This is a genomic window from Streptomyces sp. Ru71, from assembly GCF_002920535.1.
Classification (GTDB): domain Bacteria; phylum Actinomycetota; class Actinomycetes; order Streptomycetales; family Streptomycetaceae; genus Streptomyces.
In genome coordinates this window covers 1-113403 of record NZ_PQSS01000017.1, presented here as the reverse complement: position 1 = coordinate 113403, position 113403 = coordinate 1, and the positions used below count along the sequence as shown (strand labels likewise).

104 protein-coding genes, 1 pseudogene and 1 riboswitch (1 of these 106 only partly in view) are annotated in these 113403 nt (G+C 74.1%); of the genes and pseudogenes, 60 read left to right on the top strand and 45 right to left on the bottom strand.

Translation table 11 applies throughout. The annotated features are described in order from the left end of the window. The coding region annotated (locus tag C3489_RS13700; RefSeq protein ID WP_146075317.1) for an AAA family ATPase crosses the window boundary (this coding region is incomplete at its 3' end): on the bottom strand, positions 1-205 show 205 of its 1846 nt. The annotated region extends 1641 nt beyond the left edge of the window. A gap of 177 nt (positions 206-382) precedes the next feature. Next, positions 383-1315 (bottom strand): dienelactone hydrolase family protein, encoded by a 933-nt coding sequence (locus C3489_RS13695; RefSeq protein ID WP_103782065.1) that lies wholly within the window; start codon positions 1313-1315, stop codon positions 383-385. A 428-nt stretch (positions 1316-1743) separates the two neighbouring features. On the opposite strand from C3489_RS13695, the gene C3489_RS13690 reads away from it, so the two are divergent. From C3489_RS13690 to C3489_RS13680, 3 genes are all read left to right on the top strand, one after another. After that, the gene (locus tag C3489_RS13690; RefSeq protein WP_103782051.1) at positions 1744-1965 is read left to right on the top strand and encodes a hypothetical protein; all 222 of its coding nucleotides are present in this window, start codon (positions 1744-1746) and stop codon (positions 1963-1965) included. 93 nt (positions 1966-2058) lie between these two features. Then, on the top strand, positions 2059-2946 hold the full coding sequence (locus C3489_RS13685) for a Gfo/Idh/MocA family protein (RefSeq protein ID WP_103782050.1): 888 nt from the start codon (positions 2059-2061) through the stop codon (positions 2944-2946). Between the two features lie 146 nt (positions 2947-3092). Continuing rightward, positions 3093-4202: a PP2C family protein-serine/threonine phosphatase gene (locus C3489_RS13680; protein ID WP_258054685.1), complete on the top strand. Its 1110-nt coding sequence runs from the start codon at positions 3093-3095 to the stop codon at positions 4200-4202. On the opposite strand, the gene C3489_RS13675 is transcribed toward C3489_RS13680, so the two are convergent. Beyond that, positions 4159-6474, bottom strand: a complete 2316-nt coding sequence (locus tag C3489_RS13675; protein ID WP_103782049.1) for an MMPL family transporter — start codon at positions 6472-6474, stop codon at positions 4159-4161. The genes C3489_RS13680 and C3489_RS13675 overlap by 44 nt on opposite strands. A 331-nt stretch (positions 6475-6805) precedes the next feature. Between C3489_RS13675 and C3489_RS13670 the strand changes: the two genes are divergently transcribed. Continuing rightward, on the top strand, positions 6806-7012 hold the full coding sequence (locus C3489_RS13670) for a hypothetical protein (protein WP_103782048.1): 207 nt from the start codon (positions 6806-6808) through the stop codon (positions 7010-7012). An 87-nt stretch (positions 7013-7099) separates the two neighbouring features. Here C3489_RS13670 and C3489_RS13665 read toward each other — a convergent pair whose 3' ends face one another. Next, positions 7100-7579 (bottom strand): DUF5709 domain-containing protein, encoded by a 480-nt coding sequence (locus tag C3489_RS13665; protein WP_103782047.1) that lies wholly within the window; start codon positions 7577-7579, stop codon positions 7100-7102. A gap of 187 nt (positions 7580-7766) precedes the next feature. Between C3489_RS13665 and C3489_RS13660 the strand changes: the two genes are divergently transcribed. After that, on the top strand, positions 7767-8879 hold the full coding sequence (locus tag C3489_RS13660; protein ID WP_103782046.1) for an ABC transporter substrate-binding protein: 1113 nt from the start codon (positions 7767-7769) through the stop codon (positions 8877-8879). On the opposite strand, the gene C3489_RS13655 is transcribed toward C3489_RS13660, so the two are convergent. From C3489_RS13655 to C3489_RS13645, 3 genes are all read right to left on the bottom strand, one after another. After that, a complete protein-coding gene (locus C3489_RS13655) occupies positions 8788-10362 on the bottom strand; it encodes a hypothetical protein (RefSeq protein WP_258054684.1) in 1575 nt (524 codons plus the stop codon). The genes C3489_RS13660 and C3489_RS13655 overlap by 92 nt on opposite strands. Before the next feature lie 244 nt (positions 10363-10606). Continuing rightward, positions 10607-12949: a glycoside hydrolase family 65 protein gene (locus tag C3489_RS13650; RefSeq protein ID WP_103782045.1), complete on the bottom strand. Its 2343-nt coding sequence runs from the start codon at positions 12947-12949 to the stop codon at positions 10607-10609. After that, positions 12946-13686, bottom strand: coding sequence for an HAD family phosphatase (locus C3489_RS13645; protein WP_103782044.1), 741 nt, complete (start codon positions 13684-13686; stop codon positions 12946-12948). Before C3489_RS13645 ends, C3489_RS13650 begins: the two co-directional genes overlap by 4 nt. 84 nt (positions 13687-13770) lie before the next feature. Here C3489_RS13645 and C3489_RS13640 point away from each other — a divergent pair, with 84 nt between their 5' ends. Both C3489_RS13640 and C3489_RS13635 read left to right on the top strand, forming a co-directional pair. Further along, positions 13771-14442 (top strand): nucleoside/nucleotide kinase family protein, encoded by a 672-nt coding sequence (locus C3489_RS13640; RefSeq protein ID WP_103782043.1) that lies wholly within the window; start codon positions 13771-13773, stop codon positions 14440-14442. A gap of 162 nt (positions 14443-14604) precedes the next feature. Then, on the top strand, positions 14605-16152 hold the full coding sequence (locus tag C3489_RS13635; protein WP_103782063.1) for a phospholipid carrier-dependent glycosyltransferase: 1548 nt from the start codon (positions 14605-14607) through the stop codon (positions 16150-16152). Between the two features lie 549 nt (positions 16153-16701). On the opposite strand, the gene C3489_RS13630 is transcribed toward C3489_RS13635, so the two are convergent. Continuing rightward, the gene (locus C3489_RS13630) at positions 16702-17100 is read right to left on the bottom strand and encodes a DUF3662 domain-containing protein (protein WP_103782042.1); all 399 of its coding nucleotides are present in this window, start codon (positions 17098-17100) and stop codon (positions 16702-16704) included. Positions 17101-17116: 16 nt separating this feature from the next. Then, positions 17117-17308, bottom strand: a complete 192-nt coding sequence (locus C3489_RS13625; RefSeq protein WP_103782041.1) for a hypothetical protein — start codon at positions 17306-17308, stop codon at positions 17117-17119. A 138-nt stretch (positions 17309-17446) separates the two neighbouring features. On the opposite strand from C3489_RS13625, the gene C3489_RS13620 reads away from it, so the two are divergent. The 7 genes from C3489_RS13620 (at position 17447) to C3489_RS13580 (ending at position 27344) form a co-directional block, all read left to right on the top strand. Beyond that, the gene (locus C3489_RS13620) at positions 17447-18364 is read left to right on the top strand and encodes a MurR/RpiR family transcriptional regulator (protein WP_181139660.1); all 918 of its coding nucleotides are present in this window, start codon (positions 17447-17449) and stop codon (positions 18362-18364) included. Between the two features lie 299 nt (positions 18365-18663). Continuing rightward, positions 18664-19035 (top strand): hypothetical protein, encoded by a 372-nt coding sequence (locus C3489_RS13615; RefSeq protein ID WP_103782039.1) that lies wholly within the window; start codon positions 18664-18666, stop codon positions 19033-19035. Positions 19036-19131: 96 nt separating this feature from the next. Further along, positions 19132-19701, top strand: a complete 570-nt coding sequence (locus tag C3489_RS13610) for an antibiotic biosynthesis monooxygenase (protein ID WP_103782038.1) — start codon at positions 19132-19134, stop codon at positions 19699-19701. A 59-nt stretch (positions 19702-19760) separates the two neighbouring features. Then, entirely contained in the window at positions 19761-22145 is a 2385-nt protein-coding gene (locus C3489_RS13605; protein ID WP_374936739.1) for a SpoIIE family protein phosphatase, read from the top strand. A gap of 82 nt (positions 22146-22227) precedes the next feature. Beyond that, positions 22228-22989 (top strand): TetR family transcriptional regulator, encoded by a 762-nt coding sequence (locus C3489_RS13600; RefSeq protein WP_103782037.1) that lies wholly within the window; start codon positions 22228-22230, stop codon positions 22987-22989. Between the two features lie 176 nt (positions 22990-23165). Continuing rightward, on the top strand, positions 23166-23597 hold the full coding sequence (locus C3489_RS13595) for a Zn-ribbon domain-containing OB-fold protein (RefSeq protein WP_103782036.1): 432 nt from the start codon (positions 23166-23168) through the stop codon (positions 23595-23597). A gap of 1038 nt (positions 23598-24635) precedes the next feature. After that, on the top strand, positions 24636-27344 hold the full coding sequence (locus tag C3489_RS13580) for a hypothetical protein (RefSeq protein ID WP_258054687.1): 2709 nt from the start codon (positions 24636-24638) through the stop codon (positions 27342-27344). 49 nt (positions 27345-27393) lie between these two features. Here C3489_RS13580 and C3489_RS13575 read toward each other — a convergent pair whose 3' ends face one another. Next, positions 27394-27783, bottom strand: coding sequence for a PPOX class F420-dependent oxidoreductase (locus tag C3489_RS13575; protein ID WP_103782034.1), 390 nt, complete (start codon positions 27781-27783; stop codon positions 27394-27396). Between the two features lie 88 nt (positions 27784-27871). Here C3489_RS13575 and C3489_RS13570 point away from each other — a divergent pair, with 88 nt between their 5' ends. From C3489_RS13570 to C3489_RS13560, 3 genes are all read left to right on the top strand, one after another. Next, on the top strand, positions 27872-28900 hold the full coding sequence (locus tag C3489_RS13570; protein WP_103782033.1) for a hypothetical protein: 1029 nt from the start codon (positions 27872-27874) through the stop codon (positions 28898-28900). A 47-nt stretch (positions 28901-28947) separates the two neighbouring features. Next, on the top strand, positions 28948-29748 hold the full coding sequence (locus tag C3489_RS13565; RefSeq protein ID WP_103782032.1) for an SAM-dependent methyltransferase: 801 nt from the start codon (positions 28948-28950) through the stop codon (positions 29746-29748). 99 nt (positions 29749-29847) lie between these two features. Then, entirely contained in the window at positions 29848-31203 is a 1356-nt protein-coding gene (locus C3489_RS13560; protein WP_103782031.1) for a S1 family peptidase, read from the top strand. A gap of 4 nt (positions 31204-31207) precedes the next feature. Here C3489_RS13560 and C3489_RS13555 read toward each other — a convergent pair whose 3' ends face one another. The 9 genes from C3489_RS13555 to C3489_RS13520 form a co-directional block, all read right to left on the bottom strand. Further along, the gene (locus C3489_RS13555; RefSeq protein WP_103782030.1) at positions 31208-32026 is read right to left on the bottom strand and encodes a DMT family transporter; all 819 of its coding nucleotides are present in this window, start codon (positions 32024-32026) and stop codon (positions 31208-31210) included. A gap of 60 nt (positions 32027-32086) precedes the next feature. Further along, positions 32087-32272: a hypothetical protein gene (locus C3489_RS13550; protein WP_103782029.1), complete on the bottom strand. Its 186-nt coding sequence runs from the start codon at positions 32270-32272 to the stop codon at positions 32087-32089. A 129-nt stretch (positions 32273-32401) separates the two neighbouring features. Next, a complete protein-coding gene (locus C3489_RS13545) occupies positions 32402-33103 on the bottom strand; it encodes a L,D-transpeptidase (RefSeq protein ID WP_103782028.1) in 702 nt (233 codons plus the stop codon). A gap of 77 nt (positions 33104-33180) precedes the next feature. Next, complete coding sequence (locus C3489_RS38670) at positions 33181-33327, bottom strand: hypothetical protein (RefSeq protein ID WP_181139659.1); 147 nt, start codon at positions 33325-33327, stop codon at positions 33181-33183. A 347-nt stretch (positions 33328-33674) separates the two neighbouring features. Then, the gene (locus tag C3489_RS13540; RefSeq protein ID WP_103782027.1) at positions 33675-34589 is read right to left on the bottom strand and encodes an SDR family oxidoreductase; all 915 of its coding nucleotides are present in this window, start codon (positions 34587-34589) and stop codon (positions 33675-33677) included. 85 nt (positions 34590-34674) lie between these two features. Then, the gene (locus C3489_RS13535) at positions 34675-34932 is read right to left on the bottom strand and encodes a DUF4180 domain-containing protein (RefSeq protein WP_374936738.1); all 258 of its coding nucleotides are present in this window, start codon (positions 34930-34932) and stop codon (positions 34675-34677) included. Positions 34933-35100: 168 nt separating this feature from the next. Next, a complete protein-coding gene (locus C3489_RS13530) occupies positions 35101-35730 on the bottom strand; it encodes an MBL fold metallo-hydrolase (RefSeq protein ID WP_103782026.1) in 630 nt (209 codons plus the stop codon). Then, positions 35730-36818, bottom strand: a complete 1089-nt coding sequence (locus C3489_RS13525; protein ID WP_103782025.1) for an S-(hydroxymethyl)mycothiol dehydrogenase — start codon at positions 36816-36818, stop codon at positions 35730-35732. Before C3489_RS13525 ends, C3489_RS13530 begins: the two co-directional genes overlap by 1 nt. A 170-nt stretch (positions 36819-36988) precedes the next feature. Further along, positions 36989-37282, bottom strand: a complete 294-nt coding sequence (locus tag C3489_RS13520) for a hypothetical protein (protein WP_103782024.1) — start codon at positions 37280-37282, stop codon at positions 36989-36991. Between the two features lie 172 nt (positions 37283-37454). Between C3489_RS13520 and C3489_RS13515 the strand changes: the two genes are divergently transcribed. From C3489_RS13515 to C3489_RS13495, 5 genes are all read left to right on the top strand, one after another. Beyond that, on the top strand, positions 37455-37820 hold the full coding sequence (locus C3489_RS13515) for a nuclear transport factor 2 family protein (RefSeq protein WP_103782023.1): 366 nt from the start codon (positions 37455-37457) through the stop codon (positions 37818-37820). Continuing rightward, on the top strand, positions 37808-38077 hold the full coding sequence (locus C3489_RS13510) for a hypothetical protein (RefSeq protein WP_146075316.1): 270 nt from the start codon (positions 37808-37810) through the stop codon (positions 38075-38077). The genes C3489_RS13515 and C3489_RS13510 overlap by 13 nt, the downstream gene beginning before the upstream one ends. Positions 38078-38148: 71 nt before the next feature. Further along, a riboswitch (ZMP/ZTP riboswitch) is annotated at positions 38149-38232 on the top strand. A 21-nt stretch (positions 38233-38253) separates the two neighbouring features. Continuing rightward, complete coding sequence (locus C3489_RS13505; protein ID WP_103782021.1) at positions 38254-39108, top strand: bifunctional 5,10-methylenetetrahydrofolate dehydrogenase/5,10-methenyltetrahydrofolate cyclohydrolase; 855 nt, start codon at positions 38254-38256, stop codon at positions 39106-39108. Positions 39109-39203: 95 nt separating this feature from the next. Further along, positions 39204-40433, top strand: coding sequence for a glycosyltransferase (locus C3489_RS13500; RefSeq protein WP_103782061.1), 1230 nt, complete (start codon positions 39204-39206; stop codon positions 40431-40433). Positions 40434-40608: 175 nt separating this feature from the next. Beyond that, positions 40609-41847, top strand: a complete 1239-nt coding sequence (locus tag C3489_RS13495) for a YncE family protein (protein ID WP_103782020.1) — start codon at positions 40609-40611, stop codon at positions 41845-41847. 3 nt (positions 41848-41850) lie between these two features. Here C3489_RS13495 and C3489_RS13490 read toward each other — a convergent pair whose 3' ends face one another. The 3 genes from C3489_RS13490 to C3489_RS13480 form a co-directional block, all read right to left on the bottom strand. Continuing rightward, complete coding sequence (locus tag C3489_RS13490; RefSeq protein ID WP_103782019.1) at positions 41851-43056, bottom strand: glycosyltransferase; 1206 nt, start codon at positions 43054-43056, stop codon at positions 41851-41853. Further along, a complete protein-coding gene (locus tag C3489_RS13485; RefSeq protein WP_103782018.1) occupies positions 43053-43841 on the bottom strand; it encodes a MerR family transcriptional regulator in 789 nt (262 codons plus the stop codon). The genes C3489_RS13490 and C3489_RS13485 overlap by 4 nt, the downstream gene beginning before the upstream one ends. 276 nt (positions 43842-44117) lie before the next feature. After that, positions 44118-44618 (bottom strand): metallophosphoesterase, encoded by a 501-nt coding sequence (locus C3489_RS13480; RefSeq protein ID WP_103782060.1) that lies wholly within the window; start codon positions 44616-44618, stop codon positions 44118-44120. Positions 44619-44739: 121 nt separating this feature from the next. Here C3489_RS13480 and C3489_RS13475 point away from each other — a divergent pair, with 121 nt between their 5' ends. Together C3489_RS13475 and C3489_RS13470 are read left to right on the top strand one after the other, a co-directional pair. Further along, complete coding sequence (locus C3489_RS13475) at positions 44740-45201, top strand: MarR family winged helix-turn-helix transcriptional regulator (RefSeq protein WP_103782017.1); 462 nt, start codon at positions 44740-44742, stop codon at positions 45199-45201. A gap of 83 nt (positions 45202-45284) precedes the next feature. Continuing rightward, a complete protein-coding gene (locus tag C3489_RS13470; protein WP_103782016.1) occupies positions 45285-45869 on the top strand; it encodes a hydrolase in 585 nt (194 codons plus the stop codon). Positions 45870-45903: 34 nt separating this feature from the next. On the opposite strand, the gene C3489_RS13465 is transcribed toward C3489_RS13470, so the two are convergent. Both C3489_RS13465 and C3489_RS13460 read right to left on the bottom strand, forming a co-directional pair. Beyond that, positions 45904-46086: a hypothetical protein gene (locus tag C3489_RS13465; RefSeq protein ID WP_103782015.1), complete on the bottom strand. Its 183-nt coding sequence runs from the start codon at positions 46084-46086 to the stop codon at positions 45904-45906. Between the two features lie 108 nt (positions 46087-46194). Continuing rightward, positions 46195-46563 carry a DUF6479 family protein gene (locus C3489_RS13460; RefSeq protein ID WP_103782014.1) on the bottom strand — a complete coding sequence of 123 codons (369 nt, stop codon included), beginning with the start codon at positions 46561-46563 and terminating at the stop codon, positions 46195-46197. 128 nt (positions 46564-46691) lie between these two features. Here C3489_RS13460 and ctaD point away from each other — a divergent pair, with 128 nt between their 5' ends. Then, entirely contained in the window at positions 46692-48365 is a 1674-nt protein-coding gene (ctaD, locus tag C3489_RS13455) for a cytochrome c oxidase subunit I (protein WP_103782013.1), read from the top strand. Continuing rightward, complete coding sequence (locus tag C3489_RS13450; RefSeq protein WP_103782012.1) at positions 48362-48760, top strand: cytochrome c oxidase subunit 4; 399 nt, start codon at positions 48362-48364, stop codon at positions 48758-48760. The genes ctaD and C3489_RS13450 overlap by 4 nt, the downstream gene beginning before the upstream one ends. Here C3489_RS13450 and C3489_RS13445 read toward each other — a convergent pair. The 3 genes from C3489_RS13445 to C3489_RS13435 all read right to left on the bottom strand — a co-directional run bounded on the left by C3489_RS13445 (position 48681) and on the right by C3489_RS13435 (position 53961). Next, positions 48681-50213 carry a ubiquinol-cytochrome c reductase cytochrome b subunit gene (locus tag C3489_RS13445; protein ID WP_103782011.1) on the bottom strand — a complete coding sequence of 511 codons (1533 nt, stop codon included), beginning with the start codon at positions 50211-50213 and terminating at the stop codon, positions 48681-48683. The two genes, C3489_RS13450 and C3489_RS13445, sit on opposite strands and share 80 nt — an antisense overlap. A gap of 807 nt (positions 50214-51020) precedes the next feature. Continuing rightward, on the bottom strand, positions 51021-51440 hold the full coding sequence (locus C3489_RS13440) for a CBS domain-containing protein (protein ID WP_103782010.1): 420 nt from the start codon (positions 51438-51440) through the stop codon (positions 51021-51023). Between the two features lie 79 nt (positions 51441-51519). Next, positions 51520-53961, bottom strand: a complete 2442-nt coding sequence (locus tag C3489_RS13435; RefSeq protein ID WP_181139658.1) for a SpoIIE family protein phosphatase — start codon at positions 53959-53961, stop codon at positions 51520-51522. 191 nt (positions 53962-54152) lie between these two features. Here C3489_RS13435 and lanKC point away from each other — a divergent pair, with 191 nt between their 5' ends. The 4 genes from lanKC to C3489_RS39850 all read left to right on the top strand — a co-directional run bounded on the left by lanKC (position 54153) and on the right by C3489_RS39850 (position 60699). After that, complete coding sequence (gene lanKC / locus C3489_RS13430; protein WP_103782009.1) at positions 54153-56720, top strand: class III lanthionine synthetase LanKC; 2568 nt, start codon at positions 54153-54155, stop codon at positions 56718-56720. 64 nt (positions 56721-56784) lie between these two features. After that, a complete protein-coding gene (locus C3489_RS13425) occupies positions 56785-56901 on the top strand; it encodes a SapB/AmfS family lanthipeptide (protein ID WP_103782008.1) in 117 nt (38 codons plus the stop codon). A gap of 103 nt (positions 56902-57004) precedes the next feature. Continuing rightward, positions 57005-58741 carry an ABC transporter ATP-binding protein gene (locus C3489_RS13420; RefSeq protein WP_103782007.1) on the top strand — a complete coding sequence of 579 codons (1737 nt, stop codon included), beginning with the start codon at positions 57005-57007 and terminating at the stop codon, positions 58739-58741. Continuing rightward, a complete protein-coding gene (locus C3489_RS39850; protein ID WP_308460808.1) occupies positions 58738-60699 on the top strand; it encodes an ABC transporter ATP-binding protein in 1962 nt (653 codons plus the stop codon). Before C3489_RS13420 ends, C3489_RS39850 begins: the two co-directional genes overlap by 4 nt. On the opposite strand, the pseudogene C3489_RS13410 reads toward C3489_RS39850, so the two are convergent. Further along, positions 60622-61200 (bottom strand): annotated as a pseudogene (locus C3489_RS13410) (DNA-binding response regulator); the annotation flags it as partial. The gene C3489_RS39850 and the pseudogene C3489_RS13410 sit on opposite strands and share 78 nt — an antisense overlap. A 397-nt stretch (positions 61201-61597) precedes the next feature. Between C3489_RS13410 and C3489_RS13405 the strand changes: the two are divergent. After that, positions 61598-63745, top strand: a complete 2148-nt coding sequence (locus tag C3489_RS13405; RefSeq protein WP_258054683.1) for a SpoIIE family protein phosphatase — start codon at positions 61598-61600, stop codon at positions 63743-63745. Between the two features lie 110 nt (positions 63746-63855). On the opposite strand, the gene C3489_RS13400 is transcribed toward C3489_RS13405, so the two are convergent. Then, positions 63856-65208, bottom strand: a complete 1353-nt coding sequence (locus tag C3489_RS13400; RefSeq protein WP_103782005.1) for a S1 family peptidase — start codon at positions 65206-65208, stop codon at positions 63856-63858. A gap of 187 nt (positions 65209-65395) precedes the next feature. Here C3489_RS13400 and C3489_RS13395 point away from each other — a divergent pair, with 187 nt between their 5' ends. The 10 genes from C3489_RS13395 to C3489_RS13350 all read left to right on the top strand — a co-directional run bounded on the left by C3489_RS13395 (position 65396) and on the right by C3489_RS13350 (position 75649). Next, positions 65396-65809 (top strand): PaaI family thioesterase, encoded by a 414-nt coding sequence (locus C3489_RS13395; protein ID WP_103782004.1) that lies wholly within the window; start codon positions 65396-65398, stop codon positions 65807-65809. 396 nt (positions 65810-66205) lie between these two features. Further along, positions 66206-66421 (top strand): type A2 lantipeptide, encoded by a 216-nt coding sequence (locus C3489_RS13390; RefSeq protein WP_103782003.1) that lies wholly within the window; start codon positions 66206-66208, stop codon positions 66419-66421. Between the two features lie 93 nt (positions 66422-66514). Beyond that, entirely contained in the window at positions 66515-67321 is an 807-nt protein-coding gene (locus C3489_RS13385) for an HlyD family efflux transporter periplasmic adaptor subunit (protein ID WP_103782057.1), read from the top strand. Between the two features lie 56 nt (positions 67322-67377). Next, positions 67378-69543 carry an NHLP family bacteriocin export ABC transporter peptidase/permease/ATPase subunit gene (locus C3489_RS13380; protein ID WP_103782056.1) on the top strand — a complete coding sequence of 722 codons (2166 nt, stop codon included), beginning with the start codon at positions 67378-67380 and terminating at the stop codon, positions 69541-69543. Between the two features lies 1 nt (position 69544). Further along, entirely contained in the window at positions 69545-72361 is a 2817-nt protein-coding gene (locus C3489_RS13375) for an NHLP bacteriocin export ABC transporter permease/ATPase subunit (RefSeq protein WP_103782002.1), read from the top strand. A 67-nt stretch (positions 72362-72428) separates the two neighbouring features. Continuing rightward, entirely contained in the window at positions 72429-73439 is a 1011-nt protein-coding gene (locus C3489_RS13370) for a hypothetical protein (RefSeq protein ID WP_103782001.1), read from the top strand. Continuing rightward, complete coding sequence (locus C3489_RS13365) at positions 73436-73642, top strand: hypothetical protein (protein WP_103782000.1); 207 nt, start codon at positions 73436-73438, stop codon at positions 73640-73642. The genes C3489_RS13370 and C3489_RS13365 overlap by 4 nt, the downstream gene beginning before the upstream one ends. A 101-nt stretch (positions 73643-73743) precedes the next feature. Next, on the top strand, positions 73744-74769 hold the full coding sequence (locus tag C3489_RS13360; RefSeq protein WP_103781999.1) for an iron-containing redox enzyme family protein: 1026 nt from the start codon (positions 73744-73746) through the stop codon (positions 74767-74769). Positions 74770-74790: 21 nt separating this feature from the next. After that, on the top strand, positions 74791-75444 hold the full coding sequence (locus C3489_RS13355) for a HemK2/MTQ2 family protein methyltransferase (protein ID WP_258054682.1): 654 nt from the start codon (positions 74791-74793) through the stop codon (positions 75442-75444). Next, entirely contained in the window at positions 75425-75649 is a 225-nt protein-coding gene (locus C3489_RS13350) for a CDGSH iron-sulfur domain-containing protein (protein ID WP_103781997.1), read from the top strand. The genes C3489_RS13355 and C3489_RS13350 overlap by 20 nt, the downstream gene beginning before the upstream one ends. A 177-nt stretch (positions 75650-75826) precedes the next feature. Here C3489_RS13350 and C3489_RS13345 read toward each other — a convergent pair whose 3' ends face one another. Further along, complete coding sequence (locus tag C3489_RS13345) at positions 75827-76249, bottom strand: subtilase-type protease inhibitor (RefSeq protein WP_103781996.1); 423 nt, start codon at positions 76247-76249, stop codon at positions 75827-75829. Between the two features lie 386 nt (positions 76250-76635). Between C3489_RS13345 and C3489_RS13340 the strand changes: the two genes are divergently transcribed. The 7 genes from C3489_RS13340 (at position 76636) to C3489_RS13310 (ending at position 85248) form a co-directional block, all read left to right on the top strand. After that, positions 76636-77805 carry a lactate 2-monooxygenase gene (locus C3489_RS13340; RefSeq protein WP_103781995.1) on the top strand — a complete coding sequence of 390 codons (1170 nt, stop codon included), beginning with the start codon at positions 76636-76638 and terminating at the stop codon, positions 77803-77805. Continuing rightward, positions 77802-78776 carry a 2-hydroxyacid dehydrogenase gene (locus C3489_RS13335; protein ID WP_103781994.1) on the top strand — a complete coding sequence of 325 codons (975 nt, stop codon included), beginning with the start codon at positions 77802-77804 and terminating at the stop codon, positions 78774-78776. Before C3489_RS13340 ends, C3489_RS13335 begins: the two co-directional genes overlap by 4 nt. A 133-nt stretch (positions 78777-78909) precedes the next feature. Further along, complete coding sequence (locus C3489_RS13330) at positions 78910-79809, top strand: YihY/virulence factor BrkB family protein (RefSeq protein ID WP_258054681.1); 900 nt, start codon at positions 78910-78912, stop codon at positions 79807-79809. Between the two features lie 162 nt (positions 79810-79971). Further along, on the top strand, positions 79972-82632 hold the full coding sequence (locus C3489_RS13325; RefSeq protein WP_258054680.1) for a LuxR C-terminal-related transcriptional regulator: 2661 nt from the start codon (positions 79972-79974) through the stop codon (positions 82630-82632). 144 nt (positions 82633-82776) lie between these two features. Beyond that, on the top strand, positions 82777-84393 hold the full coding sequence (locus C3489_RS13320; RefSeq protein WP_103782055.1) for an MFS transporter: 1617 nt from the start codon (positions 82777-82779) through the stop codon (positions 84391-84393). Positions 84394-84408: 15 nt separating this feature from the next. Then, positions 84409-84927, top strand: a complete 519-nt coding sequence (locus C3489_RS13315; RefSeq protein WP_103781991.1) for a hypothetical protein — start codon at positions 84409-84411, stop codon at positions 84925-84927. Positions 84928-85050: 123 nt separating this feature from the next. Next, a complete protein-coding gene (locus C3489_RS13310; protein WP_103781990.1) occupies positions 85051-85248 on the top strand; it encodes a hypothetical protein in 198 nt (65 codons plus the stop codon). 69 nt (positions 85249-85317) lie between these two features. On the opposite strand, the gene C3489_RS13305 is transcribed toward C3489_RS13310, so the two are convergent. Together C3489_RS13305 and C3489_RS13300 are read right to left on the bottom strand one after the other, a co-directional pair. Beyond that, positions 85318-86727 carry a DUF2252 domain-containing protein gene (locus tag C3489_RS13305; RefSeq protein ID WP_103781989.1) on the bottom strand — a complete coding sequence of 470 codons (1410 nt, stop codon included), beginning with the start codon at positions 86725-86727 and terminating at the stop codon, positions 85318-85320. Next, positions 86724-87350 carry a potassium channel family protein gene (locus C3489_RS13300; RefSeq protein ID WP_103781988.1) on the bottom strand — a complete coding sequence of 209 codons (627 nt, stop codon included), beginning with the start codon at positions 87348-87350 and terminating at the stop codon, positions 86724-86726. Before C3489_RS13300 ends, C3489_RS13305 begins: the two co-directional genes overlap by 4 nt. A gap of 195 nt (positions 87351-87545) precedes the next feature. On the opposite strand from C3489_RS13300, the gene C3489_RS13295 reads away from it, so the two are divergent. The 5 genes from C3489_RS13295 (at position 87546) to C3489_RS13275 (ending at position 92084) form a co-directional block, all read left to right on the top strand. After that, a complete protein-coding gene (locus tag C3489_RS13295; RefSeq protein WP_103781987.1) occupies positions 87546-88247 on the top strand; it encodes an HdeD family acid-resistance protein in 702 nt (233 codons plus the stop codon). A 22-nt stretch (positions 88248-88269) separates the two neighbouring features. Continuing rightward, the gene (locus C3489_RS13290; protein ID WP_103781986.1) at positions 88270-89622 is read left to right on the top strand and encodes a hypothetical protein; all 1353 of its coding nucleotides are present in this window, start codon (positions 88270-88272) and stop codon (positions 89620-89622) included. A 119-nt stretch (positions 89623-89741) separates the two neighbouring features. After that, positions 89742-90197 carry an SHOCT domain-containing protein gene (locus tag C3489_RS13285; RefSeq protein WP_103781985.1) on the top strand — a complete coding sequence of 152 codons (456 nt, stop codon included), beginning with the start codon at positions 89742-89744 and terminating at the stop codon, positions 90195-90197. Positions 90198-90224: 27 nt separating this feature from the next. Further along, positions 90225-90680 carry a hypothetical protein gene (locus tag C3489_RS13280; protein ID WP_103781984.1) on the top strand — a complete coding sequence of 152 codons (456 nt, stop codon included), beginning with the start codon at positions 90225-90227 and terminating at the stop codon, positions 90678-90680. 54 nt (positions 90681-90734) lie between these two features. After that, entirely contained in the window at positions 90735-92084 is a 1350-nt protein-coding gene (locus C3489_RS13275) for a diacylglycerol kinase family protein (protein WP_258054679.1), read from the top strand. 578 nt (positions 92085-92662) lie between these two features. Here C3489_RS13275 and C3489_RS13270 read toward each other — a convergent pair. From C3489_RS13270 to C3489_RS13255, 4 genes are all read right to left on the bottom strand, one after another. Then, entirely contained in the window at positions 92663-94258 is a 1596-nt protein-coding gene (locus C3489_RS13270; protein ID WP_103781983.1) for an RICIN domain-containing protein, read from the bottom strand. A gap of 419 nt (positions 94259-94677) precedes the next feature. Next, positions 94678-95055, bottom strand: coding sequence for a toxin Doc (locus C3489_RS13265; RefSeq protein WP_103781982.1), 378 nt, complete (start codon positions 95053-95055; stop codon positions 94678-94680). Between the two features lie 3 nt (positions 95056-95058). Further along, complete coding sequence (locus C3489_RS13260) at positions 95059-95304, bottom strand: hypothetical protein (protein WP_103781981.1); 246 nt, start codon at positions 95302-95304, stop codon at positions 95059-95061. 77 nt (positions 95305-95381) lie between these two features. After that, a complete protein-coding gene (locus tag C3489_RS13255; protein ID WP_103782053.1) occupies positions 95382-97625 on the bottom strand; it encodes a glycoside hydrolase family 9 protein in 2244 nt (747 codons plus the stop codon). A gap of 251 nt (positions 97626-97876) precedes the next feature. On the opposite strand from C3489_RS13255, the gene C3489_RS13250 reads away from it, so the two are divergent. Both C3489_RS13250 and C3489_RS13245 read left to right on the top strand, forming a co-directional pair. Beyond that, the gene (locus tag C3489_RS13250; protein WP_103781980.1) at positions 97877-100279 is read left to right on the top strand and encodes a SpoIIE family protein phosphatase; all 2403 of its coding nucleotides are present in this window, start codon (positions 97877-97879) and stop codon (positions 100277-100279) included. A 48-nt stretch (positions 100280-100327) separates the two neighbouring features. Continuing rightward, positions 100328-101008 carry a DUF4232 domain-containing protein gene (locus C3489_RS13245; RefSeq protein WP_103782052.1) on the top strand — a complete coding sequence of 227 codons (681 nt, stop codon included), beginning with the start codon at positions 100328-100330 and terminating at the stop codon, positions 101006-101008. A gap of 39 nt (positions 101009-101047) precedes the next feature. On the opposite strand, the gene C3489_RS13240 is transcribed toward C3489_RS13245, so the two are convergent. Together C3489_RS13240 and C3489_RS13235 are read right to left on the bottom strand one after the other, a co-directional pair. Then, positions 101048-102016, bottom strand: coding sequence for an aldo/keto reductase (locus C3489_RS13240; RefSeq protein ID WP_103781979.1), 969 nt, complete (start codon positions 102014-102016; stop codon positions 101048-101050). Between the two features lie 72 nt (positions 102017-102088). Then, positions 102089-102547 (bottom strand): nuclear transport factor 2 family protein, encoded by a 459-nt coding sequence (locus C3489_RS13235; RefSeq protein ID WP_103781978.1) that lies wholly within the window; start codon positions 102545-102547, stop codon positions 102089-102091. A gap of 129 nt (positions 102548-102676) precedes the next feature. Between C3489_RS13235 and C3489_RS13230 the strand changes: the two genes are divergently transcribed. Continuing rightward, a complete protein-coding gene (locus C3489_RS13230) occupies positions 102677-103228 on the top strand; it encodes a TetR/AcrR family transcriptional regulator (RefSeq protein WP_103781977.1) in 552 nt (183 codons plus the stop codon). 111 nt (positions 103229-103339) lie between these two features. Here the strand turns inward: C3489_RS13230 and C3489_RS13225 are convergent, their stop codons facing one another. The 3 genes from C3489_RS13225 to C3489_RS13215 form a co-directional block, all read right to left on the bottom strand. Then, positions 103340-103540: a ferredoxin gene (locus tag C3489_RS13225; RefSeq protein ID WP_103781976.1), complete on the bottom strand. Its 201-nt coding sequence runs from the start codon at positions 103538-103540 to the stop codon at positions 103340-103342. A gap of 15 nt (positions 103541-103555) precedes the next feature. After that, positions 103556-104767, bottom strand: a complete 1212-nt coding sequence (locus C3489_RS13220; protein WP_103781975.1) for a cytochrome P450 — start codon at positions 104765-104767, stop codon at positions 103556-103558. Positions 104768-105030: 263 nt separating this feature from the next. Further along, positions 105031-105942 carry a cation diffusion facilitator family transporter gene (locus tag C3489_RS13215; protein WP_374936740.1) on the bottom strand — a complete coding sequence of 304 codons (912 nt, stop codon included), beginning with the start codon at positions 105940-105942 and terminating at the stop codon, positions 105031-105033. 173 nt (positions 105943-106115) lie between these two features. Between C3489_RS13215 and C3489_RS13210 the strand changes: the two genes are divergently transcribed. Then, complete coding sequence (locus tag C3489_RS13210) at positions 106116-107135, top strand: glutathione S-transferase family protein (protein WP_103781973.1); 1020 nt, start codon at positions 106116-106118, stop codon at positions 107133-107135. Between the two features lie 43 nt (positions 107136-107178). Further along, a complete protein-coding gene (locus tag C3489_RS13205; RefSeq protein ID WP_258054677.1) occupies positions 107179-107481 on the top strand; it encodes a DUF4235 domain-containing protein in 303 nt (100 codons plus the stop codon). Positions 107482-107633: 152 nt separating this feature from the next. On the opposite strand, the gene C3489_RS13200 is transcribed toward C3489_RS13205, so the two are convergent. The 3 genes from C3489_RS13200 to C3489_RS13190 all read right to left on the bottom strand — a co-directional run bounded on the left by C3489_RS13200 (position 107634) and on the right by C3489_RS13190 (position 109294). Further along, positions 107634-108026, bottom strand: a complete 393-nt coding sequence (locus tag C3489_RS13200) for a VOC family protein (protein WP_103781971.1) — start codon at positions 108024-108026, stop codon at positions 107634-107636. 67 nt (positions 108027-108093) lie between these two features. Further along, complete coding sequence (locus C3489_RS13195; protein ID WP_103781970.1) at positions 108094-108558, bottom strand: pyridoxamine 5'-phosphate oxidase family protein; 465 nt, start codon at positions 108556-108558, stop codon at positions 108094-108096. Between the two features lie 16 nt (positions 108559-108574). Next, positions 108575-109294, bottom strand: coding sequence for a TetR/AcrR family transcriptional regulator (locus C3489_RS13190; RefSeq protein WP_103781969.1), 720 nt, complete (start codon positions 109292-109294; stop codon positions 108575-108577). A 143-nt stretch (positions 109295-109437) separates the two neighbouring features. Between C3489_RS13190 and C3489_RS13185 the strand changes: the two genes are divergently transcribed. Both C3489_RS13185 and C3489_RS13180 read left to right on the top strand, forming a co-directional pair. Continuing rightward, positions 109438-110916 (top strand): APC family permease, encoded by a 1479-nt coding sequence (locus C3489_RS13185; RefSeq protein ID WP_103781968.1) that lies wholly within the window; start codon positions 109438-109440, stop codon positions 110914-110916. Positions 110917-110942: 26 nt separating this feature from the next. Continuing rightward, positions 110943-112574 carry an amidohydrolase gene (locus C3489_RS13180; protein WP_103781967.1) on the top strand — a complete coding sequence of 544 codons (1632 nt, stop codon included), beginning with the start codon at positions 110943-110945 and terminating at the stop codon, positions 112572-112574. A gap of 4 nt (positions 112575-112578) precedes the next feature. On the opposite strand, the gene C3489_RS13175 is transcribed toward C3489_RS13180, so the two are convergent. After that, positions 112579-113403, bottom strand: an 825-nt coding sequence (locus C3489_RS13175; RefSeq protein WP_103781966.1) for a GlxA family transcriptional regulator, incomplete at its 5' end; no start/stop codon positions are given.

Sequence of the window (113403 nt, the reverse complement as noted above, 5' to 3'; positions counted from 1 at the left end):
GGACCGCCGGCACGGCGAGGACGGGCCCGGCGGCGAAGGAGCGGGCGGCGAGCGCCAGGAACGTCGAGCGGCCGCTTCCCGGTTCGCCGGTCACGACGCACGCTCCGCCGCCGCGCAGCCGCTCCAGCCAGGCGTCCAGCGCGTGCCGCCGCGAGCCGGGCACGTACCGCGGTGTCGCGGGTCCCAGAGGCGTCCGTCCGGTCATTCCCGCGACGTTACTGACACGTGACACGGCCCGGAAGCCGCACGTCCCTCCCGCTCGACGGCTTCACAGCGCCGCCACCTGCGATGTGTCGCCGAGGGGGTGCGGCCGTCCTTGTGACGCCGCCCAACCCGCACCGCCCGGCGCGGTGCACGCGCACAGCGCCGGGCGGCCAGCGGGTCAGGAGGTGTGCGGGCAGTTGCCCCGGTACTCCTCGATGGTCAGGCCGGGCCGTGGCAGCGGGCACAGGAACTGCTCGTAGCGGGTGTCGTCGTCGATGAACCGCTTCAGCCACGCGATGCTGTACTTGGCGATCGTGGTGTTCGAGGTGTTGGGCGTGAAGTGGGTCGCTCCGTTCAGCTCCAGGTAGGCCCGGTCGAGGGAGGCGGGCAGGCTGGTGTAGAAGGGCTCGGCGTGGGTGGCGACGGGGGCGATCGTGTCGCCGTCGGCGCCGAAGATCAGGGTGGGCGTGGCGACCTCCGGCCAGGTCTTGTCGAGGTTCCACGGGGTCAGGGGGATGGCCGCCTGCAGGGAGGGCCGGGACTTCGCGGCCTCCAGGCTGCCGCCGCCGCCCATCGAGTGGCCCATGACGCCCAGGCGTGTGCTGTCGATGCGGCCGCGCACGGAGCTCTTCTGGGTGAGGTAGTCGAGCGCGGCGAGCAACTGGCGTCCCCGGGAGTCCGGTTGGTCCAGCGTGGTGAGCGTGTCGATGGTGAAGACGACGAACCCCTGTGACGCCAGGCGTGGTCCGAGCCAGGCGATGGAGGACTGGGTGCCGGTGTAGCCGGGTGAGACGGCGATCGCCCCGAAGGTGCCGTCGGCGGTGCTGGTCGGGTAGTAGACGGTGCCCCCGCCGAAGCCGGTGACGGCCAGGGGGGAGACGGTCGTCTCGGAGACGGCGTACGGGCCGCGCGGCGCCTCGACGCTCGCTTCGGTCGGCGCGGGGCCGCGCTCGTAGGGGTTGTCCGCCCCGTGGGCCGTGGTGCCGCCGAGGGTGGTCAGCGCGACGGCGGCGGTGAGGGCGGCGGCGACGCCGGCGAGCCGGCCGCCGCGGCGGGTGGTGGTGGGGGCGGTGGGCGGCCGGTGGGCCGTGGTGCCGCCGAGGGTGGTCAGCGCGACGGCGGCGGTGAGGGCGGCGGCGACGCCGGCGAGCCGGCCGCCGCGGCGGGTGGTGGGGGCGGTGGGCGGCCGGTGGGCCGGGGTCGCGGTGCTGGTGCGCGGGTGCTGCACGGTGTGGGGTCCTCTCGGTCGTGGCAGCGCCCGCCCGGTCGCCGGGGCACGGCCGGGGTGCCGTGTCCGCCGCGGGCGCCGCCGTCGGGATGGCGGTGCCACTGTCGGCGGACAGCGGTGGTGAGGGGACCGGCAATGTCACCGGTCTCGTCGTCGCGTTGCGGAAGAAACGAGAGGGACATACGGTCCTTTTACGCACATTCAGCACACTTTTCGCAGCGCATCGCCACGGATTCTTCACCGGCTTCGAACGCATCAGCGGCTCGGCCCGGAGCACCCGTGTAGACATTCCTAGGGCCTAGGGGGTTGCCGTGGTCTGGGTCGCCGTACTGTTGCTGCCGTTGTTGTCCCTCCTGCTGCTGGTCCTGGACCGCGTGGAGGACCGCCTGTTCACCCCGGTGCCGTCGCGGCACCGCCACGCCGGTCACCGGCGTCATCTGCGTCTGATCCGCGGCCGGGCCGGTTCGTCGTCGCCGGCGGAGCCGACCGCTTCCCCCCGCGCGACGGACGCGGCACCCCGCCACGCCGCCTGAGCGCCTCCCCGGCCCGACGCGGGGTGTCCCACGGTCGCGGCGGTGTGCGAGGCTCGTGCCCGACCTCGCCGGACGACCGTGAAGAGGAGCGGCATGCGCATCGGACTGCTCGGAACCGGCCCCTGGGCCCACAGGGTGCACGCCCCGGCGCTCGCCGGACACGACGCGGTGGAACTGGCGGGTGTGTGGGGGCGGCGGCCCGAAGCGGCCAAGGAACTGGCCGGGGCACACGGCACCCGGGCCTACGACGACGTGGACGCCCTGCTCGGCGACGTGGACGCCGTCGCCGTGGCGCTGCCGCCGGACGTGCAGGCCGACCTCGCGGTGCGGGCCGCGCGGGCGGGACGGCATCTGCTGCTCGACAAGCCGCTGGCCACGTCCACCGCCGGCGCACGGGCGGTGGCCGACGCGGCGCGCGAGGCGCGGGTCGCCTCGGTCGTCTTCTTCACCACCCGCTTCCAGCCGGAGTCCGAGGCGTGGATCGCCGAACAGGCGGGCGTGGGCGGCTGGTTCACCGCACGGGCGCAGTGGCTGGGCGCGGCGTTCACCACGGACAGCCCCTACGCGGCCTCCCCCTGGCGCCGGGAGCGCGGCGCACTGTGGGACGTGGGTCCGCATGCGCTGTCCGTCCTCCTGCCCGTGCTGGGCGACGTACGGGACGTCGCGGCCGCGGCGCACGGCCCCGCGGACACCGTGCACCTGGTGCTGCGGCACACCGGCGGCGCCTCCAGCACGCTGGACCTGAGCCTGACGGCACCGCCCGCGGCGGCCGGCGCCGTCGTGGAACTGCGCGGAGAGGCGGGCGCGACCCGGCTCCCGGAACGGACCCAGGAGGCGCAGCGGTCCTACGCCCGGGCCGTCGACGCCCTGCTGGCCGCCGCCCGCAACGGCAGCTCCCACCCCTGTGGCGCCGCGTTCGGCCTGCGGGTCACGGAGATCCTCGCCGAGGCGGAGGCCCTGCTGGCGGCGTCGGCGGACTAGGGCCCCGCCGCCCTCCGGCAGACCGGGCCTGCCGCCAGAGGGTGGGCGGTATCGCCCCTGTGCCCGTCATCGCCCGCCACCGGCACGCCCGCACCCCGGGCCGGGCCCGGGGTGCGGGCGCCCAGGGGACGTAGGAGCGTGGGGGTGTGGCGAGGCTGCTGGGTTCGGTGGGGCGCCGGTATCACGACCGGCGCGGTTGGCTGCGCGGTGCGCCACCGCCCCGCTGGGTGCGGGTGCTGCCGGTGCTGCTGGTCGCCGGGGTGTGCGGGGCCGCGCTCATCACCCCCGAGGCCCAGGACATCGGCTTCCTGCTGGGCGCGATCCCGCCGCTGGCCGTCCTGTCCTACGGACCGCTGGCCACCGCGCTGCTGGGCGGAGCGGCCCTCGCCGTCCTCAACATCCCGGTCTTCCAGCTGAACCGGCCCGGCAACACCGATCTGCTCACCCTGACCTTCGTCTCCGTGCTGAGCGTCTTCGTCTCCTTCGTGCGCAGCCGCCGCGACGCCCAGCTGGACCTGGAGCGCACGGTCGCCGAGGCCGCGCAGCGCGCCCTCGTGCCGGACGTGCCGGAGCGGGTCGGACCGGTGCGCTGCGCGGGGCTGTACCGGGCGGCGCAGCGCGGCACGCTCGTCGGCGGCGACTTCTTCGACGTGCGCCCCGGGCCGCACGGTGTGCGGGCGGTCCTGGGCGATGTGCAGGGGCACGGGCTGGCTGCCGTCGCGACCGTGGCCTCCGTGCTGGGCGCCTTCCGGGAGGCGGTGCTCGACGAGCCGGACGTCGCGTCGGTCGCCGCCCGTCTGGACCGGCGGCTGGTGGTGGACTCGGCGCGCACGGAGCACGCGGAGCTGTTCGCGACGGCCGTGCTGCTGGAGTTCACCCCCAACGCGCGGGCGGTCCGCGTCGTCTCCTGCGGTCATCCGGCGCCCGTCCTGCTGCGCGGGCAGACGGTCACGGAGCTGGCGGTCAAGCCGTGGACGCCGCTCGGGCTCGGCCTGGCCGACACCTTTCCCGAGGCCGGGGCGGCGGTGCCCCTGCTGCCCGGTGACCGGCTGTTCGTGGCCTCGGACGGTGTGCTGGAGGCACGGGACGCGGCCGGGGAGTTCTATCCCCTGCAGGAACGGCTGCCCCGCTTCGCCGACGCCGGCCCGGACGCGCTGCCCGGCCTGGTCTGGGCCGACCTGGTGCGGTACAGCCCCGAGATCCGCGACGACGTCACGATGCTCGTCCTCGCCCTGACGCCGCCGGGCTCCCGCTGACGTCGGCCGGCTGTTCGGCCGACTCTCCCTCGGCGTCGATGTGCGGCAGGATCCGGTCCAGCCAGTGGGGTGTCCACCAGGCGTGGCTGCCCAGCAGGGTCATCACGGCCGGGACCATCAGCAGCCGTACGACGGTGGCGTCGATGAGGACACTGACGGCGAGGCCCAGGCCCAGCATCTTCACCACGATGTTGTCGCTGACGATGAACGCCGCGAACACGCTCACCATGATCAGGGCCGCGCAGGTGATCACCCGCGCGGTGATCTCCAGGGCGTGCGCGACCGAGGCCTTGGCGTCCCCGGTGCGTTTCCAGGCCTCGTGGACGCGGGAGAGCAGGAAGATCTCGTAGTCCATGCTGAGGCCGAAGATGATGGCGAACATCATCATCGGCACATAGCTCTCGATGGGCACCTTGCCCGAGACGCCGAGCGCCGGACCGCCCCAGCCCCACTGGAAGACGGCGACCACCACGCCGTAGGAGGCGGCGATGGACAGCACGTTGAGCACGGCGGCCTTGAGGGCGACGAGCAGCCCGCGGAAGACGGCGAGGATGATCAGGAACGCCAGGGCGACGACCACGCCGATGATCAGTGCCAGCCTGCTGGCGACGATGTCGCGGAAGTCGACCTGGGTGGCGGTGGTGCCGGTGACATAGCCCTTGGCGGTGGTGCCGGAGACCGAGTCGGGCAGGGTGTGGTCCACCAGGCGGTTGGTCAGGTCGGTGGTCTGGGCGTTCTGCGGCGAGTACTTGGAGTAGACGGTGGAGATCAGGACGTCCCCGTCCTTGGTGGCCGTCAGCGGGGTGACCGTGGCGGCGTCCGGTACGGCGTTGAGGTTCTTCTGGGCCGTGGAGGCGAGCGCGGAGCGCTGGCTGGACGGCACGGTGCTCTGATCGATGACGACGGTCAGCGGGCCGTTGGAACCCGGCCCGAACGCGTCGGTCATCAGGTCGTAGGCACGCCGGTCGGTGAACGAGGTCGGGTCGGCGCCGTCGCCGATGTGGCCCAGCTGGATGGAGAAGACCGGAATGGCGAGCACGACCACGGTCACCAGGCCCGCGGTCAGGTAGCGCCATGGTCTGCGTTCCACGCGCTGGGCGTACCGGTGCCAGGTGCCGTGCGGTGTCGCGCCCGGCTCGGCGTCCGTCTCGGCGACCGGGTGGCGCACCCGGTAGCGATCGATGCGTCTGCCGATCAGCCCGAGCAGCGCGGGCACGAGGGTGAGCGCTCCGACGACGGCGGTGACCACGGTGACGGCCGCGGCCAGCCCCAGCAGGCCGATGAAGTCGACGCCGGAGGCGAAGAGGCCGGCCAGTGCGATGATCACGGTGGTGCCGGAGACCAGCACGGCCCGTCCGCTCGTCGTGGCCGCCGCGCCCGCGGCGCGCACCGGATCGTCGCCGTCCATGAGGTGCTGGCGGTGACGGGTGGTCAGGAACAGGGCGTAGTCGATGCCGACGCCCAGGCCGATCATCGTGGCCAGGGTCGGGGAGACGGTGGCGAACGTGAACACCGCCGCGAGCAGGCCCAGGCAGGCGAGTCCGCAGATGACGCTGATCAGCGCGGTGACCAGGGGCAGACCGGCGGCGATGATGCTGCCGAAGCCGATCAGCAGGACGACGATGGCGACGGCGAAGCCGATCATCTCGCTGACCCGGTCGTCCGCGGCGGGCCGGGCGAGTTCGCCGAGCGGTCCGCCGTACTCGACCTGCGCGCCGGCCGAGCGCAGCGGCTGGACGGCGCTGTCCACGCCGTTGAGGTAGCTGTCGCCGAGGGTCGAGGGCTGCACGTCGAAGCGGACGGTGATGTAGGCGGTGCTTCCGTCGGAGGACAGCGGGCCGACGCTGCTCGGCGCCGGCTTGCCCTGGGTGGAGCCGGGGGCGGTGAGCGGGTTCTGCACCGACAGGACGTGCGGCAGTTTCTGCAGGTCGCCCACCGTCGTGGACATCTGCGAGCTCAGCGTGGTGAGCGACTTGCTGCTGTCGTGCAGCACGATCTGGCTGCCGTAGCCGCCGGCCGCCGGATCGTGCTGTTTGAGCACGGTCAGGCCCTGCTGGGACTGCACCCCGGGCAGGGAGAAGTTGTCGGAGTAGTCCCCGCCGAAGTTCCTGTTGAGGACCTGCAGGGCCGCCAGCGCGACGAGCCACACCACGATGACCACGACGCAGTGCCTGGCGCACCACTCCCCCAGTCCTCGCAGGCCCCCCGCCCCTGCGGCGCCCCCTGCCGCAGCGCTCCGGCGTCCCCCAGTGCGTTCTCGGGTGCGTGACATCGGCCCGGCCCTTCCTGGCTTGCGCCCGGCGGGGTGCTCCGACCCCTCCCATTAGACGCCGGGCACCGGGGCGCGGCATCTCGGAGCAGCGGGCACAGGGCCCCGCCGGGGGGACACGGACGGGCCGGACCGGCGGGTGCGCCCGGGATCGGCACGGGCGGCGGAGGGGTTACGCGGGCGGTGGCGCGGTACTCCGGCGGCACGAGAAAGCCGCTGCGGCCCGCGTGCCCGCGCCGTCCGGATGCAGGGTGCGCCGGATGGATGAATGGTGATAGTGGACCCGATGCGAGCACCGGGCCGTCGCAGCCATCCGGACCCAAGGAGCATCGCCATGCCGACTTCACAGCCTGAGGCGTCCCAGCCGTCCCAGGAGCGGGCCACTCCCGACCGCCTGCTGCACGCGCGTACCGGTACCGACGTCTCCCCCGAGGACGTCGTGCTGGCCGCGGGCCGCGACATCACTCCGCGCAACCTGGAGTGGGCCAAGCGCAAGCTGGCGCAGGAGGGCCCCGCCGCACTGGACAAGCTGCTGCCCTGAGGGCCGGACGCCTGGACCCCGGGAACCCGCGTGGGGCGGTCCCCTGAACGTTCAGGGGACCGCCCCACGCGGGTTGCGCGCGGTGCGCTACGACTCGGTCAGGTCGTCGTCGGAGACGACGTGCACCGCGGCCTCCTCCGCGCCGGCCGCGCCCCCGTCGATGCCCTCGTCCTCGGCGACGGCGTCCTTCTCGGTGTCGGCGCGCACGCCCTCGTCCGGAGCGACGAGACGCCCGGCGCGGTCCGCCCCGGCCTCGGGGTCGACGGGTTCGCCCTCACCGCCGGGCAGGTCGCCGACGCCGTCGCCCACCGGGGCCTGCACGTCGGGGCGCTCCTGGGCCAGCCGCTGGTCGAGGGTCTCGCCGTCGTGCTGCTCGGCGGCGGTCGTGCCGTGCTTGGTCACACCGAGCGGTTTCTCCGGGGGTGAGTAGCCCTCGTCGAGGGTGTCGTCGTAGGTCCGCTCGTCGACGGCGTCCTGCAGGTCCAGGGGTGCGGCGTCCTCCTGCTCCTCGTTGCTTCCGGTGGGCTGGTAGGCGTCGTCGGCCATCGGTTCCGGGCGGGTGCCCATGGCTGCCTCCCTCGGTTGCCGTGTCGCCTCGTTCGCGTACGTGGGTCCCGTTCCGCGTTTCCCGTTGAGCCGGGTCCAACCCCCTCGGCCGGGTGAACCGGGGCTCGGCTACCCTCGGCGCCACGCTGATGATCATTCTGCGATCCGGAGGCACCACGGCCGGATCGTCACCAGGGAGACGCCACGCATGAACACGCCACCATCGCCCTCCGGGGCCGAGCGAACTGACGGCTCGTCCGCCCGGATCGGCGTTCTCGTTCCGCTGACCCGGCCCGGCTGGACCGAGGCGGGGCGGCACCTGCTCGCCGGCCTCGAACTGGCCGCCGCCGAGGTCGGCGACGCCGGCGGGATCGCGGGAAGGCCGCTGGAACTGGTGGTCCGCGACACCGCGGCCGATCCGCACAAGGCCGCGGCGGCCGTCGACGAACTGGCCGGACTGGGCGTCGTCGCGGTGACGGGCGAGTACCACAGCGTCGTCGCGCGCGCCGCCGCCGCCCGGGCCGACGCCCTCGGCGTGCCGTTCCTGTGCTCGTCGGCGGTCATCGACGCGCTCACCGACGAGCCGACGCAGTGGGTCGCGCGCCTGCCCCCGGCGCAGTCCCGCGGCTGGCGGATCTTCGCGGACTTCCTCCTCGGCGCGGGCCACCGCCGGATCGCCGTGGCCGTCCAGCCGAGCGTCTACTGGGAGTCCGGGACCCGCGTTCTGCGGGACCACCTCGCTCCGCGCGGCGGCAGCGTCGTCGAGCTCGACATGCGCACGCTCACCCCGCGGACGGTGTGCGACGCGCTCGTCGACGAGGGCGCGACCGCGCTCCTGCTGCTGGTCGGTCACCCCGAGCCGGCCGTGCCGGTCGTCCGGTCCGTCCGCCGCGACCCGCGCCTGGGCGACCTCCTGATCGGTGCGCCGGCCGGGCAGCCCGAGTTCGCCACATGGGCGGCGCTGCTGGGCGACGACGGCGCCGCCGTCCCGTTCCTGCGCTACCTGCCGGAACACCTCACCCCGCTCGGCGAACGCGTCGGGAAGGCTTTGCGTGAGCGGCTGGGTGAGGCGCCGTCCTTCGTCGCCTTCGAGGGCTACGACGCGGTCACCGTCCTCGCCGATGCGCTGCGGGCGCGGGGCGCGGACCGGGCCGGCGTGGCCGCGGCCTGGCCGCACGTGGCGGTCGACGGCACCCGCGGGCGGATCGAGTTCTCCCGCGTCCCGGGCGTCAGCGTCTGGCAGTGGGCCGGGGCACCGGTCCAGGTCGTCGACCGGGACCCGGCGCAGCCGGACCGCTTCCGGGTCCTGCACGCCGGCTGATCCGCAGCCGGGCCCGGTTCGCGACGTAGATGCGCAGGCCGGCGAAGGGGTGCGGCTGCCAGGTGCGGGCGTAGGCGGCCGGGGCGCCGTCCCGGGTGGTCAGGTGCGCGGTGGGGACGCGGCGTGCGGTGGCGGTGATGCCGGCCTCGGTGGCGTTGGCGTTGGGGCCGGACGTGGCGGCCGAGGAGCAGCCGGCGTAGTAGCCGATCGGCAGGGCCTCGTGGCCGGTGAGCAGGCAGGGCGGGCGTACCCCGAGCCGGTGCAGTTCGGCGGCGGTGCGGGACCAGGCCCGGTGCTGCTCGGTGGTGCGGGCCACCGTGGCGCGCACCACGGCGTACTGCACCGCGAGGTGGCCGGCGAGCGCGACCGCGACCGCGGCGGCGAGCAGCGGGCGTCCGCGCGGGCCGGTCACCGGCCGCAGCAGGGCGTCCGCGACCGGCAGGGCCAGCAGGGCGTACGCCGGCAGCAGGAACCGCGGGGCGGCGTACTCGATGAGGAACAGGTACGGCACGGCGGCGGTGACCGCGCACGCCAGCGCCACCAGCGTGGGCACGGTGCGGCCGGCCCGCACGGCGACGGCCAGCCCGGCGGCGGCGAGCAGCGGCAGCGCGAACCACCACAGGGTCACCGCCGGATGCGGGGCCGGCACGTCGCACGGGCGGCACAGGGTGCGTCCGTCCAGGCTGCGCAGCTGGTCGTCGACGGCGAAGTGCAGACCCAGTCCGCCCTGGAGGCGGGAGCCGTCGGCGAGGCGGCGGCCGAGGCCGCCGTAGTCGGCGTACGCCTCGATCACCCACTCGGCGGCGCCGGCCGCGAGCCCGGCGGCCAGGAACGCGAGCGCTCGCCATCGCCGGGTCGCGGCCGCGAGCACGAGCAGCGGGGCCGTGGTCCAGACCGCGTCGGTGGGCCGCATCAGCGCCGTGAGGGCGGCCGAGCCCGCCATGCCCCACCACGCCCAGCGGTCGGCGGGGTCCGCCCTGGCCCGCAGGAAGCATCCGGCGCAGGCCAGACCCCCGGTCGCCACCCAGTAGTTGGGCATGGCCTGCGGGGCGTAGAACAGCGTCACCCACAGGCCGGCGAACAGGGCGCCCGCCGCGGCGAGCACCCGGACCGGGAACAGGCCGCGCCAGGCGCGCAGCGCCAGCCAGAGGGCCGCGCCCGAAAGGACGGCCAGGTAGACGCGCAGCAGCACGGTGGACGACGACCAGGAGGCGACGGGCGCCACCAGCAGGCTGACGCCACGCGCGCGTGGCGCGCTGAAGTACGACGCCGGCGCGTGGCCGGAGACCTGGCTGACGTACACGGTCTCGTCCCAGCCCAGGCCCATCGACGGGTGCACGAGCAGCAGCTGGGCCGTCGTGAACAGGGCGGCGACGAGGGCGAGCAGGCCGGTGCCGCCGCCCGGCGCGCAAGGGGTGGGCGCGCTCACCGGGCGCCGGGCGGGCTGGGCACCGGCGCGGGTGCTGTGCGCGCTGTCGGCCATGGGCCGGCCCCTCCCTGCGGTGGCTGGGGACCGCGTACGGAGGGCGCCGGCCGGCTCCGCGCGTGCGGTGATCAGCGCCAACGTAACCGGCGCCGCCGTCCGCGGCCCGGCGGGATGGGCCGAGCGGTCGACGCGCTCCTCCCCGGGCCCGCCGGGCGACCCGGGACCATCACACGGCCCAGGCTCTTCCCGGGCCACCGGGCGGCCCAGGCTCTTCCACGGCGCAGCGCACGGCCCCGTGCCCTCAGCGCGCGTTCGGGACCCGGTGCGGGGGCTGCTGCGGTTCCGGGCGCTGCGGGGCGGGCGGGACGGGGCGCACGGCGGGGGTGTCGGTGGTCAGGGTCACCTGCTCGCCGTGGTGGCGGAGCGTCAGCGGCGGTCCGGACAGCAGCGTGTAGACGGCCTTGTCCGGGCCGATCTCCACGCGCAGACAGCTCCCGCGCAGCCGCAGCCGGAAGGCGAGCCGGCTGAACCGCTCCGGCAGGCGGGGGGCGAAGCGCAGGCTGTCGCCGTCGCGCCGCATGCCGCCGAAGCCGGCGACCAGGGCCGTCCAGGTGCCGGCGAGGGAGGCGATGTGCAGCCCGTCGCGGGTGTTGTGCTCCAGGTCGGCCAGGTCCATCAGCGCGGCCTCGGCCGTGTAGTCGTAGGCGAGGCGCAGATGGCCGGCCCGCGCGGCGACGACGGCCTGCACGCACGCCGAGAGCGAGGAGTCCCGCACCGTCAGTGGCTCGTAGTAGGCGAAGTTGCGGGCGATGTGCTCCTCGTCGAAGAAGCTGTCGCAGGTGTACATGGCCAGCACCAGGTCCGCCTGCTTGATCACCTGCTTGCGGTACAGGTCGAAGTAGGGGAAGTGCAGCATCAGCGGGTACTGGTCGGCGCGGGTGCCGGCGAAGTCCCAGCGCTGGTAGCGGGTGAATCCCGCATGCTGCTCGTGCACCCCGAGCTCGGCGTTGTAGGGGATGTTCATGGCCGCGGCGGCGTCGCGCCAGGCGGCGGTCTCCTCGTCGTCCACGCCGAGGCGGGCGGCCTGCTCGGGGTGGCGTTCGGCGGCGTCGGCGGCCGTCAGCAGGTTCTGCCGGGCCATGAGGTTGGTGTAGGTGTTGTCGTCGCAGACCGCGCTGTACTCGTCGGGCCCGGTGACGCCGTCGATGTGGAAGGCGCCGGCGTGGTCGTGGTGGCCGAGGGAGCGCCACAGCCGGGCGGTCTCCACGAGGAGTTCGAGGCCGGTCTCGCGTTCGAAGGCGACGTCGCCGGTGGCCGCCACGTACCGCACGACGGCGTCCGCGATGTCGGCGTTGACGTGGAAGGCGGCGGTGCCGGCCGGCCAGTACGCGGAGCCCTCCTGGCCCTCGATGGTGCGCCAGGGGAACGCGGCGCCGCGCAGGCCGAGCTGGGCGGCGCGCTCGCGGGCCGCGTCCAGGGTGTTCTGCCGCCAGCGCAGCGCCTCGGAGACGGCGCCGGGCGCGGTGTAGGTCAGCAGCGGCAGCACGAACATCTCGGTGTCCCAGAAGGCGTGCCCGTCGTAGCCGGAGCCGGTCAGGCCCTTGGCGGGGATGGCGCGCTGCTCGGCGCGCGCGCCGGCCTCCAGGACGTGGAAGAGGGCGAAGCGGACGGCCTGCTGGATCTCCTCGTCGCCGTCGACCTCGACGTCGGCGACGTCCCAGAAGTCGTCGAGATAGGCCCGCTGGTCGTCCAGCAGGCCCTGCCAGCCGCTGTGGTCGGCGGCGGCGAGCGCGGCCTCCACCTGGTCGCTCATCGCCGGCCGGGAGCGGGCGCCGGACCAGCCGTGCGCGACGAGCTTCTCCACCCGCAGCCGCTGCCCCGGCTCCAGCACGGAGGTGACGGTGAAGCGGGCCACGTCGACGTTGGACTCGCTGCTGGTGACGGTGCGCTCGGGCCCCTCGACGCGGTGGTCGGCGGCCACCGCGACGCGCAGACCGCTGCGCCGGGTGCGGTGCACCAGCCGCAGCCGGGGGCCCACCGCCATGTCCTCCTCCGGCTCCAGCGGCGACTTCAGGGCGCGCGCGGCACGCGGGTCACCGTTCGGGTCGGGCAGGCTCTCGTTGGTGACCAGCTCCGACTGGATCACCACGCGGGCCCGGCTGCCCACCGGCTCGACCTCGTAGGCGACGGCGGCGACGGCCCGCTGGGTGAGGGAGACCAGCCGCGTGGAGCGCACCCGGACGGTGGTGCCGGCCGGGGAGGTCCATTCGCAGACGCGTTCCAGCACGCCCCGGCGCAGGTCCAGCTTCCGCTCGTGCGCGACGAGCCGGCCGTAGCGCAGGTCGAAGGGCTCGTCGTCGACGAGGAGGCGCAGCACCTTGCCGTTGGTGACGTTGATCGCCGTCTGCCCGGACTCCGGGTAGCCGTAGCCGGCCTCGGCGTACGGCAGCGGGTGCAGCTCGTACACGCCGTTGAGGTAGGCGCCGGGCAGGCCGTGCGGCTCGCCCTCGTCGAGGTTGCCGCGCCAGCCGACATGGCCGTTGGACAGGGCGAAGACGGACTCGCTCTGCGCGAGCAGGTCCAGGTCGAGGGAGGTCTCGCGGACGGCCCACGGTTCGACGGTGTACGACCGTTCGGTGATCACGCCTGCCCTCCCAGCTCCGCGAGGTCCTTGACGACCCGGTCCGCGCCGTGCGCGTACAGCGCGTCGGTCTGGCCGACGCGGTCGACACCGACGACGTAGCCGAACCTGCCCGCACGCCCGGCGTCCATGCCGGCCAGGGCGTCCTCGAAGACGGCGGCACGGCCCGCCTCGACGCCGAGGTCGGCGGCCGCGGCGAGGAAGGTGTCGGGGTGCGGCTTGCCCGGCAGGCCGCGCTCCGCGGCGACGACCCCGTCGATCCGTACGTCGAAGAGTTTCTCGGCGTCGATGGACTTCAGTACGTCCCGGGTGTTGGCGCTGGACGAGACGATGGCGGTGGCCAGGCCCCGCCCGCGTACCGCCTCGATGTAGCGCAGCGTGCCCTCGTACGCCTCGACGCCCTGGGTGCGGATCTTCTCAAGCAGCAGCTCGTTCTTGCGGTTGCCGAGGCCGTGCACGGTCGCCGCGTGCGGCGGGTCGTCCGGCCCGCCCTCCGGCAGCTGGATGCCCCGGGAGGCGAGGAAGGTGCGCACCCCGTCGGCGCGGGGCCGCCCGTCGACGTACTGGTCGTAGTCGTCGTCGCTGAACGGCTCGGCGTCCGCGCCCTGCCGCTGTCGCAGGAACGCGTCGAACGTCTCCTTCCAGGCGGCCGCGTGCACCACGGCCGTCTTGGTGACGACCCCGTCGAGGTCGAAGAGGCAGGCCTGGATGTCTTCGGGCAGACCGAGATCCGTCGTCATACCCTCACCGTTCCCCACTCGGCGGCTCCTACGGGGTGGCACACGCCACACGGCGCGATTTCGGCGAATGGCAGACTCGGCTGCGTGCCGACCTTCGACGAACTGCTGACACGTGCCCGGGCCCTGGTCCGCGCCTCCTCCACGCGCGCCGTCCTCGGCATCGCCGGCAGCCCCGGCTCGGGCAAGAGCACCCTCGCCGAGCACCTGGTACGGGCGCTGAACGGCGAGGGCGAGCCATGGGCCGTGCAGGTGCCCATGGACGGCTTCCACCTCGCCGACGCGGAACTGGACCGGCTCGGCCGCCGGGACCGCAAGGGCGCCCCCGACACCTTCGACGCGGCCGGGTACGCGGCCCTGCTGCGGCGGCTGCGGGAGGACACCGGGGACGTCGTGTACGCGCCGGGCTTCGAGCGCGTGCTGGAGCAGCCCCTCGCCGGTGCGATCCCCGTCCCGCCGGCCGCCCGCCTGGTGGTGACGGAGGGCAACTACCTGCTGCTGGACAGCGGCGCGTGGTCCCGGGTGCGGGCGGCGCTGGACGAGGTCTGGTTCTGCGAGCTGCCCGAGGCGGAGCGGGTACGGCGTCTGGTCGCCCGCCACGAGGAGTTCGGCAAGGGGCACGAGGAGGCGGTGGCATGGGTCCGGGGCACGGACCAGCGCAACGCCGACCTGGTGGCGACGACCCGGGGGCGGGCCGACCTCGTGGTGCCGGTGGTCTCCCTGGCCCTGCCGGACACGTCGGTGATCGCGCGCGGCTGACCACGGGTGAACCGGGGCCCGCCGCGGGCCGTACCCCTGGGCGTGGCGGAAGGTCTGGCGCAGCGGCGCCCGGTGGCGGGGCCTCGGAGCGTCCCGACGTGGTCGGTCGGGGCCCGGCGGCGGTGGGTGGTGCCGCTGCTCGTCGTGGTGCTGCTGGGGCAGATGGCCGTGGCCATGGTGACCGCCGCGGTGCAGCAGACGCCGACCGTCGACGAACCCGTCTACGTCGGTGCCGCGGCCGTGTACCTGCACGAGCACAGCCTGCGCGTCAATCCCGAGCATCCGCCGCTCGGCAAACTGGTGATCGCCACGGGGGTGGCCGCCGCCGGGCCCCGCTACGACGCCTCCTTCACGGGGAACCAGCAGCGGATCGGGCAGCACCTGCTGTACGGCTCGGGGAACGATCCGTGGCGGGTGATGTTCTGGGCGCGGCTGCCGGTGATCGTGCTGACGCTGCTGTTCGGACTGGTGGTGTGGGCCTTCGCCCGGGATCTCGCCGGGCCGGCGGCCGGGCTCGTGGCGCTCGCGCTGTACGCCTTCTCGCCGGACGTCATCGCCCACGGGTCCCTCGCCACGCTCGACGTGCCAGCGGCAGGTTTCCTGCTGACGTCGGTGTGGCTGCTGTGGCGGGCCCGGCTGCGGCCCACGCGCCACCTGCCGCTCGCCGGGGCGGCGCTGGGCGCTGCGCTGGCGACCAAGGCGGCCGCGCTGCCGGCCGTGCCGGTGCTGCTGGCGCTGGCGGCGGTGTCGGCCCGGCACGCGTGCGTGGCCGGGCGGCGGCGGGAACGGCTGCTGCGGGCGGCGGCCGGGGCGGGGGTCGTGGCCCTGGCCGCGGTGGCCGTCGTATGGGCGGCGTATCTGGTGGTCGATCCGCGGCTGCGGTGGGCGCCGGAGCAGCATGTGCCGGTGGTGCACGGGCTGCGGGGGCTGCTGGTGCGGCTGCTGCCGTTCCCGCTGGAGTACCGGGACGGGCTGCGCATGCAGTTCGCCTTCGAGAACCAGCCCTGGCAGGGGTTTTTGTTCGGGCGGCTGTACACCGGCTCGCTCTGGTACTACCTGCCGGCCGCCCTGCTGGTGAAGACCCCGCTCGGCATGCTCGCGCTGTGGGCCGTGGGCGCGGTCGCGCTGTGCGCCCGGCGGCGGCTGCGGCCCGCGGCGGCCTATCTGCTGGCGCCCACCGGCGTGCTGCTGGCGGCGGCCATGACGGGTTCCCGCGACCTCGGCACCCGGTACGCGCTGTTCGTGCCGGTGTTCCTGGCGGTCGCGGCGGGCTGCGCCCTCGCCGTCCGGTGGCGATGGCTGCCCACGGTGACCTGGCTGCTGGTGCTGTGGGTCGCCGTCAGCTCGCTGCGGACGTTCCCGTACTACCTGCCGTACTCCAACGAGGCGTTCGGCGGTCCGGCGCGCACCCATCTGCGGCTGCACGACTCCAACGTCGACTGGGGCCAGGACCTCGGCCGGCTCGCCCGGCGGCTGCGGGAGCGCCATCGCGGTGAGCGGGTGTGGCTGGTGTACAAGGGCAGCGGAGTGCCGTCGGCCTACGGCATCCACGCGCCGGACCCACGGCTGGTCCCGCCCGAACAGGTGCACGGCCTGCTGGTGGTCTCCGACTCCGCCCTGGCCAAGGCCCGTGGCCGACTGGCCGAACTGGTGGCCGACAGCCACCCGGTGGAGGAGGTCGGCCACTCCATCACGATCTTCCGCCGATAAGCTGCCCCGCGACCGGGGAGGCCGTGCGACCCGCCCGGTCCCACGGCCGCTTGTCACCGGCGGCCGGACGGGCCCAGGGGCGGCGCCCGCGCGCCTTCGCGCCGTAAGCGGTCCTCCACCGGCGCACGGCAGCCGGCGCCCCGCGCCGCCAGTCGACCGGCGCCTGCCGCACATCCCGCCACGCATCGACTGCCGGCCCACCGGCATGCCGCGTCGCCCGACGCTGCCGCCTCCGTCAGCTGGGAGGCGGGCAAGCCACCGCCAACGGGGCGTGGCGGCCAAGCGCGGCGGAGAGACGGTCCGCAGGCCGCCACTCGTCTCCGGCCCCCGGAAGCACGCCGACGCGGTCCCCGGCGGAACGCCTGGAACCGGCGGCCGGACGGGCCCAGGCGCGACGCCCCCCGCGCCTCGGTGCCGACAGCCCACCTCCACCGGCGCACCGCACCGGCGCCCCCGCCGACACACGCGCCGACGCCGGCGCGACGCGTCCCGCGCTCCGCGCCGAGCACCGGCCCCCCCACCGGCCCGCCGCATCCGGCGCCCCCGGCGCTAGCGGACCGCCTCGAAGGCCTCCGCGCTCACGTGGCGCATCACGGTGCTCGCGATGCGGTAGCGGCCGTTGGGCACCTCGTGGGAGCGGGTGATGTGCACGGTGAGAGGGCCCGCCCAGGCGTAGCCGTGGTGTTCCGCGTGCCGGATCAGGGTGTCGGTGAGGGCCTGGCCGATCCGGCTGCCGTGGCGGGTGAGCTCGTCGTGGACGGAGGCGTCGAGTTCGACGTCGTAGGCGTTGGGCACGACGACGAGACTCTCGCTGCACACCACGGCATGCTCGTCGCACTCGCGGCGCAGGGCCGCGAGGAGCTCGACCGGCTCGCGGCCGACGACGCGCTCCCACAGCGCCTCCCAGCGCTGCTCCAGGGCCCGTTCCAGCCCGGTGAGGGCTCCCATGGCTCGGCTCCCCCCCTCACTTCTCCTCGAAGTCGTCCGGCCGCACCTGGGCCTCCTCCAGGGCCTCCCGCAGGGTCCGCCCGCTCGCGCCCCGGTCCTTCGTCTCGTTCGGCTCCTTCGGCCCCTTCGCCTCCCGGGCGCCGCCCGCGGCCTTGAGGGTGTCGTCGGTGGTGCCGGTCCTCGCCCGGTTCTCCTCGGGGACGGTCATGCCGCACTGCTCCTGACGTGTCGTCGCGGATCTTGTCCCGCGCCGGGTTCCCGGCGGGCGCCGGGGTATCCATCCGCCCTGTTCGACACGGTGAGTGAGCTATGTTGAGGCCCTGTGGGAGACAAAGGAGGCGCACCGGTGCCATCGCCGCAGCAGGCACGCGCACAGGCGTCAGCGATCACCTCGGGCAAGACCGCCCCGGAGGCGGAGGCGTCCCCGACTTCCCAGCTCAGGACGCTCTTCGACAGACCCCGGCTGTCCCCGGGGCAGCGGCGCATCGCCCAGTACCTGATCGAGCACATCACCGAGGCCGCCTTTCTGTCGATCACCGACCTCGCCGACCGGGTCGGCGTCAGCCAGCCGTCGGTGACCCGGTTCGCCGGCGCCGTCGGCTTCAGCGGTTACCCCGCGCTACGGGAGCGGCTGCAGGCGATCGCGCTCGGCACGCTGGCCGGCGGTCCGGCCGAGGACAACCGCGCCAACGAGCTGCAGGCCGCCGTCGACGCCGAGATCGAGAACCTGGAGAACCTGCGGCGCGACTTCGCCGACCCCGACCAGGTGATCGAGGTCGGCCGCAGCCTGTCGGAGTCGACACCGCTGACGGTGCTGGGACTGCGCATCTCGGCCTCGCTCGCCGAGTACTTCGCCTACGCGGCCCGCCGGATCCACCCCGACGTACGACTGGTGACGCTGGGCGGCAGCGTCGCCTACGACGCGTTGCTGCAGTCCCGGGAGGCCGGCGGCACCTGGGTGCTGGCGTTCTCCATGCCCCGGCACGCGCAGGAGACGCTCACCGCCGTACGGGTCGCGCGGCGGGCCGGGCTGAAGGTGGCCCTGATCACCGACCTGGCGCTGGGCCCTGTCGTGGCCGAGGCCGACGTCACCTTCGCCACGGGGACCGGCTCCCGGCTGGTGTTCGACTCCTACGCGGCACCCGGCGTGATGGCCGCCGCGCTGCTGCAGGCCATGACGGACGCCGGCCCCGAGCGGACGCAGGCGCGGCTTGAGGAGTACGAGCAGGTCGCCGACGAGTACCAGTTCTTCCTGCGGGACTGACGGGACCGAGCGGGCCCGCGTCGCCCCCGCGCACAGCTCATAGCGGTGCACAGCGGGACCACCCGTAGGAAAGCGCGCATGAATGTTTTCATACGCCTTGCAAAGCGGACGGCATATATAAATACTGCTCCAGGTCGTACCCGCCCCCAGGCCGCCGTCCCCTACCCACGTCGGCGAACGGGCGGCGCGGCCGGGCGTCTCACCTGTGCGAGCGCGCCCGTGGTGGCCCCGGTCATCCCCTAGGCCGGGGCCGCCTCCCCTTCCCCGGAACACCGCACCCGACGCCGGAAGCGACGACCATGGCCCTGACGACGACGCGCATCAGCCCGGACTGGCCGTGCCAGGTGAAGACCCCCGGCTCCTACGACTGGGAGCGCTCGGCCGTGCGGTGGCTGCGCGAGCTGGTGCCGGCGCGCTACGCCAGCTACCCGGCCCTGATCCGGCACCCGGTGCTGCTCGCCCGCCATGCGCAGATCCAGGTCCAGCAGGAGATCCGCGTCGCCCGCACGGCCCTGCAGACCGCCCGCGCCGACCTGCCCCGGCTCGGCCTGCCGGAGTCGGTCATCGAGCACACGATCAAGATGTACGCGGCCGAGGTCATGCAGTTGCAGCACATCGCCCGCAGTGTCCGCGCGGTCGCCGAGGCGCTGACCCCGGCCGGCGCCCGCTGACCGCCACGCCCGCGAACCAGCGGGCCGACGACGCCGTCCGTCCGGCACCGCCTTCGCGCGCATGGCCCGCTCCTCCCGTGGGACACGGGAGGGGACATGAGTACCACCCACGAACGGCGCCCCGAACCCGTCACCACCGTGCTCACCTGGCGGGTGCGGCCCGGGCACGAGCACGAGTTCGAGGAGTGGACGCACGGCGTCTCCCGCTGCGCCCGCGAATTCCCCGGCAACCAGGGCGTCTCCTGGCTGCGGCCCGCCGACGGCGGCCACCGCTACCACGCCGTGCTGCGCTTCAGCGACGCCGACCGGCTCGGCGCCTGGCTGCGCTCCGAGGAGCGCGCCGGCTGGCACGAGCGGATCGAGGGCGTCGCGACCGAGGTCAGCAGCGAGCGGCAGTCCACCACCGGTCTGGAGACCTGGTTCAGCCTTCCCGGCACCAGCGTGCAGTCGCCGCCCCGCTGGAAGATGGTGCTCACCACGTTCCTCGGCGCCTATCCGTTCACGCTGCTGATCCAGTGGCTGGTGACCCCGCACACCACCGCGTGGCCCCTGCCGCTGCGCGCCGCCGTCTTTCCGGTGGTCCTGCTGCCGGTACTGACGTTTCTCATGATGCCCCTGCTCAGCAGGGTGCTGCGGCTGTGGCTGTATCCCCCGCCCGACCGGTGAGGCCGATCGTCTGTGCCGAGACCACGAGCGAGGAAGCACTCCTGTGCGATGCTCGTGGCGTGACGAGCGAACCGGCCGTTCCGGCGGAGTCCGGAGCCGTGCCCGACGTGGCCGCCCTGAGCCGGGTGGTGGCCCGGCAGCGCGCCGAGATGGACCGGCTGCACGACCTGGCCGCGACCTCGGCGGTGCTGGAGCGGGCCAAGGGCGCCGTGATGGCGCTGACCGGCTGCTCCCCGGAAGCGGCCTACGAGGAACTGCTGCACCGGGCCAAGACCGCCGACCGCACCCTGCTGGAGGAGTGCTGGATCACCCTGGGCACGCTGGCGGCACCGCAGCCCCGCCCCCCGCAGAAGCAGCGGCCGGCCGCCCGGACCGCCGTCGCCGCTCCCGGCCAGGAACAGCCGGCCGTCCCCGACGACGCCCCCACGCTGGCCCGGCTCGGCCACGCCCTGCTGCGCGTGCACAGCGCCCAGGGACTGGCCGCGGTGCTGCTGGAGCAGCTGGGGCCGCATGTGGACGCCACCGCGATCATGCTCTACCACCGGCTGCCCGCCGGCGGCCTGGAACTGATCGGCCACGCGGGCGTCGATGACCGGGTGGCCACCCAGTGGCACCACATCCCCCCGCTGAGCGGAGTGGCCGCACGTGACGCCCTGCAGGCCCAGGAGGAGCGCTGGCTGGAGGATCTCGCCGAGGCCCGCAAGAGCTACGTGCTCATCGGGGACCCGCCCGAGCGCTGGCCGTCCCGCGCCTGGCTTCCGGTGCCCGTCGGCGACCGGTCGGACGTCGTCCTCGGGGTGCTGCGCGGGCGGACCGGCCCGTTCACCGAGCGCGACCGCGAGCATCTGCGGGCCGTGGCCCGGCTCTGTGCCGGCCGGCTGCGGTCGCTGGACGCCCCCCGCGCCGCGTCCGCCGACACCACCGCCGATGTCGTCCAAGGTGTCTTCGACACCCTGCCCGGCGCCGCGCTGCTGCTCGCCCCGCTGTTCTCGGCCACGGGCGAGGTCGAGGACTTCCGCATCGACGCCGCGACCCCGCAGGCCGTCGACACCGTCGGCCGCACCGGACGCGAACTGGTCGGCCTGCGGCTGCTGGAGTTCCGGCCGAGCGTGACCGAGGAGCCGCTGTGGCAGGGCTGCCTGCGCGTCCTGGCCACCGGCGAGCCGTACGAGGGCGCCCCGCTCGCGCATCGCGTGGTGGCGGGCGGCGCCGCCGAACTGGTCACGTCCGCCCCGCGGGTGGCGCGGCTGGGCGGGAACCTGGTGGTGACCTGGGTCCGCCACGACCCCTCCGACCGGCAGGAGCAGCGGCTGGCGGACGTGCAGCGGCTGGGCAACCTGGGCTGGGCGAACTGGAACCTGGTCACGCACGAGGCGACCTGGTCCGCCCAGGCCTTCACGGTGCTCGGCCGGGACCCGGTGCGCGGTCCGGTGCGGCTGGCCGAACTGCCGTCGCTGGCCGTGCCCGAGGACATGCCCGCGCTGGCCGCCGCCGTCGGACAGCTGCTGCGGCACGGACAGCGTTTCGACGTCCCGTTCCGGGTGCGCACCCCCGACGGGATACGTCATCTGCGGGCGGTCGCCGAGGCCGTGACCGACAGCAGCGGCACCCCGGTCGAGGTGCACGGCTTCGTGCAGGACCACACCGCGCGGCGCAACACCGAGCTGGCCCTGATCGAGAGCGAGCGGGCGATGCTGACCCAGCACGGGGTGCTGCAGGCCGAGCGCGCCCTCGCCGTCCGGCTCCAGCACGCCCTGCTGCCCCTGCCGCGCGCGCCGCTCACCCTGGCCGGGCTGCGCGTCGAGGTCGCCTATCTGCCCGCGCAGCTGGGCCTGAGCGTCGGCGGGGACTGGTTCAGCGCGATCGAACTGCCCGGCGGCGACGCGCTGTTCGTCGTCGGTGACGTGGCCGGTCACGGCATCGACGCCGTGGCCACCATGGCGCAGCTCCGCTTCACCGCCAAGGGCATGATCAGCACCGGGTCGTCGCTGACCGGGGCGCTCGCCCGGCTCAACCGGCTGCTGCTGCACTCCCGCGACACGCACGGCACCGCCACCCTGATCCTCGCCCGGTACCGGTCGGAGGAACGCCGGCTGGAGTGGGCGCAGGCCGGGCATCCGCCGCCGATACTGCTGCGCGACGGCCGGGCGCGGCCCCTGGAGCGGCCCGCGGGCATGCTGCTGGGGGCCGGCGACGCCCCGCACTACGAGGAGGCCGATTGCCGGCTGCGGCCGGGCGACCGGCTGGTGCTGTACACCGACGGACTGATCGAGCGGCCCGGGGAGAGCATCGACCTGGGCCTGGAGCGGCTGGCGGCGGCTCTTGAGGTGCCGGTCGCCGACCCGTCCGGTGCGCTGGCGCCCCTGCTCACCGTGCTGCTGGACGACGAACGGCGCGACGACGTGTGCGTCGTCGACATCCGGCTGCCCGCCGACCCCGCCTGACCCCTCACCAGGCACGGCACTCAGTACCCCACCAGGAGGGAACTGAGTGCCAAGTCGATCCTCCGGATGTTACGTTCCGTGCATGAGCTCCAGCAGTGCGGCCTCCCGACGTGAGGAGAAGGCCGAGTCCACCCCCCGGCCGCCCATGCGGGACGCCCTGGTCTCGGCGGCCTTCCGGTTGTTCCTGGAGCGGGGTTACGAGCAGACCACCGTGGACGACATCGTGGCGCTGGCCGGGGTCGGACGGCGGTCGTTCTTCCGCTACTTCCCGTCCAAGGAGGACGTGGTCTTCCCCGACCACGAGCGCTGCCTGACCGACATGACCGCCTTCCTCGCGGCGAGCCGGGAGTCGGACGAGCCGGTGCGGCGGGTGTGCGACGCGGCCCGGCTGGTGCTGCTGATGTACGCCGAGAACCCCGCCTTCTCCGTGCAGCGCTACCGGCTCACCAAGAAGGTGCCGGGGCTGCGCGCCTACGAGCTGTCGGTGGTGTGGCGCTACGAGCGGGCCCTCGCGGAGTATCTGCGCGGCCGCTTCGCCGGCCGGCCGGACGGCACCCTGCGGGCCGATGTGATCGCCGCGGCCGTGGTGGCGGCGCACAACAACGCGCTGCGCTCGTGGCTGCGCTCCGACGGGCAGGGCGACGCGAGCGCCACGGTGGACCACGCGCTCGGCTGTGTGCAGGCGGCCTTCGGCGAACCGGCCCGGACGGCGCAGGGCGGGGAACGCGCCCGGCCCGCGGCCGTCGCCGAGCAGCCCGACGACGTGGTGGTCGTGGTCGCCCGGCGCGACGCCCCGCTGTGGCGGGTGGTCCAGGAGATCGAGTCCACCCTCGGACGCGGCTAGAGGCGGTCGTCCTCGGTTGAGCGACCCCTCGCTCATATTGGTGGTACGCAGTGCCTTTACGTGTGGCACTGAGTGCCATACGCTGTCCCCGTGCACGGTCGCACGGTGCACCGGGCATGCGTGCGCGGACCGGCCGTGCACGCCGGATTCCGGCCGAGAGCAGGGAGTTGAGCCGCGTGTACCACCACTCAGGAACCGCCGTTTCCCCGGCAGCCCGCTCCGCGGCGGGGGTCCTCGACCACCCGGCCGGTGGCCCCGGGACCGCCGAGCCCAGGGACGCACTGCTCTTCCAGCGCTGCACCTGGTGCGGCACCGCCATGTACCACCGGCTGCTGTGTCCCGTCTGCCGGGGCAGCGAGCTGCGCACCGAGCGCAGCGAGGGCGTCGGCACGGTCCGCCACTCCACGGTGGTGCACCGCAACTCCCCCGCCGCGCGCAACGTCTCCCTGATCGAGATGGCGGAGGGCTTCGTCGTACGGGGGCGGGTGATGGGCCCGCCCATCGGCATCCACAGCGGTGACCGCGTACGGCTGTCCACCACCAAGGACCCGGTGCGCGGGGAGCCGGTCTTCCAGCTGGTCGACGAGCCGTACCGGGCCTGGACCTGACGGCGGCTCACTCGGCGGCCGGCTCCGGCAGGATCTCCCCGGCCCCGACGGGAGCGGGACGGCGCGCTGGCGCTCGTCGTGGGGCTCGCCGCCAACCGGTACTTCGAGACGGGGCGGTGGCCGTGGGCAGGCCTGCCGTTCCGGCGGGCCCGAACAGCGCCTGAAGCATCCGGGGATCGCCCCCGCCGTCGGCCTCGTGCACGGCGTCCAGCGGCTCCTCCACCGGGGGCCGCCACAAGGGCCGCAGGGTGAGGCGGGCACCCCCCGGCGTGCTCGGCGGTGGCATCACCGTGCACCGCGCCGCCGCGGGAGACGACCGGGGTGGCGTGTGACCGCCGGCGGCTCTCCTCCACCTCCAGATCCAGCCGGCCGGCGCCGCCGTTGACCATCACCGCAGGTATCCGTCGTCGCCCTCCCACGGCGCCCTCGGCGAGCAGCGCGCGCACCGTCTTCTGGACGGGGTTGAAGCGGTAGTTGAAGGCGACGGTGAGGGAGTTCCCGGTCTCCCGCACGGTGTCGAGGATGCGCCGGCAGCGCGCGGCGTCGACGGTCATCGGCTTCTCGGTGACGACCCGGCAGCCGGCCCGGAGCGCCGGGACGATGAAGTCCTCCGGGTCCCACTGCGCGGCGGGGGGCGCACCTCGCTCCGGGCCGTCGTCGTCGGCACCGGCCATCGCGCCCGGACCGTCATCCGGGACCTTGCCACCCGCCCCGGCCACCGCGTCGTGGCGCTGTGCGACCCGAGCCCGACCCGGATGGCGTTCCACAACCGCCTGCTCGCCCAGGCGGGCTGGTGCGACTCATGCAGAAAGCCCTTTCCGCGCCGGCCCGTCACAATCCCGCCCAGACGTTCGAAGTTGACGCGATCCGATCCCTCGCACAGACAACCCACAGACGGCGCTCTCCGTCCTCCGATGCGCGAGGGGCCCCCGGGACCGACGGGGTGCCCGCGCACGGGGTTGTAAGGAGAGACCATTGTCACCTGCCCGGTTGCCACTGGCCCGGCGCATAGGCATCGCCGCCACGGCGGTGCTCGCGATGACGGGGGCATCGCCGCTGGCGGCACACGCCGCCGCACCCACTCGGGAGGCGCACGACACCTCGCTGCCGCCCGGCTGGCGGATCACCGACGAACCTGACGGACGCCGCCTCGTGTGGCGCTCCGCGTCCGAAGTACCCATGGGCGACGCCCGCGTGGAGTTCCACGCCGCGGGCCGGCTGCTCGGCGTGCCCGCACCGGAGCGCGACGGCCACACCTTCCGCCTGGACCTGGACACCGCACGCCCGGAGCGGCTGACGGACCTCCAGGTGTGGTCCGGCGGACGCCGTCTGGACGCGCCCGAGGGCAACGCGCACCCCGGTGGGCGCAGTCCGCTCGCCGCCGTACCGCCGGCCGCCCCGCTGCCCGCGGGCGCCGTGGATCCCGGAAGACCCGGCACCTACCGCACGGCCACCGGCGAGTACGACCTGCCGTCCGTGCGCCTGCCCGGCTTCAAGGCACCGGTGGAGATGCGCGCCGTGGTGGTGGCGCCGACCGCCGCCACGGGCCCGCGCCCCGTGGCGCTGTTCCTGCACGGCCGGCACGCCACCTGCTACAAGGGCCAGGAGGCGACCGGCGACTGGCCCTGCCCGGCCGGCACCAAGCCCATCCCCAGCTACCGCGGCTATCTGCGCGACCAGCAACTGCTCGCCTCCCAGGGCTATGTGACCGTGTCGATCTCCGCGAACGGCATCAACGGCCAGGACTGGGCGGCCGAGGACGGCGGCGCGCAGGCCCGCTCCTCGCTGGTCCGGCAGCACCTCGCCCGCTGGGCCGACTGGGCCGCGCACCCGGCCACCGCGCCGGCGGCGGTCCGCAAGGCCCCGAAGGCCGACCTGTCGAAGGTGCTGCTCGTCGGGCACTCACGCGGCGGCGAGGGCGTGAACCGCGCCGCGATGGACAGCCTCTACCCGCCGCCCGCCGCCCAGGACGGCTACCGCGGCCCGGTCCGCTGGCACGTGCGGGGCACGGTCCTGATCGGCCCGACGATCTTCGGCCAGAACCCGGTGCCGGACGTGCCGTCCGCGACGATCCTGCCGGGCTGCGACGGCGACGTGTCCGATCTGCAGGGCGAGGTGTACGTCGACGGCACCCGTGGGGTCAGCCGCGGCCGCGCGCTGCACAGCGCCGTGTACGTGACCGGCGCCAACCACAACTTCTTCAACTCCGAGTGGACGCCCGGCCAGGCCCAGGCGCCCGCCGAGGACGACTTCTGGGACGACGCCGACAACAAGGACCCGGTGTGCTCGCCGGGCACCCGCACCCGGCTGACGGCGGACCAGCAGCACCGGGCCGGGTCGACGTACATCGCCGCGGCCGCGCGGCTGTTCGTCGCCGGCGACGACCGGGTGCGTGACCTGCTCGACGGCACCGGCCGGCGGGCACCGTCCGCGGACCCGGCGCGGGTGCTGACCCACGCGGTGGGCGCGCAGCGCGGCGCCGGCTTCCTGCCGGACGGGAAGGTCACGGTGACCGGCGGCCGGCTGTGCTCGGCGGTGGACCCGAGGCCGGCCGTCGCCTGCCTGGGCGAGGCCGACCACGGCAGCTCGCCGCACTTCGCCCAGTGGGAGACCGGCCGAGAAGCCGGGCGCCGTGCGGTCGCCCTGCGCTGGTCGGCGCCGGGCACCCCGGTCCGGGTGCAGCCAGGGGCTCCGCTGTCCCTGTCCGGCGCCCGGTCGCTGGCGCTGCGTGTCATCGTGCCGCCGAACACCCGGGGCACCCTGCTCGACGTCGCCGTCACCGACAGCCACGGCCGGCGGGCCGTCCTCGGCCGGGTCACCGCCGACGGGCTGCCCGGCAGCGACCGCACCGCCTCCTACTGGGCGCGCGAGCTGCGGGTCCCGCTCACGGCCGCGACCCGCGCCGGTGTGGACCTGCGTCAGGTCAAGTCGCTGGAGCTGATCCCGCGTTCGCGCTCCGGGCGGGCCTGGCTGATGGACGCCTGGGCCTGGCGTCCGGGCACACCCGCGGTCGCGGAGGCCCCGCTCACCCGTGTGGACCTCGGCCGCCTGTCGGTCAAGGAGGGTGACTCCGGGGTGCACACCTACCGGGTCCCGGTCCGAGTGTCTGGGCACGGCAGCGGACAGGTGCGGGTGTACGTCGTCGACCCGGTCACCGGCGAGGCGAAGGACCGCCTGGTGACGGTTCGGCCGGGCGGCCATGACATCGACGTGGCCGTGCGGGTGGAGGGCAACAAGCGCTTCTCCTACGACGTGACGCACGACGTGCTCGTCAAGGCCGTGCACGGCACGGTCGTGGGAGCGCACCGCGGCGGCGTCACGGCCCTCAACGACGACCCGATGCCCAAGGTGTCGGTGACGCCGGTCGCGGACCGGGTGACCGAGGGCCGGCCGCTGCGCTGGAAGGTGACCCTGTCGGAGCCGGCCGACGCCGAGGTCGGCGCCTCCTTCGTGGTGGTGCCGGTGACGGGCGGGGCGGAGCTGTCCACCAAGGACGTCGACCCGGCCTGGCTGAGCGATGCCAGTGGCGCGGAACCGGACCCGGAGCGGCCGCTGTCCCAGGTCGAGTACTTGGGCGTGTGGGCGTCGGTCCCGGCGGGCACAACGAGCACGGAGGTGTCCGTGCCCACCGTCAAGGACACGGTGGCCGAACCCGCCGAGTCCGTGCGCTTCACGGCCACGGACGACTCGGGTGCGCCGCTGCCGGGCGGCCCGGTGCTGACCGGGACGGTCCTGGACGCGTCGTAGCCGACGACAGGCGCCCTGGCCGGCCGCGCGCGGTGCGGCCGGCCAGGGCTCACCCGGTGAGCCTCACGCGGATGCCCACGGTGCCGTCGAGGCCGCGCCGCAGCCGGCTGCCGAGCAGGGTGAGGCGGCCGAGGATGCCGTACTTGCGGGCGATCAGCCCGCGATAGCGGCCCACGGTCGCCGCGTCGGTGATCTCGGCGGTGCCCGGCACCTGCTCGCCCGTGGGGTTGCCGCGCGCGTCGCACGGGCCGACCAGGACGTCGGCGCGGGCCCTGATCCGCTTGACCTTCCACGAGTCGGCGGTGGTCCACACGCCCAGGGTGTCGCCGTCGCGCACCACCCACACCGGGGTGGAGACGGGCGTCCCGTTCCTGCGGTAGCTGGTCAGCAGCAGGTACTTTCCCGCACCGAGCCGGTCCAGGGGCGTGTCGTCGTCCATGCCGGGAAGTCTAGGCGCGGTTATTGCCGGGCGGCGGGGTGCGGTGATGCGCGATCCTGGAGGTGCGGCAAGGGACAGGGGGCGCGGCGTGACCTGGAACCGGGCGGACGGCCGGCGGGCGGACGAGGCACCGCTGGAGGTGGCGTGCGACGAGTCGGGCTCGGACGGCGAGAACCTCGTCGGCGGGAACACCGATGTCTTCGCGCACGCGGGCGTGGCGCTCCCCATCCGCGCGGCCGAGGTCTTCGTGCAGGAGATCCGGGACCGGATCCGCTCCCCCGCCGAGGAGTACAAGGCGAACCATCTGCTGCGGGAGAAGCACCGCGCGGTGCTGGAGTGGCTGCTCGCGCCCGCGGGCCCGCTGGCCGGGCGGGCCCGGGTGCATCTGACGCAGAAGGCGTACTTCGTGGTGGAGCAGGCGGTCCGGCTGCTGCTGGGCGACGGCGACCGGGCGGCGCGGGCCCTGTTCCGGGCGGGGCCGGGTGCCTTCGGTGACGCGTGCTGGCAGGAGTTCCTCGGCGCGGCGAACCGGCTGCTGCGGGTGCGGTACGACGGTGACCCGCGCACGCCCGTGGCCGAGTTCTACCGCGTGGTCGAGCGGATGCGGGAGGCGGAGGATGCGGCCGGCTCGCCGGACGTGCCGGCCCGTCTGGCGGAGACGCGTTCGCGGGCCGAGGCCTATCGGGACCGGCTGCTCGACGGCCCGCCGCTGGTGCCGGTGCTCAATCCGCTCCTGCCGGCGATCGTCCGCACGGCCGCCTCCTGGAGCGACGACGGCCGGCCGGTCCTGCTGGTGCACGACCGGCAGAACATGCTGACCGAGGACCGGATCGCCTGGATCGTGGCGGCCGCCCGCCGCCGCGGCGCCGGTCTGACGGGGCTGCGGCTGGTCGCCGCACGGCAGGACGCGCGGGTGCAGCTCGCCGACTTCCTCGCCGGTGTCGCCCGCAAGATCGCCTCGGACGAGCTGAACGGGCACGGGGACCCGGTACTGACCGCGCTGCTGCGCCCGTTCGTGGCCGCGGAGTCCGTCTGGGGCGACGAGGAGAGCTGGTCCCGGCTCGGCCCGGGCACCGAAATTCCCGGAGTGCCAGCGCGGCTGAATTTCGCCGTCTAGATTGCCTGCTGTCCCCGTATCGTCCCCTTTTCCTCCAGGAGCCGGCCGTGACCGACAGCCCGCGCGCCCGCATCGACACCTCCCAGCCGCACACGGCCCGCATCTGGAACTACTGGCTGGGCGGCGGTGACAACTACGAGGTCGACCGGGCGGCCGGGGACCAGATACGCCAACTGCACCCGGGCATCGGCGAGTACGCGCGGGAGGACCGGCTGTTCCTTGGCCGGGCGGTGCGGCATCTGGTCACCGAGGCGGGCATCCGGCAGTTCCTCGACATCGGCACCGGCCTGCCGTCCGCGGACAACACCCACGAGGTGGCGCAGCGGCACGCCCCGGACGCCCGGATCGTCTACGTCGACAACGACCCGCTGGTGCTGGCCCACGCGCGTGCGCTGCTCTCCAGCACGCCGGAGGGCGTCACCGACTACCTCGACGAGGACCTGCGCAACGTCGACGCGATCCTCGAACACGCCGCGAAGACACTGGACTTCACCCGGCCCATCGGGCTGATGCTGCTCGGCGTGGTCATCTTCGTCGGCGACGACGCGGACCCGTACGGCCTGGTGCGACGGCTGCTGGACGCGCTGCCCTCGGGCAGCCACCTGGTGCTGTCGCACACCGTCACCCACCCGGCGATGCCGGACGTGGACGAGGCGGTGAGGTTCTGGAACGAGCACGGCACGCCCAAGCTCACCCAGCGCAGCCCCGAGGCCGTGGCCCGCTTCTTCGACGGTCTTGAACTGCTGGAGCCGGGCGTGGTGTCGTGCTCGCGCTGGCGTCCCGACGCGACCGACGGGGCCGAGCCGGCGGAGGTGGCCATGTTCGGCGGAGTGGGCCGCAAGCGCTGAACACGGCCGGGCCCGGCGCCGTATGGACAGGGGGCGCGCGCCGACCGGAGCGCCCCGCGGCCGGGCGGCCGCGCGTTCGGGGTTCGGGAGCCAGGCATCATGAGGCACGCACGACGACGGATGGTGAGGCGAGCGGCACGGATGGCGGCCGTCGGCGGGCTCCTGCTGGGCGGGGTCATGGTGACGCGGGCCGTCGCCAGTGAACCGCCCGGCCCGGCCGCCGCCCCGCACACGCTCGCGCAGCCGGCCGGGGAACGGGGTGCCGGCCTGGTCCGCCGGCTCGGCACGGCGCGTACGGCGGGCAGTTGGGTCGGCGCCGACGGGCGGCCGGTCGTCGCCGTCACCGACGGGGGCGCGGCCGCCGAGGTGCGCCGGGCGGGCGTCGAGCCGAAGCTGGTGACGCGCAGCATGGACGAGCTGAAGTCGGCGACGCGCGCGCTGCGTTCGGCTCCCCGGGTGTCCGGCACCGCGTGGGCCGTCGACTACCGCACCAACGAGGTGGTGGTGCGCGGCGACCGGACCGTCTCGGCCGCCGACTGGTCGCGGCTGACGCGACTGGCGCACGGCATCGGCGGTTTCGTGCGGATGGAGCGCACGAACGGCACGTTCACGACGCGGCTGAACGGGGCGCAGCCCATCCTGTCGGCGGGCGGGCGCTGCTCGGCGGGGTTCAACGTGACCGACGGGCGGGCCGACTTCATCCTCACGGCCGGGCACTGCGGGCCGTCCGGTTCGCTGTGGTTCGCCGACAACCGGGCGGAGCGGCAGGTCGGGCAGACCGTCACCTCCGACTTCCCCGGCGCCGACTTCTCCCTGGTGCGCTACGCGAGCGGCCGGGCGGGCGAGGCCGCGGACGTCGTGGCGATCGGCGGCGGCACGGGGGTGCGGATCACGGGCGCGGCGGATCCCGTGGTGGGGCAGCGGGTGTTCCGCAGCGGCAGCACCAGCGGACTGCGCGAGGGGAAGGTGACCGGGCTGGACGCGACCGTCAACTACCCCGAGGGCACGGTCACCGGGCTGATCCAGACCGATGTGTGCGCCGAACCGGGCGACAGCGGCGGCCCGTTGTTCTCCGAGGGCATCGCGCTGGGGGTGACCTCCGGCGGCAGCGGGGACTGCGTCTCGGGCGGTACGACGTTCTTCCAGCCGGTGACGAAGGCGCTGCGGACGCTGGGCGTGCGGCTGATCGTGTCGGCGCAGGCCGCGCCGGGCGGCGGCCCCTCCCCCACGGCGCCTTCCTCGGCGCCCGGTGCGGCGTCGCCGGGCTCGGCGGCGCCGGTGGGCACTGGCGCCGAGGGCACGACGCTGCTGTCCAGGCTGACGGACACCCGCAATACGGGGCCGGGTCTGCTGGTCGTGGCGGGCAGCCTGATCGCGCTGGTGGCGACCCGCTATCTGCGGGCCGAGCAGGACCGCCGGGCGTTTCGCCGTCACTACTCGGCGATGTGGGGCTGACACCTCAGCCGAGGCTGAGCAGGACCGTGGCCAGGGCCGCGCCCAGCAGGCCCGTCACCTGCCTCGGGGTGACCCGTTCCTTGAGGACCGCGAGACCGAGGACGACGGGCACGGCCGGATAGAGGGAGGCGAGCACGACCGCGACCGCCAGCAACTGCCGCTGTGCGGCGAGCAGATAGAGGATCAGGCCGAGGGCCGCGCCGGCCCCGACGAGCAGCGCCTGGCAGGCGAGTGCGGGGCGCAGCCGCGGCGGATGCCGTACGGCGCCGGGCAGCAGCATCAGGACCGCGGCGAGGCGTCCGGCGGCCACCGGCCACAGCCCGCTGTCCGGACCGGCCTGCCCGAGGGCCAGGTACTGGACGGCGACGCCCGCGCTGGCGAGCAGTCCGTCGCGCACCCCCGTGCCGGGCGCCGCCGCTCCCCCGGCGACGAGCCACAGGGCCGGCACGGCGGCGGCGATGCCGAGCCAGGCGACGGGCCCCGGGCGGTCCCCGAGGAGCAGCACCCCGCACAGCACCGACAGCGCGACGGAGGTGACGGCGCTCACGGGCACGACGACGCTCATGGCGCCGCGGCTGAGCCCGCGGTTGAGGCAGAGCATGGCGGCGGCGCTGCCCATCCCGGACAGGGCGCCCCAGGCCAGGTCGGCGGGGGCGGTGGAGGTGGCGGACATCACCCATGCGGCCAGGCCGGCGAGCAGCAGCCCGCCGGCCTGGCCGAGGAAGGTCACGGCGCGGAACGAAGCGCGCCTGGAGAGGAGGCCGCCGGCGAAGTCGACGACTCCGTAGGTCAGGGCCGAGGTCAGAGCGAGAAGGGCACCCACCCGGTCAGGGGTGCCCCGTGAGGATGCCGGGATGCGCGGCGGGTGGCGGTCAGGCGGCGCTCAGGCCGCGTTCACCGGCCGGTGGGCCGCTGCGGCCCACTCCAGGACGAGGCGCTGGTACTCCTCGCGCTGCTCGCCGGTCAGTGTCCCGCCCGACCGGAGCCACAGGGCCCGGATCTCCTCGTTGACCTCCGCGGCCGATCGCTCGGAGGCGGGTTCAACAGTGGTGGACATGCTGTGAAGCATACGGCGCCGCAGGTGAAGGCGCTGTGAGTAAGGCCACGCAGTACGGACATATCGGACGTGTCAATGATCACGTCCATACGGGGCGACGAAAGGGGGCGGCCGTCTTCGCGCCGCCCCCGGTCGCTGCTGTCAGGTGCCGGGCTTGCGGCCGTAGACGAAGACGTCGTCGCCGTTCTTGAGCAGCGACCAGTACTTCTTGGCGTCGGTCTTCGTCATGTTGACGCAGCCGTGCGAGCCGGGCGGGTTCCACATGCTCACGCCGACCGAGTGGAAGGCCTGGCCGCCGTCGAAGAACTGGCTGTAGGGCATGGCCACGTGGTAGAGGCTGGAGACGTGGTCGATGTCCCGCCAGTAGATCTTCTTCAGACCGGTGCGGGTCTCGTAGCCGTCGCGGCCGGTGCGCACCGGGACCGGGCCGTAGACGAGCTTCTTGCCGTCCTGGATCCAGCTGAGCTGGAGGGTGAGGTCGACGCAGGCGATGCGGCCCTTGTTCACGGGGCACTTGCCCGCCTTGTTGGGGTTCTTCCCCACGGCCTTCTGCTTGTTCATCAGGTCCATCACGCCCCAGGTGACGGGCCCGGCGTAGCCGATGTTCGGCGTGATGCCGTGTCTGGTCTGGAAGGCCTGGATGGCCTTGCAGTCGGCGGACGACTGCTTGCCGTCCACCGGGCGGCCGAGGAACTTCTCGACCTGCTTCTGGTAGGGGCCGGTGCTGCTGGTGCAGCTCGGCGCGGCCTGCGCCGGCGCGGCGGCGCCGATCGCGAGTGTGAGCGGCGCCACCAGTCCGGCGACTCCGAGAGCGACGGCCCCCCGACGGCCTATGTCCCTCATATCCGGTATCTCCCTTGCGTGTCCTGCAATCTCTGCCAGGTAGACCGGCCGAGGGGGGAGTTGGTTGCAGGGACAGGTCAGGCTGTGACGAATCGGTGAACTTCCGGTCCGTCCAGCCGGCCGGCCGCGAGCCTGCGGCCGAAGGCGACGAGGAGCAGGTCCTGTGCGGCGCCGCGCAGCGGGGAGCCGCTGCCGACGAGTTCGCGGTCGGTGTGGGCGGCCACGTCGCGGTGGGCGCGTCGCGGTGGGCGAGCCGGTCGGTCGTACGGTGCAAGCTGCCGCGCGCGGCGAGCAGTTCGCGCAGGACGCGCGGGCGGGAGCGGCGGAAGCCCATCGGCTCGGCGTGGCCGTCGTACCGGGACTCCCGAAGGACGCGGGGCTGCGGGCGTGGCGGGTCGACGAGGTACGGGCGCGGGGGCGGGTGGCGCTGGTGTGGCGGTCCGAGGGACCGGTCTCACCGGTCGCGCGCTCACTGCTCGGCCGGTCCGGGCGGCGCTGGCGTAGCCGCCGGATCCACCGCGACGCGCCGGACCTGCCGCAGGCCGCCACACGCCACCCGTCACCCGGCCGGTCAGCGGTAGCCGGTGACGTCCGCCGGCTTGCCCGCGTCCTGCACCTCGACCAGGTAGCGCCAGGCGTCGGGGCGGCTGCCGTCGAGGTCGGTGAAGCCGTACTCCTGGGCCAGGCCGCCGCTGGAGAGCGAACGGCCGTTGAAGCGGGCCACGTCCGGGTCGGCGGCCAGCGCCGCGACCGCGCGGCCGACGTAGCGCGGGGACTCGGAGATCGCGAAGTGCGGGACGCGGTCGAGGGCGTCGCGCCAGTTGTCCTCGGTCACGCCGAAATGGTCGAGCATCATCTCCGAGCGCAGCCATCCCGGGGTGAGGGCGACGGCTGTGGCGCCGCGCGGGCCGAGTTCGTGGCCGAGGCAGAAGCCCATGCGCAGGACGGCGTTCTTGGCGAGGTCGTAGAACAGGTTGTTGCGGTAGTTGTCGCGGTTGTACTCGGCGGTCCCGTCGGTCATCTCCACGACCAGCCCGCCGGGGCGGCGCAGCAGCAGGGGCAGGGCGTGGTGGCTGGTGATCGCGTGGGTGTCCACCGCGAGCCGCAGCATCCGCAGCCCGTTGTCGAGGTCGTGCTCCCATACGGGTGCGTCGAACTCGAAGAGCTTCTCGCCGCCCCAGATGTCGTTGACGAGGACGTTGAGCCGGCCCCGCTCGTCGTCGATCCGGTCGACCACGGCGCGGACCTGGGCGGGGTCCAGATGGTCGGCGGGTACGGCGATGCCCTGGCCGCCGGCCTGTGTGACCAGGTCGGCGGTGTCCTCGATGGTCTCGGGACGGTCGTACTCGGAGCGCCGGGCGCGAGTGGTGCGGCCGGTGACGTACACGGTGGCGCCGGCCGCGCCGAGTTCCAGCGCGATCCCGCGCCCCGCGCCCCGCGTGGCCCCGGCGACCAGCGCCACCTTGCCGTCCAGCGGACGTGACATGTCCGGCCTCCTGTTTCCCTGGGTGAGGTGTCGTCCCCGAGGGTGCCGTGGAAGCCGGACATCTTCTGTCAGGATTCGCGGGCCGTCACTCGCTCAGCTTCTCCCGGAGCCGGGCGTCGTCGGCGAGGAACCAGATGTGGCCGCCCTGGTTGGTCTCGTGCACGAAGTCGCGCAGGGCGGTGCTCCCGGCGACGTGCCGGGAGATGTCGCCGACGACGGCGAGACGGATCCGGTAGGTGACGAACTTCTGCATGACCGCGCCCGCCAGCCCCGAGCGGAGCCGGAAGAACTCCTCCGGCACCCGTTCGACGGGCACCGCGACCAGCTGAGCGCCCTGCCCCATCGCGTCGCCGATCAGATCGAGCGCGGCACGCTCACCGTCGAGGAGGGGGCCTCGGGGGCGCAGCGCAGGACGCGTACGCCGTGCACGGTTTCCAGCGTGGTCATGGTCATGCGGGTGATCCTAGGAGCGGGGCGCGGGCAGGCGCCCGCCAATAACCGCCCCCCTCGCTCAGTGGCCCCGCTCGATCCACTCCTGCAGGTGGGGGGCCTCGGCGCCGATGGTGGTGGCGTCGCCGTGTCCGGTGAGCACCTTCGTCTCCGGCGGCAGCGTCAGCAGGCGGTCGCGCAGGGAGGTGATGATCGTCGGGAAATGCGAGTAGGAGCGCCCGGTCGCGCCCGGTCCGCCCTGGAAGAGGGTGTCGCCGGTGAAGACGGCGCCGAGGCCCGGGTCGTGCAGGCACACCGCGCCCGGTGCGTGCCCGGGGGTGTGCAGCACGGTGAGGTCGGTGCCGGCGGCCTCGATGACCTGCCCGTCGACCAGGTGCGCGTCGGGGTCGCGGTCGGGGTGGGTGAGCTTCCACAGCGGCAGGTCGTCGGGGTGCAGCCAGATCACGGCTCCGGTGCGGTCGGCGAGGGCCGGCGCGGCGTTCACATGGTCGTTGTGGGCGTGGGTGCACACGATCGCGGTGAGGCGGCGGTCGCCGACGGCCGCGGCGATGGCGTCGGCGTCGTGAGCGGCGTCGATGACGATCGCCTCGTGGTCGTCGCCGACGATCCACACGTTGTTGTCGACGTCCCAGGTGCCGCCGTCGAGCGTGAACCGCCCCGAGGTGACGAGGCGTTCGATGCGGGCGGCCATCACAGCACCACCACCGAGCGCAGCACGTCGCCGTGGTGCATCCGCTCGAACGCCTGCTCCACCTCGTCGAGCCGGATCGTCTCGGTGACGAACGTGTCCAGCGGCAGCCGCCCCTGCAGATGCAGGTCGATCAGCATCGGGAAGTCCCGGGAGGGCAGACAGTCGCCGTACCAGCTCGACTTCAGGGCTCCGCCACGGCCGAAGACGTCCAGCAGCGGCAGTTCGAGCTTCATCTCGGGCGTGGGGACCCCGACGAGGACGACGGTGCCGGCGAGGTCCCGGGCGTAGAAGGCCTGGGTGTACGTCTCGGGGCGGCCGACGGCCTCGATGACGACGTCGGCGCCGAAACCGCCGGTCAGCTCGCGGACGGCCGCGACCGGATCGGTCTCCTTGGAGTTCACGGTGTGGGTGGCGCCCAGGGTGCGGGCGGTGGCCAGCTTGCGGTCGTCGATGTCGACGGCGATGATCCGGCCGGCGCCTGCCAGGTGCGCCCCGGCGATCGCCGCGCCGCCGACGCCGCCGCACCCGATGACGGCGACCGAGTCGCCCCGGGTGACCCCGCCGGTGTTGATCGCCGCGCCGATCCCGGCCATCACGCCGCAGCCGAGCAGTCCGGCGACGGCCGGGGAGACCGACGGGTCGACCTTGGTGCACTGGCCGGCGGCGACGAGGGTCTTCTCGGCGAACGCGCCGATGCCGAGCGCCGGGGACAGCTCCCGGCCCGTGCCGGCGAGCGTCATCTTCTGCTCGGCGTTGTGGGTGTCGAAGCAGTACCAGGGCCGACCGCGCAGACACGCCCGGCACTGCCCGCACACCGCACGCCAGTTGAGGACCACGAAGTCGCCGGGTTCGACGTCGGTGACGCCCTCGCCGACGGACTCGACCACGCCGGCCGCCTCGTGCCCGAGCAGGAAGGGGAAGTCGTCGCTGATCCCGCCCTGCTTGTAGTGCAGGTCGGTGTGGCAGACCCCGCAGGCCTGGACGCGGACCACGGCCTCCCCGGGCCCGGGATCGGGCACGACGATCGTCTCGATGCGCACCGGCTCACCCTTGCCCGGCGCGATCACGCCGCGTACTTCCTGCGCCATGCTGCTCCATCCTTCCCTCGGCGGGGGCATTCGTGCCGGTTCACGACCCTACGCGTGATCAAGCGCCGTGGGGCCGAGGACGGGACAGGAAGAGGACGAGGACATGAAGAGGGGCGACATGATGAGAGGCCGCCCGTCGGGGCGGCCCCTCGTCGGGCGGTGCCGCGGTCTCAGCCGACGGCGGGGAGCAGACCGGTCACCGGGGCGACCAGGTCGGTGACCTGGTGCAGCTCGTTCAGCTTGTTGAGCTCGTTCGCCTGGTTCAGCGAAGCCAACTGCTGCGACACCCGGGGAATGTCGGCCTTGTGCTCGGCCGGGATCTCGCTGGTGGCGAGTGAGTCGAGCAGGGCGATCGGGTTCAGCTGTTCGGCGCCCAGGACGCCGGCGTTCGCCGAGGGGGCGGCGAGGCCGGCGATCCCGGCGGCGAGTGCGGCGGCGGCGACGATACGACGAGTGGAGATCATGCCTTCAGCAACGGCCGGAGGGGCCCGGTGGACACGGGCACGCCGGTCCGCTCACCCGTCAGGCGCAGCACCCGGGCTGCGCTTGCCGAGTCCGGCGGGGCGGAGGAGCCTTTTGCGTAGGCCCCGTGCGGCCCGTCCCCCTCTCGGGCCGCGGCCTGGCAAGGAGGTCACCATGGGCACCACGGCACAGTCCGCCTTCGACACGGACACTCTGCGCAGGGGCATCGAGGGCGACACCGCCGAGACGCTGCTGTCCCTCTACGCGGACGACGCGGAGATCCGCCTCGTGAACCGCAACGCTCAGCCCAGCAACCCGGCGGTGCTGCACGGCCGGGACGAGATCCGCGAGATGCTCGACGACGTCTACAGCCGTGACATGACGCACAAGCTGGAGCAGTGCGTGGTGCAGGGCGACCACGCGGCCTACTGCGAGTCCTGCCAGTACCCGGACGGCACCCGCGTGCTGTCGGAGTCGATGATCACCCTGCGGGACGGCAAGATCTCCCAGCAGATCATGATCGAGGCGTGGGACGAGTAACGAGGCGACGGGCGACGGTCCAGGTCAGCTCCCGGTTGACCTGGACCTTCTCGGCACGGGCGGGCCTCGGAGGCGGGGGCTCGGTCCGCCGGGACCCGGTCCGCGCCGGGGTGGTGCGGCTGCGGCTTCCCCCGCCGGTCGCCGCGGTGGGCCGGCGCGCGTCCGCCGTCGTGCTGCGCACGGTGGTCACCGCGCTCCGCCCCCGGCTGCGCCCCGCACCGGTGCGGGCCGTACGCCGCCGGCGCCCGGGGAGATGAGCGGCGCCGGACGGTGGCCGCAGGGCCGGGGCGGCCCCCGCACGGTCGGCCGGACGGGCTCGGTTACGCTGGTCGCGGGTCGTGACTGGCGCTGAGGTGGAGCACCACCGGGGAGCGGCCCCGCAGAGTCGATGCCGTGCGCCTGGGCGAACGTCGTATTCGCCCAGGAGTGCATCATGACCCAGGCCCGCCTCATGGACGGCACCGCCCTCGCCCGCCGGATCGTCGAGGAGACCGCCAAGCGCGCCGCCGACCTCACCGCGCGTACCGGGACGGCGCCCTGCCTCGCCACGGTGCTCGTCGGCGAGGACCCCGCCTCCGTCACCTATGTGCGGATGAAGCAGAACCGCTGCCGCACGGCCGGCATCGAGTCCCGGCACGTCGCGCTGCCCGCGAGCATCACGACCGAGGAGCTCGTCGGCACCCTGACGGCGCTGTCCGCCGATCCGGCCGTGCACGGCATCCTGCTCCAGCACCCCGTCGGCGAGCACATCGACGAGCGGGCCGCGTTCGAGGCGATCGCCCCGCAGAAGGACGTCGACGGTGTCACCTTCGCGTCGTTCGCGACGATGAGCTTCGGCCTGCCCGGCTTCGTCTCCTGCACCCCCGGCGGGATCGTCCGGCTGCTCGACGAGTACGGCGTCGACCCGGCGGGCAAGCGGGCCGTGGTCGTGGGCCGCAGCGCGATCCTGGGCAAGCCGGTCGGCATGCTGCTGCTCGCCCGCGACGCCACCGTCACCTACTGCCACTCGCGCACCGCGGACCTGTCGGCGGCCGTGCGGGAGGCGGACATCGTGGTCGCCGCCGTGGGCCGGCCCCGGCTGATCCGCGGCCAGGACATCAAGCCGGGCGCGGTGGTGATCGACGCCGGTTACAACGAGGGCAACGTCGGCGACGTCGACTTCGACTCCGCGGTGGAGCGGGCCTCGCTGATCACCCCGGTGCCGGGCGGTGTCGGCCCGATGACCATCGCCACGCTGCTGGAGCAGACCGTGGACGCGGCGGCCCGGCAGCTCGGCGTGTCGCTGTAGCGCCGCAGCGGTCGCGCGAAGTGGCCGTTTCCCGCGGGTCGTTCGTGCCGGCCCGCGGGATCGTCGCCATACTGCACAGCGTGCGCGTGGCGATCATGACGGCGGGTTCCCGGGGCGACGCGGCCCCCTTCACCGGGCTCGGGCACGCCCTGGCGCGGGCGGGTCATGACGTCACCCTGGTCACGCACGAGCGGTTCGCGCCGCTGGTGGCGGGCTCGGGGGTGGCCTTCCACCCGCTGCCGGTGGATCCGCGGGCCGAGCTGGAGTCGGCGCGGGGCCGGGGCCTGCACCGCAGCGCCACCGGGGTGGGCAAGCTGGTGCGGGTGGTGGCGCTGGCCCGGGCGCTGGCCGGCCGTATGACGGACGGGCTGCTGGCGGCGGCCGAGGGCGCCGACGTGCTGCTGCTCGCCGCCGCGCTCGCCCCGCTGGGGCACGCCGTCGCCGAGGGACTGGGCCGGCCGAGCCTGGGCGTGCATCTGCAACCCCTGGCCGCCACCCGGGAGTTCGCTCCTCCGCTGCTCGCCCCCGCCTCCTGGGGCGGCGCGGTGAACCGGGCCGCGGGCCTCGGGGTGAACCTCGCGGTGGAGCATGTCTTCGCCTCCGCCGTGCCGGCCGTCCGGGCCCGGCTGGGTCTGCCCGCCGTGCGTCCGGCGGCCGCGCTGCGCGCCCGGGAGCGGCAGGGCTGGCCGGTGCTGCACGGCTTCAGCCCGCTGGTGGTGCCCCGGCCCCGGGACTGGCGGCCGGGCCTTGAGGTGACCGGCTACTGGTGGCCGTACGAGCGGGAGCGCGAACTTCCGGGCAGGCTGCGGGAGTTCCTGGACGCCGGGCCGCCGCCGGTGTTCGTCGGGCTGGGCAGCGCCACCCTGCCCGACGCCGCCGGCTTCAGCGCGGCCGTCGCGGGCGCGCTGCGCCGTGCGGGCCTGCGCGGCGTGATCCAGCGCGGCTGGGGCGGGCTGACGGCCGACGGCGACGATCTGCTGCTGATCGACGAGGTGCCGCACGCGCTGCTGTTCCCGCGCATGGCGGCGGTGGTCCACCACTGCGGTGCGGGGACGACGGCGGCGGGGCTGCGGGCCGGGGTGCCGGCGGTGCCGGTGCCGATCCAGTTCGACGAACGCTTCTGGGCCGCCCGGCTGGTGGCGCTCGGGGTCGCCCCGCGCGCGCTGCCGCTGCGCCGCCTGACCCCTGACTCCCTGGCCTCGGCGCTCGTCGAGGCCGTCACCGAGCGGTCGTACGGGGAGCGGGCGCGGGCGCTGGGGGCGAGGATCCGCGCGGAGGACGGGGTGGCGCCGGTGCTGCGGGCGCTGGAACGCCTCGGAGGCTAGGCCGACGCCGCGAACGACGAGGCCTGCGCCCCCAGGGTTCGCCGAAGCGGTCGAGGGCGCCCGGTGCACCAGGGTGCGTCCACGGTCTTGCCGAGCAGGCCTCCCTTCCTTACTTTGCAGTAAGTACCTTGCGCATCACGTGTGTTCGGGTTCCACCCCACCCCGAGGAGCCGTCATGCCCGCCTTCAGACCCCGACTGCTGTGCCTGGCCGCCGCCCTCTCGCTCGCGGCCGGCGTGCCCGCGAGCGTCGCCCGCGCCGATGCCGGCGGCCTGCGGGAGGTCCTGTTCGTCGGCAACAACTGGGACGGCACCGCCGACATCATCGCCTCCACCGGCGACTTCGCCCGGATCGGCCGGATCGACGTCGTGCCGGACAAGGAGCAGCGGCTCGCGGAGATCAACGCCGACCCGGTCAAGTGGGTGTACTTCATGGCGATCCGCAACAGCGTCGGCGAGGGCCACGACCAGTTCGTCGACGACATGTACTCCACGCCCGACGGCCGGTCGGTGGTGGTCTCGCGGCCCAGCTTCGCCGACGTCGTGTCGATCGACCTGGCCACCGGGAAGCTCAACTGGCGCTTCCCGGTGTCCGGTTACCGCGCCGACCACATGGCCGTCTCCCCCGACGGCACCCGCGTCGCGGTCTCCGCGTCCACCTCCAACACCGTCCATGTCCTGGACATCGTCACCGGCCGGCAGCTCGGCTCCTTCGCCACCGGGGACAAGCCGCACGAGAACATTTTCACCAAGGACGGCAAGTACCTGTGGAACATGGCCATCGGTGACGTGAACACCGCGCTGGACGCGCCGTGGCTGGACTGGACGAAAGGCGACCGGCACATCACGGTCGTCGACGCGACGACGTACAAGCCGGTCAAGGTGATCGACATGCGGGAGCGGCTCGACGCGATCGGGCTGAAGGACTACTCCGACGCGGTGCGGCCGGCCGTCTTCTCCCCCGACGAGTCGAAGCTGTACTTCCAGGTGTCGTTCTTCAACGGCTTCTTCGAGTACGACGTCGCCACGGACCGGATCACCCGGACCAAGACCCTGCCGAAGAACCCCGCCACCGGCGACGACCGCACCACCTTCGTCAACGACTCGCGCCACCACGGCCTGTCGATGCGGCCCGACGGCGGCAAGCTGTGCGTGGCCGGCACGATGGACGACTACGCGACCGTCGTCGACCGCGCCACCCTCCAGGAGGGCCCGCTCGTGCCCGCGTCCAAGCCCTACTGGGCCACGGTCAGCGGCGACGGCCGGGACTGTGTGATCTCCGAGAGCGGCGCCGACCAGGTCACCGCCATCGACTTCGCCACCGGCCGCAAGCGGGTGTCGGTCCCGGTCGGCGACCATCCGCAGCGGGTGCGGCTCGGCCATGTGGCCGCCGACTGGACCGCGCCGGGCAGCTGAGCGTCATCCGGTACGCACCCGGTCGACGGCCTTGACCACGGCGCCGGCCCCGTCCTCGGCCGCGAGCCGCTCGGCGGCCCGTGCCGCGGCCACCGAGAACTCCGTCTCCCGGGTGACGGCGGTGAGCGCCTCGGCCAGGCGGGCCGCGGTCAGGGAGCGGAACGGGATCGGCGCGGCGGCGGCGCCGATCCCGGCGAGGCGGGCCGCCCAGAACGGCTGGTCCGCCGCCACCGGCACGGGCACGGCGGGCGCCCCGGCCCGCAGGGCGGCGTGTGCGGTGCCCGCGCCGGCGTGGTGCACGACCGCCGCCACGCGGGGGAACAGCAGCGCGTGCGGCACGTCCCCGACGGTCAGCACGTCGTCGCCCTCGGCGGCGAGCCCGGCGCTGCCGGACTGGAGGATGCCGCGCAGCCCGGCGCGGCGCAGCGCGGCGACGGCGAGTTCGCTCAGCCGCTCCCCGTGTCCGGCGGCCATGCTGCCGAAGCCGACGAACACCGGCCGTGGCCCGGCGCGCAGGAAGTCCTCCACCTCGGCGGGCAGCCGGCGCTCCGGGGCGACGTACGGCCACCAGGGGCCCACGATCTCCAGGCCGGGGTGCCAGTCGGCGGGGCGGGGCACCAGCGCCGCGCTGACGCCGTGCAGCACGGTACGGCGCTCCCGCCGCCGGCGGCGCGCGGCCGACGGGGTGAGGGTCGGCAGGCCGAGGCGCTCGCGCAGCGCGGCGACCGCCGGGGCGTAGACCCGGTCGGTCATGCGCAGGGCGAAGTGGCCCGCCGCGCGGTTGCCGAGCCGGCCCAGGGACCGGCCGCCGGTCACCGGAGGCGGGAACGCACCGGTCGGCGCGGTGGGCTGGAGGTGCACGTCCAGGTGGGGGATGCCGGTCGCCTCGGCGAGGTGCCGGCCGAGCGGGGCGGTGGTGGCCGACAGCAGGAGCAGATCGGTGCCGGGATCGACGGCGTCGGCGAAGCCGCGCCCCAGCTCGTCGGCGTACGCGGCCGCCGCGCGCATCAGCCGGCGCTTGCCGGCGACGTCACCGCGGGCCGGTGCGGGCAGCGGCCTGAAGCCCAGGCCCGCCTCGCGCACCAGGGGCTCGTAGGTCCGCGTGGCGGCGAGGACGACGTCGTGTCCGGCGGAGCTCAGGGCGGCACCGAGACCGGTGTAGGGGTCGACGTCACCGCGTGACCCGGCCGCCGCGATCAGGATTCTCATGGGGTCCCCTCGGATTCGGTCCGGCGCCGGGCGTTGGCGTGGACGGCGTCGCGCAGATAGGCGGCGAGGCCCGGGCGTTGCTGGGAGGGCGGCACGACCAGGGCGAAGGCCCTCGGATCGGCGTGGAAGTCGTCCGCGATGCGCCGGTGCATGTCGGGTGGGCAGGGCGTGAACCACCGGGTGATGTGCTGCCGGTGCTCCTCGGCGAGGCCCGCGGCCCGCTCGCCGTCGGCGGGCACGCCCGCGTCGAACGCCGCCAGCAGCCGCAGCCGCCAGTCGGCGGCCTCGGCCATCAGCCGGCGCCAGTCCTCCTTGCCGTGCGCCGCGGCCCGTGCCATGGCCTCCCGCTGTCCCGGCGACTGCCCGTGCTTCAGCTCGGCCTCGGTGGCGTAGCTGAGGTCGAAGGTGATCTCGCCGAAGATCTCGGCGCGCTCCTCGTGGCCCATCGGCACGCCGGTCTGCTGGATCTCGATGGCCCGCTCGGCGAGACCGGCCAGCCGCTCCAGGCGCGCGATCTCCTCGCGCAGCTCGCGGTGCCGGGCCCGCAGCTGCTCCAGCGCGGTGCCCTGCGGGTCGTCGAGGACGGCCGCGATGCGCTCCAGCGGGAAGCCGAGGGCGCGGTAGAAGAGGATCTGCTGCAGCCGCGCCAGGTCGGCGTCGTCGTAGAGCCGGTATCCGGCGTGGCTGCGGCCGCTGGGCGTGAGCAGTCCGGCGCGGTCGTAGTGGTGCAGCGTCCGCACCGTCACCCCGGCGAAGTCCGCGACCTGTCGCACGCTGTAGCTCATCCACCTGCCCTTTCGTCGGGGTTCAGCCTGAACCCTGACGTGAGGTGAGGGTCAAACGGCCCCGGGAAAATCGGTTGGCGTGCGGGGTGTGATACGGACATTTCGGGGTAGTCACGCCCTATACGGACGAGGCATGCACCGCATGCGTCGCCGCTACGGAGACCGTCGGATGAAGGAGGTCCGTGACAGCGCAATCCACTCGCAGCGCCCGGGCCGCTTCCACCGAGGTGAGGCGGCCCGGCCCGTGTCCGGGTCACGCCGAGGTCGGCGACAGGGTCAGCGTGGCGGCAGCCGGTGCAGGACCACGTCCGTGAGGCGGCCGTCGGCCGCGGTCGCGGTCAGGTAGGTGCAGTGGGGCTGGCGGCGCCGGTCGGTCGGGGAGCCGGGATTGAGCAGGCGCAGGCCGCCGGGTGCGGTGGTGTCCCAGGGAATGTGGCTGTGGCCGAAGACCAGGACGTCGAGGTCGGGGAAGCGGGCGGCGCAGCGGGCCTCCCGGCCCTGGGCGGGTCCGGTCTCGTGGATCACGCCGAAGCGCAGGCCACCCAGCTCGGCGCGGGCCACCTCGGGCAGTCGCGCGCGCAGCTCGGGCCCGTCGTTGTTGCCGTACACCGCGACGAGCCGTCGGCTGCGGCTCTCCAGCAGGTCGAGCGTGGCGGTGTCGACCCAGTCCCCGGCGTGCAGCACGACGTCGGCGTGCTCCAGCTCGTCGAGGAGCGGCGCCGGCAGCTCCTTGGCGCGCTTGGGGAGATGGGTGTCGGACATCAGCAGCAGGCGCACGAGCTCAGCGTACGGCGCCGGGGGGCCGGACACGCGCACCCTTCCTTCAGGTGAAACTGTTCAGTCTTAACTGAACAGCTTCAACTGGACAGTTTCACCTGAAGAAATTACCGTTCCCCCCATGGACCACCAGGACGCAGGCCGTTCCGCGCACATCTCCGCCGATGCCGCACGCGCGGCCCAGGAGCTGCGGGTCCTGATCAGCCGGCTGCGCCGCCGCGTCCGTGAGGTCGCCGGGGACGACGCGCTCACCCCGTCACAGGTGTCCGCGCTGACCCTGGTCGGCAAGCACGGCGCGGCGACGGCGAGCGCGCTCGCCGCGGCCGAGGGCGTGCGCCCGCAGTCCGTGGCCGCCACGCTGGCCGCGCTGGAGCAGCACGGGCTGATCCGGCGCAGCCCCGACCCCGCCGACGGGCGGCGCCAGCTGGTCACCCTGACCGAGGCCGGGCAGGAGCGCGTCGCCGGGGACCGGCAGGCCCGCGAGGAGTGGCTGGCCCGCGCCCTGCAGGACCGCTACACACAGGCCGAGCGGCGCACAGTGCTTCAGGCTCTGGCGCTGCTGGAGCGGCTGTCGCAGCCGTGACGGCCCGGCCGGCGCCGGGTCCCCCTTCCACCCCGAGCCCTTCACGCCCCGAAGAACCCGCCCGAGCACCGAAAGGCCCGCCCATGGCTGTCACCGCACTCGACCCGCGTACCGCTCTCGTCGTGATCGACCTTCAGGCGGGCATCGCCGCCGCGCCCGTGCAGCCGCACTCCGGTGCCGACGTCGTCGCCCGGTCGGCCCGGCTGGCCGACGCGTTCCGCGAGCGCGGCCTGCCGGTGGTGCTGGTGCGGGTGTCGTTCGCGGCCGACGGCGCGGACGCCGTGCCCGGACGCACCGAAACCCCCAGGGCGGGGGGTGCCCGCCCCGAGGGCTGGGACGTGATCGTGCCGGAGCTGTCCGGTCACGCGGGTGACATCGCCGTCACGAAGCACAACTGGGGTGCCTTCCACGGCACCGACCTGGATGTGCAGCTGCGCCGCCGCGGGGTGACGCAGATCGTGCTGACCGGGATCGCCACCAGCATGGGCGTGGAATCGACGGCCCGCGCCGCGCACGAGCACGGCTACCACGTCACCCTCGCCACGGACGCCATGAGCGACATGGACGCCGAAGCGCACACCCACAGTGTCCGGCGGATCTTCCCTCGGCTGGGCGAGACGGGCACGACCGACGAGATCCTGGAACTCCTCGCCAAGACGCACGCCTGACGAGCCGCGCGAAGGGCGCGGACCGGCGCCGGGCTCAGTCCTCGCCCCGGACGATGTTCCATTCGGCGCCGGTGTGCGCCGCGGGCGGTCCGGTCGGGTCCTCGACGGCGGGCAGCCAGGTGCGCAGCGCACGCTGGCGTCGCAGCCGGCGGGCCCTCGCCCAGCCGGTCTCGGGTCGGCGGACGGCGGTCTTCTCGGGTGACTGCGCGGTCGTCACGGCTTCTCATCTTCCTTCGGCTGCGTGCGCGTTCTTTCCTCGCACTACGTCGCCGGGTCCCCGGGACATACCGGATTCAAACAGACGTCCCAGCGGTGCACGGGGTATTCAGGAGCCACCGGGTCCGCCGCTGCCGAACGAGCCGCCGGAGCCGTCCTCCCAGCGCGGGCGCCGCTGGTCGCGGCCCAACCGGCCGCCGCCGGAGTGCAGTTCGTGCGGGGTGAGGCGCTCGCCGTCCTTCCAGGCGCGGGGCGTCTCGTCGGGTGCGCGGCGCTCGCTGACCTCGCGGACCGGGCCGGAGGGCGGCAGGGTCGGCTGCTCCTCGGGGCGGGGCGCGCGGTGTTCGCGCCGGCGGACCTTGATGCCGAGCCGGATCGCCCACACCAGGGCACCGGTGATGATGACGCCGGCCGCCAGCACGGCGACCACACCGACGACGCTGCCCGTCGCCGCAGCCAGGTTCGAAGAGGTGTCCATGAGCGGCGGGTACCCGGCCGGCGGCCACGGATACGCCGTAGGACGCACCTCGCCGCCCGGTCCCTGCGTGGCGCGGACGTCTGCCCGGAGTGCGGCGGTAGCGTCGCCGCGGTCCGGGGAGGAGAGCGATGACGGATCTGAGGGCACGGCACACACCGGACGGAGGGCCGAGACCGGCCGGGCGGGCGCTCGGCGCGGCTCTGCTGCGCTGGACCTCCACGACCGATCACAAGGTGATCGCGCATCTGTATCTGGTGACGGCGTTCTGCTTCTTCCTGCTGGCCGGTCTGCTGGCCATGGCCATGCGCGCGGAACTGGCGCGTCCAGGGCTGCAGGTGCTGAGCAAGGACGGCTACAACCAGTTCGTCACCATCCACGGCACCATCATGATGCTGCTGTTCGCGACGCCCATGTTCGCCGGGTTCGCCAACGCCGTGATGCCGCTGCAGATCGGCGCACCGGACGTGGCGTTCCCGCGGCTGAACGCGCTGTCGTACTGGATGTACCTGTTCGGCGGGCTGATGGTGGTCTCCGGGTTCCTGGTGCCCGGCGGGGCCGCCTCCTTCGGCTGGTTCGCCTACGCGCCGCTCAACAGCGCGATCCACACACCCGGGGCGGGCGGCGACCTGTGGGCGATGGGGCTGGTCGTGGCGGGTGTGTCGACGACGCTGGGCGCGGTGAACTTCATCGCCACGATCATGTGCCTGCGCGCCCCCGGCATGACCATGTTCCGGATGCCGCTGTTCACCTGGAACGTACTGTTCACCTCGATCCTGATCCTGCCCGCCTTCCCGGTGCTCACGGCCGCGCTGCTCGCCCTGGAGGCGGACCGCAAGTTCGGCGCGCACGTCTACGACCCGGCCAACGGCGGCGCCCTGCTGTGGCAGCACCTGTTCTGGTTCTTCGGGCACCCGGAGGTCTACATCGTCGCGCTGCCGTTCTTCGGGATCATCTCCGAGATCATCCCCGTCTTCAGCCGCAAGCCGCTGTGGGGCTATCTGCCGCTGATCGGCGCGACCGTCACCATCACGATGCTGTCGGCGGTGGTGTGGGCGCACCACATGTTCGCGACCGGGGCGGTGCTGCTGCCGTTCTTCTCGCTGATGTCGTTCCTGATCGCCGTGCCGACCGGCATCAAGTTCTTCGCCTGGATCGGCACGATGGTGCGCGGCTCCCTCTCCTTCGAGACGCCCATGCTGTGGTCGCTGGGCTTCCTGGTGACCTTCCTGCTGGGCGGGCTGAGCGGGGTGCTGATCGCCTCCCCGCCGCTGGACTTCCACCTCACCGACTCGTACTTCATCGTCGCGCACCTGCACTACGTGCTGTTCGGCACGGTGGTCTTCGCGATGTTCGCCGGCTTCTACTTCTGGTGGCCGAAGCTGACCGGCCGGATGCTCGACGAGCGGCTCGGCAAGGCGCACTTCTGGCTGCTCTTCCCCGGCTTCCAGCTGACGTTCCTGGTGCAGCACTGGCTGGGCGAGGAGGGCATGCCGCGCCGGTACGCCGACTACCTGCCCGCCGACGGCTTCACGCTGCTCAACACCCTGTCCACGGCGGGCGCGTTCCTGCTGGGCGTGTCCACGCTGCCGTTCCTGTACAACGTCTGGTACTCGGCCCGGCACGGCCGGGTGGTCACCGAGGACGACCCGTGGGGGTACGGACGCTCCCTGGAGTGGGCGACCTCCTGCCCGCCGCCGCGGCACAACTTCCACGCCCTGCCGCGCATCCGTTCCGAGTCCCCGGCCTTCGACCTGCACCATCCGTACGTGGCCCGGCGGTCGAAGGAGGTGGGGCAGCGGTGAGGACGGAGTCGGTGCTGTTCGGGGGCGTGGCGCTGTTCTTCGCGGGAGTCGCCGCGCTGTACGGCTTCTGGTCGCGCGAGCCGGCCGGCTCGGCGGTGCTCGTGGTGGCGTTCCTGATGGCCGCTCTGGTGTCCTTCTTCAGCGCCGTGCAGTACCGGCGCCGGGGCCGGCGCCCGCAGGACCGGAAGGACGCCGAGGTCGCGGACGCCGCCGGGCCGGTGGAGTTCTTCCCGGCGGCGAGCCGCTGGCCCGTGGTCACGGCGGCCGGGTTCGCGCTGTCGGCCACGGGTGTGGTCTACGGGCTGTGGCTGTTCCTCATCGGGATGGCGGTGCTGGCTCGGGGGGTTCTGGGGATGGCGTTCCAGTACGTTCACCGGGGCGAGGACCAGGAGTGAGCCGAGGCCGCGGGGCGCCGGGCCGCACGGTGGTGACGGGGCGGCGGCTCTCCTCGTAGCCGCCCTGAACGGTCTGCCGTACGTCCCCGGTCTCCACGCCCTCCTGAAGGTGCTCGCGCTCCTCGTCGGCCAGGGCGTGGCACAGCCAGCGGGTGAGGAAGAAGGCGGCGATCGGCGCGAGCACGAGCAGGACGCGCAGGGTCCAGGTCATGACGTTGACGGAGATGCGGAAGGTGGCGGCGGCCACGTCGTTGCCGCCGCCGATGAGCAGCACGGCGTAGAAGGTGACCCCGGCGGCGCCCAGGCCGGTGCGGACCGGCCGGTCGCGGGGCCGGTCGCACAGGTGCTGCTCGGTTCGCCACTCCCCCGTCAGCCGCTGCTCGACGAAGGGGTACAGGTACAGCACCAGGAACAGCAGGCCGGGCAGTACGACGGCGGGCAGGAGGACGTTCCACATCAGGGTGTGGCCGGCGACGTTCGTCTCCCACGGCGGTACCAGGCGCAGCGCGCCCTCCAGGAAGCCGACGTACCAGTCGGGCTGGGAGCCGGTGGAGGCCTGGTCGGGGCGGTAGGGGCCGTACACCCACACCGGGTTGATCTGGGCGACGGCGCCGAGCACGCAGAGCACGCCGAAGACCATCAGGGACAGCCCCGCCGAACCCGCCGTGAACTGCGGCACCATCGGCTTGCCGACGGCGTTGCGCTCAGTGCGGCCGGGGCCGCTCCACTGGGTGTGCTTGAGGTGGAACACCAGGAGCAGGTGCACGGTCACCAGGCCGATCAGGACACCGGGCAGCAGCAGGATGTGCAGCGGGTACAGCCGGGAAATGAAGTCGAGCCCGGGGAACTGGCCGCCGAAGGCGAAGAACGCCAGATACGTGCCGACCACGGGCACGGACAGCACGATGCCCTGGGCGATGCGCAGACCGGTGCCGGACAGCAGGTCGTCGGGCAGCGAGTAGCCGGCGAACCCCTCGGCCAGGGCGAGCATGAACAGGGTGACGCCGATGACCCAGTTCAGCTCGCGGGGGCGGCGGAAGGCGCCGGTGAAGAAGATCCGCAGCAGGTGCACGCCGATCGCGGCGGCGAACACCAGCGCCGCCCAGTGGTGGACCTGCCGCATCAGCAGACCGCCGCGCACGTCGAAGCTGATGCGCAGGGTGGACTCGTAGGCGGCCGACATCCGCACGCCGCTCAGCGGCAGGTACCGGCCGTGGTACACGACCTCGCGCATCTCGGGGTCGAAGAAGAAGGTCAGCCAGACGCCGGTGAGCACCAGCACCAGCAGGCTGTACAGGGCGATCTCGCCGAGCAGGAACGACCAGTGGTCGGGGAAGGCCTTGCGCAGCAGGCCACCGCCCTCGGTGACCGGCAGCCGCGCGTCGACGGCCGCGGCCAGCCGCTCGCCCCTGGTCCGCTCCGCCGTCGGCTCCGACCGGCTCTGCCGCTCCACGTCCGTCCGCCTCCTGTGCCACGGGACCCACGGTGGTGTCCCTCCCCCACGGGGGTGCGGCCCGCACACCAGGACGGGGGAAACACCCGCGGACCCCGCACACAGCACCCGTTCGGGTGCGCGGGGGGGGACGGGCGGGGGCGCGGTCACGTCCGGAAGCCGACGCGTGGCCACGGGCGGGCACGTCCACCGTTCCGGGCACCGCCGCAGCCACAGCCGGGTCCGGCCACGGACGGGCGCCCCGCGCACAGCACCCGTTCGGATGCGGGTGGGGACGGGCACGGGCGGGGAACGCGGCCCCGCCGGGGGCCGACGCGTGGCCACAAACGGGCGGGCGCGGTCACGGGTCCGGGCGCCGCCGCGCGGACACCGCCGGGCGCGGTTACGGGCGGCCGCCGCCGCACGGCCGGGCGCGGCCAGGGGGTCGCCGACGCGCCTACTCAGCCGCTGAACGCGGCGGCTCGCCGCGGGTCGTCAGGCGCGGGCACGGACACGGGCGGGCGGCGACGCGCGTCGGCCGGGCGGGCCCGATGACGCGCGCAGGCGGGCCTGACGGGCGCCGACGCGCGCGGGCCCAAGCGGGCCCGCAGACGCGCGGCAACGCCGGCAGGTCCGGGCATGGGCAGGCCCCACGCGGCGCAAGCGGACGCCAACAGGCCCGGCTACGGGCCAGCGAATCACGAGCGGCTCGTGTGGACGCCGGCAGGGCACGAGCGAGCCCACCCCACGCGCGGCACGAGCGGGCGTCGGCCGCCCCGGCCACGGGCGGTGGCGGCGGGGCCGGGGCGGTGGCAGGTGTAGGGGGCGTCAGGTGTTGGGGCGGGCCGCGCTGATGTCTCCGAGGGCGGAGTCCGGGTCGCGTTCCATCGCCAGGTCGCCCAGGGAGACGATGCCGACCGGGTGTCCGTGGTCGACGACCGGGACCCGGCGTACGGAGTGCTCGCGCATCACCTGGACCGCCACGTTCAGCTCGTCGTCGGGCCCGACGGTCACCAGGTCGTCGCTGCACGCGCGCGCGACCGTCGTCTGCTCCGGGTCGCCGCCCTCGGCGAGGGCCCGCACGACCAGGTCCCGGTCGGTGACCAGACCGCGCAGATCGTCGCCGTCGGTCACCAGGACGGCGCCGAGGTCCTGGTCCCGCATCAGCCGGGCCACGGACGTGACGGAGGCCTGCGGCTCCACGGTGACCGGGTCGGCGGTCATGATGTCGCGGACGTGCTGGGTCATGACGTACTCCTTCTGTCAGCGGTTGTGCGGGAGCCGGGTTACCCGCACACGGCCGATGACACAGGGATGCCGGAGGCGTTCAGCGCACGAGGGCGATCTCGCTCCACACCTGCTTGCCGCCGCTGACCGGCACCGTCCCCCAGGAGTCGGACACGGCCTCCACCAGGAGGATGCCGCGCCCGCCGGTGGCCTCCCAGCCGATGCTGGTCGGCTTGACGGGGGTCCGCGGCGAGGCATCGGTGACGGCGATGCGCAGCCGGTGGTTGACCAGGGTGAGGCCGAGCCGGACCTGTCCCTCGGTGTGCACCAGGGCGTTGGTGACGAGTTCGGAGACGACGAGGAGGGCGGCGTCGACGTCGTCGTGCGGGACGCCCCACGCGCGCATGGTGCGGCGGGCGAAGCGGCGGGCGTGGCCGACGGCCTGCGGGACCCGCCACACCGTCCAGCTCTCCCGCAGCGGACGCGAGGCCATGCCGTCGTAGCGCAGCAGGAGCAGGGCGACGTCGTCGCTGCGGTGGGCGCTGCCGAGGAGGGCGTCGGCGACCATGCCGAGGTGGGAGACGTCGCAGGCGGCCAGCTCGCGGGCGAGCCGGTTCATGCCGGTGTCGATGTCGGCGTCCACGGATTCCACCAGGCCGTCCGTGGTCAGCGCGAGAACCGTGCCGGGGCGCAGCGACAGCGGGCCGAGCGGGAACTCCGCCTGCGCGAGGACACCGAGCGGCGGGCCGCCCTCGGACTCGGGGATCTCGGTGGAGCCGTCGGGGTGGCGCAGCACGGGCGGCAGGTGCCCGGCCCGCACGCACCACGCGGAGCCGGACTCCAGGTCGAGGTCGACGTAGGCGCAGGTGACGAACAGGTCGGTCTCCAGATCGGCGAGCAGCCGGTTGGCGTGCGAGACGACGACGTCCGGCGGGTGTCCCTCGACGGCGTAGGCGCGCAGCGCGGTGCGCATCTGCCCCATGACGGTGGCGGCGGCGGTGCTGTGGCCCTGGACATCGCCGATGACGAGGGCGACGTGGTGGTCGGGCAGCGGGATCACGTCGTACCAGTCGCCGCCGACCTCCAGACCGGCCGTGGCGGGCAGGTAGCGGGCCACCGCGACCGCGCCGGGCAGCGTGGGCAGGCGGCGCGGCAGCAGCTGCCGCTGGAGCATCCCGACCAGTTCGTGCTCGGCGTCGAAGGCGTGGGCGCGCATCAGGGCCTGCCCGGCGAGGCCGGCGGAGGCGGTGAGCAGGGCACGCTCGTCGGGGCCGAAGTCGTGCGGGGTGTCCCAGCCGATGAGGCAGGCCCCGGCCATGCGGGTGCCGGCGGGCAGCGGCAGCACGGCCAGGCCGCCGGGGCCGACGTCGGCCAGGGCGGGTTCCAGGGCGGTGCCGGCGGGCCAGATCTGGGCGCGGCCCTCGCGCAGCGCGGCGGCGAGGGTGGGCATGGCGCGCACGGGCGCGTCGGGCCACTCGCTGCGCCACTCCAGCCGCCACAGCTCGGGCCACACCTCCGGCTCGGGCGGGTCGAGGACGGTGACGACGAGACGGTCGCCCTCCAGCTCGGCGAGCGCGATCCGGTCGGCGCGCAGCGGCCTGCGCAGGGCGGCCACGACGGCCTGGCTGACGTCCCGCACGGTGCCCGCGTTGGCGAGGATGGCGGCCAGGCGCTGCACCCGGGCCACGTCGGTGACGTCGGAGCGCAGCTCGGAGGTGTCGTCGACGGTGCCGACGAGCCGCAGCGGCCGGCCCTCGCCGCCGGGCAGCAGCCGGCCGCGCAGCCTGAGCCACTTGGGGGGTCCGGCCGGCTGGAGGATGCGGAACTCCAGTTCGCGGTCGCCGATCGACATGTGGTCGGCCTCGACGACGGACATCAGTGCGGGCAGGTCCTCGGGGACGGTGAGGCCGAGCAGCGTCTCGACGTTCCCGTCGAACTCGTCGCGGGCCAGCCCGAACAGGTGCAGGATGCCGTCGCCGACCGCGACGCGCCCGCTGTCCATGGCGAGGCTGAAGGCGTTGGCGGGCAGCTCCCCGGAATCGGCGGCCGCCGTCGGCAGGGGCGCGGCGACGGCATCGGCGACCAGCTCCAGGTAGCCGCGGGCGTCGCTGTCGAAGCCGTCGTCCTCCTCGCTGACGGCGAGCAGGCAGCCGGCGGCGCCGGGCAGGGGCAGCGCGGCCAGGTGGAAGTCCTGTGCGGTGACGCGCCGGGCCGGCGCCCGGGCGGCGAGTTCGCCGGGCCCGAGCCACACCGCCTGCCCGGTGCGGTGGGCCTCGGCGGCCGGGGAGCGCCCGGACATGGGGTAGGTGTCGCGCAGGCCGTACAGGGGCCTCGGCACGCCGGCCGACTCCACCAGGCACAGCAGGTCACCGTCCTCGCCCGGGGTGTACAGGGCGGCCAGATGGGCGCCGGCGAACACCAGTGCCTGTTCGAGCACCTGCCGCACCCGTTCGGGTGAGTCGGGAGCACGGGTGAGCGCCTTGAGGGCGTCCTCGGCACGCAGTGTCCGCGCTCTGCGTCCCGCAGCTCCCTCACTGACCACGTCCGTATTACAGCGCGTACCGGACGCCCGCGCAGCCCCTGCGACCGTTCCGCACGGGCCCGCACACCTGCTCGAAACGATCCGAACATGTGTTGACGCGTGCGTTCCGCACGGCGATCTCGTGACAGTCGTGACTGTCGGTGGCCGTCCGCGCACTGGAAGTCTCTGGGGCGGGCCACGGAAGGGGAGGCATGGACAAGCGGTACGAGGTGTACGCCCTCGCGGACCCTCACTTCTACGACACGCCCGACCGGCTGTCGGACGGCGGCGCGCAGACCGCACCGCTGTTCGCGGCGGCGCGTCGCGAGGTGCCCGCCGGATGGACGGCCGCGCGGGTCGGCGACTGGCTGACGCTGACCCCGCTCGCCGAGGACGGCCGCCCGCTGGCGGGGCCGGCCCAGGGCTGGAAGATCCACGCCTCGGCCACCCGGGCCAACGCCGAGCAGATCGCGGCGATCGTGTGGGACTACTGCGTGCCGCGCCGCATCCCGTTCAAGTTCGTGCCCGGCCCGCACCTGCTGCACCTGCGCAACGCCAAGTACGCGGGCCGCGACACCAGCGGCAAGTTCGTCACCGTCTACCCGGACGGCGAGGAGCGGCTGCACACGGTGCTGCGCGAGCTGGGCGCCCTGCTGGAGGGCTTCGAGGGCCCGTACATCCTCACCGACCTACGCTGGGGCGAGGGCCCGCTGTACGTCCGCTACGGCGCCTTCGCGCGGTCCTACGTCGTCGACGAGCGCGGCGCGCTGGTGCCCGCGGTGCGCGACGGGGAGGGCCGGCTGGTGCCCGACCGGCGGACGCCCTCCTTCCAGGTACCGGAGTGGGTGACGCTCCCCGAGTTCCTCCAGCCCCATCTGGCGGCGCGCAACACCACGACGGTGGGCGAGCTGCCGTACCGCATCGACAAGGCGCTGCACTTCTCCAACGGCGGCGGGGTGTACGCGGGCACCGACACCCGCACCGGCCGCAAGGTGGTGCTGAAGGAGGCCCGTCCGCACGCGGGGCTGGCCTCCGACGGGGCCGACGCGATCGCCCGGCTGGAGCGGGAGAAGGAGGCGCTGGAGCGGCTCTCGGGCACCGGCGTGGTGCCCGAGGTCCGGGACTGGTTCACGCTTGGTGACCACCGGTTCCTGGTGACAGACTTCGTCGAGGGGCGGCCGCTGAACGCGTTCTTCGCCGAACGGCATCCGCTGCTCGCCCCGGACCCGGACCCGGGGGAGGTCGCCGCCTACACGGCGTGGGCGGTGCGCATCCACCGGGCCGTGGAGCAGGCCGTGGAGAAGGTGCACGCGCGCGGGATCGTCTTCAACGACCTGCACGTGTTCAACATCATGGTCGCCCCCGACGAGGAGTCGGTGTGCCTGCTCGACTTCGAGGCGGCGGCCCCGGTCGAGGAGCACGGCCGCCAGGTCGTCGCGCACCCCGGCTTCTTCGCGCCGCCCGACCGGCGGGGCGCCGACGTCGACCGCTACGCGCTGGCCTGTCTGCGGCTCGCGCTGTTCCTGCCGGTGACCACGCTGTTCGTGGTGGACCGCGGCAAGGCGGCGCACCTCGCGCAGGTGATCGCCCGGGAGTTCCCGGAGGTGCCGGCCGGCTTCCTGGCGGAGGCGGTGGCCGAGATCACCCGGGAGGCGTCCGGCCGGCCGGCGGGATCCGTCCCGCTCGTGGATCCCGCCGACTGGCCGCACAGCCGGGACTCGATGGTCAAGGCGATCCTGGCCTCGGCGACGCCGGAGCGCGACGACCGGCTCTTCCCCGGCGACATCGCCCAGTTCTCCGACGGCGGCGGCCTCGGCCTCGCCCATGGCACGGCCGGCGTGCTGTACGCGCTCGCCGCGGTCGGCGCCGAGCGCTACGACGAGGGCGAGCGCTGGCTGCTGGAGCACACCGACCCGGCACCGGCGGGCACCCCGCTCGGCCTGTACGACGGTCTCGCGGGCGTCGCCCATGTGCTGGACCTGCTCGGCCACCGCCGGCGGGCCCTGGACCTGGTCGAGGGCATCCTCAAGGAGCGCTGGCAGCACCTCTCCTCCGACCTGCACGGCGGTCTGGCCGGTCTCGGCCTGGTCCTCGGGGCGCTCGCCGACGCCACCGGCGAGAGCGAACTGGGCGAGCGGGCCGCCGAGGCCGCGCACCTCCTGGTGGGACGCCTCACCGAACCGCCCGCGCCGAAGCGGCGGGCCGGGCTGCTGCGCGGGGCGAGCGGGCCGGCGCTGTTCCTGCTGCGGCAGTACGAGCGCACCGGCGAAGGCGAGTTACTGCAGGCGGCGGGGACGGCACTGCGCCGGGACCTGGAGCGCTGCGTGGTGCGGCCCGGCGGCTCGCTTGAGGTCGACGAGGGCTGGCGGACCCTGCCGTACCTCGGTGACGGAAGCGCCGGGATCGGCATGGTCCTGGACGACTACCTCGCCCATGTGCCGCACGCCGCCGAGGAGTTCGCGGCGGTCCGGGCCGGTGTGCTGACCGCCGCAACGTCCCGCTTCTACGCGCAGCCCGGGCTGTTCCAGGGCCGCGCCGGAATGATCCTGCACCTGAGCCGCACCGGGGCGGCGCCGGAGCGCCTGTCCGGCCAGATCGCCGGGCTCGGCTGGTACGCGATGGCCTACCAGGGCCAACTCGCCTTCCCCGGCCACCAGATGATGCGGCTGTCCATGGACCTCGCCACCGGAACGGCGGGCTGTCTGCTGGCGCTCGGCGCGGCCCTCGACGGCCCCGGCCCGGCCCACCTGCCGTTCCTCCCGCCGCTTTCGCGGCCCTGAAGACGCGGCCGCCCTCCGGCGGTCGTCGCACCACCCCTGTCCCCATCGAAGAAAGGACACGATCATGGCCCTGCTCGACCTGCAGACCCTGGAGTCCGAGGAGCACACCGACGGCGGCGGCGCCAGCACGGTGAGCCTGCTGTCCTGCATCAGCGCGGCGAGCGTCCTGCTCTGTCTGTGACGCCCGCCGCGTGACCACGGCTCCGGGCCGGCCGTCCTCCCACGAGGAGGGGCCGCCCGGGGCCCTCACTCTTCTTCGAACGCGTTCCCGGGGAGCAGGCAGCATGGCAGGTCCGCGGCAGCGAGACGACACGGTGACCCGCGAGAGCCGGGCGCTGCTGCGCTCGGCCGCCCGGCACAGCGCGACACGCCGCACGGCCCTGTCCCTGGCCGGCGTCGGCGCGGCCGGCGCGGGACTGCTGCTGCCGGCCGCGCTGGGCCGCACCTTGGACCTGCTGCTGGCGCGTGAGTCCGCCACGCGGTGGGTGCTGCTGTGTGCGGGACTGGTGCTGCTGACGGCCGTGCTGGACGCGGCCTCGACGGTGCTGCACGGCACGGTCGACGCCCGTACCACCGCCTGGCTGCGCCGCCGCACGACGGGCCATGTGCTCGCCCTCGGCCCCCGTGCCCAGGACCGCTTCGCAGCGGGTGAGCTGGTCGCCCGGCTGGTGGGCAACGCCGCGACGGCCGGCACGGCGCCCGCCGCGCGGGCCGGGCTGCCGGCCGCGATCGCGGTGCCGGCCGGCGGTGTGGTGGCGCTGGCGCTGATCGACCCCTGGCTGGCGGTCGTCCTGCTCGCCGGTGCGCCGCCGCTCGCGCTGTTGCTGCGGGCCCTGGCCCGGGACACCTCCGCCTGCGTCGCCGACTACCAGCGGGTGCAGGGGCGGATGGCGGCGGCGCTGGCCGAGGCCGTGGCCGGCCGGCGCACCATCCGTGCGGCCGGACTGCAGGAGCGGGAGACGGCCCGCATCCTGCGGCCGCTGCCCGAACTGTCGCGCGCCGGCCACCGGATGTGGCAGGTGCAGGGCCGGGCCGCCGCGCAAGCGGTGGCCGTCGCACCGCTGCTGCAACTCGCGGTGGTGGCGGTCGCCGGACTGCTGCTGGCGCGGCACCGGCTCACGGCCGGGGACCTGCTCGCGGCGTCCCGGTACGCGGTGCTCGCCACCGGCGTCGGCACGCTCCTCGGGCAGCTCACCGCCCTGGCGCGGGCCCGCGCGGCGGCGGGACGGCTGGGTGAGCTGCACGCCGTGCCCGCACCGGCGCACGGTCGGCGCCGCCTGCCCGAGGGCGGACCCGGACGCCTGGAGCTGCGCGGGGTGCGGGCGCGACGCGGCGAGCGCACGGTGCTCGACGGGGTCGATCTGATCGTGCCCGGCGGCACCACGCTGGCCGTCGTCGGCCGCTCCGGTTCGGGCAAGTCGCTGCTGGCCGCGCTGGCCGCGCGACTGGCCGACCCGGACGCCGGGGAGGTCCTGCTGGACGGAGTACCGCTGCACGAGCTGTCCCGCGAGGAGCTGCGCGGGGCGGTGGCCTGCGCCTTCGACCGCCCGGTCCTGCTCGGCGGCACCGTGCGGGACGCACTCGCCCTGGGCCTGCCGCACCCGTCCCCGGCCCGCGTCCGGGAAGCGGCCCGCACCGCGCACGCCGACGACTTCGTACGCCGGCTGCCCGCCGGGTACGCCACCCTCTGCGCCGACGCCCCGCGCTCCGGCGGCGAGTCCCAGCGTCTCGGTCTGGCGCGGGCCTTCGCCCGGGGCGGGCGGCTGCTCGTCCTGGACGACGCGCTGTCCAGCCTCGACACGGTCACCGAGCACCGCATCACCCAGGCCCTGACCGCCCCCGGCGCGCACGGCACCCGCCTGGTCGTCGCCCACCGCGCCGCCACGGCCGCCCGCGCGGACGCGGTGGCCTGGCTGGACGGCGGACGCGTCCGCGCGGTCGGACCGCACGCCACGCTGTGGCGGGATCCCGGCTACCGGGCGGTGTTCGGGGACGCGGACACGGACGGGGTACGGCGATGAGCCCCGGTCGCCCGGGGGCCGGGACCTGCGCGCGTGGGCTGCGCTTCCTGCGCGGACGGTGGCGGGTGCTGCTGCGGCTGGCCGGCTGGTCGGTGCTGGAGACCGGGCAGACCTTCCTGCTCGGCTACGCACTCGCCCGCGCCCTGGACGACGGGTTCCTGGCCGGGCGCTCCGGGGCCGGACTGGCCTGGCTCGCGGTGGCCGGCGTGGGTGTCCTGGCCGGCGCGTGGGGCACCGGGCGGGTGTACGGCGCCGTCGCCGCCCTCGTGGAACCGCTGCGGGACCTGCTGGTGACCCGGGTGGTGCGGCGCGGGGTGCGCGAGGCCGACGACGGGGCGCTGTCCGGGCTGACCCAGCAGGTGGAGATCGCGCGGGACACCTTCGCCGGGCTGGTGATGGTGGCGCGGTCGTTCGTGTTCACCGCTGTCGGCGCCGTCGCCGGACTGCTGTCCCTGGCCCCGCCGCTGCTGCTCGTCGTGGGGCCGCCGCTGGCCGCCGGCGTGGCCCTGTTCGCGGTGACACTGCGGCCGCTGGCCCGGCGGCAGGAGGCGTTCCTCGCCGCCGACGAGGCGCTCGCCGCGCGCCTGGGCGCCGTCTGCCCCGGGCTGCGGGACATCACGGCGGCCGGGGCGGAGGAGCGGATCGCGGCGGACGTCGGGGCCGGCGTCGAGGCCGAGCTGCGGGCGGCACGCTCCCTGGCCCGCTTCTCCGTGCTGCGCACGGCGGCCCTCGCCGTCGGCGGCCATCTGCCGGCCGTGCTGCTGCCGGCCGCGGCGCCCTGGCTGCTCGCCCGGGGCGTCACCCCCGGCGCCCTGGTCGGCGCCCTCGCCTACGTCACCCAGTCCCTGCTGCCCGCGCTGCGCACCCTGGTCCACGGCCTCGGCACGAGCGGCGCCCGTCTGACGGTGGTCCTGCGCCGGCTGGCCCCGCGGGAGCAGGCGGGTGGGTCCGGGGCGCCCGTGCCCCAAACCCGGCCCTCGGACAGCGCCGTGTCGGCGCCCGGTGACTCCGCGGCGCCCGTGCCGCACCCCCGCGGCTCGGGCAGGCCCGTCCCGGCGCCCCTCCCCGGCCCGACCCCACCTGCGGCCGAGGCCGCGCTCCAGCTGGACGGCGTCACCTTCTCCTACGGCCCCGGCGCCGCCCCCGTGGTCGACGGACTCGATCTCGCGCTGCCGCCGGGCGGCCATCTGGTCGTCGTCGGACCCAGCGGCATCGGCAAGTCCACGCTCACCGCGCTCGTCGCGGGCCTGCTCAAACCCGTGCGCGGCGGCATCCGCGTGTACGGCACGCCGGTGCCCTCGGCGCGGGCCGCCGCCCTGCGCGTGCTGGTCCCGCAGGAGGCGTACGTGCACAGCGGCACCCTCGCCGAGAACCTCGGCCTGCTGCGGCCGGACCGGGTGCGCGAGGCCGAGCTGCTCGCGGCGGCCGACGCGGTCGGGCTCACTGAGCTGCTGGAGCGGCTGGGCGGCCCGCAGGCGCCGGTGGACCCGGCGGCGCTGTCGGCGGGCGAGCGGCAGCTGATCGCGCTGGCCCGGGCCCATCTGTCGTACGCGCCGCTCGTCCTGCTGGACGAGGCGACCTGCCATCTGGACCCGCAGGCCGAGGAGCGCGCGGAGCGGGCCTTCGCCGGGCGCGCGGACGGGACGCTGGTCGTCGTCGCCCACCGCATCAGCTCGGCGCGGCGGGCCGACCGGGTACTGGTGCTGGACGGCCCGCGCACCGCGTACGGCACGCACGCCGAGCTGCTGGCCGGCTCGCCGCTGTACCGCGAGCTGGCCGGTCACTGGGCCGCCGGCTCACAGCCAGCCCTGGCCCTGGGAGATGCGGATGGCGTCGATGCGGTTACGGGCGCCGGTCTTGCGGGTGATGGCCGCCATGTAGTTGCGCACCGTCCCGTGGGACAGGTGCAGGCTCCCGGCGATCTCCGCGACGGAGGCGCCGCCGGCGGCGAGGGATAACACGCTCAGCTCGCGCCGGGTCAGCGGCATCTCGGCGGCCTCCAGGAAGCCGAAGCCGAGCGTGTCGTCGACGAAACGTTCCCCCTCGGCGACCCGCCGGATGCCCTCGACCAGGCGCTCGGGCGGGCCCTCCTTGCCGACGTAGCCCAGCGCCCCCGCCTCGCGGGCTCTTCTGAGCAGCCCCGGCCGGTGCGCGTCGGCCAGCACGAGCAGCCGGGGTGCCGTCCGCTCCGCGCCCCGCCCGCACAGCTCCGTGAGCGGCGGGACACCGGGGGTGTCGGAGCACTCCAGGTCCGCCGCGCACACATCGGGCCGCACCGCGCGCACCCGGCCCGGCGCGGCCCGCCACGGAGTGTCGTAGACGCGCAGATCGTCCTCGCGGCGCAGCCAGTCCGCGAGGACCGACCGCACCAAAGACGCGTCATGGACCAGAAGTACCCGGATCACTGCTGCCCCTTCAGCTCGTTGCGCCCGAGACGTGGTGGTGAACGCGTGCCCCATTGTTGGCGTTCGTGACGTCCGCCGGTGGCGGAGAACCGGCCATCACGGTGCGCGGGGGCGCACACGCCTGGCTCGTGCACCACCCACGCTTCGACTGCCGGGGCATGATCACGGGGCGGAAGGGTATGCGTGGCCGCCCGCCCGGCCGGAACCAGCCCGCACGCCCCACCCTCCGCCGGAACCAGCCCGCACGCCCCGCCCACCGCCGGGCCCGGCGAGGACGCCGCCCGTCGCCGGGACCCCCACCGGCGTGACGCCCGCCAGGGCGGTCCCCCGGCGTTCGCCGTGCGGGGGCGGGCCCGGCGAGGCAGATTTGATCCCTGGGGCTTTGCCGGGGCCGTGGTGCGCCCCGGGCATTTTCCGGAACGCCGGTTGTGCGGCCCACTCGGGCGAGGAGGTGGTCGGCGTGTCCGACGGGCAGCCGCCCGGGCAGGCTGCGCCGGCAGCCCGCGCGGAGCCGGACGGCGAGCCGCTGCTGTCCCTGGCGCTGACGGCGATGCTGGACGCCGTCCAGGCGCACTCCGGTGCGGTGTACCTGCTCACCCCCGGCGAGCCGGTGCTGGAGATGGCCGTGATGGCGGGGATGCCCCGGGCGTTCGCGGCCCCCTGGGAGCGGGTCGGGCTCAACGCCCCGATCCCGGTCGCGGAGGCGGCCCGCGAGCGGCACATGGTCTGGGTGGGCGGCGAGGAGGAGATGGCCCGCCGCTATCCCCGGATCGCGGTGGTGCTCCCCTACCCCTTCGCGCTGGCCGCGCTGCCGCTGGCCACGGACGACGCGCTGTACGGGGCGGTGTTCGTCACCTGGCCCGGCGCCCGCTCGGCCGAGCCCCCGGAGCAGGTCCGCCGGCGGCTGACCGAGGCCTGCGACCGGCTCGCCCGGCAGCTGGAGCGGGCCGCCCGGCGGGGCCGTCCGCTGGGCCCCGAGCCCGACGTGCTCGGCACCCCGGCTCCGGAGGCCCTGACCGGCGCGCTGGGCGCCTCGGAGGCGGCCCGGATGGTGGCGCGGCTGCCGTACGGACTGTGCTCGCTGGATCTGAACGGCCGGATCCGGTTCGTCAACGCGGCGGCCGGTGAGCTGCTGGGCGCCGACGTCGGCACCCTGCTCGGCGCTCAGCCGTGGTCGGTGCTGCCCTGGCTGCGCGACCCGATGTACGAGGACCGCTACCGGGCGGCGCTGATCAGCCAGCACGTCACGTCGTTCGTGGCGATGCGGCCGCCCGGCACCTGGCTGTCGTTCCGCCTGTATCCGAGCACGACCGGGCTGAGCGTGCGCATCTCCCGGGCCCGGGCCGTCTCGGAACTGCACCGGGCCGGTCCCCAGCCCGGGGACGCCCCGTCCCGGCTGGTGACCATCTCGCAGGTGCTGAGCCTGGCCGGGGCGCTGACCGAGGCGGTGGGGGTGCAGGACGTGGTGCAGCTGGTCGCGGACGAGCTCGCGCCGGCCATCGGCAGCCAGGCCGTGGTGCTACTGGGCTCGCGGGCGGGGCGGCTGCACGTGCTCGGGCACCGCGGCTATCCGGACCCGCACGTCGTCGAGCGGTTCGACGGCACCCCGCTGACCGAGGCGACACCGGGTGTCCAGGCCCTGACCACCGGGGTGCCCGCGTTCTTCGCCTCACAGCGGGAACTGGAGCGCCTCTACCCGTCCCGCAACACCACCCCGGACGGCTTCGCCTCGTGGGCGTATCTTCCGCTGATCGCCTCCGGGCGCCCGGTGGGCACATGCGTCCTCGCCTACGCCGAGCCGCATCCCTTCCCGGCCGACGAGCGCGCGGTGCTGACGAGCCTGGGCGGACTGATCGCCCAGGCCCTGGAGCGCGCGCTGCTGTACGACGTCAAGCACCAGCTGGCGCACGGGCTGCAGGAGGCGCTGCTGCCGCACTCGCTGCCGTCGCTGCCCGGGATCGACGCGGCCGCCCGCTATCTGCCGGCGACGCGCGGCATGGAGATCGGCGGCGACTTCTACGACCTGGTGCCCTCCCCTCCGCTCGCGGCGGCGGTGATCGGGGACGTGCAGGGGCACAACGTGACGGCGGCGGGTCTGATGGGGCAGATCCGGACCGCCGTACGCGCGTACACGGCGGTCGGGCACAGCCCGGGCGAGGTCATGGGCGCCACCAACCGGCTGCTGATCGACCTCGGCTCGGAGTTGTTCGCGTCCTGTCTGTATCTGCGGCTCGACCCGGGGCGGGGGCGCGCGGTGATGGCGCGGGCCGGGCATCCGCCGCCGCTGCTGCGCCGGCCGGACGGGCGGGTGAAGGTGCTGGACCGGGCCGGCGGTCCGCTGCTCGGCATCGACCCGGCCGCCGTGTACGCGACGACCGAGGTCGAGCTGGGGCCGGGCGCACTGCTCGTGCTGTACACCGACGGGCTGATCGAGTCCCCGGGCGTCGACATCGAGGACGCCCTCGCCGAGCTGTGCGAGCGCCTCGCCGGCTGGGGGCGGCTGCCGGTGGACGAACTCGCGGACCGACTGATCGGGCACTACGCCGCCGGGGAGCAACGCATCGACGACGTCGCCCTGCTGCTGCTCCGGGCCAGGTGAGCCGGGGCGTGGCGTGAGGGGTCCGGCCCTCCCGCCGGAGGGCCGGACCCTCTCCCCTGCCGGCCGGGAACCGCGGGTGGACCGGTCAGGGGGTCCGGGGTGGGCCGGGGTCAGTTCGTCCCCGTGAGCGAGGAACCGCCCTCCGCTCCGGCGCCCTGCTGTGCGGCGGAACCGTCACCGGCGCCCGCGCCACTGCCGTCGCCGGCGCCGGTTCCGTCGCCCGCACCGCTGCCGTCACCGGCGCCGCTGCCGGACTGGTCACCACCGGCCTGCTGGTCACCACCGGCCTGCTGGTCACCGCCCGCCTGCTGGTCCCCCGCGCCCTGGCCCGCGTCCCCGGCACCCGCGCCGCCCGCGCCCAGCGTCGCCCCCGTGGCCTGCAGGGCCGTCGTGACCGGCTGGAAGAACGTCTCGCCGCCGGAGGTGCAATCGCCGCTGCCGCCGGAGGTGAGGCCCACCGCGAGCCCGTCCTGGGTGAAGAGCGACCCCCCGCTGTCGCCGGGTTCGGCGCACACGTCGGTCTGGATGAGCCCGGTGACCGTGCCCTCGGGGTAGTTGACCGTGGCGTCGAGCCCGAGGACCTGACCGTCGTGCAGACCCGTGGTGCTGCCCATCCGGAACACCTGCTGGCCGACGGTCGCCTCCGCCGCCTGGCTGATCTGCACGGTCTGCCCGCCGGCGTTCACCTCGCTGGGCGCCTGCGTGTTCGGGTCGTCGTACTTCACGAGGGAGAAGTCGCCGTTGCCGGGGAAGACGGCCTGGTCGACGGTGGCGATCGGCTGCCCGTTCTGGGAGTCGGACCACTGCTTGGCCGCGACCCCGCAGTGACCGGCCGTCAGGAAGGCGGGCGAGCCGTCGGATGCGGTGACGTTGAAGCCGAGCGAGCAGCGCGCCCCGCCGCCGAAGATGGCGTCGCCGCCCGAGACGAAGGTCTTGAAGGTGCCGGCGGACTTCTTCAGCGTGGCCATGCCGGAGCCGAGACTCCGTACCGTCGACTGGAGCCGGTCCCACTGCGCGCCGGCCACCGTGCGGTCGGCGGTGACCAGGAGCTTGTTCGTGCGCGGGTCGATCGCCCAGGCGGTGCCGGGTATGGAGGCCTGCGCCCTGAGCGTGCGCGCGCCCGACTTCAGCTCCGCCAGGCTGTTGGCGACCTCGCGGACGGCCGCGCCCGCCTTCTTGGCCTGGACGACGACGTTGTTGTTGTCGCCGGGCACGACGTTCACGACGAGCTGGCGCTTGTCCGCGTCGTAGTAGGAGCCGGCGAAGGAGTCGCCGAGCAGGCCGGCGAGTTGTGCGGCCAGGCCCTGGGCGTCGGCCGACTTCAGCGTCCTCGGGGCCGCGGTGTCCGAAGCGCCGTCCTGCGAGGCGTTGGCCTGCGGCAGCAGGATCGCCGCCGCGCCGAGCGCCGCGACGCCACCCGCCGCCATCGCGGCCTTGCGCTTCGGGATTCGCTTGTGACTCAACCTTCTCGCCCTCCTGGGGGTTGGGGTCGGGACTGCCGTGCGGCAGCCCGGTCAGCGGCGCCTGGATGGCCGTTGGTACGCAGGAGGCGCGTGGGGTGTTCAACGCCGGGCGGCAACCGCCCCCGCACGGGCGGCGATTCGGCCAGGACGCGGGCGCGGCGGGCGCGGGCCGGGAACAATCCCCGTCATGACGATGACGACGACCGAAGCGGACAAGATCCTCGCCGACAACTTCGCCCCCTGGGTGCTGGATCTGGGGCTGTCCGTGCAGGAGATCCACGCGGACCGGGCGGTGCTGCGGCTGCCCTGGTCGGACCGGCTGGCCCGGGAGGGCGGGGCCATGTCGGGCCAGGCGCTGATGGCCGCCGCCGACACCGCCACCGTGCTCGCCGTGTCGGCGGCGCGCGGCGGCTATGTCCCGATGACGACCGTTCAGCAGTCCACGTCCTTCCAGCGCGCGGTGACCGGCGCGGACGTGCTGATCACGGCGGTGCTGACCAAGGTGGGCCGCCGGATGGCCTTCGCGGACGTCACCCTCGCCGACGCGGACTCCGGCGAGCTGGCCGCGCACGCGAGCGCGGTGTACGCGCTGCTCGGCTGACACGATCGGTATCGGTCCGGCGACGGTCGGTTGCGGACACGGAACGGAATTTCTGCTTCAGGGAATCTGCACATCGAATGCTCAACCAGGTCACCGGGCGCCGCGGATCTGCACAATCGCGCGGCGCCCGGACCGCATTTGGCGACAAGTGCCCGATTCGGTCCGGACACGGCAAGCGGGGGTGTGCACCGATGCGGTGCGGGGTGTGAAGAAGTCGCCGACACGGCGTGCGCACTCCTGCACCTTTGGCTTCCCGAGGGGGGCAAGTGCCCAGGTGGGAGGGGTCGTTGATTGGAAGCGCGCGGTCGCCGCGTGCTTTCATCCATCGCACCGCGGGATCCCGCGTGACCCCCGGTGCCCCCCTTGTGAAATATCCATATGAAGGGAAGTTCCATCATGAACTCCACCCCCCAGGTCCAGACCGCTGAGATCTCCGACGCCGACCTCGACAACGTCTCGGGCGGTCTGTCCGTCAACACCCTGAACGCCGCCACCGGTGCCCTGAACGGCATCGCCCCGGTCTCCGGCGTGGTGAACACGGTCGTCGGCACGGTCGAGGGCGTCACCGGCCTGAACACCGCCCCGCTCACCGGCCTGGTCGCCGGTCTCTGATCGCACCCTTTCGTGCCCCCGGGTCCCGGAAGCCGCCCCCCGGCTCCGGGACCCACGGGTGTGCCGTCGGTGCCGTTCCCGATGTAGGTGACCGTGCAGTTCCGCCAACAGGCTCTCACCAAGCTCCAGTCGCCGGAGGAGCTCGACCTCCCGGTGCGTCTCGCCCGCCCGCAGGGCTGGCTCGTGCTGTCGGTGACCGTGGCCGCGATCGTGGCCGCCTCGGTGTGGGCGGTGACCGGCTCGGTGGCCTCCACGGTCAGCGCGCCCGCCGTCCTCACCCACGGGGAGGGCAGTTACGTCCTGCAGAGCCCCGTCGCCGGGCAGGTGACGGCGGTCCTCGCCCAGGAGGGCACCCGGCTGCCCGCGAACGCCCCGGTGCTCAAGGTCCGTACGGCCGAGGGCGAGACGACCGTGCGTACCGTCGCGGCGGGCCGGATCACGGCGATGGCCGCGACCATCGGGCAGATCATCTCCACCGGTGCGAACGTGGCGGCCGTCGAGAAGGTCGCGCACGCCGACGACCCGCTGTACGCGACGGTGTACGTGCCGGCCGAGAACGCCTCGACCATCCCCGCGCACGCCGCCGTGGACCTGACCGTGCAGACGGTGCCGGCCCAGCAGTACGGCGTGCTGCGCGGCCATGTGAAGTCCGTGGACCGCACCGCCCAGTCGGCGCAGGCGATCGGCGCGTTCCTCGGGGACAGCCAGCTCGGTGAGCAGTTCACCAGGAAGGGCCGCCCGGTGGCCGTCACGGTGGAGCTGGACACGTCCTCGCGCACGAAGAGCGGCTACCGCTGGTCGTCCGCGGACGGGCCGCCGTACGCCCTCACCTCCATGACCCTGGCCACGGGCTCGATCCGGCTGGCCGACCAGCGTCCCCTCGATTGGCTGCTGCCGTGACCACCGCCGCCCCCGAGACCCGGGGCCGCCGCCGCGCCGCCCCGCCCAAGCGCTCCGTGCCCAAGCCGCGCGCGAAGACCGTGCGTACCCCGACGGTGCTGCAGATGGAGGCCGTGGAGTGCGGTGCCGCCTCCCTGGCGATGGTGCTCGGCCACTACGGCCGGCACGTCCCGCTGGAGGAGCTGCGCATCGCCTGCGGTGTCTCCCGCGACGGCTCACGCGCCTCCAACCTGCTGAAGGCGGCGCGCAGTTACGGTCTGACGGCCAAGGGCATGCAGATGGACCTGGCCGCGCTGGCCGAGGTCAAGGCGCCCGCGATCCTGTTCTGGGAGTTCAACCACTACGTCGTCTACGACGGCATGGGCCGCCGCTTCGGCCGCCGCGGGGTGTTCGTCAACGACCCCGCCAAGGGCCGCCGGTTCGTGCCGATGGAGGACTTCGACGGCAGCTTCACCGGTGTGGTGCTGGTGATGGAGCCGGGCGAGAACTTCACCCGGGGCGGTCGCCGGCCCGGCGTGTGGGGGGCGATGCCCGCCCGGCTGAAGGGCACCGCGGGCACCCTGCCGGCCGCCGTGCTGGCGAGCCTGCTGCTGGTGCTGGTCGGCGCCGCCGTGCCCGCGCTGAGCCGCACCTACATCGACATGTTCCTGATCGGCGGCCAGACCTCGCTGCTGGGCGTGCTGTTCACGTCCATGGCGGCGTGCGTCGCGCTGACGGTCGCGCTGACCTGGCTGCAGCAGGCGAACCTGCACCACGGCCGGATCATCTCCTCCACCCTCTCCAGCGCCCGCTTCCTGCGCCATCTGCTGCGGCTGCCGGTGACCTTCTTCTCCCAGCGCAGCCCGGCCGACCTGGTGCAGCGGCTGCAGTCCAACGACCAGGTCGCCGAGACGCTGGCCCGCGACCTCGCCGCGGCCGGCGTGGACGCCGTCGTCGTCGTGCTGTACGCGCTCCTGCTGTACACCTACGACCCGCAGCTGACGTTCGTCGGCATCGGCGTGGCCCTGCTGAACGTCGTCGCCATGCGGGTGGTCGTCCGGCTGCGCGCGACGCGCACGGCGAAGCTGCGCGCGGACAACGCGCGGCTGACCAACACCGCCTACACCGGCCTGCAGCTGATCGAGACGATGAAGGCGACCGGCGGCGAGGACGGCTACTTCCGCAAGTGGGCCGGGCAGCACGCCACCACCCTGGAGGAGCAGCAGCGGCTCGGCGTGCCGAGCGCCTGGCTGGGCGTGGTCGCGCCGACGCTCGCCACGCTGAACAGCGCCCTGATCCTGTGGATCGGCGGCATGCGGGCGATCGAGGGACACATCTCGGTCGGTCTGCTGGTGGCCTTCCAGGCGCTGGTGGCCCGGTTCACCGCTCCGCTGACCCGGCTCAACGGCGTCGCGGGCCGCATCCAGGACTTCGCCGCCGACGTGGCCCGGCTCAAGGACGTCGAGAACTTCCGGGCGGACCCGCTCTACGGCCGCAAGGGCGGCGCGGACTCCACCCGCCGGCTGCACGGCCATGTCGAGCTGCAGAACATCACCTTCGGCTACAGCCCGCTGGACAAGCCGCTGCTGACCGGCTTCGACCTGACCGTCGGACCGGGGCAGCAGGTGGCCCTGGTCGGCGGCTCGGGCAGCGGCAAGTCGACGGTGTCCCGGCTGATCGCGGGCCTGTACACACCGTGGGAGGGCGTGATCCGCATCGACGGGCAGCGCCTGGAGGACATCCCGCGCGGCGCGCTCGCCGCCTCGGTGTCCTTCGTCGACCAGGACGTGTTCCTCTTCGAGGGCACCGTCCGGGACAACGTGGCGCTGTGGGACCCGTCGATCCCCGACGACGCGGTGCTGGAGGCGCTGCGCGACGCGGCGCTGTACGACGTGGTGATGCGCCGGCCCGGCGGCATCCACAGCCGCGTCGAGCAGGACGGCCGCAACTTCTCCGGCGGGCAGCGCCAGCGCCTGGAGATCGCGCGGGCGCTGGTGCGCCGGCCGAGCATCCTCGTCCTGGACGAGGTGACCAGCGCCCTGGACGCCGAGACGGAACTGGTCGTGATGGACAACCTGCGCCGCCGGGGCTGCGCCTGCGTGGTGATCGCGCACCGGCTGAGCACCGTGCGCGACAGCGACGAGATCGTCGTGCTCCAGCACGGCGAGATCGTGGAGCGCGGGCGGCACGAGGAGCTGGTGGCGCGCGGCGGCGCGTACGCGGCGCTGGTCAGGGAGCGGTGAGATGACGGCCGTACACGAAGGCGACCTGGTGCTGGGCGCGTTCGGGCAGCTGGGCACGCCGCTGCACTGCGCGGGCCTGGGCCGTATCGACCTGGAGGGTCCGCAGGTGCTGTGGCTGGTGGCGGCCGGGGCGCTGGACCTGTTCGCGGTGGACGCCGCCCAGCAGGGCCACTGGCACCACCTGGGCCGGCTGGAGGCGGGCTCGCTGCTGCTCGGCCCGGTCGCCGGGCCGCAGCACACGCTGGTCGCCCGCCCGGTGCGCGACTGCGTGGTGCACCGCATCGCGCTGCGCGAGCTGTACCAGCCCGCGCAGACCCAGACGTGGAGTTACGACGAGTACGGCAACCCGCAGTACGTGCCGCCGACGACGAGCCCGCTGGAGTACGCGCTCGCGCTCGGCGTCGGCCGCGGCCTGTCGATCCTGTTCCAGGCGCCGATGGCCGACGAGCGGCCGGCGGAGGTCACGGACGACGATGTCTTCTGGATGCAGGTGCCGCCCGGCAGCGTCCAGTACGGCTCGCTGTACGGCCAGGAGGCGGCCGCCGATCTGCTGATGGACCCGGCGGTGTGGCAGGGGATGGTCGATCAGCAGTACCGGCTGCTGGCCACCCTGGACCGCTGGATCGAGCAGCTGGAGCGCACCCACGAGACGCGGACGGCCGCCGGCATCAAGGCCGGTGAGGCGGTGCGCGCCCAGGCCGACCGGACGCTGCTGGCCTCCATCGGGCGCACCTCGGCCCAGCGGACCACGGCCGCCGACGCGGACGCCACCTACGCGGCCTGCAAGCTGGTCGCCGAGGCCGCCGGGATCTCGCTGACCGCGCCGCCGCAGTCCGGCACGGGTGACGACCGCCTCGACCCGGTCGAGCGGGTCGCGCTCGCCTCGCGGCTGCGCACCCGGGCGGTACGCCTCGACGGGCGCTGGTGGCGGGAGAACGCGGGACCGCTGGTCGGTCACCGGGCGCTGTCCGGGGCGCCGGTGGCGCTGCTGTGGCGGCGTGGCGGCTATGTCGCCGTGCACCCGGCGACCGGCCGGGAGACGCCGGTGGAGAAGGCCAACGCCGGGGAGTTCGAGCCGCGTGCGGTGATGTTCTACCGGCCGCTGCCCGAGCGGGGGCTCGGGCCGCTGGGGCTGCTGCGGTTCACGCTGCGCGGCACCGGCTCGGATCTGACGTGGCTGCTGCTGGCCGGGCTGGTGACGGTGGCGATCGGCGCGCTGGTGCCGGTGGCGACGGGCCGGGTGCTCGGCGAGTACGTGCCCCGGGCGCAGTCCGGGCTGATCGTGCAGGTGTGCCTGGCGGTGATGGTCTCCAGTGTGGTGGCGGCGGCGTTCATGCTGCTGCAGAACCTCACCATCCTGCGCCTGGAGGGGCGGATCGAGGCCACGCTCCAACCGGCCGTGTGGGACCGGCTGCTGCGGCTGCCGACGAAGTTCTTCGCGCAGCGCTCCACGGGTGAGCTGGCGAGCGCGGCGATGGGCATCAGCGCGATCCGCCGGCTGCTGGCCGGTGTCGGCCCGTCGGTGGCGCAGGCGGTCACGGTCGGTGCGATGAACCTGGGGCTGCTGCTGTGGTACAGCGTGCCGATGGCGATGGCCGCGATCGGGATGCTGGTGGTCATCGCGGGTGTGTTCACGGCGCTGGGGCTGTGGCAGGTGCGCTGGCAGCGGAAGCTGGTCGTGCTCACCAACAAGCTGAACAACCAGGCGTTCCAGACCCTGCGGGGGCTGCCCAAGCTGCGAGTGGCCGCCGCCGAGAACTACGCCTACGCGGCGTGGGCGTCTCAGTTCGCGCACAGCCGTGAGCTGCAGCAGCGGCTGGGCCGGATCAAGAACCTGAACTCGGTGCTGGGCGCGGTGTATCTGCCGGTGTGCTCGCTGCTGATGTTCATGCTGCTGGCCGGACCGGCGCGCGGCGCGCTGTCGGCGGCCGACTTCCTCACCTTCAACACGTCGGTGACGATGCTGCTGACCTCGGTCACCCAGCTGACCGGCGCGTTCGTCTCGGCGGTGGCCGCGCTGCCGCTGTTCGAGGAGATCAAGCCGGTGCTGGACGCCGCGCCGGAGGTGCGCGGGGCGAGCACCCGGCCGGGTCCGCTGACCGGGGCGATCGAGGCGCGCAGGCTGTCCTTCCGCTACTCCGACGACGGCCCGCTCGTCCTGGACGACGTCTCCTTCGAGGTGCGGCCGGGCGAGTTCGTGGCGGTCGTCGGCCCGAGCGGCTGCGGCAAGTCGACGCTGTTGCGCCTGCTCATCGGCTTCGACCCGCCCGTCTCCGGCAGTGTCCTGTACGACGGTCAGGACCTGGCCGCGCTCGACCAGTCGGCGGTGCGGCGGCAGTGCGGGGTGGTGCTGCAGCACGCGCAGCCGTTCACCGGGTCGATCCTGGACGTCATCTGCGGCACCGAGCCGTACACGCCCGAGGAGGCGATGGCGGCGGCCGAGATGGCGGGGCTGGCCGAGGACATCAAGCGGATGCCGATGGGCCTGCACACGATCGTCGCCGGCAACGGGGCGATCTCGGGCGGGCAGCGGCAGCGGCTGATGATCGCGCAGGCGCTGATCCGGCGCCCGCGCATCCTGTTCTTCGACGAGGCGACCAGCGCCCTGGACAACGAGACGCAGCGCACGGTCATCCAGTCCACGAAGGCACTGAACGCCACCCGGATCGTCATCGCGCACCGCCTGTCGACGGTGCTGGACGCCGACCGGGTCATCGTGATGGAGAACGGCAAGGTCGCCCAGCAGGGGCCGCCCGCGCAGCTGCTCGCCGACACGGGCGGGCGGTTGCACGAGCTGGTGCGGCGGCAGCTGGCGTAGGACGGACTCGGGGGTCCGCCGACCGGGTGCGCGGCATGATCCCACCGACCTGGGTACTCGCCGGGCCATGCGCATCAGTGTGGTGGACGTCGGATCGAACACGGTCCGGCTGGTGGTGGCGGACACGGAGGGCGGGGTGCCGCTGCCGGTGCACACCGCCAAGTGGCGGCTGAGGCTGTCGGAGCGGGTCCGGCCCGGGGACGCGATCCCGGAGGAGTCCGTGGACCGGCTCGCCGAGGCGGTCGCCGAGGCGAGCCGGACGGCGGCGAAGTGGGGCGCGGCGGGACCGCTGGCGTTCGCGACCGCGGTCGTACGGGCCGCGCCGAACCGGATCGACGTGCTGCGGGAAGTACGGATCCGCACCGGCGTGGAGCTGTGCACGCTGCCGGGTGAGCTGGAGGCCGAGCTGACCTTTCTCGCGGCGCGGCGCTGGATGGGCTGGCGGTCGGGACCGCTGGCGCTGCTGGACATCGGCGGCGGCTCCCTGGAGGTCGCCTTCGGCCGCGGCCGGCTGCCGGACTTCGTGGCCTCCCTGCCGCTGGGGGCGGCGCGGCTGACCCATGAGTTCTTCGACGGCGGCCAGGACCCGCCGGCCCCCGAGCAGGTCAGGGCGCTGCGCCGCCGGGTGCGTCACCAGCTGCGGGACGTGGCGGCGCGGATCCGCTGGGAGGGGCCGCGCACCGCGGCCGCCACCTCGCGCACGTTCCAGCAGCTGGGGCGGATGTGCGGGGCGGCGCCGGGCCGGCACGGGCCGTTCGTGGAACGGGAGCTGCACCGCGCGGCGCTGCGCCAAGCCGTCGCCCGGCTGGCCGAGCTGCCGGCCGTGGAACGGGCCGCACTGCCCGGGATCTCCGCGCCGCGGGCCGCGCAGAGCCTGGCCGGTGCGGTGGTCGGGCACACGGCGATGAAGCTGACCGGGCTGCGCACGGTCGCGGTCTGCCCGTGGGCGATCCGCGAGGGCGTCATGCTGCGGCACGTCGAGGACGGGCCGTCCTGGTGGGCACAGGTCTGCCGGCGCTCCGAGGAGACGGCTCCGCCGGACCCGGTGCCGTTGCGGATCGCGACGGTGACGAAGTGAACGCTACGAACGAGGAGGACGACCAGATGTCCGAGGACAGCAGCCGCCGCCCCGAGACGGCGCTGGAGGAGATCCTGCGCGAGGTGGAGGAGGCGCAGAGCCGGGTCACGGACGACGAGCGCGACGAGCGCCGTCCCCGGGGCGAGGCGGCGGAGGCCATCACCCCGAACGCCCGCGCGGAGGAGGAGTCTCAGGGCGACTGAGCAGGCACCGGCGACACGGCCCCTCCGCGCAAGCCTGCTCCGCGCCGCGCCCGCCCGGGCGGCCACGCGTGCCTCGACCAGGCACGGGTACCCCAGGGGGCATGGCACACGATCTCGAAGGACCTCGGCTGCCGTCGGCGCGCGGCCCCCTGTCGGGGGCCGTGCTGGACCATCTGCTCGGCACCGGGCCGCTGCCCGCCTCCGAGGCGGTCGCCGGCGCGGACCCGTACGGTGACGATCTCCAGCTCGCCCTGTACCTCTGCTACGAGCTGCACTACCGGGGTTTCGCCGGGGTGCCCGCGGACCGGGAGTGGGATCCCGACCTGCTGCGCGCCCGGGCCGCGCTGGAGCACCGCTTCCTCGCCGCGCTGCGCGCGGACACGCCGCTGCACGACAGTGTCGAGGACGCCGTAGGCGAGCTCCTGGTGGAGCCGGCCGACGGCACCGGCGTCAGCCACCACCTGTGCGAGAAGGGCGAGCTGTGGCAGCTGCGCGAATACGCGGCGCACCGCTCCCTGTACCACCTGAAGGAGGCCGACCCGCACGCCTGGGTGCTGCCCCGGCTGACGGGACGGGCCAAGGCGGCCATGGCGGCCGTGGAGTTCGACGAGTTCGGCGGCGGCCGCGCCGACCGCGTGCACGCCCGCCTGTTCGCCGATCTGATGACGGACCTCGGCCTGGACCCCGCCTACGGCCGCTACCTGGACGCGGGCTGCGCGCAGGCCCTGGCGGTCGTGAACATGATGTCGCTGTTCGGGCTGCACCGTGAGCTGCGCGGCGCCCTGGTGGGCCACTTCGCGGCGGTGGAGATCACCTCCTCCCCCGCCTCGCGCCGGCTCGCGGAGGCGATGCGCCGCGCGGGCGCCGGTCCGGCCGCCGCGTTCTTCTACGACGAGCATGTGGAGGCGGACGCGGTGCACGAGCAGGTCGTCCGGCACGAGGTGATCGGCGGTCTGCTGGCCGACGAGCCGCATCTCGCTCCCGACGTGGTGTTCGGCATCGACGCGACCGAACATCTGGAGGGCCGTCTCGCCGAGCGTCTGCTGGACGCCTGGCACGCGGGCACCTCGTCCCTGCGGACGCCGCTGGACGCCCCGGTGGCCACAGAAGTCCCTCATATTTCCTGATCGAGGGGGAACCCGGCGCCCGTGACTCCTCTGGTGCTTCCGGGCGTGTACGCCCCTCAGGACGACACCCGGCTGCTGGCCGGGGCCCTGTGCGACGAGCCGCTGCCCCCGGGCGCGGCCGTCCTGGACGTCGGAACGGGCAGCGGTGCGCTGGCCCTTCAGGCCGCGCGGCGCGGCATGCGGGTGACAGCCGTCGACGTGTCGCGGCGGGCGGTGTGGAGCGCGCGGCTGAACGCCTGGCGGTCCGGAGTGCGGCTGCGCATCCGGCGCGGGAACCTCTTCGAGCCGGTGCGCGGACAGACCTTCGACCTCATCGTGGCCAATCCGCCCTACGTGCCGGCCCCGGACGGCCCCCGGGCGGCCCGTGGCGCCGCACGCGCCTGGGACGCGGGAGGCGACGGCCGGCTGGTGCTGGACCGGATCTGCCGGGAGGTGCCGGGCCTGCTGCGTCCCGGAGGGGTCCTGCTGGTCGTCCACTCGGCGCTGTGCGATCCCGACCTGACCCTGACGTGCCTGCGGGCGGCCGGGCTGAAGGCATCGGTGATCCGGCGCAGCCGGATCGGCTTCGGACCGGTGCTGCGCCGGCGGCAGGGCTGGCTGCGGGAGCGGGGGCTGCTGTCGGCCGAGGACACGAACGAGGAGCTGGTGGTGGTCCGTGCCGAACGACCCGTCTGACCCGCCGCGCAGGATCAAGGTCCAGCGCCCCGGACCGCTGCTGGTGGAGGGCCCGGTGGAGGTGGAACTGGAGGACGGCACGACCGTCCGCTCCGACCGCTTCCGGGTCGCCCTGTGCACCTGCCGCCGCAGCCGCCGCTACCCGTGGTGCGACACCAGCCACCGCAGGACGGCCCGGCCGGAGCCGCCCTCCCGGGACGCCTAGGCCGGCGCCCTTGCGTCGAGGGAGGGCGGCAAACACGATGCCGGGGGTCGGCGGGCGGCCCCACTCCGCCCTGCCGACCCCCGGCGCGGGATCACCCGGTGCCCCGCAAGAGGGGCTCGCACTCCCCACCTGCGAGCCTCGCGCGGCGTTTCACGGGGTCCGTGCGATCCCGGTCCCTCAGAACGCGAAGACGGTCGGCCCGTAGGCGGTCTTCACGCACTCGTTGGCGAAGGTCTTCTCGTAGCTGACGCGCCGGCCCTGCCAGACGCCGTCCACGGTGACGACGACGGGGTCGTACTGCTTGGTGCACAGCGGCTCGGTGCCGGTGCCCAGGGCGTCGAGGTCGCCGCCGGCACGGCGCAGTTCGGCGCAGGCCGAGGCCGGGTCCGGGTGGGTGCCGGTGGCCGTCGGCGCGCAGGAGAGGGTGACCGCCCGGGCCGCCGAGGCGGTGGCGGCGCTGTCGCCGTGACCGACGGTCAGCACGAGGGCCGAGGGCGCGTAGAGCGACGACGGGGCGGCGTGGGCGGCACCGGTCAGGGTGCCGCAGACGGCGGTGGCCGTCAGGGTCAGAGCCGCTGCCCAGCGCGCGGGGTTCCGCATTGTGTGCATCCTTCCGCTTCGATTCGGGGGTGTGCCGCCGGACCCTCGGTGGGGGCCGCGACGGCGTGCGCCACTCTGCCGAGTCCGCCGCCGAAACACACATCGACCCCATGGGTTTCAGTAACATTGCGTATTGAATCAGTGGCGTGAAGTGACGTAATTCGAACGTTCCAACGCCGATTCCAAGCGCTTTCGATCAAGAGAACCGGTCAAATGGCGCGATTCACTCCGCCAGTTAATCGTCCGGAAACATTCCGCTTCCGCGTCCCGCAGACCCCGGAACGACCCGTTCAGTTCACTTGGCGGCGACCTGGACCTGCCCTGACCTGCGTACTGGTCGGTATGGTCTGGGCATCACGGTCCCTGTGACGAGAGGCGGATCCCGCATGGCCAAGCACTGGGCGGACTTCCAGTACGAGATCTACCTGAACGGGATGACGGGCGCGGTGCCCCGCCTGCCCACCGATCTGACCCGGCTGGAGGAACTCACCGAACAGCGGCTCGGCCCCGGCCCGGTCGGCTATGTGGCGGGCAGCGCGGGCGACGGCAGCACCGCCCGCGCCAACCGCGCCGCCCTGGACCGCCGCCGGATCGTGCCCCGCATGCTGCGCGACGTGCACGAGCGGGACCTGTCGGTCGAGGTGCTGGGCCGCCCGCTGCCCGCGCCGCTCGCCCTGGCGCCGGTCGGCGTGCTGTCGATCATGCACCCGGACGCGGAGCCGGCCGCCGCCCGGGCCGCCGCCGCACAGGGCGTGCCGTACATCCTGTCCTCCGCCTCCAGCACGCCGATGGAACAGGTCGCCGAGGCGATGGGGGACGCCGAGCGCTGGTTCCAGCTGTACTGGCCGAAGGACCCGGAGGTGGCCCGCAGCTTCCTCGGCCGGGCGAAGGCGAGCGGGTTCAGCGTGCTCGTCGTCACGCTCGACACACCAATGCTGGCGTGGCGGCCGCGCGACCTCGACCAGGCGTATCTGCCGTTCCTGCACGGCGTGGGCACCGCCAACTACTTCTCCGACCCCGCGTTCCAGGCGGGCCTCGCCAAACCGGTGCACGAGGACCCGGACGCGGCCGTGCGGCACTTCGTCGGCATGTTCTCCGACCCGGGCAAGACCTGGCCCGACCTGGAACTCCTGCGCGAGCTCTGGGACGGCCCCATCGTGCTCAAGGGCATCCTGCACCCGGACGACGCGCGCCGCGCGGCCAGCGCCGGGATGGACGGCGTGGTGGTGTCCAACCACGGCGGCCGCCAGGTCGCGGGCTCCGTCGCCGCGGCGGACGCCCTGCCCCGGGTGGCGGAAGCGGTCGGCGACCGGCTCACGGTGCTGTTCGACAGCGGGGTGCGCAGCGGTGCCGATGTCTTCAAGGCGCTCGCGCTCGGCGCGCGGGCGGTACTGCTGGGGCGGCCGTACGTCTACGGTCTCGGCCTGGACGGGCAGGCGGGCGTGGAGCACGTGATCCGCTGTCTGCTGGCCGAACTGGACCTCACCCTCGCCCTGTCCGGGCACGCCGGCCCCGCCACCGTGGGAGCGGACGACCTCGCCGAGGAGAGCGCGTGAGCGCCCGCCGCACCGTCCTCGCCGTCGTCCCGCCGCACGTCGGCGGCCGCGCCTCCGGTACCGGACTCGCCTCCGTCTTCCCCGGCGACGCGCACGTCACCGTCGTGGAGAGCGTCGACGAGGACCCCGGCGCGCTGCGCACGGCACAGGTCATCGTCACCGCGCTCGCCCCGGTGACGGCCCGTCACATGGCCGCCGCCGAGCGGCTGGAGCTGGTGCAGTGCGCGAGCCACGGCTACGACTACGTGGACGTGCCGGCCGCCCGCGCCCGGGGCGTCACCGTGTGCACGATCGGCTCCACCGGCGCGGAGGCGCAGAACGTCGCCGAGCAGACCTTCGCCCTCATGCTGGCGCTCGCCAAGCAACTCGTGCCCGCGCACACCGCGTTGACGGCGGCCGACTGGACGCTGCCCCGCCTCACCCGGTCCATCACGGAGCTGTCCCGCAAGACCCTCGGCATCGTCGGCCTCGGCCGGATCGGGCAGCAGGTCGCCCGCCGGGCCGCCGCGTTCGACATGACGGTGCTCTACACCGCGCGCCACCGGGTGCCCGCGGAGACCGAGGCCCGCCTCACGGCACGTCACCTCCCCCTCGACGAACTCCTCTCCGCCTCCGACTACGTCACCCTGCACACGCCGCTCACCGAGGAGACCCGGCACCTGCTCGACGCGCGCCGGCTCGCCCTGCTGAAGCCGACGGCGTTCGTGGTCAACACCGCCCGCGGCGCCCTGATCGACCAGGAGGCCCTCGCGGACGCCCTGGAGCGGGGCGCCCTGGCCGGCGCGGGCCTGGACGTCTTCGACCCCGAGCCCCCGACGCCGTCCCTGCGTCTGCTGAAGGCGCCGAACGTGGTGCTCTCCCCGCACGTCGGCGGCGTCACCCGGGAGACGGTCGTCCGGATCGGCCTGGCGGCGGTGCGCAACGCGGCGGACTTCCTGGCGGGCGAGACGCCTCGGGACGTCGTGACGTAGCCCGGCCGGCTGAACGGCCCGTGCGCCACCGCCGACCGGGCCGGAGCGGCGGTTACGCTCACGCCGCTCCACGGGTTTGCGGGTCAGGGAGGGCAGGACGGCGAGGATCGACCGCGAGCGTCTGCTCAGGACGTTGACGTTCTGGCTGCGTCCTGCCTTCGCGCTGCGCGTGCTCACCCGGTTCCAGAACGTGGTCGGCTTCGACCGCTCGATGGCTCTGGCGTCGAGCGCGTTCACCGCGCTGGTGCCGCTGGCCGTCCTGGCCGGTGCGGTGCTGGGCAGCATCGTCCACCTCGACGCGGCGGAGCGGATCATCCGCCGCTACGACCTCAACGGCGCCGGCGCCGAAGCGGTGAACTTCCTCTTCTCCCCCGAGCAGAGCGCGAGCGCGAGCACCGGCGTCTTCGGTCTGCTCTTCCTGACCATCTCGGTGCTGAGCTTCGCACGCGCCGCGCAGCGGCTCTTCGAGCAGACCTGGGAGCTGAGGCCGCTCAGCGTGCGCAACTCCCGCAACGGCCTGTGGTGGATCCTCACCCTCGGCGTCTACGCCCTGGTCAGCGGATGGATCTCCGCATGGCTCGGCGACAGCGCGGGCGGTGTGCCGGCCACCCTGTGCGAGGCGGCGCTGACCGCGGTGTTCCTGGTGTGGACCGGCTGGCTGCTGTCGGCGAAGCGGATCCCCTGGAGGGACCTGATCCCCTTCGGCCTCACGGGGGCGGTGCTCACCGCCCTCTGCTCCTGGGGCGCCGCGCTGTACATGCCCCGTCTGTTCAACTCCTACGCCGACCGCTACGGCGTGGTCGGTGCCGTCTTCGCGATGCTCTCGGCCCTGTTCGCCGCCATGTTCGTCCTCGTCGTCTCGGCCGCGGTGGGCCGCGAGGTGGCGGACGAGCTGGGCCGGATCCGGCAGGGCCGGCGCCCCTCCGAGCACGAGGTCCGCCAGGAGTGGGAGAGCCTGCGGGAGCAGACCCGTTCGCGTTGGCGCAGGGTCCGGGGGGACGTCGGCCGCCGCAGGAGGGACTCCGGCCGGTAAGGCGCCCCGCAGTGCGGGGCCGGGCCCTCGCGGTCGTCACCCGCCGCGGGTGAGGCGGGGCCGCGCCACAGGTCGGGGACTTCCGGCCCTGTGCGGCGAGCGGGTGAGCGGGAACGATGTGAAGGTGAAGAGGAGGGGGGCCGCGACCGGACGGTGGTGAGAGTGGTGACACCCGGTGACCAGGCCTCTCATGACGCCGCCGCTGCCGGCGTCGATCCACTGGGCGATCCGTTCCTGCAGACCCGGTTCGCACTGCCGACGAGACCCGTCACGTTCCTGCGCCGGGACAGGCTCGTCCATCACCTCGACGAGGCGATGGGGGCGCCGCTGGTGATGGTCAACGGTTCGGCCGGCGCGGGCAAGACGCTGCTCGTCGCCGACTGGGCCCGCGGCCTCGGACAGCCGGTCGCCTGGCTCACCCTGGACGCGGCGGTCAAGGAGCCGGCCATGTTCTGGGCCCATCTGCTGCGCTCCCTGCGCGCGAGCGGGGCGGCCCCGCCCGGTGACATCGGCTCCGCCCCGGGGGCGAGCGGGGCGGACCGGTCCCTGCTGAGCCGACTCGCCGCGCACCTCAGCGCCGGCCCACGCCCGGTCATCGTGGTGCTCGACGAGTACGAGCTGGCCACACCGGAGGTCTCGGAACAACTGGCGTTCGTCCTGCGCCACGCCGGGGCGGCACTGCGCCTGGTCCTGGTCACCCGCAACGAGCCCCTGCTGCCGCTGCACCGGTACCGGGCGGCCGGGGAGCTGACCGAGATCCGGGACGCCGAACTCGCCTTCACCGCCGAGGAGGCCGTCGCGCTGCTGGAGCTGCACGGACTGCACCTCCCCCTGCCCGCGGCGCGTGCCCTGGTCGAGCGCACCCGGGGCTGGGCGGCCGGCCTACGGCTGTGCGCCCTGGCCGCGCGGCAGAGCCCGGACCCGGAGACGTATCTGAAGGAGTTCGAGGCCGGGCACAGCACCGTCGCCGACTTCCTGCTGGCCGAGGTGCTCAAACGGCAGCCGGCCCCCACCCAGGACCTGCTGCTGCGCGTCAGCGTCCTGGAGCGGTTCAACGCCGATCTGGTGAACGCGCTGACCGGGCGGCCCGACGGGGCGTCCATCCTGGCCGACCTGCACCGCCAGAACGCGTTCGTCGAGGATCTCGGGCACGCCTGGTACCGCCTGCATCCACTGTTCCGGGAGATCCTGCGCGTGCATCTGCGCGAGCGCCTGCCCGGCCTGGAACCCGAACTGCACCGGCGGGCCGCGCACTGGCTGCGCGCCAACGGGGCGCTGCCCGAGATGCTCGCCCACGGCGCCGCCGCCGGTGACTGGGAGTTCACCGCCCGCGCCCTGGTCGACGACCTGGCGATCGGCCAGCTCCTCACCGGTCCCGGCTCCGACCGCCTGACCGACCTGATCGCCGGCATGGAGCCGGCCCCGGGGAGCCCCGAGACGGAGCTGGTCCGCGCGGCCCGCGAACTCTCCCAGCACGACCTCCACCACGGTCTGGCGCACCTGCACCACGCCGAGGACCAGCTCACCCGCGGCGAGGAGGACGATCCCGCCGCCGCACGGCTGAGCTGCGCTCTGCTCAACGCCCTGGCCGCCCGGCTGTCCGGAGCGCCCGGCCGCGCGGAGCAGGCGGCGCGGGCGGCCCGCCGGCTCGAACGGGAGGTCCCGGCCGGGCTGCTCGGCCGGCACCCGGAACTGCCCGCCCTGCTGCTCACCCATGTGGGTTCGGCACGGGTGTGGGCCGGACGCTTCGACGAGGCGCGGGACGCCCTGACGACGGTCGCCGACGGCCATGACGGTGTCTCCACCGCGGTCGCGCGGCAGGAGTCCCTGGAGCACCTGGCACTGATCGACTACCTCGACGGCTGGCCGGGCCGGGCCGAGCGCCATGCCGCCGCCGCGGAGACCGAGTCGGAACGGTTCGGGCCGCCCCAGCACGACGGCTGCGGCCTCGGGCGGCTGGTCCTGGCCGCGGTGGCCGTCGACCGCGACGAGCTGAGCCGCGCCCAGCACCTGATCGACCAGATCCCCGAGGGGGCCGCCAAGGACCCGGTGACGGCGGCCGGACGGTCCATCGCCACGGCCCGGCTGCTGCTGGCCCGGGGCAAGGCGCGCGCCGCCGTGGCGGCCGCGGAGACGGCCGTGCCGGCCGATGTCGCCTCGCCCTCGCCGTGGGCCGAACGGCACGCCGCGCTGGTCACGTCGGCCGCCCACCTCGCCGAGGGCCGCCCCGAGGAGGCCGCGCAGGTGCTGCGGGACGTGGCCGACGACGAGCCGGCCTGCGCCGTGAGCATGGCGTGGGCGTGTCTGGAGGCCGGGGACCGGGAGACGGCCCTCGCCGTGCTGGACGGCGTGCCGGGCGGGGGGCGGGTCGGCCCCGCGGTGCGGGTCCGCGCCACGCTGGCGCGGGCACGGGTCGCGTACACGGACGGCCGTCCGGCCGCCGCCCGCCGGCTGGTGGCCGACGCCCTGGCGAACGCCCGCCGCGACCGGCTGCGCCGTCCCTTCCTGGAGGCCGGCCCGTGGATCGAACCGCTGCTGACGTCCGACCCGCTGCGGCGGCTGGCCGCCGGGTGGCTCACACCGGGTGACCCGGCCCCCGACGCCGAGACCGGGGCCGCGCCCGTGCTGGTCGAGCAGCTGAGCGCGCGGGAGCGCGATGTGCTGGCGCGGCTCGCCCAGATGATGTCGACCGAGGAGATCGCCGCCGACCTGTACGTGTCCGTGAACACGGTGAAGACCCACGTCAAGAGCGTCTACCGCAAGCTCGCGGTGAACCGCAGGTCCGAGGCCGTGCGGCGGGCCCGCGAACTGCAGTTGCTGTGAGCGGCGCAGGGCCGTGCCCCCTCCCCCGCCCGGGGTGAGGTGCGCGGCGGGCGCTTCGGGTGCGATGGGTCTGGCGGCCGGCTTGCCCGCCGCCGCCCGGGGAGCGGGCGCCGCGCCCCGGGCCGACCCGGCGAGGTGGACACCGTGGCACGCTGGTGGGCTCTGATCGTGCTGGGCACGGCCCAGTTCCTGATGGTCCTGGACACCTCGGTCATGAACGTGTCCATCAGTCAGCTCGTGGAGGACTTCGACACGGAGGTCACCGCGATCCAGGCGGTCATCACGCTGTACGCCTTGGTGATGGCCGCGTTCATGGTCATCGGCGGCCGCCTCGGGGACATCCTGGGGCGCCGGCGCCTGTTCCTGATCGGGATGGCGGTCTACGGCACGGGGTCTGCCCTGACCGCCGCGGCCCCGAAGCTGTGGGTGCTGGCCGTGGGCTGGTCGGTGATCGAGGGGCTGGGTGCCGCCATGGTGCTGCCGTCCATGGCGGCCCTGGTCGCGGAGGCGTATCACGGGCGTGACCGGGCCGTCGCCTACGGCGTCATCGGCGGCCTCGCGGGCGCGGGCATCGCCGTCGGCCCGCTGCTCGGCGGCTGGGTGACGACGTATCTGACCTGGCGGCTGGTCTTCGCCGGCGAGGTCGTGCTCGTCCTCGCCGTCCTGGCCTGCCGCCGGGTGATCAAGGAGGCGCCCCGCAGCGGGCCGCGGCCCGGTCTCGACACGGTCGGCGCCGTCCTCTCGGCGTCCGGCCTCGCACTCGGTGTCCTCGGCGTGCTGCAGAGCAGCACCTGGGGCTGGGTGCAGCCGCGCAACCCTCCGTTCACCGTGTTCGGCTTCGCGCCGACGCTGTTCGTCATCGGCGCCGGCGCCGCGGTCCTCGCCCTCTTCGTGTGGTGGCAGCACCGGCGGGAGGCGGGGGGCGCCGAGCCCCTGGTGCATCTCGGCCTGCTGCACCGGCCGGCGCTGCGGTCGGGTCTGATGGCACTGCTGAGCCAGAACCTCATCCTGCTGGGCCTGTTCTTCGCCATTCCGCTGTACCTGCAGGTGGTGCAGGGCTTCGACGCGTTCGAGACGGGCCTGCGGCTGCTGCCGGTGTCCGCGACGATGCTCGTGGCCTCCCTGGCCGGTTCCCGGCTGGGGCGGGCGGCCGGACCCCGCCGGATCGTCCGGTTCGCCCTGGTGACGCTGCTCGCGGCGATCGTGTGGCTGCTGGCCACCATCGACCCGGTCATCGACGACGCCCAGTTCGCCGGGGCCATGGCCGTGCTGGGGCTGGGCATGGGGCTGCTCGCCTCCCAGCTCGGCAACGTCGTGCAGTCCAGCGTCGGCGAGGAGGAGCGCAGCGAGGTGGGCGGCCTGCAGTTCACGGCCCAGAACCTGGGGTCCGCCCTGGGCACCGCGCTCATCGGTTCCCTGCTCATCGGCGCCCTGGCGCACGCCTTCACCACGCAGGTGGAGAACAACCCGGCGCTGTCGCAGGAGACGCGCCGGCAGACCGGTGTGGCGCTGGAGGCCGGCATCTCCTTCGTCTCCACCGACCAGGTGCAGGCGGCGGCCGAGCGGGCGGGGCTGCCGCCGTCCGAGGCCGACGCCGTCACGGACTCCTACGCCACCGCCCAGCTCGGCGGCCTCAAGGCGGCGATCCTCGCCACCGGCGGCATCACCCTCGCCAGTTTCCTCGTCACCCCGCACCTGCCGACGGGTGAGGCCCGGCGCTCCGGGCGGGCACAGGCCGGCCTCCTCGGACACGTGAGCTGACCGGTGAGGTGTGCGATGACGGCACTGGACCGCCCGAGCGCCCGGGAGCGCCGCAAGGAGCGACGGGCCCACGCCGACTACACCGGCGGCGTCTACGGCTCCATGCTGGCCGCCACCGTGGTGATCGGCGCCGGCACGCTGGGGTCCTTTCCCCGTCTGGAGCTGGTCCTGCTGCTGCTCCTGAGCGGTCTGGCGTTCTGGGTGGCGCATGTGCACGCCCAGCTCTTCGGCGCCCGTCTGGCCCAGCACGGCCTGGATCGCCGCACCGTGCTGCATGTGTGCCGTGACGAGTGGCCGATCGTCAAGGCGGCCGTGCCGCCCGCGGTGGCCGTGGCCGTCAGTCCGCTCCTCGGCCTGGACGTGGCGGGGACCCTGTGGCTGGCGGTCTCGGTGGCCGTGGCGGGTCAGGTGGGTTGGTCGGTGGCCGCGGCACGGCGGGCCGGGGCCACCGGGCGTCAGACGGTCCTGACCGCGTCGGTCAACCTGCTCCTCGGCCTGGTGATCATCTCCTTCAAGCTGTTCCTGAAGCACTGACGGGGCCGGCGTCGGGGCAGGTCACCTGTGCCGGGTGAGGCCGCGCGGGATCGGCGGACCGGACCATGGGAGGTAGGAAGCGCCGTGCAGCGGCCATCGGGTGTCGGCGGGAAAGAGCGGCAGATGCGCTACGAGATCCGCGTCGAGGGACATGTGTCGGAGACCCTGGCCAAGGTCTTCCCGGAGCTGGACCACGTCATGATCTCCGGCCAGACGGTGCTGTACGGCCCCGTCGTCGACGAGGCTCATCTGTACGGGCTGCTGGCCCGGTTCCAGTCGCTGGGGCTGCGGGTGGTGGAGATGCGGCAGCTGCCCGAGTGACCCCGCGGCGGCGCCCCTCACGGACCTCACGGTCCGGCCGCCCCGGGCGTCACACGCCGCTCCGCGGCCTCACAGGTCGGCCGCGCGGACCCGGCCCGAGCGGACGGCTTCGGCCAGCGCCTCGGCGTCCCGCTCGTTCTGGTCCGCGTAGGCCTGTGCGAAGAGGGCCAGTGCGCGGTCGAAGCGGTCGCCGCCGCCCAGGTAGGCCGCGATGGCGACGGGGTCTCCGGAGCGGGCGTGCGCCCGTGCCAGGCAGGCCCCGCACAGGTGGGCGAACAGCTTCAGCAGGGCCGGGTCCATGGTGTCCGGCTGTGCGATGCCCTTCCAGTCCCGCAGCTGGCGGACGTAGAAGTCGCGGCCGACGCCGTCGAGGCCCACCGCGTGCGTCCAGCCGAGGAAGATGTCGCTGGTCGTCTGGATCAGACGCTGTCCGGACACCACACGGCGCCCCTGGTTGTCGTAGGCGGGGCCGCCGGTGTGGGCGGCCAGCACCGACTCCTGGGCCTCCTTGGCCTGCAGCAGCAGGGGATCGTCGTCGCCCTTGCCGAGCAGGAGCACGATCCAGCAGCGGGTGCCGACGCTGCCGACGCCCACCACCTTGCGGGCGAGGTCCACCAGCCGGAAGCGGCGCAGCAGGAACCGGCGCTCCGGCGGCAGGGTGCGCGCGTATCCCTCCAGCACGGCCCGCAGCTCCTTCTCCTGCCGGTCGTCGGACGGGTCGCTCAGCAGGTCCCGCAGCGGGGTGATGAGCGGGGGGTCGGGCGCGATCCGCCGCCCCTCGGCCGTGACCCGGGTGAGCTTGTCGAAGGCCTGGAGCTGGGTGCGGGTGCGGGCTCGCGCCGTCGCCTCGGCGGTACGGCGCCGGGCCTCCTTGGTCATCGAGGAGGCCATCAGGGCCCGCATCCGGTCGGCGTCGTCCTGCGCGTACCAGACGTCCAGGGTGGGCATCGCGGCGAACTCCCGCATGCGGGTGCGGTAGGAGCGCACGCACTCCAGTACGGCGCGGTCCTGGTCGGCGGTGGAGAACCCGTTGTGCCGGCCGGCGATCGCAAAGGAGGCCGCGAGCCGTTTGACGTCCCATTCGAACGGGCCGGGGAGGGTCTCGTCGAAGTCGTTGATGTCGAAGACCAGATGGCGCTCCGGCGAGGCCAGCAGCCGGAAGTTCAGCAGATGGGCGTCTCCGCACAGCTGCACCGTCAGGCCCGTGCTCGGCAGCTCCGCGAGGTCCATGGCCATGAGGGCCGCGGCGCCCCGGTAGAAGCGGAAGGGGGATTCGAGCATGCGGGCGTAGCGGATCGGCACCAGCTCCGGCACGCGGGTGGCCGACTGCGCCTGCAGGACCTCGACCGCGTCGCGCCGCTCCCGTCCCGCCTCGAACCAGCCCTGGCAGGAGCGTGAGGCGCGTTTGCGGGCGTCCCTGCCGTATGCGGCGCGTTCGGCCGGCGGGGCGGCGGGGTTCGGGGTGATCGTCGTCGTCATGGTGGTCCTTCCCTTTCTCCCCCGCCCTCGCCCCGGCCCGCGGCCTGCTCGACCTTGCGGCGCAGTCCTGCCTGCACGGCCTCCGCGAGGATGCGCGCGGCGACGCCGAAGAGCAGCAGCCCGCCGACCATCTGAAGCATCGTCACCACACGCCCGGCCTGTGAGCGGGCGGCGATGTCCCCGTACCCGACGGTGGTGAAGGTGGTCAGCGTGAAGTACAGGGCGTCGGTCCGGGTCAGCGGTTCGCTGAAGGAGCCCGCCGCGTGGTGCTCCAGCAGGTAGTAGGCGCACGAGAACAGGACGAGGAACAGCACGACGGTGGTGGCCAGCGCTTCGACGGCCTTCAGACGGGGGTACGGCGACCGGACGATGGTCCGCACCTCCCAGGCGAAGACGGCGGTCACGGCGAGCAGTCCCCCCGCGAGCACCAGGCTGGTGAGGACCGTGCCGGTCCGGTCCAGCGGCAGCAGGTAGTAGGCGGTGAGCAGGGCGGTCGCGATGAGGGCGGGCCGGGCCAGGGCGACGATCGCCGCGAGCCGCCCCGGACGCGCGGGTGCGTCGGGGCCCGAGGGCGCTTCCCCGGGGGCGTGAGCCTCAGTCCTGGCGGCGGCTGGATCACTCATGGCTCGCTGTTTCGTCCCTCCGCGACCGGTGGCCGTGTCCACGGTCCAGCCCACCGTCTCGGCCGCGGCCGCGGATCACCCACCGGGGGTGACCCGGCCTGCGTCGGCGGGCGGAACGCTGAGGGGGTGCGGGCACCCGCACACCGTCCCGTCGGCGGTCCGGTGGTGGTTGACCGCGTCACGCGAGGAGGAGCCATGACCGTGTCGCGTGGTCCGGCGCCGCATCCCGGATCCGAACCTCTGACCGACGGGACGCCGCACGCCCCGGACGGGGACGCCGCGGCTCGGACCGACGCGGCGGGGCTCGCCCGGGGCGCCGGCCCCGAAGAGCAGCTGGCGCTGCTCGGCGGCTCCTGGACCTGGTTGCTGGGCTCGGCGGTGACCACGCTGGTGCCCGGCATCCTGATCCTGGTCTGGCCGGACGAGACCCTGCACGTGCTGGCCGTGCTCATCGGGCTGTACCTGCTCGTGACGGGTGGCTTCCGCTTCGTCGCCGCCTTCGCCCGGGAGCGCGGCGACCGGCACACCGGCCTGCTGGTCGCGGTGCTGTACGTGCTGGCCGGGGTGCTGTGCCTGCGGCATCCGCTGCAGACGATCGCCGCGCTCTCGCTGATCACGGGCGCCGTCTGGCTGGTCACCGGGCTGCTGACCGCCTGGGCGGCACTGGCCGCCAAGGGCCTGCCGCACCGCGGCTTCGTCCTCGGCGCCGCGGCCCTCGGTGTGGTGGCCGGCGTGGTGGTGCTGGCCCTGCCCTCCGAGTCCGCCGTCGCGCTGACGCGGCTGCTCGGCCTGTGGCTGGTGCTGCTCGGCGTCGCCGAACTCGGGCTCGCCCTGGCTCTGCGGGCCGCCCTGCGCAAGGAGCGTTCCGGATCCGGGTCCGGCCCGCCGACGGCGTGAGGCCCGACACCGAGGAGTCCCCATGGCTTCGAAAACGTCCCCCCCGGCCCCGGAACCCGGCCGCGACACCGGCGGCGAGGTGGTGCTGAGCGCCGAGGAGCACGCCCACTATCGTCGGCTGCACCGGGCCGCCACGGTCCGCCACCGCAAGACGCGCTACGCGGGCGCCTCGCTGCTGCTCGTCATCACGCTGCTGCTCGCCCCGCTGGCCGTGGTCGCGGCCTGGGTGGACAACACGGTCACCGACACCGACCGGTACGTGCAGACCGTCGCCCCGCTGGCGAAGGAACCGGCCGTCCAGTCGGTGGTGACCGACCGGCTCACCACCCATGTCGTGTCGAACGTGAACGTCGAAGCCGTGACGGCGTCGCTGAGCAAGGCGCTGGCGGACGCCGGGGCACCTCCGGCGGTCGTGAGCCAGTCCGCGGCGCTGGCCGGTCCGCTGCGCAGCGCCCTGACGAGCGCCGTGCACGGCATCGTGAACCGCGTGGTCACCAGCGACGTCTTCCAGCAGGCGTGGGTGGGCGCCAACCGGCGTGCCCAGTCGGCGGTCGTGGGCATGCTCACCGGGGACAACAGCAAGGCCGTGCAGGCTCAGGGCGACAAGATCACGCTGGACCTCGGCACCGTGGTCGACCAGGTCAAGCAGCGCCTCGTCGACCAGGGCTTCGAGAAGGCGTCCGCCATCCCCACGCCCGACAAGCAGATCACCCTGTTCGAGACCGCCAAGCTCTCCAAGGCGCAGGACGCCGTGCGGCTGCTGGACATCATGGGGGCCTGGCTGCCCGTGCTGACGGTCGTGCTCGCGGCGCTCGCCGTGTGGATCGCGCCCGCGCACCGCATGATGCTGCTGATCACGGCCTCGGGCATCGGTGTGATGATGATCGTCCTGCTGGTCGGGCTGGCCGTCGTGCGCCGTGTCTACCTCGACTCCGTGCCGCCCGCCGCGCTGCCGCCCGACGCCGCCGCGGTGATCTACGACACCTTCATCCGCTTCCTGCGCAACAGCACCCGCACGCTGCTGGTGGTCGCCGTGGTCACGGCCCTGGCCGCGTTCCTGTACGGCCCGAGCCGGGTGGCCCGTGGCGTGCGTTCGCTGGCCGGGCGCGGTACGGGTGCCGCGGGCCGTGCGCTGAGCGGCGCCGGGGTGAACACCGGCACCACCGGCCGCTGGCTGGACGGCCACCGCTCGTGGACGACCGGCGTCGTCATCGGGCTCGGGGCCCTGGCCCTGGTGCTGTGGAACTACCCCACGGTCGGCGCCGTGGCGCTGGTCGTCGGCCTGGTCGTCGTGGTCCTCGTCCTGCTCGGCGTCCTGGCCGCGGCGGCGGGGCGGGACGGTGCGGCGGCCGAACCGGGCCGGGCGGGCCCCTGAGCGGGGGCCGGGTTCACCCGCGCCGGGTGAGGCCCGCCGGCGCCGGCGTGGGCACGCTGAGATCAGCCGGGGACGGCGGCAGGACGCCCGCCCGGACCGAGAAGAGAGATGAGTACCCCATGGAACTCGCCTACGACTACCCGCTGCTGAGCATGTTCTGGACCATGCTGTGGTTCTTCCTGTGGATCATGTGGTTCGTCCTGCTCTTCCGGATCATCGGCGACATCTTCCGCGACGACGAGCTGAGCGGCTGGGGCAAGACCGGCTGGATGATCTTCGTCATCGTGCTGCCCTTCCTCGGTGTCTTCGTCTACGTCATCGCCCGCGGCAAGAGCATGGGCCACCGGGAGATCGCCCACGCCCGGGCGCAGCAGGCGGAGTTCGACGCGTACATCAAGAAGACCGCCGGCGAGGGCGGCCGCCCGACGAGCGCCGACGAACTCGCCAAGCTGTCCGACATGCGCGCCCGCGGAGACATCACCGACGAGGAGTTCCGCCGGGCCAAGCAGGTCGTCCTGAGCGAGACCGGCACCCCGGCCGGCTCCGGCGCCACGGCCGCGTCCGCACCCCGCTGAGTACCGACAAGGAAACGAGGCACGAAGATGACCGCCACCCACGCGCCCCGGGCGGCGCACTCGACGAAGTTCGCATGGGCCGCGGGCCTGATGACCTTCGCCGCCGTCATGCTCACGCTGGTGGGCATCCTGGACATCTTCCGCGGCATCATGGCGATCGCCGAGGACGACGTGTTCCTCACCACGCGCAACTACGTCTTCGAGTTCGACCTCACCGGCTGGGGCTGGATCCACCTCGCCCTGGGCGTCGTCGCGGTGGTCATCAGCATCGGGCTGTACCAGGCGGCGACGTGGGCGCGGGTCCTCGGCGTGGGGATCGCCGGGCTCGTCATCATCGCCAACTTCCTCTCGCTGCCTTACTACCCGGTGTGGTCCGTCATCATGATCACAATGTCGGGGTTCATCATCTGGGCCCTGTGCGTCGCCCGGAAGGAGGACTTCGGCGACTCCTTCGACACCACCGTGCCGCGCGGCGACCGGTGAGCCGCGAACCGGTGCGCCGGTCCCCCTGACGGTGACGGCAGGAAAGGACATCCGGTGGAGCGCCCCACCCGATGGGCCAGGCCGAAGAGCCCGGCCCATCGTGCGACTCCGTCCGCCGGCGCCGACCGCGCCGGCGCGTGGTGGGCCCGCGTCGCGCTGCTCGCACTGCTCGGCGGCATCCTGGTCCCGCTCGTCGCCGCCGGGCTGCGCAGCGCGCTGTGGCTCCTGCTCGGCATGGCCGGGCTGGCGCTGGCGTCGGTCGGGGTGTGGTGGACGCTGGCCCACACGGGAGTCGTGCGCGGCCTGGGCATGGCGGTGGCGGTGGCCGCGCCCCTCACCGTCCTGGGTCTGTACGCCGCCCACGACATGCTCGGTCCGGCCGCGCTCTCCGCCGCGCTGCTGCTGTTCGCCTGCGCGGCGGCCCGCAACGCCCTGACCCCCCGTCCGGTCAGCGCGCCGGACGAGATGGCGCCGGCGCCGGTGGCCGAGCACCCCTGGATCCTGATGAACCCGCGCTCCGGCGGCGGCAAGGTCGACCGCTTCCACCTGGTCGAGCGGGCCCGTGCGGCGGGTGCCCGGGTGACCCTGCTCGGGCCGGGCCAGCAGGACGCGGCCGGCCTGGCCCGGCGAGCCGTCCTGGAGGGAGCCGACCTGCTCGCGGTGGCGGGCGGGGACGGCACCCAGGCGCTGGTGGCGGAGGTGGCCCACGAGCACGACCTGCCCTTCGTGGTGATTCCCGCGGGCACGCGCAACCACTTCGCCCTGGACCTCGGTCTCGACCGCGACGACCCGGCCGCCGCGCTTCAGGCGCTGACCGACGGCGTCGAACGCCGGGTCGACCTCGGTTTCGCCGCCGACCGGGTCTTCGTCAACAACGCGTCCTTCGGTACGTACGCGGCCGTGGTGGGCAACTCCGCGTACCGGGGCGCCCAGTTGCGTACGGCGCTGCACGACCTGCCGGAGCTGCTCACGGGCGAGGACGCGCCCCGCTTGCGCATGCGGTCCGGGGACCGTCACGCCGAGGGGTTGCAGGCGGTGCTGGTCAGCAACAACCCCTACCGGTACGCCGTCGGGCCGCGGCGCAGCCACAGGGAGAGCCTGGACTCGGGACTGCTCGGCGTGCTGTGCGTGCACGTCGACAACAGCGCGGGGGCGGCCCGGGCCGTCGGGGGCGGAGCCGGCTTCACCCGGCTGACCGCGAGCGGGGTGGTCGTCGACGCGGACACCGTGACCGTCGCGGCCGGCATCGACGGCGAACACGTCCTGCTGCCCGCGCCTGTCGTGTGCCGCATCGTCCCGGGAGCGCTACGGGTACGCCTTCCCCGCCACGCGGCGACCACCCACAGCCGCCCCACCCTCGACTGGCCGAGGGTGCTACGCCTCGCCCGGGGCAACCGGAACTGACCCCGGCACGCAGACTCTGCCAATGTGCCGGGTGCGACGTCGGCCCTGGCGGGCGGCGGAGTCGGGTATTCGGTCGTCACGGTGGGGCGGGGCTCGGCCGTGGCGAGGCGGTGGGCCACGGTGGTGGTCCGGGGGCCCGAGTGGTCGTCCCCTCAGACCCACCGCAAGCGCTCTCCCCCACCGGCGAACAAACCGCCGGGGCCGCCGGCCCACGGGCCATCAGCAAACGGGACGGGCAAGACCACCGGGCCCACCAGCCCACCGGGGCCCCAGCCCACTAGCACTGCGCCCCCGGCACCACCGGCCGGCCAAGACCACTGGCTCGCCGAGGCGCGCAGACCACCGGATCGCCGGGACCGCCGGCCTCAGCCCGACGCAAGCGACGTCCCACCCCGGCGAACGAGACGGGCAGGGCCACCGAACCACCGCCCCTCACACCCACCGGCCTGCCGGCCCACCGGCGAGCGGACCGCCGGGGCCGCCGGCCCACGGGCCATCAGCCCAATCCAGGGCCGTCGCCCTGCCCCTGGCGCACCAGACCGCCGAAGCGGTCCGGCGGGCCGGGGCGGTGGGGTCGTTCAGGCTCGGTTCGTCAGGTCCACCGGGCGGGCCGGGTGGGTGGCCGGGGCCGCGTTCGGCGCGGAGCCGGGGGGCGGGGAGTCCGTGTGCCAGCGGCGGGCGGCGGAGCCGTCGCGGACCTCGACCACGATGTAGCCGTCCATGTCCTGGGACGTCGCGGCCAGGGCCAGCGTCTCGTCCCAGCGGGGCAGCAGTTCGCCCCGGACGGTGAGGTCGTAGCGCACGTCGTCGGCCCGCCGGTCACCGCGGGGTGCGCAGGGGCCGAGGATGACGACCCCCGCGTCGGCGTGCGAGTCCAGGCACAGCTGGGGCGCGGCCACGCTGCGCAGCAGCCCGTCGTCCTCGTACGACCACTGCTGGGTGGACGCCGAGGAGCACACGGCGAGCTGCAGCTGGGCACCCGCCGTGGCACGGCCACGGATGTCCAGGCACAGATCGGCGGCGACGTTGCGCAGCCGGGTGCGCCGCGGCTTGGTGGGCAGTTGGGCCGTTCCGGGCGGGGCGGTGGAGGCGGCCGGCGGCAGCGGGGCGGTGGCGGCGGGGGCACCGCCGACCGTGGTGGCCGAGGCGGCCTGGCCGGGACCGGGACCGTCGTCGGACCACCCCCCGGAGGCGAGCAGCAGCGTCAGCACCCCGGCGGAGGCGAGCCCCGCCCCGGTCAGCACGGCGCGCGGGGAGCGGGGGCCGAAGGGCAGCAGCCTGCGTCCGGGCCGGCCGCCGCGGTGCCGGGCGGCGCCCCGGCCGTGGCCGCCCGCCCGGCCCCGGCGGCCGGGGCGGGAGTCGAGATAGCGGCGGGCGCCCCAGCCGAGCACCGCCTCGGCGAGCAGCGGGCCCAACGCGGACTCGAATCGCCTCAGTTGCTCGGCCGCGGCGCGGCAGTGGCGGCACTGCGCGAGATGCCGGCGCACCTCGGGCAGCAGGCCCGAGCCGCGGCGCAGGGGAATGTCGAGGAGACGGTTGTGGTGACGGCACTCCGGGCTCGGCGCGAGTTCCCGATGGGCGCGCACACAGCCCTCGCGGAGTTTATCCCGGGCCTCCTGGTAAGCGGCCGTGGCGGCTTCCTCGGTCATGCCCAGCAGACCGGCGGGAACGGTTATCGGCTCGGCCTCGACGTCGATGTGCCACAGCAGGCACTGGGCAGGGGCGGGAAGCGCGTGGAATGACAGCTCGGTCAGCCGGCGGTTTTCCGGTGTCATGTCCTTGGCGACCCGCATACCGCGCCCCCCTGCGGGTTTGCGCAACTGCGGCAGTACCCCGGCTATTCGCTCGGCGGCGGCCCACTGCCGCACCGTGCCCCGCACGGCGAGCAGCAGGCGCGGGCGCAGCGCGGCGGCGGGCTCCCCCAGCGTGAGCCGGTCGAGCACCTGATGGAACGCGGCCGCCGTGACCATCGCCGCGACCTGCGCGGACGAGGCCAGGCAGATGACGGCGTAGTCGTGCACCGGCTGCCAGTGCCGGGCCATCAGCAGAGCCGTGGCCTGGGCGACATCGTCGTCGGGCCCGCCGCGGGCCCGGACGGCGAGCGCCTCGTCGGATTCCTCCAGGGAGCCGCCGGAGGGCGGACGGTGCGGACGAGGGGGGTGGGGGGTGGGCACGGTGAGCGGATTCCTTCCCACGCGCTGGAGCTGTACAGGATCGCCGCGCGCCGCAAAAGGGGCGCGAAACCGGGCCTGCCTTTTCCGGCGTGTGCGGGAAGCGCTCAGCCTTGCATACCTGACTTGGACGCAACAAGCCGCTCGGAAGCCGTCCTCGCCATTGACAGAAAGTCAGAAAGCCGCAGGCCAACTGGCGCTTCCAGTAAGCGTTTTCGAACAATTCCGCGCCCCGTGTGAAACGCGCGCACACTTCCGTGCCACGCGCACGCTCCCGGGCCGTCACGGCTCGTAGTGCACTGGTGACGGCCCTTCCTCGGAGGCCCCGCGCAGGACGGCGGCTCTCCTGCGCGAAACGGCCGCCGGCCTTGTTCCTCCCGCCCTCGGCCGGCGGTCCGGAGGGGACGTGCGCGACGCCCGGCTCAGATCTGCCAGGCGCGCAGCCGGTCGGCGGCGCGGTACACGTCCGCCTTGCCGGACATCAGATCGCGGGCGAGGTCGACCAGGGCGCCGTAGGGCGGGTCGATGCCGACGCCGCTGACGAACATGTAGGCCACCGCCGTGGCACAGGCGAAGCGGGCGTTGGCCGAGGGCAGCGGCTTGAGCACGGCGAGCGTGTGCAACAGGGCCGCGGCCCGCCAGGCGGGGTCGGAGTTCACGCCGAGCCGCGGCGGGTCGACCCGGTGCCGGGCGACGGCGGCGACGAGCGCGGAGAAGTCGTTGATGGTGGGCTGCTCCGGCAGGACCTCCTCGTGCCGCTGCAGCAGCCAGGGGACGTCGATGTGGACGACGGAAGCCATCGCTCAGGCGACCCGCCCCTCGCCGCTGCCCGGTGGCTCGTCGTCCGGGAAGGCCGCCGCGAACTCCTCGGCGTGGCCCGTGAAGAAGCGCCGGAAGGCCTCCGCGCCCTCCTTCAGCGCCCGGTGCCGAGCGATGTCGGCGGCGGCCGCCTCCCGCACGAGCGCTTTCATCGACGTACCCCGCTCCTTGGCGATCTGCCGCAGGTCCTCTAGCTCGCGCTCGCTGAACTCCACATTCAGAGCTGGCATGCCCTCACGGTACCGCCCCGGTACTCAGGCGTAAATATGACCAGCTCAGCGGGGTGGCGATGGGGTACCGGAGGCCGCTATGCCTGGTCCGCCACGAACGACGCCAGCCGGGCCAGCGCCGCGTTCCAGTTGATCGCGGTCTCGTTGGTCGACCACGACTGGATGTCGTCGATGTAGCAGAACTGGCCGACACAGCCCGTCAGTTTCGACTGGGCGTAGGGGTCCTGGATGGAGGAGTTGGGCCCGCCCGCCAGGGTGCCGGCCGGCGGGCCGGGCAGGGCCGGGTCGAGCTCGTGCGCGTACCAGCGACTGTGCTGGTTGTGGGCGCTGACCTCGCCGTAGCCGGTGACGTAGGAGATGTTCAGCGCGTTGCGGCCGAGGACGTAGTCCATCGACTGCACGGCCGCGTCACGGTAGCGGTCCGCTCCGGTGAGGTCGTAGGCGGTGGCGAGGACGACGGCGTTGTTCAGGACCTGGTGGTTGGAGCCCCAGTCGTAGAGGTTGTCCGGCGGCGCGTACGGCATGCCGTACGGCTGTGTCCTGAGCGCGGCCAGGTAGGTGTCGGCGCCCCGGACGACGGACCGGCGCACCTGGTCGCGGCCCGGGAGCCGGTTCGGCACGGTCGCCAGGTCCAGACGGGCCGCCGCGGCGGTGCGCGCCCAGTCCAGGCCGAGGGGGCCGAAGACGTCGGCGGTGTGCACCGGGGAGGTGAGCACGTACGTCTGGAACCGGCCTTCCCCGGTGGTCAGGTACAGCTCGGCGGCCGCCCAGTAGAACTCGTCACGCACGTCGGTGTCGGGGTAGGCGCCGCCCCCGGTGGCGTCGGCCGGGTCGGCCAGGACGTCCGGGTGGGCGAGCGCGGCGGTCCAGGCCTTGCGTGCAGCGGTGAGCGCCCGCGCGGCGAACGCCGGATCGTAGGGCCGGTACAGCCGGGCCGCCTGGGCGGCGGTGGCGGCGAGGTTCAGGGTCGCCGCGGTCGTCGGCGGGTGCAGCTCGCGCTTCTGCGGGTCCTCGCTGGGCAGCAGCGGCAGTCCGGTCCACTGTTCGTCGTGCACCTTGTGGTGCGCCATGCCGGCCAGCGGCTGCCCGTCGGGCACCTGCATCCGGAGCAGGAATTCGAGCTCCCAGCGAGCCTCGTCGAGGATGTCCGGCACCCCGTTGCCGCTCTCGGGCAGGCCGAGGGTGCCGTCGCGCAGCGCGTGCGCCCTCCCGGTGCGGGCGAGGGTCTCGCGCTCGTAGGTGCTCAGCAGCTCCCAGGTGGTGATGCCGCCGTTCACCACGTACTTGCCGTGGTCGCCGGCGTCGTACCAGCCGCCGGTGACGTCGAGCCGGTAGTCGCACACACCCGGCTGGCAGGGCACGTTGGCGTCGCCCTGGTTGGGCGGGGTGTTCAGGTGGCCCGCCGCCCGGCCGTAGCCGGGGCGCAGGTCGTCGCGGATCGCCACGCCGCTGCGCTGGGTGTAGTAGTACTTCAGCGCGTCCAGCCGCAGCCGTTCGTAGGCGTCCGCGCCGAGGGCGAAGGGGCGGCTGGTCTCCCCGTCGGCGACCAGGGTGAAGCCCCCGCCGCGGCCCCGGTAGGCGCCGAAGTCGATCGAGTGCACGTTCTGCCCGGACGAGGCGTCGGTGCCGCGCGGCACCGTCCAGCCGTGGGCGACGGTGCGCCCGGCGGCGTCCCGGAGCAGCCAGGGCAGCCTGGTCGCGGCGTCGGTGACGAGCGTGGCGTTCTTCGGCCCGGCGGGCAGATAGGCGACCTGGTTCACCCGCACCCGCGGCCCGGTGTCCGGCTCGTACGGCACCGGCGGCACCCCGCCGAGCAGCGACACGTCGTCCAGGCAGAACCGCCACGGCTCGGCGCTCCCGCCCACCTGGAACGCCACCTGCGCCTGGGCGGTGTCGACGGGCGAGGTGAAGGTGTAGCTGTAGGTGCCGGCGTCCGGGCCCGGCTGCGGGCTCACCTCGAACCAGGTGTCGTACGGCGCCGTCTGGAGCCCCACGAGCGCCCGCACCGCGTACCCGCCGGGCACGCCGGACGCGGCGAAGGAGAAGCGGTAGGTCTCGCCCTTGGCCAGGGCGATGTCGTTCTGGCCGACTGCGGCGTCCCAGCGCTCGGCGGTGCCACCGGGCACGTCGGCGCACAGCCTGCCGTCGGCGAGGGCCGTGGTGACGTTGCTGGTGGACCACCAGGGGTCGGTGCCGGTGTCGAAGCTGCCGTTGCGGACCTGCTCGCTCTCGCCGGCCCCGGCGGGCTGGGCGGGCAGCGCGGTGAGCGCCGCCGCCAGCACGGCGGTCAGTGCCGCCAGGGCGGTTCTGCGTCGTTTCACCTCGGGCTCCTCGGTCATGGGCGCCCCTCATGGGAGCGCTCCCAAAGACTGGACGCCGCCATGCTTGTTCCAGACATGACACCCCGTCAACGGTCCGGGCGGGACTCTTTGTCGACCTGATTCCCCCTTGACCTCACCCGGCCGAAGCGGGAGGGGCGCCGGGGGTTCCCGGTCGCCCGGAGCGGGGACGCACTACTCTGGAACCGAGTGACACACCGTTCACTGTGAGTGTGCGCAATGGAGTGGCGAGGATGAGCCCGGACTACCCGTTCGACGATGCCGCGACGGCTCGGGCTGTCATCTCCGACGAAGGCACGGTGACGAGGTGGAACGCCGGAGCGGAACGGCTGCTGGGGTGGACCGCGGCGGACGTGGTGGGCCGGCCCGCCGCCAGGCTGCTGGTCACCGCGGCCGGTGACAGTCCGCTACCGGCGGGGACGCGCCGGGACGGGACGGTGACGTTGCGCCACCGGGACGGCCGTACGGTCGAGGTGTGGGTGCTCGCCCACCGTCTGCGGCCGCGCGAGGGCGAGCCGGGGCACTGGCTGGTGGTCACCCCGCTGGACCCGGCCGGGCCCCGCTCCCCCGACGACCCGCTGGACGCGGCCGCGCTCGTGCAGTCCCCCTGCGCCCTCGCCCTCTACGACGAGCGGCTGCGGCTGCACCGGATGAACGATGCCATGGCCGATCTCGTCGGTCTGCCGGAAGAGCGGGTGCGCGGCCTCAGACTGGCCGAGATCGGGGGGAACCGGGAGAGCGAGGACCTCGAACGCCATCTCGTCCAGGTCCTCACCACGGGCCGGTCGCTGGACGTCCACACCCGGCTGCGGGTCAGCGGTCAGAGCCGTCCCCGGGTCTGGCTCGCCCGGATGGCCCCGGTCACCGACGACGACGGCGAGGTGCGCGGCGTGTGCGTCACCGCGCACGACTTCTCCGACCAGTACCAGGCACGCGAACGGCTGCAACTGGTCAATGAGGCCAGCGTGCGCATCGGCACCACGCTCGACGTCTCCCGCACCGCTCAGGAACTGGCGGCCGTGTGCGTGCCCGTGCTCGCCGACTTCGTCAGCGTCGACCTGCTCGACCCGGAGCAGTACGGCGGGGAGGCACCGGGCCGGCTGGTCCCGCCGGTCCTGCTGCGCCGGGCCGCCCACCACTCGGTGAACCCCGGCACCCCCGGGGCGGTGACCATGCCGGGCGAGACCCAGGAGTACCCGGTGCCCTCACCGCAGGCCGCGGCGCTGCTGGCGGGCCAGGCGATCGTCGTCTCCGCCCCTTCGGGCGACCTGGAGCGCTGGCTGTCCTGGGACGAACGCCGCCACGAGATGTTCAAGCAGTACGGCGTCCACTCCACCATGGCCGTCCCGCTGCAGGCCCGCGGCTCCACGCTCGGCGTCGCCGTCTTCCACCGCTTCCGCCACCCCGACCCCTTCACCGAGGACGACGCGCTGCTGGCGGAGGAGATCACCGCCCGGGCCGCCGTCTGCATCGACAACGCCCGCCGCTACTCCCGCGAGCGGGAGACCGCCCTGGCCCTGCAGCGCAGCCTGCTGCCGCGCTCGCTGCCGCGCAGTGCCGCCGTCTCGGCCGCCTCCCGCTATCTGCCGGCGGCCCGCTCCGGCGTGGGCGGCGACTGGTTCGACGTCATCCCGCTGTCGGGGCTGCGGGTGGCGCTGGTCGTCGGGGACGTCGTCGGGCACGGGGTGCAGGCCTCCGCCACCATGGGCCGGCTGCGCACCGCCGTGCGCACGCTCGCCGACATCGACCTGCCGCCGGACGAGCTGCTCACCCACCTCGACGACCTCGTGCTGAGGCTGTCGGAGGAGGCGGGCGGCGAGGGCAGCCCCGGGGAGGTCGGCGCGACCTGTCTGTACGCGGTCTACGACCCGGTGTCGCGGCGCTGCACGCTGGCCCGGGCCGGGCATCCGCCGCCCGTGCTGCTCCCGCCGGGCGGCTCCGCCCACCGGGTCCACCTGCCCTCCGGTCCGCCGCTGGGCGTCGGCGGGCTGCCGTTCGAGTCCACCGAGCTGGAGGTCGCCGAGGGCAGCGTGCTGGCCTTCTACACGGACGGCCTGATCGAGTCGCGGGAGCGGGACGTCGACGCCGGCCACCGCATGCTGTGCGAGGCGCTGGAGGCCGACGCGGACTCCCTCGACGAGACCTGCGACCACGTCCTGCACACGCTGCTGCCGCCGGGCGGGGCGGCGGACGACGTGGCGCTGCTGCTGGCCCGCGCCAAGGGGCTGCCGGCCTCCCAGGTGGCGACCTGGGACATCCCCGCCGATCCGTCCCTGGTCGCGCCGATCCGCAAGCAGGTCGTCGACCAGCTCGCCGCCTGGTCGCTGAGCGACGCCACGTTCACCGCCGAGCTGGTGGTGAGCGAACTGGTCACCAACGCCATCCGCTACGGCGCCCCGCCGATCCGGCTGCGGCTCATCCACGACGACACCACCCTCATCTGCGAGGTGTCCGACACCAACCACAGCGCCCCGCATCTGCGCCGGGCCAAGACCTGGGACGAGGGCGGGCGCGGGCTGCTGCTGGTCGCCCAGCTCACCCAGCGCTGGGGCAGCCGGCACCTGACCGAAGGCAAGACCATCTGGGCGGAGTTGGCGCTGCTGGAGGAGCCGGAGGCGGGCGACGCGGCCGAGTGAAGCCGCGCGCCGGGCATTGTGGGCGCGTACCGGGGGCAGACGTCCAGCATGGCCCTGTACCCGCGTTTTCCTCTTCGGTTGGTGAGCGCGCTCGCCGCGCTGGGCGCGCTGACCGCCTGCGGCGGCGGTGACGGCGGCGGCACGGCCGCCAGCACCACGCGGCAGCCGCCGGCGGCGACCGCCACCGGCTCCGCGCAGCCCGACACGACGACCCCGCCGGGGGCCACGGAGCCCGCCGGTACGGGCACCCCGGGCGGCGCACGGCCCACCGAGGCGCCCGCCGCGTCCGGGGCGACGAAACCGGCCTCCTCCCGCTGCCGCACCGGCGAGCTGCGCGCCTCGGTCGGCCGCAACAACCCGGGCGCCGGTCAGGAGAACTTCCCCGTCGTGCTGACCAACACCTCGGCCCGCAGCTGCACGGTGTACGGCTTCCCGGGCGCCGCGTTCGTGGACGGCTCCGGCCGGCAGCTCGGCGCCGACCCGCGGCGCGAGAGCGGCTCCGCCCCGGCGAGGGTGACGCTGGCGCCGGGACGCAGCGCCTGGGCCGGGCTGACCTTCTCCAACCCGGAGATCAGCGAGGCCCGTACGGCGACCCCGGCCGCGCTGCTGGTCACCCCGCCCGACGAGCGCGAGCCGCTCAAGGTCCCGTGGCAGGGCGGCCCGGTCCCCGTGGGCGGCAACGCCTCCACGGTGTTCCTGACCGCGCTCGCCCCGGGCACGGGCGCCTGAGCCGTCCCGGCCCGGCGCCGGTCGTCCACGGCTCAGGGCTCAGTGGCCGGCGACCGGGTGCGGTACGTACGGCCGCTGGAGCTCCTCGATCTCCTTGTCCGTGAGCTCCAGTTCGACGGCGGCGACCGCGTCCTGGAGGTGCTGCGGCTTGGAGGCGCCGACGATCGGCGCGGTCACCGTGTCCTGGTGGAGCAGCCAGGCCAGGGCGACCTGGGCGCGCGGGACGCCTCGCTCCTCGGCGATACGGGTGACGGCCTCGACGACGGCGCGGTCGCCCTCCTGGTAGAGGGTGCTGCCGAAGTTGTCCGTCTCGCTGCGCCCGGTGACGGTGCCCCAGTCGCGGGTGAGCCGGCCGCGGGCGAGCGGGCTCCACGGCAGGACACCCACGCCCTGGTCGGCGCAGAGCGGCAGCATCTCGCGCTCTTCCTCGCGGTAGATGAGGTTGTAGTGGTTCTGCATCGACACGAACCTGGTCCAGCCGTGCAGTTCGGCCGTGTACTGCGCCTTGGAGAACTGCCAGGCGTACATCGAACTGGCCCCGATGTAGCGCGCCTTGCCCGCCTTGACGACGTCGTGCAGCGCCTCCATCGTCTCCTCGATCGGCGTGTACGGGTCCCAGCGGTGGATCTGGTAGAGGTCGACGTAGTCGGTGCCGAGGCGGGTGAGGCTGTGGTCGATCTCGGTCATGATCGCCTTGCGGGACAGCCCGCCGCCGTTCGGGCCGGGCCGCATCCGGCCGTGCACCTTGGTGGCCAGCACGATCTCGTCGCGGCGGGCGAAGTCCTTCAGCGCCCGGCCGACGATCTCCTCGCTGGTGCCGTCGGAGTAGACGTTGGCGGTGTCGAAGAAGGTGATCCCGGCGTCCAGGGCCTGACGGATCAGCGGCCGGGAGGCCTCCTCGTCCAGCGTCCACTCGTGCGTGCCCCGGTCGGGAACCCCGTAGGTCATGCAGCCCAGGCAGATCCGGGAGACGTCCAGACCTGTCGAACCGAGCTTCACGTACTGCATCGTTGCTGCTCCTGCCTTCGTCAGCGGCTGACAGGGCGAGCCTAAGTGCTGGTGCGCACTCCAACCCGGGGGCTAGCGCAGCGGGAAGGTGCGGCCCCGCTCGCCGTCCGGGCGCGGGCCGTGGATGCGGCGCTCGTGCTCCTCGATCGGTACGTCGTTGATGCTCGCCTCGCGCCGGGTCATCAGGCCGTGCTCGTCGAACTCCCACAGCTCGTTGCCGTAGGAGCGCCACCACTGGCCGTCGGCGTCGTGGCACTCGTACTGGAAGCGGACGGCGATGCGGTTGCCGTCGAAGGCCCACAGGTCCTTGCGCAGGGCGTAGTCCAGCTCGCGGGCCCACTTGGCGGTGAGGAAGTCGACGATCTCGGCGCGGCCGGTGAGGAAGGTGTCGCGGTTGCGCCAGACGGAGTCCTCGGAGTAGGCGAGCGCGACCTTGTGCGGGTCCCTGGTGTTCCAGGCGTCCTCGGCGGCCTGCACCTTCTGTGCGGCGCTCTCGCGGGTGAACGGCGGCAGGGGCGGGCGGTCGGCCATGGTCTCCTCCTCGGCGGCACGGCACCGGAGAACGGTCGTTCTCCGCATGATCGGCTAACGTAGAGAACGATCGTTCTCGCGTCAACGTCCCCTGTTCTCCGCCGTGTCGAGGAGTGGTGCACCGTGCCCTTGGACAGCGCGACCGCCCGTGCGCGGGCCCTGGACGCCGCGGAGGAGCTGTTCTACCGGCGCGGTGTGCACCGTGTCGGCATGGACGACATCCGCACCGCGTCGGGCGTCTCGCTCAAACGGCTCTACCAGCTCTTCCCGGCCAAGGAGCAGCTGGTGGAGGCGTATCTGGAGCGGCGCGACGCGCACTGGCGGGGCCGGCTCGCCGCGTACGTGGTGCGGCACGAGGACCCGCGGGAGCGCGTCCTGGCCGTGTTCGACTGGCTGCGCGGCTGGTTCGCCGAGGAGGGCTTCCGCGGCTGCGCCTGGATCAACGCCCACGGTGAACTCGGCGCCACCTCCGAGGCCGTGGCGCGTCAGGTGCGGGCGCACAAGGCGGCGTTCCGCGCGTATCTCGCCGGTCTGGTGGCGGAGGCCGGGCTGCCGCCGGAGCTGGCCGGGCAGCTGTTCCTGCTGGCCGAGGGCGCCATGGTCACGGCGGGCGTCACCGGCGGCACCGAACCGGCCGACGAGGCCCGCGAGGCGGCGCGGACACTCGTCGGGGCGCGGTGAGCGCGGGGCGCACATTGGTCGGGCGCGGTCAGCGCGGCGCGGACACTCGTCGGGGCGCGGTCAGCGCGGGGCGGGTACTGGTCGCGGTGCGGTGAGCGCGGTGCCGCGACGTCACACGTGGGTGTCGCGCTGCTCCACCCTGATCGCACCGACCGGGCACGCTCGGGCCGCCTCGCGGGTCATCGGGTCGGTGGTCTCGTGGCCGGCCAGCAGGGTGCTGTAGCCGTCGTCGTCCTGGGTGAAGACGCCCGGCGCGGCGAGGGCGCACTGGCCGGCGCCGATGCAGACGTCCCTGTCGATGTGAACGCGCATGGGTGGGCCCGCCTCTCACCAGGTCACGGGTAGTTCGAGCATCCCCTGGATGGTGTCGCCCGGCTTGAAGGGGATCTCCTCGGCGGGAGCCGCGAGCCGCAGGCCGGGCAGCCGTTCGAAGAGCGTGCGCAGCGCGATCTCCAGCTCGGCGCGGGCCAGGTTCTGGCCCAGGCACTGGTGGATGCCGAAGCCGAAGGCGATGTGGTGGCGGGCGGTGCGGCGCAGGTCGAGGCGGTCGGGGTCGGCATAGACCGTCTCGTCGCGGTTGATGACCGAGGTCGAGAACAGCACGCCCTCGCCGGCCCGGACGGCCGTCCCCGCCACCTCGATGTCCTGCGTGGCCACCCGCAGCAGGCCGTCCGCGATCGACAGCATCCGCATCAGCTCCTCCACCGCCGAGGGCACCAGCCCCGGGTCGGAGCGCAGCTCGGCGAGCCGTTCGGGGTGGCGCAGCAGGGTGTAGGTGCCCAGGGAGATCATGTTGGCGGTGGTCTCGTGGCCCGCGACCAGCAGGATGACGGCCAGCGCGACGAGGTCGGCCCGGTCCACCTCCCCGGTGCGCAGCCGCTGGTGGACCAGCTCGTCGAGGACGCCGTCGCCGGGCCGGGTCTCCCTCGCCTTGCGGTCGATCAGGTCGCCGAGGTACTCCTCCAGCCGGTCGCGCGCCCGCAGGACGTCCTCGGCCGCCGGTCCGCGCAGCAGCCGGCGGGACTGCTCCTCGAAGAACTCGTGGTCGGCGTAGGGCACGCCGAGCAGGGCGCAGATCACCATGGAGGGCACGGGCAGCGCGAAGGCGTTCACGAGCTCGGCGGGCGGCCCCTGGGCGATCATGGCGTCCAGCAGTCCGTCCACGATCCGCTGGATGTCCGGCCGCAGCTCGTTCGCCCGCTTGAGCGTGAACCGGGGCACCAGCATGCGCCGCTGGACACGGTGCTCGGGGTCGTCGACGCCCAGCAGGGCCGTCCTGCGGTAGCGGCCCGCCTCGAAGCGGGGCGTGAGCGCGGGGAAGCCGGGGCGGGTGCGGTCGGTGGACAGACGCGGGTCGGCCAGGAGCTCGCGGGCCACGGCGTGCCCGGTCACCAGCCATGCGGTGGTGCCGTCGTAGAGGGTGACGCGGTGCAGCGGGGGCCCGTCGCCCAGGGAGCGGTAGGCGGCGGGCGGGTGGTAGGGGCAGGCGCGGTCCTGCGGGAAGGCGAAGAGCTCCGGCCGTTCCGTCAAGTCCGTCATGGAAGACCTCGCAGAGGAAGGGTGCGGCGTTCCGATCTTCATTAGATGCCTCGGGCACCTATGCGGCGACGCGAAGTTCGGCCAGATCGACGAAGGGGGCGATCTGGCCGGAACCCTTTGCTCCGGACCCGCCACCGGGCCGGGCCTTTGCACATGACGGTCCGTGAGGTCACCGGCGCGCGGCAGGCGAGGGTGCGCCGGACCGGGCGGAGAAAAATCCGCGCGCCGCGCGCATGGACCGGCGCGGGGCGGGCACGTGAGTGTCAGGCCCCGCCGCGCTCCCCCGTCGCGGCGGGGCTCTCATGTGACTCGCGGGCCGCGCGGTCGGTGACGTCGAGGAAGATCTGCGCCGCCTCCGGCACGGCGTCGGCGATGGACCGCTTGATGCGGACGGCGACCTCCTCCACCCGCTCGCTGTCCAGCCCCGGCACCAGGTCGATCCGTGCCGCCACCAGCGCCGAGTCCAGCCCGGTCTTCATGCTGAACAGCGCCTCCACGCTGTCGATCTCCGGCTGCCGGGCCAGCAGCCGGCGGATGCGGTCGCTCGCCTCGGGGTCGGCGGCCTCCCCGATCAGCTGGTCGCGGGCCTCGCGGCCGAGGTGGTAGGCGACGCAGACGAGCAGCGCGCCGATGGCGATGGACGCGGCGGCCTCGTAGCCGACCTGCCCGGTGGCCATGTGCAGCGCCATGCCGGCCAGGGCCAGGGTCACGCCGAGCACCGCGGTGCCGTCCTCGGCGACGACCGTGCGCAGCGCCGGGTCGCGCAGGCCGGCGGTGCCGCCCTGGCGCCGCACCTGGTGCACCGCCCGCAGCAGCGAGGCGCCCTCGGCCAGCAGGGCGACGCCGAGGACGATCAGACCGGCGACGTAGCCGCTGAACTTCTCCTCCGTGCCGCTGTGCAGGGCCTCGAAGCCCTGGAAGAAGGAGAAGCAGCCGCCCATCACGAAGATGCCGACGGCCGCGAGCAGCGACCAGAAGAAGCGTTCCTTGCCGTAGCCGAACGGGTGCCGCCGGTCGGCGGGCCGTCGGCTGCGGCGCAGCGCTGCCAGCAGGAAGACCTCGTTGAGACTGTCGGCGACGGAGTGCGCCGCCTCCGACAGCAGTGCGGGCGAGCCCGCGAGCAGGCCGCCGACCGCCTTGGCGACGGCGATGACGAGGTTGGCCGCGAGCGCCACGAGGACGGTGACCCGCGTCCTGCGGTCCGCCTTGCGCTCCGTGTCACGTTGCGTCGGTGTACCGCTCACACAGGGCCGACTGCCCCGGTCGTGGGGGATCACACCGTGCCGGTGGGACGTTTCGGGGAACCCGGGAAAGCCTGGAGGACGACAGCGCGCGGAAGGAGCGGACCATGGGGCGGGACGGCGACGGCAACGAGGCGTACGGCAGGACGGCCTTCCGCCGGTCGCGGAGCCATTTCACGGACCGGATCACCGCCGACGGCCGCGACGGCTGGCCGGTGGAGGCGGGCCGCTACCGTCTGGTGGTCAGCCGTGCCTGCCCGTGGGCGAGCCGGGCGGTGATCTCCCGGCGGCTGCTCGGGCTGGAGGACGCGCTGTCGATGGCGATCGCCGACCCGATCCAGGACGACCGCAGCTGGCGCTTCACGCTGGATCCGGACGGCCGCGATCCGGTGCTCGGCATCCGCTACCTCCACGAGGCCTACGACCGGCGCGAGAGCGACTACCCGGGCGGGGTGAGCGTGCCGGCGGTCGTGGACGTGCCCAGCGGGCGGCTGGTCACCAACGACTACCAGCAGCTCACCCTGGACCTGGCCACCGAGTGGCGGGCCCTGCACCGGCCCGGGGCACCCGATCTGTACCCGCGCGAGCTGCGGCGCGAGATCGACACCGTGATGGCGGAGGTGTACGCGGACGTCAACAACGGCGTCTACCGGGCCGGTTTCGCCACCGGGCAGGAGGAGTACGAGGCGGCCTGCACCGGTGTCTTCCAGCGGCTGGAGAAGCTGGCGGCCCGGCTGGAGCAGCAGCGGTACCTGGTCGGGGAGACGATCACCGAGGCCGACATCCGGCTGTTCACCACGCTGGTGCGTTTCGACGCCGTCTATCACGGTCACTTCAAGTGCAACCGCTTCAAGCTGGCCGAGAACGAGGTGCTGTGGGCCTACGCCCGGGACCTGTTCCAGACCCCCGGCTTCGGCGACACCGTGGACTTCGACCACATCAAGCGGCACTACTACCAGGTGCACACCGGCATCAACCCGACCCGCATCGTGCCCCTCGGGCCGGACCTCGACGGCTGGCTGACGCCCCATCACCGACAGCGGCTGGGTGGACGGCCGTTCGGGGACGGCACCGCGCCGGGGCCGGTGCGGCCCGGCGAGGAGGTGCCGGCGCGCGGCCGCCCCTGACCGTTCCCGTCCGCTCATGACGCGTCCCATCGAAGGAGACCCCGTGGCCAAGAAGAAGAAAAAGACGCTTCCCCTCGCCTACAAGCCCGTCGGCTTCGTGCTCGGCTGGACCGGCGGCGCGCTGGCCGGGATCGCGTTCCGCAAGACGTGGAAGCTGATCCGGCACGAGGACGACGCGCCGGACGCGCTGGACCCGGACCGCGGCTGGGGCGAGATCCTGCTGGCCGCCGCCGTCCAGGGAGCGATCTTCGCCGTGGTACGCAGCGCCGTGGACCGCACGGGCGCGAAGGCCATCGCCCGCTCCACAGGGGTCTGGCCGACCCAGGACAAGTCCGGCCGTGACTGACCCGCTCGGGCGGCCGGCCCCGGGTTCCGCGCGGGCGGCCCGGGGCCGGCTGCACGTTCTCACGACCCCACCCCGGGCCCGGTCACGGCAGTGAGGCGGCGTTCCGCACGCCGGGCCCTGTCCCGCCGTCCCGCCCGGACGGGCCTGCGGTGTCAGCCCTGTTTCGGGGCCGTGGGGGCGGTGCGGTGGAGGGTGAAGGAGTGGCCGGACGGGTCGGCGTAGCCGCGTTCCTCGTGCGGGCCCGCGGCCGCCTTGGTGTCCAGGGGGCGGCCGCCGAGGCCGACGATCCGGCGCTCCGCCTCGTCGAGGTCCTCGACCCGGAAGTCGAGGTGCACCTGGAGGGAGTTCTCGGGACGCGGCCAGCTCGGCGGGGTGGCGTTCATGTCGCGGCGGAAGGCGAGCCGGATGCCCTCCGGCGCCCGGATCTCCACCCGGTTGGCACTCGCCTCCACCTGCTCGGCGTCCAGCAACGTCGTGTAGAACTCGGCGAGTTTCTCCGGTTCGGCGCAGTCGAGCACCACGACGCCGGCCGTGAACAGGGCCATGTCTCCTCCGATGATCCGCTCGGCGGGACGGCGGGGGCCGCCCTCACCCCCTGCGGATACCCCGGTTTCAGTCCGTCACCAGCCACCGGCCGTCCCGCATCAGCTCCCGGCCGTCGAGCTCGTCCGACTCGCGCCAGGCCTGGATGCGGTGCGGCAGGACGCGGAAGTACAGGTAGGGCGTGTCCAGTTCACGCGGGTCGAAGCCGGTCTTGGCCGCGAAGATCTCGGCGTCCTCCTCGGGCAGGTCGTACGGCTCCACGGCCGCGACGGTGCCCTCGACGAGGACGACGTCCCGGGTCGGCCCGATGCCGAGGCGCGCGGTCCCCGTGGCGACGAGGTTGCGGCCGGTACGGCTGGCGGCGGGTGTGGCGAGCAGCAGGGTGGCGCCGTCCCACACGTACGACAGCGGGACCAGATACGGCGCCGCACCGTCCTCGGCGGCCGTGGCGACCCAGGCGTCCACGTCGTGTTCCAGGCGGTGCAGGGTGTCGTGCTTGCGCTGCTGTGCGGTGCGTACGGCTGCTCGGCTCATGTCACCAGTGTGGCCGTCACTCCCCCGCCCGCACCCGCACCTGCTCCAGGCGTGCCGCGGCCGCGCTCAGCAGCAGGTCCAGCGCGGCCGGGTAGGAGCTGTGCCGCATCGTCGCCATGAGATGGCCGGCGGTCGCCGCGATGTTCGGGTGGGTGTCCGCCGGCAGCCGGGCGTAGGTGGCCCGCCAGACCTCCGCCTCCGCCTCCCGCGCGGCCGGGGGCAGGGCGGCGCCCGCCGAGTCCAGGGCGCCGAAGGCGAGGGCCTGGTCGACGAAGGCGTGGTAGACCCGCACGGCCTCGCGGTCGGGGAAACCGGCGCCGCGCAGCACCCCGAGCATGGCCTCCACCGCGGCGATCTCGTGCACCCGCCCGGTGACGCGGTGGGCGCTGAGCACGGCCGCCCTGGGGTGGGCGAGGGCGCCGGCGTGCATGCGCAGGCCCAGCTCGCGCAGGTCGGCCCGCCAGTCGCCGGTGGGCCGCCAGGTGCGCAGGGTGCTGCCGATCAGCTCGTCGGCGACGGCGAGCATCAGGTCGTCGGTGTGCCGGAAGTAGCGGTACAGGGAGCTGGGGTCGGCGCCCAGGGCGCGGCCGAGCCGGCGTACCGACAGGGCGTCGGCGCCGTGCTCCTCGATCAGCCGCAGCGCGGTGGCGACGATCAGCTCCTCGGAGAGCACGACGCCCTGTTTCGTGGGCCGCCTGCGCAGGCGGGCGCCGGGCGGGACGACACGGTCGGTCATGGGGACGCCTCCAGGGTGCCGCGGTGTCTGCCTCGGTGAGCCCGGACCTTATGACAACACCGTTGACCTGTGAAGTGGCGCGGCAGTTTCATGTCGGCTCACCGGGGCCCGTCCGGGCCCCCTGGTGCGAGGAGAGTGCCGGCATGTCGAACCAGCCACCAGCGCTGCGCAGATCCCTCGGTGTGCTCGACGGCGTCGCCATCGCCGCGTCCAGTACGGCGGCCACGACCAGCATCGGCATCGGGCTGGGCGTCACGGCCGGCGTGGTCGGGCTGCACCTGCCGGCGATCATGCTGCTGGCGTTCCTGCCGGTGCTGGGCATCGCGGGCGCCTACGCGCGGTTGAACCGCGTGGAGCCGAACGCGGGCAACGCCTATGTGTGGGTGGGGCGTTCGCTCTCCCCCTGGCTCGGTTTCCTGGTGGGGTGGGTGAACATCGTCGCGACGGTGGCCTTCCTCGCCTACACCACGGCCGTCACCGGTTCGGCGCTGCTGCAGCTGGCCGGGGACGCCGGAGTGCACCGGGTCGGCGGGCTCGGCCTGGACCCGGGCTCGACCGCCCAGACCACCGCGGTCGGCGCCGTCGTCCTGGCGGCCGTCACGCTGACCGCGGTGACCGGCGCGCGCACCGCGGCCCGGCTGCAGACCTGGCTGCTGGTGTTCGAGTACGCGGTCCTGCTGGGCTTTTGCGGATACGGCCTCGTCGCCGGCCCGCACCCCTTCCGCTGGGAGTGGTTCGACCCGTTCGCCCTGCCCTCGGCGCAGGCGCTCGCGCAGGGGCTGCTGCTGTCGGTGTTCTGCTACTGGGGGTTCGAGTCCGCGTTCAGCGTGAACGAGGAGGTGCGCGAGCCGCGCGACGCCGCACGGGCCGGGTTCATCACGCTGGCGACGATGCTGGCGCTGTTCCTGCTCGGTTCCGTCGCCTTCCAGCGCGTCCTGAGCGATCGGGAGCTGGTGGGGCACGGCGCGGAGGGGCTGGCCTTCTTCGGCGACCGGCTCGCCGACCGCCCGCTGGCCGTGCTGCCGCTGGTGGCGCTGATGTTCTCGGCGGTCGCCTCGCTGCAGGCCGGGGTGATCCCGACGGCCCGGGCGATGTTCGCCATGGGCCGGGACCGCACGCTGGGCCCGGTGTGGGCCCGGGTCAGCCCCCGCTACGGCACCCCGGCGGCCGGGACGCTGCTGATCGGGGCGCTGGCGGTGGCGGTGGCCGCGCTGTCGCTGGTGATCCCGCGCCTGGCGGACATGATCATGGCGACCGTGAACGCCGTCGGGATCGTCGTCGCCCTCTCCTACGCGCTCACCGCGCTCGCCGCCGCCGCACGCTTCCGCGCACTGCTGCGCACCGACCCCCGGCAGGGCGTGCGGGCGGTGGTGCTGCCCGCGCTGAGCGCCGCCGCGCTGCTCGGGCTCGGCGGCTACCTCGGCTGGACCTTCCTCACCTCCACCGACCACTTCGCGCTGCGCGCGGACAACGGCTGGTTCCTGCTGACGATGCCCCTGCTGATGGTCGCCTCCGGATGCGTGGCCGCGGCATGGGCGAAGTGGAGGCGCGGATCGCCGTACTTCCGCACCGGCGAGGGCACCGACGCCGACGCGCCCGAACTCCTCACCGCCACCCAGTGATGCACGCTCTTCCAGGAAAGGAACCCATGCACGCCGACCTGCTCTTCCTCAACGGCCCCGTCCTCACACCGGAGGGCCGCACCGCCACCGCCGTGGCCGTCACCGGTGAACGGATCACCGCGGTCGGCGGTGACGAGCTGCGCGAACTGGCCGGGCCGCGCACGGAGGTCGTCGACCTCGCCGGGCGGCTGCTGCTGCCCGGCTTCCAGGACGCGCATGTGCATCCGCTGTCGGCCGGCCTGGAGCTGACCCAGTGCGACCTGACCGGCACCAGGACGGCCGAGGAGAGCGTCGCGGCCGTCCGCGCGTACGCGGCCGCCCGTCCGGAGCGGGAGTGGATCACCGGCGGCGGCTGGTCGATGGAGGCCTTCGCGGGCGGTACGCCGACGAAGGAGCTGCTGGACGCCGTCGTCCCGGACCGGCCGGTGTACCTGCCCAACCGCGACCACCACGGCGCGTGGGTGAACAGCCTCGCGCTGAAGCTCGCGGGCATCACCCGGGACACGCCCGACCCGGCCGACGGGCGGATCGAGCGGGACGCCTCCGGCGAGCCGAGCGGGACGCTCCAGGAGGGGGCGATGCAGCTGGTCGCCCGGCTCACCCCGGCGCCCACGCCCGCCGACCTCAGGGCGGCGCTGCTGCACGCGCAGGCCACCCTGCACGCGCTCGGGATCACCGCCTGGCAGGACGCCCTCGTCGGGAACTTCCTCGGCATGCCCGACCCGTCCGAGGCGTACCGCGCCGCCGCCCGGGACGGATCACTCACCGCACGAGTGCGCGGCGCCCTGTGGTGGGACCGGGAGCGCGGAGCCGAGCAGATTCCCGAACTCGTCGAGCGGCGGCGGGAGTTGAGCACCGGCCGGTTCCGGGCCGGCAGCGTGAAGCTGATGCTGGACGGCGTCGCGGAGAACGGCACGGCGGCGCTGCTGGAGCCGTATCTGGACGCGTGCGGGTGCGCCACCGCCAACCGGGGCAAGAGCTTCGTGGACGCGGCACGGCTGCCGCAGTACGTCACCGAGCTGGACGCGCTCGGCTTCCAGTGCCACTTCCACGCGCTCGGCGACCGGGCCGTACGCGACGCGCTGGACGCCGTCGAGGCGGCGCGGGCGGCGAGCGGGCCGAGCGACACGCGCCCGCATCTGGCGCATCTTCAGGTCGTGCACCCCGACGACGTGCCCCGGTTCGCGCGCCTCGGGGCCACGGCGAACATCCAGCCGCTGTGGGCGGCGCACGAGCCGCAGATGGACGAGCTGACGATCCCGTTCCTCGGCCCCGAACGCGCGGCGTGGCAGTACCCGTTCGGCTCGCTGCTGCGTTCCGGGGCACGCCTGGCAGCGGGCAGCGACTGGCCGGTCAGCAGCCCCGACCCGCTGCAGGGCGTCCACGTCGCCGTCAACCGGGTGGAGCCGGGCGGGGACGCCCCGGTCTTCCTCCCCGGCGAACGCCTGTCCCTGTCCGCGGCCCTCACCGCGTACACCGCGGGCTCGGCCCATGTGAACCACCTGGACGACACCGGCGAGATCCGCCCGGGCGCCCTCGCCGACCTCGTCATGCTGGACCGCGACCCGTTCGCGCTCCCGCCCCGGGAACTCGCCGAGACCCGGGTGGCCCACACGTACGTCGGCGGTGAGCGCGTGTACGCCGCCCCGGACGCCTGACGGTTCAGCGGGCCGCCTGGAACGTGCGCCGGTAGGTCCGCGGTGAGACGCCGATAGCGGCCTGCAGATGCTGGCGCAGGGAGGCGCCGGTGGCGAAGCCGACCTGGCCGGCGATCTGGTCCACGGACAGGTCGCTGGTCTCCAGCAGGTGCTGGGCCCGGGCCACGCGCTGCTGGATCAGCCAGCGGCCCGGGCTGACACCGACCTCGTCGTTGAAGCGGCGGGCGAAGGTGCGCAGGCTCATCCGGGCGTGCCCGGCGAGATCGCTCAGGGTGAGCGGCTCGCCGAGGCGCTCCAGGGCCCACGCCCGGGTGGCGGCCGTGCTCGCGGCGGCGGTGTCGGGCACCGGCTGCTGGATGTACTGGGCCTGCCCGCCGTCCCGGAACGGCGGCACCACGCAGCACCGGGCGATGGCGTTGGCGAGGGCGCTGCCGTGGTCCTTGCGCAGGATGTGCAGCAACAGGTCGACGCCGGCCGCGGCGCCGGCGGAGGTCAGGACCCGGCCGTCGTCGACGAACAGCACGTCCGGGTCGAGCGCGATGTGCGGGAACATACGGCGGAAGTCGTCGGCGAGCAGCCAGTGCGTGGTGGCCTTGTGCCCGTCCAGCAGCCCGGCCGCGGCCAGCACGAAGGCGCCGGTGCAGATGGAGACCAGCCGGGCGCCGGGGCGGATCCGGGCGAGCGCGGCCCGCACCTGATCCGGCGGCTCGGCGGTGATGCGGGCGGGGTCGACGGGCGCGACGACGACCGTGTCGGCGGTCTCCAGGACCTCGGGCCCGTGGTCCACGGCGATGGCGAAGTCGGTGGTCGTGCGCACCGGGCGTCCGTC

Bases quoted from the DNA above. Each gene is read 5' to 3' on its own strand.
- C3489_RS13685 (WP_103782050.1), top strand. From the start codon at position 2,059: ATGCGCATCGGACTGCTCGGAACCGGCCCCTGGGCCCACAGGGTGCAC.
- C3489_RS13675 (WP_103782049.1), bottom strand. From the start codon at position 6,474: ATGTCACGCACCCGAGAACGCACTGGGGGACGCCGGAGCGCTGCGGCA.
- C3489_RS13670 (WP_103782048.1), top strand. From the start codon at position 6,806: ATGCCGACTTCACAGCCTGAGGCGTCCCAGCCGTCCCAGGAGCGGGCC.
- C3489_RS13665 (WP_103782047.1), bottom strand. From the start codon at position 7,579: ATGGGCACCCGCCCGGAACCGATGGCCGACGACGCCTACCAGCCCACC.
- C3489_RS13660 (WP_103782046.1), top strand. From the start codon at position 7,767: ATGAACACGCCACCATCGCCCTCCGGGGCCGAGCGAACTGACGGCTCG.
- C3489_RS13655 (WP_258054684.1), bottom strand. From the start codon at position 10,362: ATGGCCGACAGCGCGCACAGCACCCGCGCCGGTGCCCAGCCCGCCCGG.
- C3489_RS13645 (WP_103782044.1), bottom strand. From the start codon at position 13,686: ATGACGACGGATCTCGGTCTGCCCGAAGACATCCAGGCCTGCCTCTTC.
- C3489_RS13635 (WP_103782063.1), top strand. From the start codon at position 14,605: ATGGCCGTGGCCATGGTGACCGCCGCGGTGCAGCAGACGCCGACCGTC.
- C3489_RS13630 (WP_103782042.1), bottom strand. From the start codon at position 17,100: ATGGGAGCCCTCACCGGGCTGGAACGGGCCCTGGAGCAGCGCTGGGAG.
- C3489_RS13625 (WP_103782041.1), bottom strand. From the start codon at position 17,308: ATGACCGTCCCCGAGGAGAACCGGGCGAGGACCGGCACCACCGACGAC.
- C3489_RS13615 (WP_103782039.1), top strand. From the start codon at position 18,664: ATGGCCCTGACGACGACGCGCATCAGCCCGGACTGGCCGTGCCAGGTG.
- C3489_RS13610 (WP_103782038.1), top strand. From the start codon at position 19,132: ATGAGTACCACCCACGAACGGCGCCCCGAACCCGTCACCACCGTGCTC.
- C3489_RS13600 (WP_103782037.1), top strand. From the start codon at position 22,228: ATGAGCTCCAGCAGTGCGGCCTCCCGACGTGAGGAGAAGGCCGAGTCC.
- C3489_RS13580 (WP_258054687.1), top strand. From the start codon at position 24,636: ATGACGGGGGCATCGCCGCTGGCGGCACACGCCGCCGCACCCACTCGG.
- C3489_RS13575 (WP_103782034.1), bottom strand. From the start codon at position 27,783: ATGGACGACGACACGCCCCTGGACCGGCTCGGTGCGGGAAAGTACCTG.
- C3489_RS13560 (WP_103782031.1), top strand. From the start codon at position 29,848: ATGAGGCACGCACGACGACGGATGGTGAGGCGAGCGGCACGGATGGCG.
- C3489_RS13550 (WP_103782029.1), bottom strand. From the start codon at position 32,272: ATGCTTCACAGCATGTCCACCACTGTTGAACCCGCCTCCGAGCGATCG.
- C3489_RS13545 (WP_103782028.1), bottom strand. From the start codon at position 33,103: ATGAGGGACATAGGCCGTCGGGGGGCCGTCGCTCTCGGAGTCGCCGGA.
- C3489_RS13540 (WP_103782027.1), bottom strand. From the start codon at position 34,589: ATGTCACGTCCGCTGGACGGCAAGGTGGCGCTGGTCGCCGGGGCCACG.
- C3489_RS13535 (WP_374936738.1), bottom strand. From the start codon at position 34,932: ATGGGGCAGGGCGCTCAGCTGGTCGCGGTGCCCGTCGAACGGGTGCCG.
- C3489_RS13530 (WP_103782026.1), bottom strand. From the start codon at position 35,730: ATGGCCGCCCGCATCGAACGCCTCGTCACCTCGGGGCGGTTCACGCTC.
- C3489_RS13525 (WP_103782025.1), bottom strand. From the start codon at position 36,818: ATGGCGCAGGAAGTACGCGGCGTGATCGCGCCGGGCAAGGGTGAGCCG.
- C3489_RS13520 (WP_103782024.1), bottom strand. From the start codon at position 37,282: ATGATCTCCACTCGTCGTATCGTCGCCGCCGCCGCACTCGCCGCCGGG.
- C3489_RS13515 (WP_103782023.1), top strand. From the start codon at position 37,455: ATGGGCACCACGGCACAGTCCGCCTTCGACACGGACACTCTGCGCAGG.
- C3489_RS13505 (WP_103782021.1), top strand. From the start codon at position 38,254: ATGACCCAGGCCCGCCTCATGGACGGCACCGCCCTCGCCCGCCGGATC.
- C3489_RS13500 (WP_103782061.1), top strand. From the start codon at position 39,204: ATGACGGCGGGTTCCCGGGGCGACGCGGCCCCCTTCACCGGGCTCGGG.
- C3489_RS13495 (WP_103782020.1), top strand. From the start codon at position 40,609: ATGCCCGCCTTCAGACCCCGACTGCTGTGCCTGGCCGCCGCCCTCTCG.
- C3489_RS13490 (WP_103782019.1), bottom strand. From the start codon at position 43,056: ATGAGAATCCTGATCGCGGCGGCCGGGTCACGCGGTGACGTCGACCCC.
- C3489_RS13485 (WP_103782018.1), bottom strand. From the start codon at position 43,841: ATGAGCTACAGCGTGCGACAGGTCGCGGACTTCGCCGGGGTGACGGTG.
- C3489_RS13475 (WP_103782017.1), top strand. From the start codon at position 44,740: ATGGACCACCAGGACGCAGGCCGTTCCGCGCACATCTCCGCCGATGCC.
- C3489_RS13470 (WP_103782016.1), top strand. From the start codon at position 45,285: ATGGCTGTCACCGCACTCGACCCGCGTACCGCTCTCGTCGTGATCGAC.
- C3489_RS13460 (WP_103782014.1), bottom strand. From the start codon at position 46,563: ATGGACACCTCTTCGAACCTGGCTGCGGCGACGGGCAGCGTCGTCGGT.
- ctaD (WP_103782013.1), top strand. From the start codon at position 46,692: ATGACGGATCTGAGGGCACGGCACACACCGGACGGAGGGCCGAGACCG.
- C3489_RS13440 (WP_103782010.1), bottom strand. From the start codon at position 51,440: ATGACCCAGCACGTCCGCGACATCATGACCGCCGACCCGGTCACCGTG.
- lanKC (WP_103782009.1), top strand. From the start codon at position 54,153: ATGGACAAGCGGTACGAGGTGTACGCCCTCGCGGACCCTCACTTCTAC.
- C3489_RS13425 (WP_103782008.1), top strand. From the start codon at position 56,785: ATGGCCCTGCTCGACCTGCAGACCCTGGAGTCCGAGGAGCACACCGAC.
- C3489_RS13420 (WP_103782007.1), top strand. From the start codon at position 57,005: ATGGCAGGTCCGCGGCAGCGAGACGACACGGTGACCCGCGAGAGCCGG.
- C3489_RS39850 (WP_308460808.1), top strand. From the start codon at position 58,738: ATGAGCCCCGGTCGCCCGGGGGCCGGGACCTGCGCGCGTGGGCTGCGC.
- C3489_RS13395 (WP_103782004.1), top strand. From the start codon at position 65,396: ATGACGATGACGACGACCGAAGCGGACAAGATCCTCGCCGACAACTTC.
- C3489_RS13390 (WP_103782003.1), top strand. From the start codon at position 66,206: ATGAACTCCACCCCCCAGGTCCAGACCGCTGAGATCTCCGACGCCGAC.
- C3489_RS13375 (WP_103782002.1), top strand. From the start codon at position 69,545: ATGACGGCCGTACACGAAGGCGACCTGGTGCTGGGCGCGTTCGGGCAG.
- C3489_RS13370 (WP_103782001.1), top strand. From the start codon at position 72,429: ATGCGCATCAGTGTGGTGGACGTCGGATCGAACACGGTCCGGCTGGTG.
- C3489_RS13360 (WP_103781999.1), top strand. From the start codon at position 73,744: ATGGCACACGATCTCGAAGGACCTCGGCTGCCGTCGGCGCGCGGCCCC.
- C3489_RS13345 (WP_103781996.1), bottom strand. From the start codon at position 76,249: ATGCGGAACCCCGCGCGCTGGGCAGCGGCTCTGACCCTGACGGCCACC.
- C3489_RS13340 (WP_103781995.1), top strand. From the start codon at position 76,636: ATGGCCAAGCACTGGGCGGACTTCCAGTACGAGATCTACCTGAACGGG.
- C3489_RS13315 (WP_103781991.1), top strand. From the start codon at position 84,409: ATGACGGCACTGGACCGCCCGAGCGCCCGGGAGCGCCGCAAGGAGCGA.
- C3489_RS13310 (WP_103781990.1), top strand. From the start codon at position 85,051: ATGCGCTACGAGATCCGCGTCGAGGGACATGTGTCGGAGACCCTGGCC.
- C3489_RS13305 (WP_103781989.1), bottom strand. From the start codon at position 86,727: ATGACGACGACGATCACCCCGAACCCCGCCGCCCCGCCGGCCGAACGC.
- C3489_RS13300 (WP_103781988.1), bottom strand. From the start codon at position 87,350: ATGAGTGATCCAGCCGCCGCCAGGACTGAGGCTCACGCCCCCGGGGAA.
- C3489_RS13295 (WP_103781987.1), top strand. From the start codon at position 87,546: ATGACCGTGTCGCGTGGTCCGGCGCCGCATCCCGGATCCGAACCTCTG.
- C3489_RS13290 (WP_103781986.1), top strand. From the start codon at position 88,270: ATGGCTTCGAAAACGTCCCCCCCGGCCCCGGAACCCGGCCGCGACACC.
- C3489_RS13285 (WP_103781985.1), top strand. From the start codon at position 89,742: ATGGAACTCGCCTACGACTACCCGCTGCTGAGCATGTTCTGGACCATG.
- C3489_RS13280 (WP_103781984.1), top strand. From the start codon at position 90,225: ATGACCGCCACCCACGCGCCCCGGGCGGCGCACTCGACGAAGTTCGCA.
- C3489_RS13265 (WP_103781982.1), bottom strand. From the start codon at position 95,055: ATGGCTTCCGTCGTCCACATCGACGTCCCCTGGCTGCTGCAGCGGCAC.
- C3489_RS13260 (WP_103781981.1), bottom strand. From the start codon at position 95,304: ATGCCAGCTCTGAATGTGGAGTTCAGCGAGCGCGAGCTAGAGGACCTG.
- C3489_RS13250 (WP_103781980.1), top strand. From the start codon at position 97,877: ATGAGCCCGGACTACCCGTTCGACGATGCCGCGACGGCTCGGGCTGTC.
- C3489_RS13245 (WP_103782052.1), top strand. From the start codon at position 100,328: ATGGCCCTGTACCCGCGTTTTCCTCTTCGGTTGGTGAGCGCGCTCGCC.
- C3489_RS13240 (WP_103781979.1), bottom strand. From the start codon at position 102,016: ATGCAGTACGTGAAGCTCGGTTCGACAGGTCTGGACGTCTCCCGGATC.
- C3489_RS13235 (WP_103781978.1), bottom strand. From the start codon at position 102,547: ATGGCCGACCGCCCGCCCCTGCCGCCGTTCACCCGCGAGAGCGCCGCA.
- C3489_RS13225 (WP_103781976.1), bottom strand. From the start codon at position 103,540: ATGCGCGTTCACATCGACAGGGACGTCTGCATCGGCGCCGGCCAGTGC.
- C3489_RS13220 (WP_103781975.1), bottom strand. From the start codon at position 104,767: ATGACGGACTTGACGGAACGGCCGGAGCTCTTCGCCTTCCCGCAGGAC.
- C3489_RS13210 (WP_103781973.1), top strand. From the start codon at position 106,116: ATGGGGCGGGACGGCGACGGCAACGAGGCGTACGGCAGGACGGCCTTC.
- C3489_RS13200 (WP_103781971.1), bottom strand. From the start codon at position 108,026: ATGGCCCTGTTCACGGCCGGCGTCGTGGTGCTCGACTGCGCCGAACCG.
- C3489_RS13195 (WP_103781970.1), bottom strand. From the start codon at position 108,558: ATGAGCCGAGCAGCCGTACGCACCGCACAGCAGCGCAAGCACGACACC.
- C3489_RS13190 (WP_103781969.1), bottom strand. From the start codon at position 109,294: ATGACCGACCGTGTCGTCCCGCCCGGCGCCCGCCTGCGCAGGCGGCCC.
- C3489_RS13185 (WP_103781968.1), top strand. From the start codon at position 109,438: ATGTCGAACCAGCCACCAGCGCTGCGCAGATCCCTCGGTGTGCTCGAC.
- C3489_RS13180 (WP_103781967.1), top strand. From the start codon at position 110,943: ATGCACGCCGACCTGCTCTTCCTCAACGGCCCCGTCCTCACACCGGAG.